The organism is Salinibacterium sp. 10G20-15 (genome assembly GCF_057365065.1).
The window spans coordinates 2,002,842-2,113,056 of record NZ_CP195118.1; the positions used below are offsets into that span (position 1 = coordinate 2,002,842).

At 61.6% G+C, this 110,215-nt stretch carries 118 protein-coding genes, 2 tRNA genes and 1 pseudogene (2 of these 121 only partly in view); 78 read left to right on the forward strand and 43 right to left on the reverse strand.

The genetic code is table 11. From position 1 onward, the window contains the following. Both ACR3YK_RS09665 and ACR3YK_RS09670 read left to right on the forward strand, forming a co-directional pair. On the forward strand, positions 1-68 hold the 3' portion of the coding sequence (locus tag ACR3YK_RS09665; protein WP_486174676.1) for a ribonuclease HII. Its footprint begins 568 nt before the window's first position; only the last 68 of its 636 coding nucleotides appear in the window; the start codon falls outside the window, past its left edge; it ends in the stop codon at positions 66-68. A gap of 22 nt (positions 69-90) precedes the next feature. Continuing rightward, on the forward strand, positions 91-414 hold the full coding sequence (locus tag ACR3YK_RS09670; protein ID WP_009772690.1) for a DUF2469 domain-containing protein: 324 nt from the start codon (positions 91-93) through the stop codon (positions 412-414). Between the two features lie 67 nt (positions 415-481). On the opposite strand, the gene ACR3YK_RS09675 is transcribed toward ACR3YK_RS09670, so the two are convergent. Then, entirely contained in the window at positions 482-3,337 is a 2,856-nt protein-coding gene (locus ACR3YK_RS09675) for an FAD-binding and (Fe-S)-binding domain-containing protein (protein ID WP_486174677.1), read from the reverse strand. Positions 3,338-3,365: 28 nt separating this feature from the next. On the opposite strand from ACR3YK_RS09675, the gene ACR3YK_RS09680 reads away from it, so the two are divergent. From ACR3YK_RS09680 to dprA, 5 genes are all read left to right on the forward strand, one after another. Further along, a complete protein-coding gene (locus ACR3YK_RS09680; protein ID WP_486174678.1) occupies positions 3,366-3,986 on the forward strand; it encodes a LysE/ArgO family amino acid transporter in 621 nt (206 codons plus the stop codon). A gap of 78 nt (positions 3,987-4,064) precedes the next feature. Further along, positions 4,065-4,562: a hypothetical protein gene (locus ACR3YK_RS09685; protein ID WP_486174679.1), complete on the forward strand. Its 498-nt coding sequence runs from the start codon at positions 4,065-4,067 to the stop codon at positions 4,560-4,562. A 95-nt stretch (positions 4,563-4,657) separates the two neighbouring features. Beyond that, positions 4,658-5,014 carry a YraN family protein gene (locus ACR3YK_RS09690; RefSeq protein WP_486174680.1) on the forward strand — a complete coding sequence of 119 codons (357 nt, stop codon included), beginning with the start codon at positions 4,658-4,660 and terminating at the stop codon, positions 5,012-5,014. After that, positions 5,011-6,543: a YifB family Mg chelatase-like AAA ATPase gene (locus tag ACR3YK_RS09695; RefSeq protein ID WP_486174681.1), complete on the forward strand. Its 1,533-nt coding sequence runs from the start codon at positions 5,011-5,013 to the stop codon at positions 6,541-6,543. Before ACR3YK_RS09690 ends, ACR3YK_RS09695 begins: the two co-directional genes overlap by 4 nt. Further along, positions 6,540-7,832, forward strand: coding sequence for a DNA-processing protein DprA (gene dprA / locus ACR3YK_RS09700; RefSeq protein ID WP_486174682.1), 1,293 nt, complete (start codon positions 6,540-6,542; stop codon positions 7,830-7,832). Before ACR3YK_RS09695 ends, dprA begins: the two co-directional genes overlap by 4 nt. Positions 7,833-7,845: 13 nt before the next feature. Here dprA and ACR3YK_RS09705 read toward each other — a convergent pair whose 3' ends face one another. Both ACR3YK_RS09705 and ACR3YK_RS09710 read right to left on the reverse strand, forming a co-directional pair. Then, complete coding sequence (locus ACR3YK_RS09705) at positions 7,846-9,216, reverse strand: MFS transporter (RefSeq protein ID WP_486174683.1); 1,371 nt, start codon at positions 9,214-9,216, stop codon at positions 7,846-7,848. 303 nt (positions 9,217-9,519) lie between these two features. Continuing rightward, entirely contained in the window at positions 9,520-10,077 is a 558-nt protein-coding gene (locus tag ACR3YK_RS09710) for a TetR/AcrR family transcriptional regulator (protein ID WP_100388607.1), read from the reverse strand. 298 nt (positions 10,078-10,375) lie between these two features. On the opposite strand from ACR3YK_RS09710, the gene putP reads away from it, so the two are divergent. The 3 genes from putP (at position 10,376) to ACR3YK_RS09725 (ending at position 14,002) form a co-directional block, all read left to right on the forward strand. After that, a complete protein-coding gene (gene putP, locus ACR3YK_RS09715; protein ID WP_486174684.1) occupies positions 10,376-11,896 on the forward strand; it encodes a sodium/proline symporter PutP in 1,521 nt (506 codons plus the stop codon). 171 nt (positions 11,897-12,067) lie between these two features. Beyond that, positions 12,068-12,997: a phosphodiesterase gene (locus tag ACR3YK_RS09720; protein ID WP_486174685.1), complete on the forward strand. Its 930-nt coding sequence runs from the start codon at positions 12,068-12,070 to the stop codon at positions 12,995-12,997. A 117-nt stretch (positions 12,998-13,114) separates the two neighbouring features. Beyond that, a complete protein-coding gene (locus ACR3YK_RS09725; RefSeq protein ID WP_486174686.1) occupies positions 13,115-14,002 on the forward strand; it encodes an NADPH-dependent oxidoreductase in 888 nt (295 codons plus the stop codon). Here ACR3YK_RS09725 and ACR3YK_RS09730 read toward each other — a convergent pair. Beyond that, positions 13,999-14,808 carry an SDR family NAD(P)-dependent oxidoreductase gene (locus ACR3YK_RS09730; protein WP_486174687.1) on the reverse strand — a complete coding sequence of 270 codons (810 nt, stop codon included), beginning with the start codon at positions 14,806-14,808 and terminating at the stop codon, positions 13,999-14,001. The two genes, ACR3YK_RS09725 and ACR3YK_RS09730, sit on opposite strands and share 4 nt — an antisense overlap. A gap of 38 nt (positions 14,809-14,846) precedes the next feature. Between ACR3YK_RS09730 and ACR3YK_RS09735 the strand changes: the two genes are divergently transcribed. After that, positions 14,847-15,773, forward strand: a complete 927-nt coding sequence (locus ACR3YK_RS09735; protein ID WP_486174688.1) for a tyrosine recombinase XerC — start codon at positions 14,847-14,849, stop codon at positions 15,771-15,773. A 69-nt stretch (positions 15,774-15,842) separates the two neighbouring features. Here the strand turns inward: ACR3YK_RS09735 and ACR3YK_RS09740 are convergent, their stop codons facing one another. Beyond that, positions 15,843-16,421 carry a MarR family winged helix-turn-helix transcriptional regulator gene (locus ACR3YK_RS09740; protein WP_486174689.1) on the reverse strand — a complete coding sequence of 193 codons (579 nt, stop codon included), beginning with the start codon at positions 16,419-16,421 and terminating at the stop codon, positions 15,843-15,845. 77 nt (positions 16,422-16,498) lie between these two features. Here ACR3YK_RS09740 and ACR3YK_RS09745 point away from each other — a divergent pair, with 77 nt between their 5' ends. Continuing rightward, the gene (locus ACR3YK_RS09745; protein ID WP_486174690.1) at positions 16,499-18,667 is read left to right on the forward strand and encodes an MMPL family transporter; all 2,169 of its coding nucleotides are present in this window, start codon (positions 16,499-16,501) and stop codon (positions 18,665-18,667) included. 29 nt (positions 18,668-18,696) lie between these two features. Here the strand turns inward: ACR3YK_RS09745 and ACR3YK_RS09750 are convergent, their stop codons facing one another. Further along, the gene (locus ACR3YK_RS09750) at positions 18,697-19,248 is read right to left on the reverse strand and encodes a M23 family metallopeptidase (protein ID WP_486174691.1); all 552 of its coding nucleotides are present in this window, start codon (positions 19,246-19,248) and stop codon (positions 18,697-18,699) included. 321 nt (positions 19,249-19,569) lie between these two features. On the opposite strand from ACR3YK_RS09750, the gene rpsB reads away from it, so the two are divergent. From rpsB to ACR3YK_RS09795, 9 genes are all read left to right on the forward strand, one after another. Next, positions 19,570-20,493 (forward strand): 30S ribosomal protein S2, encoded by a 924-nt coding sequence (rpsB, locus tag ACR3YK_RS09755; protein WP_486174692.1) that lies wholly within the window; start codon positions 19,570-19,572, stop codon positions 20,491-20,493. An 11-nt stretch (positions 20,494-20,504) separates the two neighbouring features. Next, positions 20,505-21,332 (forward strand): translation elongation factor Ts, encoded by an 828-nt coding sequence (tsf, locus tag ACR3YK_RS09760; RefSeq protein ID WP_486174693.1) that lies wholly within the window; start codon positions 20,505-20,507, stop codon positions 21,330-21,332. Positions 21,333-21,496: 164 nt separating this feature from the next. Beyond that, positions 21,497-22,210, forward strand: a complete 714-nt coding sequence (gene pyrH / locus ACR3YK_RS09765; RefSeq protein ID WP_486174694.1) for a UMP kinase — start codon at positions 21,497-21,499, stop codon at positions 22,208-22,210. 108 nt (positions 22,211-22,318) lie between these two features. After that, positions 22,319-22,870, forward strand: a complete 552-nt coding sequence (frr, locus tag ACR3YK_RS09770; RefSeq protein WP_486174695.1) for a ribosome recycling factor — start codon at positions 22,319-22,321, stop codon at positions 22,868-22,870. After that, positions 22,870-23,748, forward strand: coding sequence for a phosphatidate cytidylyltransferase (locus ACR3YK_RS09775; protein ID WP_486174696.1), 879 nt, complete (start codon positions 22,870-22,872; stop codon positions 23,746-23,748). Before frr ends, ACR3YK_RS09775 begins: the two co-directional genes overlap by 1 nt. A 14-nt stretch (positions 23,749-23,762) precedes the next feature. Next, positions 23,763-24,314, forward strand: a complete 552-nt coding sequence (locus ACR3YK_RS09780) for a DivIVA domain-containing protein (protein WP_486174697.1) — start codon at positions 23,763-23,765, stop codon at positions 24,312-24,314. 44 nt (positions 24,315-24,358) lie between these two features. Next, on the forward strand, positions 24,359-25,006 hold the full coding sequence (locus tag ACR3YK_RS09785) for an aggregation-promoting factor C-terminal-like domain-containing protein (protein ID WP_486174698.1): 648 nt from the start codon (positions 24,359-24,361) through the stop codon (positions 25,004-25,006). 31 nt (positions 25,007-25,037) lie between these two features. Beyond that, positions 25,038-25,337 (forward strand): hypothetical protein, encoded by a 300-nt coding sequence (locus ACR3YK_RS09790; protein ID WP_486174699.1) that lies wholly within the window; start codon positions 25,038-25,040, stop codon positions 25,335-25,337. Positions 25,338-25,347: 10 nt separating this feature from the next. After that, entirely contained in the window at positions 25,348-26,145 is a 798-nt protein-coding gene (locus ACR3YK_RS09795) for an alpha/beta hydrolase (RefSeq protein ID WP_486174700.1), read from the forward strand. On the opposite strand, the gene ACR3YK_RS09800 is transcribed toward ACR3YK_RS09795, so the two are convergent. Together ACR3YK_RS09800 and ACR3YK_RS09805 are read right to left on the reverse strand one after the other, a co-directional pair. Beyond that, complete coding sequence (locus ACR3YK_RS09800) at positions 26,142-27,203, reverse strand: AI-2E family transporter (RefSeq protein ID WP_486174701.1); 1,062 nt, start codon at positions 27,201-27,203, stop codon at positions 26,142-26,144. The genes ACR3YK_RS09795 and ACR3YK_RS09800 overlap by 4 nt on opposite strands. A 71-nt stretch (positions 27,204-27,274) precedes the next feature. Continuing rightward, the gene (locus ACR3YK_RS09805; RefSeq protein WP_486174702.1) at positions 27,275-29,614 is read right to left on the reverse strand and encodes a hypothetical protein; all 2,340 of its coding nucleotides are present in this window, start codon (positions 29,612-29,614) and stop codon (positions 27,275-27,277) included. Positions 29,615-29,895: 281 nt separating this feature from the next. Here ACR3YK_RS09805 and ACR3YK_RS09810 point away from each other — a divergent pair, with 281 nt between their 5' ends. Together ACR3YK_RS09810 and ACR3YK_RS09815 are read left to right on the forward strand one after the other, a co-directional pair. Further along, positions 29,896-31,644 carry a DUF8094 domain-containing protein gene (locus ACR3YK_RS09810; RefSeq protein WP_486174703.1) on the forward strand — a complete coding sequence of 583 codons (1,749 nt, stop codon included), beginning with the start codon at positions 29,896-29,898 and terminating at the stop codon, positions 31,642-31,644. Next, positions 31,641-32,585, forward strand: coding sequence for a tetratricopeptide repeat protein (locus ACR3YK_RS09815; RefSeq protein WP_486174704.1), 945 nt, complete (start codon positions 31,641-31,643; stop codon positions 32,583-32,585). The genes ACR3YK_RS09810 and ACR3YK_RS09815 overlap by 4 nt, the downstream gene beginning before the upstream one ends. On the opposite strand, the gene ybaK is transcribed toward ACR3YK_RS09815, so the two are convergent. Next, positions 32,582-33,058, reverse strand: coding sequence for a Cys-tRNA(Pro) deacylase (ybaK, locus tag ACR3YK_RS09820; protein WP_486174705.1), 477 nt, complete (start codon positions 33,056-33,058; stop codon positions 32,582-32,584). The genes ACR3YK_RS09815 and ybaK overlap by 4 nt on opposite strands. A gap of 131 nt (positions 33,059-33,189) precedes the next feature. Here ybaK and ACR3YK_RS09825 point away from each other — a divergent pair, with 131 nt between their 5' ends. The 7 genes from ACR3YK_RS09825 (at position 33,190) to gatA (ending at position 42,438) form a co-directional block, all read left to right on the forward strand. Continuing rightward, on the forward strand, positions 33,190-34,371 hold the full coding sequence (locus ACR3YK_RS09825; protein ID WP_486174706.1) for a cysteine desulfurase family protein: 1,182 nt from the start codon (positions 33,190-33,192) through the stop codon (positions 34,369-34,371). 95 nt (positions 34,372-34,466) lie between these two features. Beyond that, positions 34,467-35,630: a tRNA 2-thiouridine(34) synthase MnmA gene (gene mnmA / locus ACR3YK_RS09830; protein WP_100388628.1), complete on the forward strand. Its 1,164-nt coding sequence runs from the start codon at positions 34,467-34,469 to the stop codon at positions 35,628-35,630. A 131-nt stretch (positions 35,631-35,761) separates the two neighbouring features. Then, the gene (gene ligA / locus ACR3YK_RS09835) at positions 35,762-38,083 is read left to right on the forward strand and encodes an NAD-dependent DNA ligase LigA (protein WP_486174707.1); all 2,322 of its coding nucleotides are present in this window, start codon (positions 35,762-35,764) and stop codon (positions 38,081-38,083) included. Between the two features lie 128 nt (positions 38,084-38,211). Then, positions 38,212-39,564, forward strand: a complete 1,353-nt coding sequence (locus tag ACR3YK_RS09840) for an alpha/beta hydrolase (protein ID WP_486174708.1) — start codon at positions 38,212-38,214, stop codon at positions 39,562-39,564. After that, positions 39,564-40,559: a serine hydrolase domain-containing protein gene (locus ACR3YK_RS09845; RefSeq protein ID WP_486174709.1), complete on the forward strand. Its 996-nt coding sequence runs from the start codon at positions 39,564-39,566 to the stop codon at positions 40,557-40,559. The genes ACR3YK_RS09840 and ACR3YK_RS09845 overlap by 1 nt, the downstream gene beginning before the upstream one ends. 50 nt (positions 40,560-40,609) lie before the next feature. Continuing rightward, a complete protein-coding gene (gene gatC / locus ACR3YK_RS09850; RefSeq protein WP_100388632.1) occupies positions 40,610-40,924 on the forward strand; it encodes an Asp-tRNA(Asn)/Glu-tRNA(Gln) amidotransferase subunit GatC in 315 nt (104 codons plus the stop codon). After that, positions 40,924-42,438, forward strand: a complete 1,515-nt coding sequence (gene gatA, locus ACR3YK_RS09855) for an Asp-tRNA(Asn)/Glu-tRNA(Gln) amidotransferase subunit GatA (protein ID WP_486174710.1) — start codon at positions 40,924-40,926, stop codon at positions 42,436-42,438. The genes gatC and gatA overlap by 1 nt, the downstream gene beginning before the upstream one ends. Positions 42,439-42,522: 84 nt before the next feature. Here gatA and ACR3YK_RS09860 read toward each other — a convergent pair whose 3' ends face one another. Further along, a complete protein-coding gene (locus ACR3YK_RS09860; RefSeq protein ID WP_486174711.1) occupies positions 42,523-43,059 on the reverse strand; it encodes a CGNR zinc finger domain-containing protein in 537 nt (178 codons plus the stop codon). Between the two features lie 92 nt (positions 43,060-43,151). Here ACR3YK_RS09860 and ACR3YK_RS09865 point away from each other — a divergent pair, with 92 nt between their 5' ends. The 7 genes from ACR3YK_RS09865 (at position 43,152) to ACR3YK_RS09895 (ending at position 49,719) form a co-directional block, all read left to right on the forward strand. Beyond that, positions 43,152-44,195: an EamA family transporter gene (locus ACR3YK_RS09865; protein ID WP_100388634.1), complete on the forward strand. Its 1,044-nt coding sequence runs from the start codon at positions 43,152-43,154 to the stop codon at positions 44,193-44,195. Beyond that, positions 44,188-45,705 (forward strand): Asp-tRNA(Asn)/Glu-tRNA(Gln) amidotransferase subunit GatB, encoded by a 1,518-nt coding sequence (gatB, locus tag ACR3YK_RS09870; protein WP_486174712.1) that lies wholly within the window; start codon positions 44,188-44,190, stop codon positions 45,703-45,705. Before ACR3YK_RS09865 ends, gatB begins: the two co-directional genes overlap by 8 nt. A gap of 65 nt (positions 45,706-45,770) precedes the next feature. After that, positions 45,771-46,103 (forward strand): glutamyl-tRNA amidotransferase, encoded by a 333-nt coding sequence (locus tag ACR3YK_RS09875; protein ID WP_486174713.1) that lies wholly within the window; start codon positions 45,771-45,773, stop codon positions 46,101-46,103. Positions 46,104-46,142: 39 nt separating this feature from the next. Then, on the forward strand, positions 46,143-47,531 hold the full coding sequence (locus ACR3YK_RS09880) for an MFS transporter (protein ID WP_486174714.1): 1,389 nt from the start codon (positions 46,143-46,145) through the stop codon (positions 47,529-47,531). A 157-nt stretch (positions 47,532-47,688) separates the two neighbouring features. Then, positions 47,689-48,240, forward strand: coding sequence for an OsmC family protein (locus ACR3YK_RS09885; protein ID WP_486174715.1), 552 nt, complete (start codon positions 47,689-47,691; stop codon positions 48,238-48,240). A gap of 143 nt (positions 48,241-48,383) precedes the next feature. After that, positions 48,384-49,412 carry an alpha/beta hydrolase gene (locus ACR3YK_RS09890; RefSeq protein ID WP_486174716.1) on the forward strand — a complete coding sequence of 343 codons (1,029 nt, stop codon included), beginning with the start codon at positions 48,384-48,386 and terminating at the stop codon, positions 49,410-49,412. A gap of 10 nt (positions 49,413-49,422) precedes the next feature. Beyond that, the gene (locus ACR3YK_RS09895) at positions 49,423-49,719 is read left to right on the forward strand and encodes a DUF1905 domain-containing protein (protein WP_486174717.1); all 297 of its coding nucleotides are present in this window, start codon (positions 49,423-49,425) and stop codon (positions 49,717-49,719) included. Positions 49,720-49,779: 60 nt separating this feature from the next. Here ACR3YK_RS09895 and ACR3YK_RS09900 read toward each other — a convergent pair whose 3' ends face one another. The 4 genes from ACR3YK_RS09900 to ACR3YK_RS09915 are packed head-to-tail and all read right to left on the reverse strand — an operon-like array spanning position 49,780 to position 52,015. Next, on the reverse strand, positions 49,780-50,199 hold the full coding sequence (locus tag ACR3YK_RS09900) for a DUF1761 domain-containing protein (protein WP_486174718.1): 420 nt from the start codon (positions 50,197-50,199) through the stop codon (positions 49,780-49,782). Between the two features lie 48 nt (positions 50,200-50,247). Continuing rightward, positions 50,248-50,997, reverse strand: coding sequence for a cytochrome c biogenesis CcdA family protein (locus tag ACR3YK_RS09905; RefSeq protein WP_486174719.1), 750 nt, complete (start codon positions 50,995-50,997; stop codon positions 50,248-50,250). Positions 50,998-51,003: 6 nt separating this feature from the next. Continuing rightward, positions 51,004-51,516: a thioredoxin family protein gene (locus ACR3YK_RS09910; protein WP_486174720.1), complete on the reverse strand. Its 513-nt coding sequence runs from the start codon at positions 51,514-51,516 to the stop codon at positions 51,004-51,006. 58 nt (positions 51,517-51,574) lie between these two features. Then, positions 51,575-52,015, reverse strand: a complete 441-nt coding sequence (locus tag ACR3YK_RS09915) for a hypothetical protein (protein WP_486174721.1) — start codon at positions 52,013-52,015, stop codon at positions 51,575-51,577. Positions 52,016-52,161: 146 nt separating this feature from the next. On the opposite strand from ACR3YK_RS09915, the gene ACR3YK_RS09920 reads away from it, so the two are divergent. From ACR3YK_RS09920 to ACR3YK_RS09935, 4 genes are all read left to right on the forward strand, one after another. Then, positions 52,162-52,788 (forward strand): hypothetical protein, encoded by a 627-nt coding sequence (locus ACR3YK_RS09920; protein ID WP_486174722.1) that lies wholly within the window; start codon positions 52,162-52,164, stop codon positions 52,786-52,788. A gap of 52 nt (positions 52,789-52,840) precedes the next feature. Beyond that, positions 52,841-54,205 (forward strand): glucose-6-phosphate dehydrogenase, encoded by a 1,365-nt coding sequence (locus ACR3YK_RS09925; RefSeq protein WP_486174723.1) that lies wholly within the window; start codon positions 52,841-52,843, stop codon positions 54,203-54,205. A gap of 183 nt (positions 54,206-54,388) precedes the next feature. Continuing rightward, positions 54,389-54,832: a VanZ family protein gene (locus ACR3YK_RS09930; RefSeq protein WP_486174724.1), complete on the forward strand. Its 444-nt coding sequence runs from the start codon at positions 54,389-54,391 to the stop codon at positions 54,830-54,832. After that, a complete protein-coding gene (locus ACR3YK_RS09935) occupies positions 54,829-55,680 on the forward strand; it encodes a DUF3097 domain-containing protein (RefSeq protein ID WP_486174725.1) in 852 nt (283 codons plus the stop codon). The genes ACR3YK_RS09930 and ACR3YK_RS09935 overlap by 4 nt, the downstream gene beginning before the upstream one ends. Before the next feature lie 16 nt (positions 55,681-55,696). Here the strand turns inward: ACR3YK_RS09935 and ACR3YK_RS09940 are convergent, their stop codons facing one another. Beyond that, positions 55,697-56,623 (reverse strand): LLM class F420-dependent oxidoreductase, encoded by a 927-nt coding sequence (locus ACR3YK_RS09940; protein ID WP_486174726.1) that lies wholly within the window; start codon positions 56,621-56,623, stop codon positions 55,697-55,699. Between the two features lie 168 nt (positions 56,624-56,791). Here ACR3YK_RS09940 and ACR3YK_RS09945 point away from each other — a divergent pair, with 168 nt between their 5' ends. From ACR3YK_RS09945 to ACR3YK_RS09960, 4 genes are all read left to right on the forward strand, one after another. Beyond that, positions 56,792-57,424 (forward strand): ECF transporter S component, encoded by a 633-nt coding sequence (locus ACR3YK_RS09945; protein WP_486174727.1) that lies wholly within the window; start codon positions 56,792-56,794, stop codon positions 57,422-57,424. A 71-nt stretch (positions 57,425-57,495) separates the two neighbouring features. Next, entirely contained in the window at positions 57,496-58,860 is a 1,365-nt protein-coding gene (locus tag ACR3YK_RS09950; RefSeq protein ID WP_486174728.1) for an ABC transporter ATP-binding protein, read from the forward strand. Further along, positions 58,857-59,612 carry an energy-coupling factor transporter transmembrane component T family protein gene (locus ACR3YK_RS09955; protein ID WP_486174729.1) on the forward strand — a complete coding sequence of 252 codons (756 nt, stop codon included), beginning with the start codon at positions 58,857-58,859 and terminating at the stop codon, positions 59,610-59,612. The genes ACR3YK_RS09950 and ACR3YK_RS09955 overlap by 4 nt, the downstream gene beginning before the upstream one ends. Continuing rightward, a complete protein-coding gene (locus tag ACR3YK_RS09960; protein ID WP_486174730.1) occupies positions 59,602-60,156 on the forward strand; it encodes a nucleoside/nucleotide kinase family protein in 555 nt (184 codons plus the stop codon). The genes ACR3YK_RS09955 and ACR3YK_RS09960 overlap by 11 nt, the downstream gene beginning before the upstream one ends. Positions 60,157-60,182: 26 nt before the next feature. Here ACR3YK_RS09960 and ACR3YK_RS09965 read toward each other — a convergent pair whose 3' ends face one another. The 4 genes from ACR3YK_RS09965 to orn form a co-directional block, all read right to left on the reverse strand. Beyond that, positions 60,183-60,773, reverse strand: a complete 591-nt coding sequence (locus tag ACR3YK_RS09965) for a hypothetical protein (RefSeq protein ID WP_486174731.1) — start codon at positions 60,771-60,773, stop codon at positions 60,183-60,185. A gap of 70 nt (positions 60,774-60,843) precedes the next feature. After that, positions 60,844-61,194, reverse strand: a complete 351-nt coding sequence (locus ACR3YK_RS09970) for a metallopeptidase family protein (protein ID WP_486174732.1) — start codon at positions 61,192-61,194, stop codon at positions 60,844-60,846. A gap of 144 nt (positions 61,195-61,338) precedes the next feature. Beyond that, positions 61,339-61,414 (reverse strand) — tRNA-His (locus ACR3YK_RS09975). Between the two features lie 46 nt (positions 61,415-61,460). After that, positions 61,461-62,081 (reverse strand): oligoribonuclease, encoded by a 621-nt coding sequence (orn, locus tag ACR3YK_RS09980; protein ID WP_486174733.1) that lies wholly within the window; start codon positions 62,079-62,081, stop codon positions 61,461-61,463. Between the two features lie 66 nt (positions 62,082-62,147). Here orn and ACR3YK_RS09985 point away from each other — a divergent pair, with 66 nt between their 5' ends. From ACR3YK_RS09985 to ACR3YK_RS10005, 5 genes are all read left to right on the forward strand, one after another. Next, a complete protein-coding gene (locus ACR3YK_RS09985) occupies positions 62,148-62,426 on the forward strand; it encodes an oligoribonuclease (RefSeq protein WP_486174734.1) in 279 nt (92 codons plus the stop codon). Beyond that, entirely contained in the window at positions 62,404-62,706 is a 303-nt protein-coding gene (locus tag ACR3YK_RS09990; protein ID WP_486174735.1) for a thioredoxin family protein, read from the forward strand. The genes ACR3YK_RS09985 and ACR3YK_RS09990 overlap by 23 nt, the downstream gene beginning before the upstream one ends. Positions 62,707-62,760: 54 nt before the next feature. Continuing rightward, positions 62,761-62,833, forward strand: a tRNA-Arg gene (locus ACR3YK_RS09995). Between the two features lie 24 nt (positions 62,834-62,857). Further along, on the forward strand, positions 62,858-63,298 hold the full coding sequence (locus ACR3YK_RS10000; protein WP_486174736.1) for a DUF1801 domain-containing protein: 441 nt from the start codon (positions 62,858-62,860) through the stop codon (positions 63,296-63,298). A gap of 102 nt (positions 63,299-63,400) precedes the next feature. Beyond that, positions 63,401-63,766: a BP74-related protein gene (locus tag ACR3YK_RS10005; protein ID WP_486174737.1), complete on the forward strand. Its 366-nt coding sequence runs from the start codon at positions 63,401-63,403 to the stop codon at positions 63,764-63,766. Between the two features lie 19 nt (positions 63,767-63,785). Here ACR3YK_RS10005 and ACR3YK_RS10010 read toward each other — a convergent pair whose 3' ends face one another. From ACR3YK_RS10010 to ACR3YK_RS10020, 3 genes are all read right to left on the reverse strand, one after another. Further along, positions 63,786-64,451 carry a hypothetical protein gene (locus ACR3YK_RS10010; protein WP_486174738.1) on the reverse strand — a complete coding sequence of 222 codons (666 nt, stop codon included), beginning with the start codon at positions 64,449-64,451 and terminating at the stop codon, positions 63,786-63,788. 55 nt (positions 64,452-64,506) lie between these two features. Continuing rightward, on the reverse strand, positions 64,507-64,752 hold the full coding sequence (locus ACR3YK_RS10015; protein ID WP_486174739.1) for a hypothetical protein: 246 nt from the start codon (positions 64,750-64,752) through the stop codon (positions 64,507-64,509). 158 nt (positions 64,753-64,910) lie between these two features. Then, positions 64,911-65,918 (reverse strand): aldo/keto reductase, encoded by a 1,008-nt coding sequence (locus tag ACR3YK_RS10020; protein ID WP_486174740.1) that lies wholly within the window; start codon positions 65,916-65,918, stop codon positions 64,911-64,913. A gap of 90 nt (positions 65,919-66,008) precedes the next feature. Here ACR3YK_RS10020 and msrA point away from each other — a divergent pair, with 90 nt between their 5' ends. The 6 genes from msrA (at position 66,009) to ACR3YK_RS10050 (ending at position 70,379) form a co-directional block, all read left to right on the forward strand. Further along, positions 66,009-66,530 (forward strand): peptide-methionine (S)-S-oxide reductase MsrA, encoded by a 522-nt coding sequence (gene msrA / locus ACR3YK_RS10025; RefSeq protein WP_100388663.1) that lies wholly within the window; start codon positions 66,009-66,011, stop codon positions 66,528-66,530. Between the two features lie 123 nt (positions 66,531-66,653). Beyond that, on the forward strand, positions 66,654-66,866 hold the full coding sequence (locus ACR3YK_RS10030) for a methyltransferase (RefSeq protein ID WP_486174741.1): 213 nt from the start codon (positions 66,654-66,656) through the stop codon (positions 66,864-66,866). A 259-nt stretch (positions 66,867-67,125) separates the two neighbouring features. Further along, positions 67,126-67,623: a single-stranded DNA-binding protein gene (locus ACR3YK_RS10035; RefSeq protein WP_486174742.1), complete on the forward strand. Its 498-nt coding sequence runs from the start codon at positions 67,126-67,128 to the stop codon at positions 67,621-67,623. Positions 67,624-67,693: 70 nt separating this feature from the next. Then, a complete protein-coding gene (locus ACR3YK_RS10040) occupies positions 67,694-68,179 on the forward strand; it encodes a DUF6993 domain-containing protein (RefSeq protein ID WP_486174743.1) in 486 nt (161 codons plus the stop codon). Positions 68,180-68,226: 47 nt separating this feature from the next. Continuing rightward, positions 68,227-69,909, forward strand: a complete 1,683-nt coding sequence (gene ettA / locus ACR3YK_RS10045; RefSeq protein ID WP_486174744.1) for an energy-dependent translational throttle protein EttA — start codon at positions 68,227-68,229, stop codon at positions 69,907-69,909. A 2-nt stretch (positions 69,910-69,911) separates the two neighbouring features. After that, entirely contained in the window at positions 69,912-70,379 is a 468-nt protein-coding gene (locus ACR3YK_RS10050) for an acyl-CoA thioesterase (protein ID WP_486174745.1), read from the forward strand. A 3-nt stretch (positions 70,380-70,382) separates the two neighbouring features. Here the strand turns inward: ACR3YK_RS10050 and ACR3YK_RS10055 are convergent, their stop codons facing one another. From ACR3YK_RS10055 to ACR3YK_RS10075, 5 genes are all read right to left on the reverse strand, one after another. Further along, complete coding sequence (locus tag ACR3YK_RS10055) at positions 70,383-71,615, reverse strand: glycerate kinase (RefSeq protein ID WP_486174746.1); 1,233 nt, start codon at positions 71,613-71,615, stop codon at positions 70,383-70,385. A gap of 111 nt (positions 71,616-71,726) precedes the next feature. Beyond that, positions 71,727-72,620, reverse strand: a complete 894-nt coding sequence (locus ACR3YK_RS10060; protein WP_486174747.1) for a glycine betaine ABC transporter substrate-binding protein — start codon at positions 72,618-72,620, stop codon at positions 71,727-71,729. 103 nt (positions 72,621-72,723) lie between these two features. After that, complete coding sequence (locus ACR3YK_RS10065; protein WP_486174748.1) at positions 72,724-73,683, reverse strand: ABC transporter permease; 960 nt, start codon at positions 73,681-73,683, stop codon at positions 72,724-72,726. Continuing rightward, complete coding sequence (locus ACR3YK_RS10070) at positions 73,680-74,978, reverse strand: quaternary amine ABC transporter ATP-binding protein (protein WP_486174749.1); 1,299 nt, start codon at positions 74,976-74,978, stop codon at positions 73,680-73,682. Before ACR3YK_RS10070 ends, ACR3YK_RS10065 begins: the two co-directional genes overlap by 4 nt. 424 nt (positions 74,979-75,402) lie before the next feature. Then, positions 75,403-76,257: an acyl-CoA thioesterase gene (locus ACR3YK_RS10075; RefSeq protein ID WP_486176402.1), complete on the reverse strand. Its 855-nt coding sequence runs from the start codon at positions 76,255-76,257 to the stop codon at positions 75,403-75,405. A gap of 31 nt (positions 76,258-76,288) precedes the next feature. Between ACR3YK_RS10075 and ACR3YK_RS10080 the strand changes: the two genes are divergently transcribed. Beyond that, a complete protein-coding gene (locus ACR3YK_RS10080; protein ID WP_486174750.1) occupies positions 76,289-76,972 on the forward strand; it encodes a DUF8185 domain-containing protein in 684 nt (227 codons plus the stop codon). Here ACR3YK_RS10080 and ACR3YK_RS10085 read toward each other — a convergent pair. After that, positions 76,969-77,709, reverse strand: a complete 741-nt coding sequence (locus ACR3YK_RS10085; protein ID WP_486174751.1) for a hypothetical protein — start codon at positions 77,707-77,709, stop codon at positions 76,969-76,971. The genes ACR3YK_RS10080 and ACR3YK_RS10085 overlap by 4 nt on opposite strands. 262 nt (positions 77,710-77,971) lie before the next feature. On the opposite strand from ACR3YK_RS10085, the gene pdhA reads away from it, so the two are divergent. From pdhA to ACR3YK_RS10110, 5 genes are read left to right on the forward strand one after another with little or no spacing between them, the layout of a single operon-like run. After that, positions 77,972-79,090 (forward strand): pyruvate dehydrogenase (acetyl-transferring) E1 component subunit alpha, encoded by a 1,119-nt coding sequence (gene pdhA, locus ACR3YK_RS10090; protein WP_100388676.1) that lies wholly within the window; start codon positions 77,972-77,974, stop codon positions 79,088-79,090. Continuing rightward, a complete protein-coding gene (locus ACR3YK_RS10095) occupies positions 79,087-80,088 on the forward strand; it encodes an alpha-ketoacid dehydrogenase subunit beta (RefSeq protein ID WP_486174752.1) in 1,002 nt (333 codons plus the stop codon). Before pdhA ends, ACR3YK_RS10095 begins: the two co-directional genes overlap by 4 nt. Beyond that, positions 80,088-81,587, forward strand: coding sequence for a dihydrolipoamide acetyltransferase family protein (locus ACR3YK_RS10100; protein WP_486174753.1), 1,500 nt, complete (start codon positions 80,088-80,090; stop codon positions 81,585-81,587). The genes ACR3YK_RS10095 and ACR3YK_RS10100 overlap by 1 nt, the downstream gene beginning before the upstream one ends. A gap of 35 nt (positions 81,588-81,622) precedes the next feature. Next, entirely contained in the window at positions 81,623-82,210 is a 588-nt protein-coding gene (locus tag ACR3YK_RS10105) for a signal peptidase II (RefSeq protein ID WP_486174754.1), read from the forward strand. Beyond that, positions 82,207-82,980, forward strand: a complete 774-nt coding sequence (locus ACR3YK_RS10110; RefSeq protein ID WP_486174755.1) for a hypothetical protein — start codon at positions 82,207-82,209, stop codon at positions 82,978-82,980. Before ACR3YK_RS10105 ends, ACR3YK_RS10110 begins: the two co-directional genes overlap by 4 nt. 76 nt (positions 82,981-83,056) lie before the next feature. Here ACR3YK_RS10110 and ACR3YK_RS10115 read toward each other — a convergent pair whose 3' ends face one another. Both ACR3YK_RS10115 and ACR3YK_RS10120 read right to left on the reverse strand, forming a co-directional pair. Continuing rightward, positions 83,057-83,635 (reverse strand): hypothetical protein, encoded by a 579-nt coding sequence (locus ACR3YK_RS10115; RefSeq protein ID WP_486174756.1) that lies wholly within the window; start codon positions 83,633-83,635, stop codon positions 83,057-83,059. Positions 83,636-83,845: 210 nt separating this feature from the next. Next, positions 83,846-84,421, reverse strand: coding sequence for a TetR/AcrR family transcriptional regulator (locus tag ACR3YK_RS10120; protein ID WP_486174757.1), 576 nt, complete (start codon positions 84,419-84,421; stop codon positions 83,846-83,848). A gap of 99 nt (positions 84,422-84,520) precedes the next feature. On the opposite strand from ACR3YK_RS10120, the gene ACR3YK_RS10125 reads away from it, so the two are divergent. The 6 genes from ACR3YK_RS10125 (at position 84,521) to ACR3YK_RS10150 (ending at position 91,993) form a co-directional block, all read left to right on the forward strand. Then, the gene (locus ACR3YK_RS10125; RefSeq protein WP_486174758.1) at positions 84,521-86,122 is read left to right on the forward strand and encodes a carboxyl transferase domain-containing protein; all 1,602 of its coding nucleotides are present in this window, start codon (positions 84,521-84,523) and stop codon (positions 86,120-86,122) included. Positions 86,123-86,127: 5 nt separating this feature from the next. After that, positions 86,128-88,161 carry an acetyl/propionyl/methylcrotonyl-CoA carboxylase subunit alpha gene (locus ACR3YK_RS10130; RefSeq protein ID WP_486174759.1) on the forward strand — a complete coding sequence of 678 codons (2,034 nt, stop codon included), beginning with the start codon at positions 86,128-86,130 and terminating at the stop codon, positions 88,159-88,161. After that, entirely contained in the window at positions 88,158-89,345 is a 1,188-nt protein-coding gene (locus ACR3YK_RS10135; RefSeq protein ID WP_486174760.1) for an acyl-CoA dehydrogenase family protein, read from the forward strand. Before ACR3YK_RS10130 ends, ACR3YK_RS10135 begins: the two co-directional genes overlap by 4 nt. Next, positions 89,342-89,821 carry a MaoC family dehydratase gene (locus tag ACR3YK_RS10140; RefSeq protein WP_100388689.1) on the forward strand — a complete coding sequence of 160 codons (480 nt, stop codon included), beginning with the start codon at positions 89,342-89,344 and terminating at the stop codon, positions 89,819-89,821. Before ACR3YK_RS10135 ends, ACR3YK_RS10140 begins: the two co-directional genes overlap by 4 nt. Further along, positions 89,818-90,633 carry an HpcH/HpaI aldolase/citrate lyase family protein gene (locus tag ACR3YK_RS10145; protein ID WP_486174761.1) on the forward strand — a complete coding sequence of 272 codons (816 nt, stop codon included), beginning with the start codon at positions 89,818-89,820 and terminating at the stop codon, positions 90,631-90,633. The genes ACR3YK_RS10140 and ACR3YK_RS10145 overlap by 4 nt, the downstream gene beginning before the upstream one ends. An 811-nt stretch (positions 90,634-91,444) precedes the next feature. Next, entirely contained in the window at positions 91,445-91,993 is a 549-nt protein-coding gene (locus ACR3YK_RS10150) for a GNAT family N-acetyltransferase (protein WP_486174762.1), read from the forward strand. A 41-nt stretch (positions 91,994-92,034) separates the two neighbouring features. On the opposite strand, the gene ACR3YK_RS10155 is transcribed toward ACR3YK_RS10150, so the two are convergent. Beyond that, positions 92,035-92,457 (reverse strand): NAD(P)/FAD-dependent oxidoreductase, encoded by a 423-nt coding sequence (locus ACR3YK_RS10155; protein WP_486174763.1) that lies wholly within the window; start codon positions 92,455-92,457, stop codon positions 92,035-92,037. A 60-nt stretch (positions 92,458-92,517) separates the two neighbouring features. On the opposite strand from ACR3YK_RS10155, the gene ACR3YK_RS10160 reads away from it, so the two are divergent. Next, the gene (locus tag ACR3YK_RS10160; protein ID WP_486174764.1) at positions 92,518-92,670 is read left to right on the forward strand and encodes a hypothetical protein; all 153 of its coding nucleotides are present in this window, start codon (positions 92,518-92,520) and stop codon (positions 92,668-92,670) included. A gap of 81 nt (positions 92,671-92,751) precedes the next feature. On the opposite strand, the gene ACR3YK_RS10165 is transcribed toward ACR3YK_RS10160, so the two are convergent. From ACR3YK_RS10165 to ACR3YK_RS10190, 6 genes and pseudogenes are all read right to left on the reverse strand, one after another. Continuing rightward, positions 92,752-93,327 (reverse strand): hypothetical protein, encoded by a 576-nt coding sequence (locus ACR3YK_RS10165; protein ID WP_486174765.1) that lies wholly within the window; start codon positions 93,325-93,327, stop codon positions 92,752-92,754. 62 nt (positions 93,328-93,389) lie between these two features. Further along, a complete protein-coding gene (locus ACR3YK_RS10170) occupies positions 93,390-94,688 on the reverse strand; it encodes a DUF7224 domain-containing protein (RefSeq protein WP_486174766.1) in 1,299 nt (432 codons plus the stop codon). A gap of 1 nt (position 94,689) precedes the next feature. Further along, the gene (locus tag ACR3YK_RS10175) at positions 94,690-95,385 is read right to left on the reverse strand and encodes an ATP-binding cassette domain-containing protein (RefSeq protein ID WP_486174767.1); all 696 of its coding nucleotides are present in this window, start codon (positions 95,383-95,385) and stop codon (positions 94,690-94,692) included. A 268-nt stretch (positions 95,386-95,653) separates the two neighbouring features. After that, on the reverse strand, positions 95,654-96,070 hold the full coding sequence (locus ACR3YK_RS10180; protein WP_486174768.1) for a hypothetical protein: 417 nt from the start codon (positions 96,068-96,070) through the stop codon (positions 95,654-95,656). A gap of 246 nt (positions 96,071-96,316) precedes the next feature. Then, positions 96,317-96,415: pseudogene (locus ACR3YK_RS10185) on the reverse strand (globin domain-containing protein); the annotation flags it as partial. Positions 96,416-96,838: 423 nt separating this feature from the next. After that, positions 96,839-97,141 carry a thioredoxin family protein gene (locus ACR3YK_RS10190; RefSeq protein ID WP_486174769.1) on the reverse strand — a complete coding sequence of 101 codons (303 nt, stop codon included), beginning with the start codon at positions 97,139-97,141 and terminating at the stop codon, positions 96,839-96,841. 54 nt (positions 97,142-97,195) lie between these two features. On the opposite strand from ACR3YK_RS10190, the gene ACR3YK_RS10195 reads away from it, so the two are divergent. After that, a complete protein-coding gene (locus tag ACR3YK_RS10195) occupies positions 97,196-97,594 on the forward strand; it encodes a heavy metal-responsive transcriptional regulator (protein WP_486174770.1) in 399 nt (132 codons plus the stop codon). Between the two features lie 51 nt (positions 97,595-97,645). On the opposite strand, the gene ACR3YK_RS10200 is transcribed toward ACR3YK_RS10195, so the two are convergent. After that, positions 97,646-98,125: a hypothetical protein gene (locus ACR3YK_RS10200; protein WP_486174771.1), complete on the reverse strand. Its 480-nt coding sequence runs from the start codon at positions 98,123-98,125 to the stop codon at positions 97,646-97,648. 135 nt (positions 98,126-98,260) lie between these two features. On the opposite strand from ACR3YK_RS10200, the gene ACR3YK_RS10205 reads away from it, so the two are divergent. Genes ACR3YK_RS10205 through ACR3YK_RS10215 form a run of 3 tightly spaced genes read left to right on the forward strand, consistent with a single transcriptional unit; the run spans position 98,261 to position 99,994 of the window. After that, the gene (locus ACR3YK_RS10205; protein WP_486174772.1) at positions 98,261-98,431 is read left to right on the forward strand and encodes a hypothetical protein; all 171 of its coding nucleotides are present in this window, start codon (positions 98,261-98,263) and stop codon (positions 98,429-98,431) included. A 42-nt stretch (positions 98,432-98,473) separates the two neighbouring features. Further along, positions 98,474-98,920 (forward strand): hypothetical protein, encoded by a 447-nt coding sequence (locus ACR3YK_RS10210; protein ID WP_486174773.1) that lies wholly within the window; start codon positions 98,474-98,476, stop codon positions 98,918-98,920. Between the two features lie 12 nt (positions 98,921-98,932). Continuing rightward, positions 98,933-99,994: a hypothetical protein gene (locus ACR3YK_RS10215; RefSeq protein ID WP_486174774.1), complete on the forward strand. Its 1,062-nt coding sequence runs from the start codon at positions 98,933-98,935 to the stop codon at positions 99,992-99,994. A 21-nt stretch (positions 99,995-100,015) separates the two neighbouring features. Here the strand turns inward: ACR3YK_RS10215 and ACR3YK_RS10220 are convergent, their stop codons facing one another. The 3 genes from ACR3YK_RS10220 to pepN form a co-directional block, all read right to left on the reverse strand. Then, complete coding sequence (locus ACR3YK_RS10220) at positions 100,016-100,387, reverse strand: globin (protein WP_486176403.1); 372 nt, start codon at positions 100,385-100,387, stop codon at positions 100,016-100,018. 158 nt (positions 100,388-100,545) lie between these two features. Further along, positions 100,546-101,535, reverse strand: coding sequence for a mechanosensitive ion channel family protein (locus ACR3YK_RS10225; RefSeq protein WP_100388700.1), 990 nt, complete (start codon positions 101,533-101,535; stop codon positions 100,546-100,548). Between the two features lie 78 nt (positions 101,536-101,613). After that, positions 101,614-104,154: an aminopeptidase N gene (gene pepN / locus ACR3YK_RS10230; protein ID WP_486174775.1), complete on the reverse strand. Its 2,541-nt coding sequence runs from the start codon at positions 104,152-104,154 to the stop codon at positions 101,614-101,616. Positions 104,155-104,260: 106 nt separating this feature from the next. On the opposite strand from pepN, the gene ACR3YK_RS10235 reads away from it, so the two are divergent. The 3 genes from ACR3YK_RS10235 to ACR3YK_RS10245 all read left to right on the forward strand — a co-directional run bounded on the left by ACR3YK_RS10235 (position 104,261) and on the right by ACR3YK_RS10245 (position 107,294). Further along, positions 104,261-104,749, forward strand: coding sequence for a ribose-5-phosphate isomerase (locus ACR3YK_RS10235; protein WP_486174776.1), 489 nt, complete (start codon positions 104,261-104,263; stop codon positions 104,747-104,749). Beyond that, positions 104,749-105,732, forward strand: a complete 984-nt coding sequence (locus ACR3YK_RS10240; RefSeq protein WP_486174777.1) for an Fpg/Nei family DNA glycosylase — start codon at positions 104,749-104,751, stop codon at positions 105,730-105,732. The genes ACR3YK_RS10235 and ACR3YK_RS10240 overlap by 1 nt, the downstream gene beginning before the upstream one ends. Before the next feature lie 71 nt (positions 105,733-105,803). Then, the gene (locus tag ACR3YK_RS10245) at positions 105,804-107,294 is read left to right on the forward strand and encodes an amidohydrolase (RefSeq protein WP_486174778.1); all 1,491 of its coding nucleotides are present in this window, start codon (positions 105,804-105,806) and stop codon (positions 107,292-107,294) included. 53 nt (positions 107,295-107,347) lie between these two features. On the opposite strand, the gene ACR3YK_RS10250 is transcribed toward ACR3YK_RS10245, so the two are convergent. Further along, entirely contained in the window at positions 107,348-107,836 is a 489-nt protein-coding gene (locus tag ACR3YK_RS10250) for a Dps family protein (protein WP_100388705.1), read from the reverse strand. 263 nt (positions 107,837-108,099) lie between these two features. Between ACR3YK_RS10250 and ACR3YK_RS10255 the strand changes: the two genes are divergently transcribed. Then, the gene (locus tag ACR3YK_RS10255) at positions 108,100-109,470 is read left to right on the forward strand and encodes a sensor histidine kinase (RefSeq protein WP_486174779.1); all 1,371 of its coding nucleotides are present in this window, start codon (positions 108,100-108,102) and stop codon (positions 109,468-109,470) included. 10 nt (positions 109,471-109,480) lie between these two features. Next, complete coding sequence (locus tag ACR3YK_RS10260) at positions 109,481-110,128, forward strand: response regulator transcription factor (RefSeq protein ID WP_100388707.1); 648 nt, start codon at positions 109,481-109,483, stop codon at positions 110,126-110,128. A 15-nt stretch (positions 110,129-110,143) separates the two neighbouring features. Here ACR3YK_RS10260 and ACR3YK_RS10265 read toward each other — a convergent pair whose 3' ends face one another. After that, positions 110,144-110,215 carry the 3' end of an SCO7613 C-terminal domain-containing membrane protein gene (locus tag ACR3YK_RS10265; protein WP_486174780.1) on the reverse strand. It continues 3,840 nt past the right edge of the window, so the window shows 72 of its 3,912 coding nt (coding positions 3,841-3,912); its start codon lies off the right edge, out of view; it ends in the stop codon at positions 110,144-110,146.

Consider the following 110,215-nt stretch of genomic DNA (forward strand, 5'->3'; position numbering starts at 1 on the left):
CCGCCCACTTTGAGGCGGTGCGCAGTCTTGGTGCCACCGAGCTTCATCGGCACACATGGTTGCGCTAGCGCGGCCTACAATAAGGGCAGCATGGATGAAGACGAGTTTGAAGACTACGACCGCGAGGTCGAGCTTGCGCTGTACCGCGAATACCGCGATGTAGTGAGCCAGTTCCGTTTTGTGATCGAGACGGAACGGCGGTTTTACCTCGCCAACGAGGTCGATTTGGTGCGCCGCGATACCGAGCATGACTTCTACTTTGAACTCTCGATGACCGACGTGTGGGTGTGGGATGTTTACCGTTCCGACCGCTTTGTGAAGAGCGTTCGCGTGCTCACGTTCAAGGACGTCAACATCGAAGAGCTCAGTGCCAAGGACCTGGAACTGCCGAAGGAACTCGCGCTCGACGAATAGCGGGTGTCGCTGGTTAGCGTGCTGGCGCGTCGGTCGGGTGACCGGTTGGCTGTAGTTCGCTGAGCCTTTAGCGCTCGGGAAGTGCTGCGGCGAGAACCTCCGCGAGGTGCTTGCCCTCGGTATTCGCGAGTTGTGACGCTTGCGTACGGCACGAGAAGCCGTCGGTCAGCAGCATGCTGTCGGATGTCGCTTCACGCAAAGCAGGCAGAATACCGTTCTCGGCCACCGCGACCGACACGTCGTAGTGCCCCTTCTCCATGCCGAAGTTTCCGGCAAGCCCGCAGCATCCGCTGATCTCGGTGACGGTTGCTCCTGTGGCGGCGAGCAGCGCGCGATCGGCATCGAAGCCCATGACCGCGTGCTGGTGGCAGTGCGGCTGAACGACAAAGGTCTGATCGCTGAGGGCGGGCGGTTGCCAGTTGGCTGGCCCCAGCGGTGCCGGCGCGGTGAGCAGCTCGGAGAGCGTGAAAGTTGACCGGGCGACTGCTGCCGCCGCGGGGTTGTCGGGCAGAAGCTCGGTCAGGTCGGAGCGCAGTACGGCCGTGCACGAGGGCTCGATGCCGACGATCGGGATGCCGCGGTCGGTGTAACGAGACAACTCGCTCACTAGGTCGGTGAGTTTCTGGCGCGCGCCGGCCAACTGCCCGGTCGTGATCCACGTGAGGCCGCAGCACACATCGCGCTCGGGAAGCAGAATCTCGTAGTCGGCGGCATCCAGCACGCGGATCGTGGCGCGGGCAATGTCCGGCGAGAAGTTGTCGGTGAAGGAGTCGGCCCAGAGGAGGACCTGGGGGCGCTCGTCTGATGCTGTGGTTGGTGGCGCAGCGCGCAGGGCGCGAGCCTCGGAGCTCGAACGGAAGGGGTGACGGGCGAAGGCGGGGAAGGTGCGCCGAGCATCCATTCCACCGGCCCAGAGGGCGAGGCGTCGTACGAATGGCACGCGCAGTAGGGCGTTTGCGAGCGGGGCGATCGGCGAGATCAGGCGTGCCCAGCGTGGGAGTTGGCCGAGGAGGTAATGGCTGCGGGGGCGGAGTTTGCCCTCGTAGCGGCGGTGCAGCACTTCGGCTTTGAGTGTGGCCATGTCGACCCCGGCGGGGCAGTCGCTCGCGCAGGCTTTGCAGGAGAGGCAGAGGTCGAGGGCGTCGTGCACTTCGGGCGAGTTCACGCCGCCCGTCAGGAGAGTGCCGTTGGCCATTTCTTGCAACACGCGGGCGCGCCCTCGAGTGGAATCCTTCTCGTCGCCGGTCGCTAAGAACGAGGGGCACATGACGCCGTGGTTTGCCGAGTTGTTGGCCCGACACTTGCCGACGCCAACGCAACGGTGGCTCGCAGTGCTGAGGTCTCCATCGTCGTCGCTAAACGCAAAGCCGTTGATCTTGATGAGGGGTAGCGCGGCTGGGCGACGCAACGCGGCATCGAGCGGAGCGGGGTCGACAACGATGCCCGGGTTCATCAGATTGTTCGGGTCGAAGAGTTGCTTGAACTGCCCGAACAGCTCGATTGCGGCCGGGGAATACATGCGCGGTAGTAGCTCGCTGCGTGCCCGACCGTCGCCGTGTTCGCCCGACAACGAGCCGCCATGGGACGCGACAAGGGTGGCGGCGTCATCCACGAAGGCGCGCAAGACTGCGCCATCTGTCGCGAGGGGAATATCGAGCCGCACATGAACGCAACCATCACCGAAATGGCCGTACGGCATCCCCTCGAGGTTGTAGTCGGCGAGCAGGGCGTCAAAGTCGCGCAGGTAGGCACCGAGGCGCTCCGGAGGTACGGCGGCGTCTTCGAAACCGGGCCACGCTTGCGTTCCGGATGCCGTGCGCCCGGCGAGCCCGGCGCCATCTTCGCGGATGCGCCACAGTTGCTTCGCGGCCACCGCATCGGTGATGACGCGGGACTCGACGGCAGCAGAATCGGCGGCGAGGAGGTTCGCGCGCTGGAGAGTCTCCGCGGGGTCGTCTCCCGTGACCTCGACGAGCAACCAGCCGGCGCCAGCGGGCAGGGCGGCGACGGCGCGGGCTCCGCGGGCGCGGCTCACGGCATCCACTATTCGGGCATCGAGGCCCTCGATGGCGCTCGGGTGGTGGGCGAGCAAGGCGGGCACTGCGTCGGCGGCGGTCGCCATGTCGGGGTAGCCGAGGGCGACGAGCATCGGATGCTGGGGCTGAGCCACCAGATCAACGGTCGCCTCGAGAAGCGTCACGAGGCTGCCTTCGGTGCCCACGAGACTGCGGGCGAGATTGTTGCCGTGCTCGGGCAGCAGGTGTTCGAGGCTGTAGCCCGACACTTGACGGCTAAAGCGCCCCAGCTCGGTGCGGATTGTTGCGAGATTGCCGCTCACGAGGGCGGGGAGGCCGTCAACGACGCTCGGGTCGTTCGCTGCAGTGAATCGTCGGCCGAGACCGTCGACCACATCGAGGCTCTTCACGTTGTCGGCGGTTTTGCCGAACTGCAGGGAATGAGCGCCGCAGGCGTTATTGCCGATCATGCCTCCGACGGTGCAGCGCGACCACGTCGAGGGGTCGGGGCCGAAGCGCAAACCATGAGGCTGCGCGGCGGCTTGGAGAGTGGCCAACACGGTGCCCGGCTGCACGCGGGCGGTTCGGGCATCCGCATCGATCTCAAGAACCTGGTTGAGGTGGCGAGAAAAGTCGACCACGATGCCGGTGCCGATGGAGTTGCCCGCGACTGACGTGCCGCCACCGCGCGAGGTAAGGGGAGTGCCGCTGTCGCGAGAAACCGAGAGCGCCGCCAGTACGTCGTCGGTGTCACGCGGAAACACGACCACGTGCGGCACAACCCGATAGTTCGAGGCATCGCTCGAGTATTCGGCACGGCGGCGCGTAGAGTCATCGACCTTGCCGCGCACCGCAGAACTCAGCGCGTGAACGAGGTCACGGTGCTCCGGCGATGGCGTGGTCGGCATGCACCCATTCTGCCCCTAGAGTCATCTCATGCTTCCGATCTTTGCCGCCGTCGTCGCCGGGCTCGGCTTTGGGCTCTCGCTGATTATTGCGATCGGAGCCCAAAACGCGTTCGTGCTGCGGCAAGGGCTGCGGCGGGAACACGTCACCGCAGTGGTGCTCGTGTGCATGCTCTCCGACATCGTGTTGATCACCGCCGGTGTTGCCGGCCTCGGGGCGCTCATCGAGCAAGCGACGTGGCTGCTCGTGATCGCCCGCGTCGGTGGAGCGATCTTCCTCCTTGTTTATGCGTTCCTGTCGCTTCGCCGGGCGGCCCGACCGCAAGCCCTCACCGCAACAGCATCCGGAACCGGGATGACGCTCGCCGCCGCCCTCTCGACGGCGTTCGCGCTCACCTGGCTCAACCCGCACGTGTACATCGACACCGTGCTGTTGCTCGGCTCCATCGGCGGAACCTACGGCGACGACCGGTGGTGGTTCGCGCTCGGGGCATGTCTCGGCAGTGTGATCTGGTTCACGGCGATTGGTTATGGCAGCCGCTACCTGCGCCCGCTGTTCGCTCAGCCGATGGCGTGGCGGGTGCTCGACATTCTGATCGCGGTCGTCATGGTGGTGCTGGCGGGTAGCTTGATTGCCGGGTTGTTCGGGTAGTTGCTCGCCTCAAAACGGTTTCATGACAATTCGTTAGATTCACTAGGTGGATGCGCGGCTGAGTGTTAGGAATCAACTATGCGTATTTGTGGAGTCGCTCTTGTCGGTATCGCGGTAGTGCTCGGACTTGCCGGGTGCGTCCCGGCTGAGCCCCAAGCATCCGAGTCTTCGGGATCATCGGGGTCTTCCAGCGATGCGGGCGAATCAAGGATGCCGTTCTTGAGCGAGGATCCCGGCATGCAGCGATCAGGTTTTAACGACGCAATTCTCTTTGAGCAGGTGGATGTGGGCGCCCACGAGTATTCGCTCCCGCCGCTAAGCGACTCTGTCGATCAGCTTTTTCTTGCCATCGGCTGCGACCGCTCATCGGAGTTCGAGCTCTTTCTCGTCTCTGATGGAGAGGTTGTGGACGGAGTGCAGGCAAACGACTGTGCGAGCGAGCGCGGGACCGCGGCAATGACGAGCATTACGGAGCCGTTAGACGCTGACCCGTCCACCTTGAAGCTCAGGGTTACCGTCGACGACGGTGTGTGGTTCAGCGTCTCGGTGTTCGAAGGGGGCAGCTCGGCCGAGTAGCCAACTAGTCCTCCCCATCGGGGCGCGTGGGTAAGTCTTCTCCCACATCGTGCCCAGCCTCGGTCGTGGCTGTGCCGAGGCGCGACGCTTGAGCCATGGCAGCAAAAGATGAATTCGGCGCCCGTGGCGAACAGCTTGCGACCGACCACCTGACTAGTGCAGGGCTTGAGATCCTCGACCGCAATTGGCGGTGTTCTCAAGGGGAACTCGACATTGTGGCGCGCGAGCGCGACGAGCTAGTTTTCGTCGAGGTCAAGACTCGCTCGAGTGTGATGTTTGGGCATCCGTTCGAATCGATCACTGCCACCAAACTCGCGCGGCTGCGGCGACTCGCTGCGGCCTGGTGCGATGACCATCCGGGATCCGGTGCTTCCGTGCGCCTTGATGCCATTGCGGTGATCGTGCCCTCTCGTGGCGTCGTGGAGATCGAACAGTTGAAGCGCATCTCGTGATCGGGAGAACGTACGCCGTTTCCCTGCTCGGGCTCGAAGGTGCGATCGTGGAGATCGAAGCAGACCTCTCCAACAACCTTCCCGGGTTCGTCCTTATCGGGTTACCCGACACCGCACTGGGCGAGGCAAAAGATCGCGTGCGGGCCGCAGCAACGAACTCCGGATGCGGGCTGCCGAATCGCAAAATCACCGTCAACCTGTCCCCGGCTGCGCTGCCCAAACACGGCTCCGGCTTCGACCTCGGAATCGCGCTCGCGGCGCTCGCCGCCTCGGGAACAATCTCGGCAGAATCGATCGACCGAGTGCTCCATATCGGAGAACTCGGGCTCGACGGGCGCTTGCGGCCAGTGAACGGTGTCTTGCCCGCGGTGCTTGCCGCGTCGCGAGCAGGATTCACGACCGTCATGGTGCCGAGCGGCAATGCCGATGAGGCATCGCTCGTGCCCGATATGCGCGTGATCGCGGTGCCCTCGCTGCGGGATGCCGCCATCTGGCATGGCGGAGAGTTTGAGCCCGAACCAGTCGAGGTAATCACTCGGCCCGCTCCTGAAGTGGCGGCTGATACCGGCGGCGACCTTGCTGACATGATCGGTGGCAGCGACGCGATCGACGCGATGCTTGTTGCTGCAGCCGGAGGCCATCACGTCTTCCTGCTTGGCCCTCCGGGCGCCGGCAAAACCATGCTCGCCGCGCGACTGCCCGGGCTCTTGCCCGATCTCGACCCGCAGGCGGCCCTCGAAGTCTCCTCCATTCGATCGCTCGCCGGACTCCCGGTCGGCAGCAGCCTCACGACTCGACCACCCCTCGAAGCGCCTCACCACACGGCGACGGCCGCGGCGCTCGTGGGAGGCGGCAGTTCGCAGATACGTCCGGGTGCTGCCGCCCGAGCCTCCGACGGAGTGCTCTTTCTCGACGAAGCACCCGAGTTTGCGCCCGCAGCGCTGGACGCACTTCGGCAACCTCTCGAATCGGGGGTCATCAGCATCCATCGCGCCAACGCGATTGCCCACTTTCCGGGCCGCTTTCAACTCGTAATGGCGGCCAACCCCTGCCCCTGTGGGCAGTGGGGTGCGCGCGACAGCGAGTGCACGTGTCCGCCCAATAGTCGGCGGCGGTATCTCGCCCGTCTTTCGGGGCCGCTGCTTGATCGCATCGACATTCAGTTTCGGGTCGAGCGCATCACGAGCGCTCAACTGCGCTTGGCGGGAGAGCGACCGTCACTCTCGACCGCGGATGCTCGGGCTCAGGTCACCGCTGCTCGCGAGCGTGCCGCGGCTCGCCTCGAAGCTACGCCGTGGCGGCTCAACTCTCATGTGCCGGGTTCGTACTTGCGTGGCCGCGAGTTGCGACTGACACCCAAAGTTACCGCGGGGCTCGACCGCGCACTCGAGCGCGGAGGCATCACGATGCGCGGGTACGACCGAGTACTCCGTGTCGCGTGGTCGCTTGCCGATCTCGCCGACGATTCCCGCCCCGACGACACTCACGTTGGGCAAGCGCTTTACCTTAGAAAGGCCATGTCGCAGTGACCATGTTTGGACTCAAAGAATCAGAAGTAGCCACTCTCGTCAGGGCAGTCAGCGTCGGTGGCGGTGACGATCTCGACCGCGATGCGATCGAAGAACGTTTCGCTCGCGCCACGTGGAGCGGCTTAGCCGAGCCCGGCGACCGCCTGGCCGGTCGCGCCATCCAACAGCTCGGAGCCGTGCGCGCTCTCACGGCCGTTGTCGAGCATTGGGAGCCAGCGCGATTCGCGGCAACGCTCTCGGCTGACGGCGATGCAGTGAGCGACGACGATATGGCCCAAGCAATCGACCGGTGGATGCCGCGGCTCAAGTCGAACACCGCGCTCATCGCTCTGCGTCAGGCCGCACGCTTTGGCGCACGCCTGCTCACGCCCGACGACACGCTGTGGCCGTCGCGGCTCAACGATCTCGACTGGCACGCCCCCTCGGCGCTGTGGGTTCGCGGAACCGATGAAGCTCTTGCCGGAATCGAACGCGGCATCGCCCTCGTCGGAGCCCGCGCTGCCACCGGCTATGGCGAACACATCACGATGGAGGCTTCCGCCGGGCTCGTTGATCGTGGCTACACGATCGTGTCTGGCGCCGCCTACGGAATCGATGGCATGGCTCACCGCGCTGCGCTCGCCAGTCACGGCCTCACCGTCGCTTTTCTCGCCGGGGGAGTAGACCGTTTCTATCCGAGCGGTCACGACGCACTTCTCGGCCGCATTGCCGAGAACGGCGTCGTCATTTCGGAGCTCCCGTGCGGCTCACCACCCACCAAGTGGAGGTTTTTGCAGCGCAACAGATTAATTGCAGCAGCAAGCATGGCCACAGTGGTTCTTGAAGCGGGCTGGCGATCCGGCTCCCTCAATACCGCTGGCCACGCGGCCACCTTGGGTCGACCGCTGGGAGCGGTGCCCGGCCCGGTTACCAGCGCCGCCTCCGCGGGCTGTCATCGTCTCATCCGCGACTACGACGCCGTGTGCGTCACTAACCCCGACCAGATGGCAGAGCTAGCGCCGCTTGAGCGCGCGTTGCTCACTGTCGATGAGGCAGCGGGCGCAGAGCACTCCGCAGCGTCTTCAGGCGCGAGCCCGGATGCCAGCAGCCCGCGTGACACCGACACGGTCCGTCTTCTCGACGCCCTCAGCGCTCGCAGCGCGCGTTCCGCCGACGATGTAGCCGCGCGCAGCGGGCTCGCAATCTCCACCGTTCGCGCCCAGCTCGGCCTGCTCGAACTCGACGGCCGCGTCACCGAGGCCGAGCGCGGTTGGAAGCGTGTGGCATCCGAACGCAGCCGCCGAGCGTGAGCGCAAACTGGTGTCACCGACGGGCGTTTTCGGGCGACTCGAGGCGGATCACTCCTACGATGACCGCCCCCAACATTGCCAACACCCCCGCTCCCAAGAACAACCACGAGAAGCCGCTTGTGAGTGCGACGGGAGTCGAAGCCCCAGTTTCGAGCAGCGCATCCGTCCGCATCGCGGCCAGACTCGCCAACACGGCAAGCCCCAACGCCCCACCGATCTGCTGACTCGTGTTCACCAAACCACCAGCGAGACCGGCCTCGCCGCCATCGACACCAGCGACGGCAAGCTGAGTAGCGGTGACGAAGGCGGCCCCCAAACCCACCCCAATCACGAGAGTCGGGCCGAGCAGATTCGAAGCGAAACCGGCATCCGCAGGAGCGAATGACAACCACAGCAATCCACCGGCCAGTACAGCGAAGGAAACACTGAGTGTGCGTCGCAGTCCCCAGCGGTTCACCGCAACAGGGGCGACCCCTGCAATCACCACCAGCGCACCCGCGAGAGGCAGTTGCGTGAGTCCCGCCGTCAGAGCGTCAAAGCCCAGCACAGCTTGCATGAACACCGACAGCGCAAAGAACAAAGCGACCATCGCCGCTCCCAACAGCAACATCGCCACGTTGCCGACCGCGACACGTCGATTCGTGAATATTGCCAACGGAACCAGCGGTTCGACAGCACGACGCTCCACCACAACAAACACGGCAGTCAGCGCGACCGCCAGCCCGGCAAGCATCAGCGTGACGGGGTGCAGCACGCCAAGCTGTTCCGTCGCACTGAACATGCCCACCGTCGCCACGAGCGCACCCGTCACCGACACCGCACCGGGAAGATCCAAGACACCGGATGCCGTGCGCTCGTCTCGAGAAATGAGAAACGGAATGGTCGCCAACACCAGCACTCCTACCGGCACGTTCACAAAGAACACCCACTGCCAACCCCACGACGACGTGAGAATACCACCGAGTAGAACACCTGCCGCAGACCCGATGCCCGCGACGCCTCCCCACACGCCCAAAGCGCGGGCCCGGTCACCAGGCTTGGGAAACAGGTGGGTCAGCAACGCCAGCGCAGCAGGAGCTAGCAATGCTGCTCCTGCGCCCTGCACTGCACGAGCTGCCAGCAACATTCCGCTGGAAGCTGCAAGGCCTGCGGCTGCAGAAGCGAGCACAAATATGATGACGCCCGCCAAGAACACTCGCCGATGGCCCCACCGATCTGCCAGACGACCGCCCAACAAAAGCAGCCCGCCGAACGCGAGCACGTAAGCAGTGATCACCCACGCAAGAGCGGCCGTCGACATCTGCAACTCGACGCCCACGACCGGTAACGCAATATTCACGATCGATGCATCGAGAACTACCAAGAACTGAGCGAGCGCCAGCACACTAAGCGCCCACCAGCGTCTACCGCTGCGAGGCAATCGAGAGGCGCCATCGCTTGCAGATGCAGCACGGCGCGCAGTCCGAGGAGGGAGAGAAGGAACAGTAGACACGAGAACTCCTTGAGGTTGAGATAACGAACGAACAGACGAACAGACGAACAGAAGAACGGAAGAACAGACGAGCAGATTGATGAGTGATTGATCACTCACTCTTTGTGAAAGCTGGGCGAAGGGCTCCTTAAGGAAAACAAAGAACGGAGGATGAGTGGGAAGAAGGGCGGCGACACGCCCCTCAGCGCGCTGTGCTCAGGGATGCCGGATGCCGTGGGTCAGGATCTCAGCCCAAGGCTGGGTTTCGCCCTCGACGCCTGCTGTCACGATCAGGTGGCAGAGCTGCCCGTAAGCCATGAAGCGCTGCACATCAGCATTGCTGCCGTTCGAGCGTTCCTTTGCAAACGACGTGACGCGAGCCAGGCCTTCCCGCAGCCCGGCCCCGACCTCGGGAATGTGGGTGATCGACTGCGCGTGCACTTGAATGCTCAAGAGTCGACGATCCCCAATGAGTTCGGCGTAGGCGTCGGCCATCGCATCGAGGATGCCGGTAGGGGACTGGTCGGATGCGGCATCCGCCCCGCTGCTGAGCGCGGCGATCACTTCGTCGAAGCAGGCTTCGAGTGCGGCAACGAAGAGCGCCTCTTTGCCGGGGAACAATTTGAAGACGTAGGCGGGGGAGATGCGTGCTTCGCGCGCAACGTCGGCGATCGTGGTGCCGTGGAAGCCGCCGCGGGCGAACTCGCTGAGGGCGGCAGCGGCGACGATAGGGCGGCGAAGCTCGGCTGTAGAGAGAGTGGTCGAAGCAGGCATATGAGTGAATGTACACTCACTCATGGCTGGGTGCAATCTTTGTTGCCTGCACAGGGAAGTGGTCGCCGCAAATCGAACCTCAAAGCACTCTGGCCGCATGCTGTTGAAAGTTGCATGCCACCGTCGACGGGCGCAAAACTCCTGTGTCTACGCCAAAATCTTGCGAAATCGGCGCACTCTGCGCGGTAACCATTAGAAACTCTTACCTTTTATGTGCGCCGATTGAGATTGTTACTAATCCTTATCTCTGCAAAGGTAGACAGCCAAGCCCACCGCCGCGCAGACGAAAGGCAACACTGTGAACGATCTAACCTTCCAAATTATTGCGATGGTCATTTATATGGCCGCAATGCTCGGTATCGGGTGGTGGGCGTACAAGAGGACAACCGACCTCGATGACTACATGCTCGCCGGCCGAAAGCTCAGCCCCGGCGTTGCTGCGCTTAGCGCTGGCGCATCTGACATGTCCGGCTGGCTGCTTCTCGGACTCCCCGGAGCCTTCTACGTAGGAGGCCTCGTCGAGGGTTGGATCGCGATCGGTCTGACCATCGGTGCCTGGCTCAACTGGAAGTTCGTAGCCCCGCGACTGCGGGCCTACACCGAAGTATCGAAGAACTCGATCACGGTACCGAGCTTCTTCGAAAACCGATTGCGCGATAAGACGCACATTCTGCGCATCACCGCCGGCATCATCATCCTCGTCTTCTTCACGTTCTATGTCTCTTCCGGAATGGTTGCCGGCGGAAAATTCTTCGAGAGCGCCTTCAACTCTGAATACCTTGTCGGAATGCTCCTCGTCGGCGGCGTCACCGTTCTCTACACCCTCTTCGGAGGCTTCATCGGTGCGACCTACACGGACGTTGTTCAGGGCATCATGATCTTCCTCGCCCTCATCGCGGTACCGATCATCGGTATCACCCAGGTGGGTGGCGTTGATGGTGCGATCGAATCGATCCGCGCAGTCAGCACCGAAGAAGTCGACATGCTCAACCTCTTCGGCGGGTCCGCGATTGCTGCAATCTCCGCTGCAGCGTGGGGCCTTGGCTACTTCGGTCAGCCGCACATCCTGGTTCGGTTCATGGCGCTGCGTTCACCCGGGGATGCCGTAGCCGGTCGCCGCATCGGCATCAGTTGGATGATTATTTCCGTTCTTGGTGCGCTTGCCTCGGCCCTCATCGGTGTCGCGTACTTTCAACAGAATCCCGAGCTCACGCTGGACGACCCCGAGAAAGTCTTCCTCGAACTTTCGCAGATCTTCTTCCACCCGCTCATCGCCGGTTTCGTTCTCGCTGCAGTGCTCGCCGCTGTGATGAGCACGATTTCCTCGCAGTTGATCGTGTCGTCGTCGGCTCTCGTCGAAGACCTCTTCAAGATCATCGCGAAGAAGGAAGCAACTCCGAAGGCGCAGGTCGTTCTCGGTCGTATCGGTGTTCTCGTCGTCTCGGTTGTCGCGATCATCATCGCGCTTGACCCGCAGGCGTCAGTGCTCGACCTCGTCGGTTACGCCTGGGCTGGTTTCGGTGCCGCCTTCGGACCGATCGTCTTGCTGTCGCTCTTCTGGCGCAAGCTCACCGCGCCCGGCGCTATTGCCGGAATGATCGCCGGTGCGGTCACCGTCGTCATCTGGGGCAACAGCGATGCGCTCTCCGGTGTCATGTACGAAATCGTGCCCGGCTTCATCCTCAACATCGTCGTCGCGATCGTCGTGAGCTTGTTCACCTTCAAGCACAGCGACAACATCGTGACTGAGTTCGACTCCGCCGTTGAAGGTGTTCGCACCGGAACGGTCACGTTGCCGGTCTTCGACAAGAAGGACTAGTTCTGCGCGATCGACTAGCGCCCCACCGGGCGTAGTCAGTACAGGATGCCCGTCGACCACAGCTGTGGCGGCGGGCATCCTGCGTTAACTGGCACGATGTGAGCACGCGGGCATTCGCACCGCCTCGCGAGTGCCCTATTGAATGACACCCGGCAGGCCTAGGCTGGGCTCGTGATTCAACTAGGCCAGTACCCTGCCCCCAGCCACGTCATCGCTCACGTGAGTGACACCCATTTGCTTGCGGGCGGCCGACCGCTCTACGGGGCGGTCAACACGATCGAGCACCTCGAGCAAGCTCTTGCCCAGCTCGAGCGATCGACTGCCAACCCGCAAGCGATCGTCTTCACCGGGGACCTCGCCGATCTGGGGGAGCCCGACGCCTACACACGTCTTCGCGAAATTGTGGAGCCCGCCGCAAAGCGCATGAACGCCGAAATCATCTGGGTCATGGGTAATCACGACGAGCGCGACCAGTACTCCAAGCTCCTTTTCGATGATGAATCGGATGCTCCGCAAGACCGGGTTTATCTGATCGACGGGTTGCGCATCATCTCCTTCGACACCACGGTGCCGGGTTACCACCACGGCGACATTAGCGATGAGCAGTTGGAGTGGCTGCGGGCCGAACTGGCAACCCCCGCACCGCACGGCACGCTGCTCGCTGTGCATCATCCGCCGATCCCCACCCCCATGCTCGAAGCAATGGGCATGCTCGAATTGCAGCGCCAAGAGCGCCTGGCGGAGGTGCTGCAGGGCAGCGACGTACGCGCGATTCTGGCAGGGCATTTGCACTACTCCACCCACTCGACGTTCGCGGGTATTCCCGTCTCGGTCGCTTCGGCGACGTGTTACACGCTTGACTTGAGCGCCGAAGATCGGCTGCTTTCGGGCGTCGACTACGGCCAGGCCGTGAACGTGGTGCACGTGTACGAGAAGCAAACCGTCCATTCGATCATTCCGGTGGGCGACACCGCGGAGATCACGGGTCACTCAGCAGAGGCGTGGGCGCAGATCGAGGCGATGACTCCCGAGCAGCGGCTCGAAACATTCTCGGCCAAGAACTCCACCTTCAATGCTGCTGAGGTCGCTGCCTCCGACTAAAGCGCTGACGCTGACGCCGACGCCGACGCCGACGCCGACGCCGACGCGTGCGCGGTAGCTGTCGTCGTGGGGCACCTCGTGCACTACGTGCCCAGTTGAGCGTGAAATCATTGCGATATGACTTTGGGCTCGACACACACTGCATCGACACACACTGCACCGACCACACGCATCGAACAAGAGCAGCGCGAGATTTCGCCCGAGTTTGTCACCGACACCATTAAGGTGCTCACGAGCCACGAATCGATTCGCAGCTTCGAGGAGACGCCGCTTGCGGCGGAAGTTCTCGAGGCCATTCTGGTCTCGGCTCGCAGCGCCCCGACATCCTCGAACCTCCAAGCCTTCAGCATCATCGTCGTCGAGGATGCTGAGCGTCGTGCCCGCCTGGCCCACCTCGTCGGCGACCAGCGCTACGTCGCCGAGGCGCCCGTCATGCTCATCTTCTGTGCCGACGTATCGCGGTTTCACTACCTGGCGGAGCGTCAGGGGCGCGCTTTCGGGGCAGACAATCTCGAAATGTTCTTGACGGCATCCGTCGATGCCACGCTTGCGCTCCAGAACGCACTCGTCGCCGCCGAATCCTTGGGGCTCGGCACCGTGCCCATCGGATCGGTGCGCAATAGCCCGAGCGCGATCGCCGAAGAGCTGGGGCTGCCGCAGGGCGTCTTCGCCGTGGCGGGGCTCACGATCGGGTATCCGAAAGAGGGCGTTCGGCGGGGCACAAAGCCGCGCCTGTCCAGCGAGGCCGTCGTGCACCGCGAGCAGTACTCCAGTGCGGATGTAGAAAAGCACGTGCGGGAGTACGACGACGTCATGATCGCCAACGGCCTCTATGCGGGGCGTCAGGTTGGCGGCGGTGGCGCTGACATTCCGGATGCCGAATACGGCTGGGCAGAGCACACCGCTCGCCGCACGAGCAAGCCCGATGGGGTGACCGGGCCGTCCGCTGCCCTGCGCGATCACCTCAAGGGTGAGGTTGAGGCGCGCGGCTTTCCGATTCGCTAGCGCCCAGCCTTCGCTGACTCGGCACGGCTAGATCGCGCCACCGCAACAAGAATGAGCGGCTGAGCCACCTTCATGAGCGCCCAAACCAATTTGTAGCGGATGCTCGGAACCGAGAGTCCGCGACCGCGCGCTGCCGCGCGCAGAGCCGAACGCACCACGAAGTCCGCGTTGAGCCACATCCACTTCGGTGCCATGTCGGAGCGTTCGATGCCGAGGCGGGCATGAAATTCGGTGCGCACGAAACCGGGCGCGACTGCACTGAATGTCACACCGCGGTAGCGGTAGTGCGCATTGGCCCAGCGGCTGAAGCTCAGCGGCCACGTCTTAGCGGCTGCATACATTCCGAGCGGCGCCCCTCCCGCGATACTCGCGACCGTCAGGATGGTGCCTGAGCCTCGGGCGAGCATGCCCCCGAGCGCAGCGTGGCTGAGGCGCATGGGCACCGTGGCCAAAATCTCGAGCATCCGCTCTTCGTCATCGACGGAGTTCTTTTCGAACTCCTGCGCAAGGCCGTAGCCCGCGTTATTCACGAGATAGCTCACCGGATGCTCCGTGGAAGCGAGCCGCTCTTCAACCGTTGCCCGCTGCTCCGGGTTAGTGAGGTCGGCGCCGAGCACCTCGACGTCCACGCCGAAAGCCGAGCGCAGCGACTCCGCCACACTCTCGAGGCGAGCGCGGTCGCGCGCCACCAGGATCAGGTTGTGGCCGGCTGAGGCGAGCTGGCGGGCGAACTCTGCGCCCAGTCCCGCGGTTGCGCCCGTCACGAGAGCGGCACCGACGTGCTGTGCTGAAGATGGAGTGGTCATCCCGAAACGCTATCGCGTCGTAGGCGAATGTCTGCAGCATGCCGCACGATAGACACGTGAACCTGCACCGGCTCGTGGATGTGTTTGTCGAGTACCTCTCGGCAGACCGCGGCTTTAGCGTACATACGATCCGTTCGTATCGTTCCGATCTCACCACGCTTGTCGATTTTGCTGCTGAGCGCGCTGCGACGGTACCTGCCGATCTCGATCTCGAGTTGCTGCGCGAGTGGCTCTGGCAGTCGTCGCAAGACGGCCTCGCTAAGGCGACGCTCGCTCGCCGCGCAGCAGCAGCCCGAGCTTTCAGCGCGTGGCTGACTGCTAATCACCACACCGAAGTGGATGCCGCGGCGCGGCTCAAAGCGCCCAAGGCCGAGCGTCATCTGCCCCGGGTTCTCAATCGCGACCAAATGACCGAGATGTTGCAGAGTGTTGAGGCGCGCGCCTCCTCGTTCGACCCGATTGCGCTGCGGGACAGAGCTATCGTCGAGCTCTTGTACGCTTCGGCACTGCGGGTGAGCGAACTCGTGGGTTTAAGCGCCAACGATGTCGACGATTCGCGACTCACCGTGCGAGTGATGGGTAAGGGCTCGAAGGAACGTGTTGTTCCGTTCGGCATCCCGGCCCAACGGGCACTCAGTGACTATCTTGAGCGCGGCCGGGGTCAACTGACGTCGGAAAGCGGGGGAGCAGCTCCGCTATTCGTGGGCGCCCGGGGAAAGCGCGTCAGTGCGCGCACGGTGTACGAAGTGATTGCGCACTTATTGGCCGATGTTCCGGGATCGGGCGGTTCTGGACCGCACACCTTGCGGCACACGGCGGCCACTCATTTGCTCGATGGTGGCGCCGACTTGCGCGCCGTGCAAGAACTTCTCGGGCACGCGAGTTTGGGCACGACTCAGCTGTACACGCACGTTTCCACCGAACGCTTGCGTGAAAGCTACCGAACAGCGCACCCGCGAGCCTGAACGCGCTCGGTAGCGAGACCGCGGGGGCCGAGCCCGCCGACAGTGCCTGAGGTGTGCGGCTAACGCGATCTAGCTGCCGAAAACTGTCGGCCCGACCTGCGTCTCAGGTTTCCACGACGAGCGTCGCGGTCCGGGCGGATCAATCTTGGGCGGGGCCACGGCCGGCTTCGGTGCCGGAATGTCGGCGGGGTCGGGAAGCTGCTCGCGGTAAATCGTGACGACCTGATCGAGATATCGCTCGATGACCTCTTTCTCGGTGTCATCGAAGTTGTCGAGTACTCGGTCGATGCCCATGATCATCGGCATCAAAGTTGCCATCGCGGTCTCAACAGAACGCGGATTAGGGACGACGACGACGCTGCGACGGTCGGTCGGATGCTGCTCACGAGTGACATGACCGACGCCTATCAGGCGGTCAATCGAGGCCGTCACGGCGGGAGTTGAAATATTGAGGCGACGCGAAAGTTCAGTCGGGGGCAGCGGCCCACTCATGATCAGGTGTTCCATCGCTTCGAGGTCAGTGGCGTTGACGGAGAGAGTGCGGCCGACGTGCTCCTCGAACTCTTCACTGATGTCGAGGATGTCCCGCAGCAGTTGGGTGGGGCGGCGTGCTTGGGGGCGCTCCATGGCGGGTTCGGTGTGTTGCATGGTGAACACTTTACCGGTATGTTTCTAACTTGTCTAATATCTAGTCAATCGAAGTACTTTGCTTCAGAAGGAGAGCGATGTCTCGCCTCAGGACGTTCATCACCGCCCGAAAGACTTCGTGGATCGTGTTGGTCGCCGCGTTCCTCGCCGCTGGCGCGATCTTTGCTGCCGGTTCCGGCAATGAAGAGGGCGCACTTCCCGGCGTTGGTCTTCCGGATTCCGCCGAATCCGCCCGGGCCGCTGCTGCCGCAGAAGACCTGCCGGGCGCCGATTCCACAGTCGCGCTGCTCGTGTACACCCGCGAAGGCGGCGATCTCACCGACGACGACATCGCCGCGATCACTGACGCGACGGGTTCGCTGAGCGAATTCTCCGCTGAGGGATTCGTTCCCCCGCCCTCGGTTTCCGACGACGGCACGACAGCCCTCGTCACGGTTCCGCTCGATAAGCTCACTGAAGCGGGCGAACAAGCGGAGCGCGCTGACGAGATTCGCGCCGAAGCCAACGCGGGACTGCCAGACGGACTCTCCGCCCTGTTGAGTGGCCCGGAAGGATTTGCTGTCGACATCGCTGCCGTCTTCGAGGGCGCCGACTTCACTCTTCTCCTCACGACCGTCATCGTGGTCGCCGTGCTGCTGCTCGTCACTTACCGCAGTCCGTGGTTGTGGCTCGTGCCACTCATCGTGGTGGGTACTGCTGACGGTCTCGCGGGCATCGTTGCCGCTCGCGTTGCCACTCTTGCCGGCATCCAGTTGGATGCTTCCGTCACCGGCATTCTCTCCGTACTCGTTTTCGGTGCTGGTACCAACTACGCGCTCCTGTTGATTGCGCGATACCGCGACGAATTGCGCCTGGTCGAGGATCGCCGTGAAGCCATGTCCCGTGCCCTGCGCGGTGCGGGCCCCGCCATCATCGCCAGCGGTAGCACCGTGGTACTCGCCCTCCTGACGCTCGTGTTTGCCGAGCTTCAGGGCAACCGAGCCCTCGGTATCGCCTGTGCCACGGGTGTAGTTATCGCCATGATCTTTGCACTCGTTGTTCTGCCTGCCGCTCTCGTGCTCTTCGGGCGTGGCCTCTTCTGGCCCTACATTCCCAAGTTCGGCACTGAGGGCAGCGCTGAGCGCGGCGTCTGGCACAAGCTCGGTGTTCTCGTTTCCAAGAAGCCTGTCGCCGTCGCCATTCTTGGCGCAATCGTGCTCGGAGCGCTCTCGTTGGGCGTGCCGCAGATCAAGATCGGCCTCTCGCAGACTGAGAGCTTTACGCAGGTTCCCGAAGCAGTGCAGGGCCAAGAGCTCATTGCGGATGCCTTCCCCGCCGGCAGCGGTTCGCCGGCGTCGGTCATCGTGAACTCTGACTACGCCGAAGAAGCAGCCCAGGCTGCCGACGGTGTCGACGGCGTTGATGCGGTTCGCATTGGCGAGAGCACGTCCACGATCACGCAGATCAGTGTGGTGTTGGATGACGCGGCCGAGACGGAAGGGTCGTTCGCCGCTATCGAGGCTCTCCGTGCGGAGCTCTCGACGATCGAGGGCGCTGACGCGCTCGTCGGTGGGCTGGATGCGCAGGCTCTCGACGTTGAGCGCGCTCAGCAGTCCGACCAAGACTTGGTCATCCCGCTCATCCTCGGCCTCGTATTCATCGTCTTGGTGTTGTTGCTCCGTTCGCTGGTGGCTCCAATCCTGCTGCTGCTCACGGTCGTCGCGTCGTTCTTCGCAAGCCTCGGTGCGAGCTGGTTGCTCTTCCAGACGGTGTTCGACTTCCCGGCGATCGATACAAACGTGGTGCTGTTCAGCTTCCTGTTCCTCGTGGCACTGGGTGTCGACTACAACATCTTCTTGGTCACTCGCGCTCGAGAAGAAGCTGTCGAATACGGCACTCGCCAGGGCATGATTCGGGCACTCTCGTCGACCGGTGGCGTGATCACGAGTGCCGGTATTCTGCTCGCCGCGGTCTTCGCGGTGCTCGGAGTGCTGCCGCTCATCACGCTCACACAAATCGGAATCATCGTCTGTATCGGTGTACTGCTCGACACCCTCCTCGTGCGAACCGTGATTGTTCCTTCGCTCGCATTCATGCTGGGAGAGAAGTTCTGGTGGCCGACTCGGGTGATCTCGGTGGGTGCTGAAGTGCGCACTCCGAAGGGATCGGGCGATCACGTTCGTACCCACGCTCCGGCGCACTCGACCGAGCACACTCCGAAGCACGCCGAGGGCGACACTGCTCCCCAGCACACGATCGACCGCTAAGTCTCCGTTCGGATCACGGAAAACTGGCCCTAGTCGGGTTCCTGCGCCTCGCGCTCGAACCCGGCTAGAGGCTTTCTCGTGGGCAAGAGGATCGCGCGCGGAATCGCTCCGAGGTAGTTCAGTGGCGACACGTACTCGCCATCGAGGCGCACGCCAAAATGGAGGCACGAGACGGAGCAGTGCCCTGGCTGCAGTTCGCCCACAATCTCACCCTGCGCCACGGGGTCGCCTCGCGCCAGCGCGCTCGTTACAGGCTCGTAGCTCGTGATGAGTCCACCCGAATGCCGAATCGACAACACCGGGCGATCGACAACGGTGCCGGCGAAGTGCACCACGCCCGCGGCTGGCGACCTCACCTCGGTTGACGTACCGGCGCCGATATCGATCCCGCGATGTCCAGCGGAGTAGGGGGTGTCGGGCGCAATATAAGGCCGGATGATCGGATGCGGTGCTTGCACCGGCCAACTCCACCCGCCCTCGGCGCTCACCGGAGTGCTCACGGGTGCGCTCGCGGGTGCGCTCGCGCCGGTCGCCACGGCGAGGAGAAGGGCAAGAATCATGCACAACGGGGTTCGAATCATGCACCCAGTGTTGAGAATTCACGCGGGACTCGTCGCGAGAAAACCGCTTCCGGGGAAAACGAAAATCGGTGACGTTGTTGTGGGGGAGCGATGGTATGATTTTGGCAGCACCGCGTGTATTCGCGGTGACTACGCGTGCCCCGTTGCAGTACAACTACTGCAACACACGGCCGCTATCTCCACTCAGTCCCCTTTCGTGCAGCACTGCGATCGGGGCGGAGGTATGCCCGGGCACTAGGATTCGCGCCAACCGGTAGCGAGTATTAACTGAGAAGGCCATTGCCGCTGTGCGCGCCAGTGAGCCAGAAAAGGAGAACGGCCATGGCCGTCGTAACCATCCGCGAGCTGCTCGACAGCGGCGTACACTTCGGACACCAGACTCGTCGTTGGAACCCGAAAATGAAGCGCTTCATTCTGACCGAGCGCTCGGGCAGCCACATCATTGACCTTCAGCAGTCGCTGGGTCACATCGACGCAGTTTACGACTACGTCAAGGAAACCGTCGCACACGGCGGAACCATCCTCTTTGTCGGCACCAAGAAGCAGGCGCAGAACACCATTGCAGAACAGGCACTGCGCGTAGGCCAGCCCTACGTCAACCAGCGCTGGCTCGGTGGACTCCTCACCAACTTCCAGACCGTTTCCAAGCGTCTCGCACGCATGAAGGAACTCGAAGAGGTCGACTTCGACGACACCACGCGTGGCTTCACCAAAAAGGAACTTCTCATTCAGAAGCGTGAGCTGACGAAGTTGCAGAAGAGCCTGGGCGGTATCCGCAACCTTACGAAGACTCCTTCGGCCATCTGGATCGTCGACACCAAGAAAGAGCACCTCGCCATTGACGAGGCTCACAAGCTTGGTATCCCTGTTATCGCGATCCTCGACACCAACTGTGACCCCGACGAAGTTGCTTACCCGATCCCAGGTAACGACGACGCCATCCGTTCGGTTGGACTTCTCACTCGCATTGTTGCTGACGCGGCTGCTGAGGGTCTTATCCAGCGCCACCAGAAGCCAGAAGAGGGCAAAGAAGTAGAGCCGATGGCTGCTTGGGAAGCCGAGCTTCTCGGCCAGGCTGATGCAGACGCTGCGGCAGCGAAGACCGAAGAGCCCAAGGCCGACGAAGCCAAGGCTGAAGAGCCCAAGGTTGACAAAGACGACGCAAAGGCAGCTGACGCTGCTGCTAAGCCCGCAGCAAAGAAGACCCCCGCGAAGGCTGCAGACGCAGCCGACGACAAGAAGTAAGGATTCGAACAATGGCCGACTTTAGCCTCGAAGACCTCAAGACCCTGCGCGAGCGCCTCGGCACTGGCATGGTCGAAACCAAGAACGCTCTCGTTGAAGCTGGCGGTGACCTTGATAAGGCAACCGAGCTTCTTCGTCTGCGCGGTGCCAAGAGCAACGCCAAGCGTTCAGACCGTTCCACTAGCGAAGGCCTCATCGCCGCGAGCTCGGCCGGTTCCGCGACAACCATCATCGAACTCGCTTGCGAGACCGACTTTGTAGCTAAGGGTGACAAGTTTGTTGCTCTGGGTGAAGCCGTTGTCGCCGCAGTGTCGGCTGCCGGTGCCTCGACGGTTGACGAGGGGCTTGCGGCAACGGCAGGTTCCGCTACGGTCGCAGACCTGATCAGCGACGAAGCAGCAATCCTCGGTGAGAAGATTGAGCTGCGTCGCCTGGCCAAGATCGAGGGCGATGCTTTCGAGATCTACATGCACCGCACCAACAAGGACCTTCCTCCGCAGGTTGGTGTTGTTGTCGCGTACACGGGTGACGATGCAGAGACCGCTCGCGGAATCGCTCAGCACATTTCGTTTGCAGCTCCCTCCTACCTCTCGCGTGAGGACGTTCCGGCAGAAGACGTCGAGAACGAGCGCCGTATCGTTGAAGAGATCAGCCGCGGAGAGGGCAAGCCAGACGCTGCTCTGCCCAAGATTGTGGAAGGCCGTCTCGGTGCGTTCTTCAAGCAGGTTTCTCTGCTCGATCAGGATTACGCTCGTGACAACAAGCTTTCGATCGCGCAGGTTGCCGACGCCGCGGGCATCACCATCACCGGTTTTGCTCGCTTCAAGGTAGGCGCCTAACACACAGTGTCATAAAGGCCCGGGGCTCTCTTGCCTCGGGCCTTTACTGTGCGCAGAGCAGTCGCAGTGGTTGGGCACCGCTTGCGGCGAATCTGCTGTGCGCCGGTGCCGTGAGCGACGCGACACAATAGCCTGTATACGAACATCAACACGGAAAGAAGACGATGACCACACAACGCAAACGTCGGGTGCTGCTGAAACTATCGGGAGAAGCGTTCGGTGGTGGTCAGCTCGGTGTCAATCCGGATGTTGTCTCGGCGCTTGCCAAAGAAATCGCTGCGGCATCCACTCGGGTAGAAATCGCCATTGTTGTTGGTGGCGGCAACTTCTTTCGCGGAGCCGAACTGAGCCAACGCGGTATGGACCGAGGTCGCGCCGACTATATGGGAATGTTGGGTACTGTCATGAACGCTCTGGCCCTCCAAGACTTCTTGGAGCAGGCCGGCGCTGCGACGCGTGTGCAGTCGGCCATTGCCATGACGCAAGTTGCTGAACCGTACATTCCGCTGCGTGCCGAGCGTCACCTTGAGAAGGGCCGCGTCGTGATTTTCGGTGCGGGCGCTGGCCTGCCTTACTTTTCGACCGACACGGTCGCCGCTCAGCGCGCCCTCGAAATCGGTGCCGAAGAAGTGCTCGTTGCCAAGAACGGTGTGGATGGCGTCTACGATGCTGATCCCCGCAGCAATCCTGACGCGCGCAAGCTCGAGTCAATCAGCTTCCAGGACGCTCTCGTGCAAGGGCTCAAGGTTGTTGACTCGACCGCTTTCAGCCTGTGCATGGATAACTCGATGCCCATGCTCGTGTTCGGTATGGAACCCGCCGGTAACCTCACGCGCGCCATTGTCGGTGAGCAGATTGGCACTCGCGTGCACGGATAGCTCAGCGCTATTCGAAAACCCATCAAAGCTAAACCATTCCCGAGTGCCGCGCCGCCGGTGCAGCAGGCACCGCACGCTAAACTCGAGTGAGACCAAGAGGAGTGCTCCGTGATCAGTGATGTTCTAGCCGAGGCTAGCCAAAAAATGAACAAGGCAGTGGATGCTGCCAAAGAAGACTTCAGCACGGTGCGTACTGGCCGCGCTAACCCCGCGCTATTCCAGAAGGTTCTCGTGGACTACTACGGGACCCCAACTCCGCTGCAGCAGTTAGCCTCTATGGTTAACCAAGAGGCTCGCACTCTCATCATCACCCCGTTCGATAAGTCCGCTCTCAAAGAAATTGAGAAGGCAATCGCTGCTGCGCACCACATTGGTGCCAGCGTTGGCAACGACGGCAGCGTCATCCGCGCCACGCTCCCGGAATTGACTGAGGATCGTCGCAAGGAGTTTGTCAAAGTCGTTCGCGAGAAGGCTGAGCAGGCTCGTGTTTCGCTTCGCAATGTCCGCCGCAAGGCAAAAGACGACCTCGATGCCCTGACCGAGGTTGGCGAAGATGAAGTCGCGCGTGCTGAGAAAGAACTCGAAGCGACAACCAAGGCTCACGTCGACGCGATTGACGATGCTCTCAAACGCAAAGAAGCAGAGTTGCTCGAGGTCTAATGGTCTCTGAATTCGAAGCTCAGGTTCGAGCGACAAACGACAAAATTAACGCCCGCACTGGGCGGCCTTTGGCGATGGCAATCATCGTTGGATTGGCCTTGGGCTTGTCGTTGTTGTTCAGCCTGATCTTTGTCAAAGAGCTATTTATGCTCTTTGCCGGAGTGCTCGTCGCGTTTACCGCGTTCGAATTGGCGAGCGCACTTCGATTCTCGGGGCTCAAAATTCCTCGCGCCGGGGCAATCATTGCTGCCGTTGCGGTGGTGCCGGCGTCTTTTTATTGGCACGCAGAAGGTCAGTGGTACGTCACCCTGGCGGGAGTCGCCTTTGTATGGCTGTGGCGGCTCGTTGAGGTCGTGATCTTGCCGAGCCACCGAGGCTCATTGCGCTCGATCATGCGCGATCTCGGCGCCGGTGTGTTTGTGATGCTCTACGTTGCTTTTCTCGCGAGCTTTACGGTCATTCTTACCTCGGAGGATGGCGGCCAGTGGTGGACCCTTGCCATGCTCATTGTGGTGGTTGTCAGCGATATTGGCGCTTACGCTAGTGGTCTGTCGTTCGGAAAGCACCCCATGGCGCCGTCGATCAGTCCGAACAAGACATGGGAAGGTTTTGCAGGCGCTGCCGCTGCCGCAGTCATCGCTGGCGTGCTCCTGGCCCTGTTCATGATTAACCAACCGTGGTGGGTGGGGCTCATCTTTGGTCTCGTTATCCTTGGAACCGCAACGATGGGGGATCTTGCTGAATCGCTGATCAAGCGAGACCTCGGTATCAAAGACATCAGTACGTGGTTGCCCGGTCACGGCGGTTTCCTTGACCGCGTAGATTCGTCACTTTTGTCGGCTGCTGCAGGTTACGCGCTGTTTCTCATCTTTGCGTAAGGCAGAATAGAACCGTGAGCACCACATTTCCCCGCAGCCGCAAGTCTCAGTTGGGGTACAACGTCGACCAGGTCGAGGATTTCCTCGAAGAAGCACGTCGTGCCTACACTGCCGATCGAGCCGACTCGTCAGTAGTGTCGTCACGCAGCATTCGTAAATTGGCTTTCGCCATGCAAAAAGGTGGCTACTCGACTGTGCATGTCGATTCGGCGTTGGAGCGGTTGGAGGATGCCTTCGCCGCTCGCGAGCGCGATCGCGCGATCGCAGAGCTTGGCGAAACCGCCTGGTACGCCAATGCGCGAGCAGAAGCGCAGGAGATTCTCAATCGCCTTGCACGTCACGAAGGCAAGAAGTTTTCGAAGGTCAACTCCTTCACGATGGGCTATTCCGTCAAAGACGTCGACGCCTTCGCGCAAGAGCTCGCCAACTACTTTCAGCATGGTGCGCCATTGACGATTGAACGCGTTCGGACTGTTGCTTTCCGCAGCACCAAGGGCGGGTACCGCGAGGCTCAGGTTGACTACCTGCTGGATTCCGTGATCGACGTAATGCTGGCCGTTCGCTAGTTCCCTCTGTTTTTTCAGGTCTGTCGACTAATATCGCTCATACTTTGTTTATTAATTCGCGAACGGCAATCATCCGCGCTCAGGCTAAAAGCCAGGGTGCGGATCTTTCTGGACGCCACAAACGTGTGTCGTGGAGCCTTCCGGTTTTCGCTTCAGTTGTCAGCCTCGGCTTTGTTGCCACGCTCATGATGGCCGCTCCCACGCCCGCGAGCGTCGTTTCGGCGGCTCCTGCTCCCGTCAGTTCAATCGAGCGCGCTGAAGTGCAATCACTCACGGTCGCTGAGGGCTTCGAGAACGAAGTGTCGCGCGACAAACTAACCATCAAAGAGATCGTTGTTGAGCCGGTTCTTCCCGCTGCTCCGGTTGCGCCCGCTGCCGGAACTCCTGACCCGGGAACGGCACAGGCGATTGCCCAGTCCATGCTTACTGCTCGTGGCCTCGGCTCGGGCGAATACAGCTGCCTCGTGAGTTTGTGGAATCGCGAATCGGGCTGGAATGTCTATGCACAGAATCCTTCCAGCGGTGCTTACGGTATCCCGCAGGCTCTGCCGGGGAGCAAGATGGCGACGGCTGGTGCTGACTGGGCCACAAACCCTGCGACCCAGATCTCATGGGGCCTCAGCTACATTCAAGGCCGCTACGGCACTCCCTGCGGTGCCTGGGCTCATTCAGAGTCCAACGGCTGGTACTAGACCGCTTCGCGTCAGCGCATAAGCTTGAACTATGCCTCGTTCCAATCGTCCCCGCGGGCGACGTCGCCGCGAAGACGACGAGAGCACTGACCTGAGCCGTGTGCTCGTTGGTTCGCGCCGCACCGAGGTGAAACGAGATGGTGTCTGGAACGTTCAACCCGTTTCTGCAACCAACGCCGTCAAAAACTACACGTGTCCGGGATGCTCGCAAACGATCTCTCAGGGCACCGCCCACACGGTGACGTGGCGGGCTGACGGCATCATGGGCGAAGCGGACGACTTGGCAGCGCGCCGCCATTGGCACCAGCACTGCTGGAAGATCAGATTGTGAGTGACACCCGATGAGCGACATTTTTCCCAATGCCGAGGCAGCTACGCAGCCGGAGGCCGAGCCTATTCGCGGCGCTACAGAGTTGCCCGCGATTCGGGAGAACATCGAACTGCACACGAGTGACGGCCTCACCCTCGTGGGGGAGCTATCGCTTCCCGAATCTGGCCACATTGCTGCGACGCTCGTCACGCTGCACCCGCTGCCGACCGCTGGCGGCTTTATGGATTCGCACATCATTCGCAAGGCTGCAGCGCGACTGCCGACATTAGCGGATGTCGCTGTGCTCCGGTTCAACTTTCGCGGAGTCACGTCACCGCGCGGTACCTCTGAAGGCTCATTTGGCGAAGGCACTCTCGAAGAGTTTGATCTCGCTGCCGCGATGGATTTCGTGCGCGAGCGCGAGTTGCCCAACGTGTGGCTTCTGGGGTGGTCGTTCGGCACGGAGGTCACCCTCAAGTACGGTCTGCAGCATCCGATCACGGGAGCAATTTTGCTGTCTCCGCCGCTTCATCGTGCAACGGCGGCTGAAGTCGCTGCGTGGGCTGGCGATGATCGACGGCTCGTCGCCGTAATCCCCGAACTCGACGACTACTTGCGTCCTGCCGAAGCCGCCGAAAGATTCTCTTCGGTGCCTGAACTGGAGTTCGTGGCTGTTGAGGGCGGAAAACACTTGTGGGTGGGGGAGACCCAAACGTATCGAGTACTCACCGAGATCGTTGCTCGAGTGAATCCTGTCGTCCTACCGTTGCCACGAACGTGGCCGCCGGAGTCGGCTGCGATCAGCTCAAGTGACCCTCTGGCGATCTAGAGGTCTGCCTGGCGCGGAACAATCACTTGCTGCACGACGATCAGAATCGCGGCAGCAACGGGGATGGCGATGAGTGCGCCCAGGATGCCCAATAGCGTTCCTCCGGCGAGGGCCGCAATGACGACGAGAGCACCGGGAATCTTGACGGCTTTGTTCATAATGCGCGGGTTGAGAACGTACGCCTCGATCTGCATGTACACGAGGTAGTAGATACCCACCACGACCACGCTCGGCGAACCGTTGAACAGCAGCACGAGGAGGGTAATCACGATGGATCCGCTGAGTGTTCCCACCAGCGGAATGAGCGATCCCATGAACGCGATGAAGGCCAGCAGTGCCGAGTACCTCACGGGGACGCCGAAGGCGGGAAAGATGAGCGTCAAAACAACGAAGGAAAGCACGCCATTCACAAGCGCGAGGGAACCTTGGCCGATCACGTAGCGCCCCACGGCGGCGCTGACTTGTTCAGAAAGATCGATAAATTTTGCGCGTTTGGTGGCGGGAACCAACTGGTAAATACCGGACTTGATGTTGTTAAGAGAAGACACGAAGTAGATCGTGAGGATCAACACGATTATGGCCCCGGTAATTCCCGTGGCGATCCCGATGCCGACGGCAAACACCCCACCGCCGATGGTGGTGAGATCGAGATTGGCGATCCATTCGTTGAAGCCGTCGAGCAGATCCTGAACTCTGAGCCACGGCAGCGCAGTCTCCACATTTTCTCGCACGGTGCCATCGAAGAACGCAGTGACCAGTCGCGGGGTGGCCTGAATGGCATTACGCACCTGTTCGGCGATCACCGGCACGATTGCGAAAATGAGGCCAGTGAACACTCCAAGCACCCCCACGAGCACCGTGAGGATAGCGGTCCAGCGTGGAAACTTTTTGGTTTCAAGCCAGGTGACGACAGGGTCAAGCCCGAGAGCAAGAAAAAGCGCTGCTCCCACATACGTGAGAATCGTTGCGAGCGAGATGATCGTTTGACCGATTCCGACCGCGACAAGAACCCCCAGGCCGCCGAGCAAACCGAGACGGAACGGGTTGAGGATCTTCATGACGTGGCTCCATTCAGCCTGACGCACGAGTGACAGGCTGAGCGTAATTCTAGGGGCCGGGCAGGCAGTTGCTAGCTAACTTCCTCGGCTTGGTTGAGAACTCCACGAAGGTTTTCAAAGTAGCCCGCAACAGTCTCGCGTTCCGCCTTGATCTTGGCTAGACGCTCTTCAGCGTCGCTCACCAGCTCGCGCGAGCGCTTCTCGGCGTCGTCGACGAGCGATTTCGCTCGTTGCTCCGCGTTGGAGAGTTCTTCCGTCGCACGAGCATTTGCGTCTGCGAGCACCGCTTTTGCTTCAGCCTGCGATGACTTGGTGAGCTCTTCGGCCTCGTGACGCTTCGCGTTGGCTTCACGCACTGCCTCAGCCAGTTGCGCTTGAGCTTCCTCAAGATAATTGTGAGTCTGTGCGGTCGCCTCTTTGTGCTGAGCTAAGAACTCCTTTTCTGCCTCATCGCGGCGCACGGCGAGTTCGTGCTCCAGGGCAGTGCGAGCTTCCTCAGCTTCGCGCTCGATTGTTGTGCGGGTTTCCTCCAATTGGTGCTGAATCGTGGCACGAGTGGACTCGACTTCGTTCGCGAGCTCTGCGCGCTGGCGTGCGATATCGCGCTCAAGGTCCGCCGTCTGCTTTTCGACATCGTGCGCGAGGGCGGCGCGAGTCTCGCTGACGTAGCTCTCAAGCTCGGTGCGCTTGGAGTCTATTTCGGCATCCAATTCGGCGTGGCGTCGAGCCATTTCCTCTTCGAGAGCGGCCGTGGCGGAGTCGATCTCGGCCTCGAGCTCGTTGCGGCGCGTGCTCATTTCTGACTCGAACTCGGTGCGAGCCGTTGAGCTTTCCTGCTCGAACTTCGCGCGAGCGGTGGCGATTTCTTCTTCCAAACCAGCCCGCGTTGTTTCAACGTCGCTCTCCAGTGCTGCGCGCGTGCTGGAGACTTCCTTCGCGAGTGCTTTCTGAGTGGAATTGACCTCGCGGTCGAGGGCCTTCTTTTGGGCAGCGACGTCCGCCGCGAGTTCGCTTCGCGTTGCTTTGACGTGCGCTTCGAGTTCGGCTCGCGTCGTCGTGACCTCGTCATTGAGCGCGGCTTTCGCTGTGGCCACGTCGTTCTCAAGTTCGGCGCGAGTGGTCGTGACCTCCTGCTCGAGCGACGCCTTTGTAACCTTGACCTCTTGTTCGAGCGCAGTCTTGGTTGTTGACACCTCTTGTTCGAGAGCAGCTTGGGTGCTGGTTACCTCGTGCTCAAGAGCAGCCTTGGTGGTGGTGACTTCATCTTCGAGTTCAGCGCGAGTTGTTGTGACATCGTGTTCGAGCGCTTGGCGTGCTTCTCGCTCTTCGGTTTCCCACAGTTCGCGAGCTTCAGAAAGTTCTGCGTCGAGGGCAGCTCGTGTCGTTGTAACGGTTTTCTCGAGTTCCGCCAGAGTCGTGGCGGCTTCGGTGGCGGCGGCGTTGCGAGTGGCTTCAGCCTCCGCTTCCAGAGCTGCATAGCCGGCATCCAACTCCGCTTTGAGCTTCGCTTGAGCAGCTTTGGTCTCATTGGCAAGCTTGGCGTGGCCAGCTTTGGTTTCGTTGGCGAGTTTGGTGTGAGCAGCCTTTGTCTCGTTGGCAAGCTTCTCGCGGGCAGTCGTAGTTTCTGCTTCGAGTTCCGCGCGGGCCGTTTCGATCTCACGAGCGAGGTCGGTGCGGGCTTGCTCGATGTCGCGCTCAAGGTCTTCGCGCTGCTTGGTGTTCTCGGCTTCGAAGGTGGCGCGGCCGAGTTCCGCGTCGCGAGCGAGGGATTCTGCAGCTTCTCGCGCCTCCGCGACTTCGGCTGCAGTACTGGCACGCAGTTCCGCCATGGCGCGTTCAGTTTCGGCACGCAGAGCAGCGGCTTCTCGCTTGGCGGAGGTGCGAGCATCCGCAGCTTCCGTGGCTACAGCGCCACGGATCGTAGCGGCTTCGCGTGAAGCATCAGCGACGAGTTGGGAGGCCTCATCCTTGGCGCGTGCGACGAGGGTGTCTGCTTCGGCGCGGGATGACGCGGCAAGGGCCGATGCCTCGTTCTGAGCCTCTTCTAGGATCCGCTCGGCTTCGCTCGCCGTCTCGTTTCGTAGCGCGGTCGTTTCGGCTTGCACCGCTTTGCGCATCTTCTCTGCGTCGATATCAGCTTGGCTGATGAGTTGCGTAGAGTGCTCTTCGGCGACGCGAAGCATGCTCTCGAGTTTGGAACCGAGGCCGCTATAGGTGGGGCTGCCCGATTCATCGAGCTCAGCCTGAAGATCTTCGTTGACGGCGAGGAGTCGCTTGACTTCTTTAGCGGAAGCCGTGCGATCTGCTTTGGCGGCAACAAGTTCGCGACGAAGCTCGCCGATAAGTTTGTCTACTTCGTCTTTCTTGTAGCCGCGCATCTCTGTGCCGAAATCGGTATCGTTCGCGGCCAAGATTTCTCCTCGATGTCAGCGGAATGAACCCTCTGAGTTTAGTGGGGCAAGGAGGCCTTCTGTCATTCTGATCTCATCCCCCAATATGGGCATTCACCTTTCTTTCAGATAGTTCTCAGAAGAGTAACTAGGTCGGGCTAATGCCATCGGCTATTCTTGAACGTCTTTGTTGTTGCCTACCCGAATGGACGGGGCCCTACCTCCAGACCAGTTGAGGTTCCGCCAGCGTGGCGAGGGTCACCTTTCCGCGAGTCATCGTGGGCAACACGAAAGGAGAGATAGTGAGATTCGTTCTCGCCATAGTCAGTTTTATGCTCGCAGCCGTCATGATCGGTTACGGCATCGCCCAGCAAACCATCCTCGCGACCCCGGATGAAGTCTCCGTCTCCACGGAGACGGAGGGCAGCGCGCCGCTCACCGTGATCAGCGGCGAGGCGTTCAATGCGTACTCGGGCAATCAAACCATTCGCATCGAAGGCCCGCGCCGGATCGTGGCAGCCTATGGTCGCTCCACTGACGTTCTCGCATGGGTGGGCGATGCGAGCTACAACATGGTCACGCTTGACGCTGAGACAGGCGAGCTGGTTTCCGAAACTATCTCTGGTGCAGAGCAAGAGGTTCCCGACCCGTACAACTCCGATCTCTGGCTCGAAAACTACGAGGCCGAAGATGAGCTTGCTCTCACAGTGAAAATTCCCAGTGATGTCTCCTTCATCCTCGCGTCAGATGGTGTCGATCCGGCTCCGAACGCCGTTTCGCTCTCCTGGCCGCTCGACAACAGCACTCCCTGGGCGGGAACCCTCATTCTCGGCGGCGCTGCCGTGCTGCTGATTGGTTTGATTTTCTTGATGTGGGCTGTGCACCACATGCGTCGCGCCGGCGGACCTCGCCGCAAGCCGCAGAAAATGCCCAAGGTGCCCAAGAAGCCTCGGTACAAGCCGTCGAAGCGCGGCGCTAAAACCAACGAGACATCCTCCCTGCGCACGAGTGCTCGTGTGGCGGTGCCGCTCGTGCTGGTCGGCGCCCTCGTCTTGAGCGGCTGCACGAGTTCGACAGCGCCCAACTCCGCTGCCGAACAAAGCGACCCGACCCCAACGCCGACGTCAACATCGGCGCCCACTACCGTTACCGCACCCGCGGTCGCTGTGCGGCAGATCGAAAAGATTGTGGCTCAGATCAGCGCAGTCTCTCAAGAAGCCGACGAAGAGCGCGACGCCGACTTACTCGAGACCCGATTCTCGGATGCCGCGCTGGAGTACCGTCTCGCGAATTACAAAATGCGCAAGGCCGATGATGACATCGCCCTGCCAGTAGCCATTCCGGATGGCCCCGTACAGCTGACACTGCCACAGCAGACGGACACATGGCCGCGCACCGTGTTCACGATCATCCTTGACGAGACTGATTCCACGGTGGCTCCCATCGCCTTGTTCCTTGAACAAGAGTCGCCACGGGAGAACTACAAGGTCAGCTATGCCGTCAACCTGGAACCATCGGTAGTCTTCCCAGATGTGGCTGCCGCGAGCGTAGGAACGTCACGACTGCCTGCGGATAGTGGCCTCTTGCGTTCATCCCCGACCGAGGTCGCTCTTGACTACGCCGAAATTCTCGAACAGGACGTTGATAGCGACTCCTACCTCGATTTCCAGGCCGAAGGCGACAGCTTGCGCGAGAGCGTCGGCCTCGAAGTGAAGAACAAAGAGAAGGCCGCTCTCTCCAGCACCGCCACTCTGACCTACGGTCACGAGTTGGGTTCAGCAGAGCCCATCGCCATGGCCACGATCGACGCCGGCGCCATTGTGGCGGTGCACCTTTACGAAACGAAGGTTGCCGCTCCGAAGGAAGAGGGTTCTGCCGTGACTTTCAGCGGGCAGACTAAGGCGTTGTCGGGAATCTCCATTACCGAAGAGGGCATCAAATCGACCTACGGAGATCAGCTACTCTTTTATGTTCCGGCCGCGGGCAGTGGCGAGAAAATCGTTCTGCTCGGCTACACCCAAGGACTCGTTGCAGCATCGGAGTTGAAATGACAAACGCCCCCCTGAACGCCGCTAGTCTTCGCGGAGCAGTCGACCTCTCATCGCTGGTTCGCCAACACAACACCCCCGCCCCGGCGGCTGGTGCTCCGGGCGAACCCTCTGCAGGCCAATCCTCGGCACCGAGCAGCTTTGCGACGAGCGCCAACGATGCGTCGTTCTCCCAAGTGCTTGAACTCTCCAACACGGTGCCCGTCATCGTGGAGTTTTTTGGCCAGGGAATCGAACCGTCGCTCGAGCCAACGATCGCTCAGTACAAGGGACGCTTCGCTTTAGTCACCGTGGATGCTACGAGCAATCCCCAGCTGGTGCAGGCCTTTCAAGTTCGAGAGGTGCCGACGGTAGCCGCGGTAATCGGGGGGCGCCCCGTTCAGTTGTTCAGTGGCATCATGCCTGAGAACGATCTCAAAGAAGTGCTTGAGCAGGTGTTGCAGCTCGCGGCCGAAAACAAAGTGACGGGCACACTGCCGGCATCCGGCGAGGCGAACGAGGCCGAAGCTGCAGAGCCGGCCGAAGAACCGCTGCCACCTTTGCACCAAGAGGCGTTCGATGCGATTTCCGCTGGTGACTATGCGAAAGCAATCGACGCCTACACAAGCGCAATCGCTCAGAATCCGCGTGACCAGCAAGCGATCGCTGGACGTGCCCAAGTTTCTTTGTTGGCACGACTTGAGGGTCGCACCGCTGACGAGGTGCGCAGCGCCGCCGCCGAGGCTCCAGCCGACGTTGAGGCGCAGCTCGCGGTGGCAGACCTCGATGTCTCCGGGGGTCACCTCGGGGACGCGTTCGATCGACTGCTCGAGCTGTTTCCGTCGGCCGACGCTGACGGCAAGGGCGCCATCCGCACTCGCATGCTCGATTTCTTCGAGATTGCCGGAGCCGACGACCCACGGGTGGCGGATGCTCGTCGCCGGCTGACCCTGCTGCTGTACTAATCGCGAGCGATTGCGCCAAGCTGAGCCCGAGTTGCACGCAACAGGTCAACGGGTGAAAGCTCGATATCGAATCCGCGTTTACCGCCGCTGACGAAGACAGTGTCGAAGAGCTCGACCGTCTCGTCGACCACTGTTCGATGGAGTTGTTTCTGCCCGATCGGGCTAATGCCGCCCAGTACGTATCCCGTTCGACGCTGAGCGACGGCAGGATCGGCCATCGCCGCCTTTTTGCCGTCGAGAGCAGAGGCGAGTGCTTTGAGGTCGAGCTTTCCTGAAACGGGGACGATAGCGACGACGAGGTCGCCATCTACCGTCGTCATGAGGGTTTTGAAAACCTGTTCGGGGGCAATCCCGAGTGCGGTGGCGGCCTCGATGCCGTACCCCTGATTGCCGACATCGTGCTCGTAGGGGTGCAGGCGATACGAAATACCCAGAGCATCGAGAGCCAGGGTTGCTGGGGTTCCGAGCGCCATCAGTCGGCTCCCTCTCGTGCGCGAGTTTCTCGTGAGGGAGCGGGAGCTGGGTCGAAGCAGCAGTGCATGCGATCTAGAGTAATGACACACAGTCATCCATGCGGATGTAGTGGGGGAGTAGCTGAGTTACGGTGACCATTTATCTCGATCATGCGGCAACAACGCCGATGCGCCCTGCTGTTGTGGAGGCCTTCGCGGCGGCGCTGCCGGTTGTTGGTAACCCCTCGTCGATTCACTCTCAAGGCCAAGCGGCCAAGCGAATGCTCGAGGAAGCCCGCGAGGTTGTTGCTGCCAGCGTGGGGGCAGATTCCGTCGAGGTCACTTTTACCTCGGGTGGCACCGAGGCCATCAACCTTGCGCTTAAGGGACTGTACTGGGCGCGAAACTCCGGCCCGGTCGAACGCCGACGTGTGCTCGTCGCGCAGGCGGAACACCACGCCACGATTGACGCGGTCGAATGGATGCAGTCCCACGAGGGCGCCGAACTCGACTGGATTCCTGTCGATGCCTTCGGCCGCATTGATGTCGACTATGTGCGCACTGCGCTCGCCGACGATGTTGCGCTGGTCTCGATGCTGTGGGCCAATAACGAAGTCGGCACCCTGCAGCCGGTGACCGAAATTGCTGCCCTCGCGGCCGCTCACGGAGTACCGGTTCATGTGGATGCCGTGTCTGCCCTCGGCTACGTTCCCATTGATTTTCATGCGGCCGGCGTCGCGGCGCTCAGCGTTTCGGCACACAAGATCGGCGGGCCTGTCGGCGTTGGCGCTCTCGTGATCGCGCGTTCCGCATCCGTCACTCCGCTGATTCACGGCGGTAGCCAGCAGCGTGCCCGCTCGGGAACCATGGATGCGCCCGGCGCGGTTGCCTTCGCGGCGGCCGCTCGCGAAGCCACGGCCGACTTGGCTGAGCAAGCGGCACGACTCACTGCCTTGCGCGATTCGCTCATTGCGGGGGTGCAGACTGCCGTTCCCGAAGCTGTCTTGCGCGGCGACCCGAGTGATCGCTTGCCGGGTAATGTCCACTTCACGTTCCCCGGTTGTGAAGGTGACTCGCTGCTCTTCTTATTGGATGTTGCGGGCTTCAGCGTTTCGACCGGCTCGGCTTGCCAGGCGGGCGTGCCCGAAGCGAGCCACGTTTTGCTGGCGATGGGTCTTGACGAACCTACGGCGCGCGGAGCGCTTCGCATTTCGCTGGGGGAGTCCACCACCACCGACGAGGTGGAGCAGTTCGTTGCGGCGCTTCCCCGCGCTGTCGAACAGGCGCGCAGCGCTGGCTACTCCGACCGGATGACGGTGCTGGGGCGCGGCTAAGCCGCAGCCGCTTCGGAGTTGCCGTGGACGGGTGGTCCGCCACGGCCGCTGCCCACCCGGAACTTGCCCAGCATCGTGTCTCGTACACTGGTCTGATGAAGGTTTTAGCGGCAATGAGTGGCGGAGTGGACTCCGCCGTAGCTGCCGCGCGCGCCGTAGAGGCTGGGCACGAGGTTGTTGGGGTGCATTTGGCGCTGAGCCGGCAACCCGGAACCCTGCGCACGGGCGCTCGCGGTTGCTGCACGATTGAAGATTCGATGGATGCCCAGCGGGCCGCCAACATCATTGGAATCCCGTATTACGTGTGGGACTTTTCCGAGCGTTTCAAGCTCGATGTCGTCGATGATTTCATCGCGGAGTATTCCGCCGGCCGCACCCCGAACCCCTGCATGCGCTGCAACGAGCGCATCAAGTTCGCTGCCCTTCTCGAGAAGGCCGTGGCGCTCGGATTCGATGCCGTGGCAACCGGTCACTACGCCAACATCATCGAAGATGAGAATGGCAACCGCGAGCTGCACCGCGCTGCGGCCTGGGCCAAGGACCAGTCCTACGTTCTCGGTGTACTCACGACCGAACAGCTGGCGCACAGTATGTTCCCGCTCGGCGCTACCCCGTCCAAGGCAGAGATTCGCGCGGAAGCGGCTGAGCGCGGCTTCTCGGTAGCGAACAAGCCTGACTCCCACGACATTTGCTTCATCCCCGACGGCAACACCCGTGGCTGGCTCGCCGACAAGGTCGGCGCGGAGCAGGGCGAAATCCTCGACCGCAACGGCGACGTTCTCGGTAAGCACGAGGGCGCTTTGGCCTTCACGATTGGCCAGCGCAAGGGCCTCAACGTCGGCTACCCCACGGATGACGGCAAGCCCCGTTTCGTACTCGAGATCCGTCCCAAGACCAATCAGGTTGTAGTCGGACCGCGCGAAGCTCTCGCGCTCTCGCAGGTCGCTGGCACTAAGTTCTCCTGGGCGGGGCTCGACCCGCAAGCATCCGGTCTCATCTCCGAACCGGGGGAGAGCTTCGAATGCCACGTGCAGGTGCGCGCTCACTCAGACCCGATGCCTGCGGTTGCGCGCATTGCCCCGTCGACCGAGGGCACTGACAACGTCGGCGACGCCACCGGGCCTGAACTGATCATCACACCCCACGAACCGCTCAATGGGGTCTCACCCGGCCAGACCGCCGTGGTTTACGTCGGAACGCGCGTTTTGGGGCAGTGCACAATCGCGCGCACCGTCTCTGCGGTTCCTGCTGGCGTCTAGCCCGTCGCGGGCACGAACGTACGAACGCACGAATCCATGAGCGCACGTACACTCTCTCGCTAGCGTGAGCCCCGCGCGACGGCGCTGTCGTTTCACACGGAGAAGTCAGTGCCGCTGTTTACACTGGTGCTGTGGCCAATAGCACTGTGAATTCGGGTTCTTCTCACTCCTCAGACGAGCACGTTCCCGAGACTGTCGATCCTGAACTCGCTGAAGCACGGGATGAGGCGCAAGCGCTCACGACGCGCATTCTTGAACTCCGCGATGCTTATTACGTTCGCGACGAAACGCTCGTCGACGATGCCGAGTACGACGGCCTGATCCGCAGGCTTGAAGAGCTGGAGAAAGCGCATCCCGAACTCCAAGGTCAAGACAGCCCTACCTTGAGCGTCGGTGGCCGCGTAGCGACTCTGTTCGATCCTGTCCAACATGCCGAACGCATGTTGAGCCTCGACAACGTGTTCTCGCTCGAAGAGTTCGGCGAATGGGCCGCCAAGGTTCAGCGCGACTCCGCTCGCCACATCGATTTCCTGTGTGAGCTCAAGATTGATGGGCTTGCTATCAACCTGCGCTACATCGACGGCGTTCTCGTCAGTGCTGCAACGCGGGGCGACGGTCGCGTCGGCGAAGACGTGACCGAGAACATTCTTCGGGTCGAAGGCATCCCTCAGCGCTTGGCTGGCTCGGGGCATCCCCCCATCGTTGAAGTGCGCGGGGAAGTCTTTATCCCGTTGGAACTCTTCCGCGAGCTCAACGCAGAACAGGCACGTATCGGCGAGAAGGTCTTTGCCAACCCACGCAATGCTGCAGCCGGTTCGTTGCGCCAAAAATCTGAGGGTAAGAACGACGAAAAGTTGGCGGCCATGCGTCGTCGATTGTCGTCGTTGCGGATGCTCGTGCACGGCATCGGCGCGTGGAACGGTGAGCGCGAAGGTAGCGAACCGATCCGCACCCAGAGTGAGGTGTACGGCGTTCTGGCGGAGTGGGGTTTGCCGACGAGTAGCTATTACAAGGTTGTGCCCACAGCGACCGAGGTTGACGACTTCATCCGGTACTACGGTGAGCACCGCGACAGTGTCGTGCACGAGATTGACGGCATCGTCATCAAGGTCGATGAGCTCGCGCTGCACGAAGAACTCGGCGCAACGTCTCGTGCTCCGCGCTGGGCAATCGCGTACAAGTACCCTCCCGAGCAAGTGAATACGAAGCTGCTCGACATCGTGGTGGGGGTCGGGCGCACAGGTCGCGCAACCCCGTATGCCGTCATGGAGCCAGCGCTGGTTGCTGGTTCGGTTGTGCGCCAGGCCACGCTTCACAATCAGGATGTCGTCAAACGCAAGGGTGTGCTGATTGGCGACACCGTTGTGCTGCGCAAAGCGGGAGACGTTATTCCCGAGATCCTTGGCCCGGTTGAAGAACTGCGTGATGGCACGGAGTACGCCTTCGTCATGCCCACGAACTGCCCGGAATGTGGCACGCCCTTGCGCGCAATGAAGGAGGGCGACATCGATTTGCGGTGCCCGAACGCTCGCAGTTGCCCGGCGCAGGTTCGAGGCCGCATCGAGCACACCGGCAGCCGGGGTGGCCTCGATATCGAGGTGCTCGGTGAGGTTATTGCGCGGGCGCTTGCTCAACCGCGAGAGCCCAAAGTGCCCCCGCTCATCAACGAAGCGGGACTCTTCGACCTCACAATCGAGGATATTTTCCCGATTGTGGTCGCGGTACGGGATTCCGAGACCGGCGAAGTGCTCACCAACGACGACGGCACCGAACGGCTCGTCACTCCGTTCCGGCGCGCGCGCAAATCAACGGGCAAGGATGCCGACCCCGAGTTCGACGCCGACGCTGAAGAGTTTGCGGGCACTCCCGACCGGGTTCCCTCAAGTAATGCGATCAAGCTCATCGCCAACCTGCAGGAAGCCAAAACGAAGCCGCTCTGGCGACTGCTCGTGAGCTTGAGCATCCGCCACGTTGGACCTGTCGCGGCTCGTGCGCTGGCTGACTACTTCGGCTCGCTCAGCGCCATCCGTGAGGCAACGCGTGAAGAGTTGGCTGCGGTCGATGGTGTCGGCCAGATCATCGCTGACTCGGTCGCCGATTGGTTTGAGGTCGACTGGCATCAAGAGATTGTTCAACGCTGGACGGCTGCGGGAGTGCAATGGTCCACTCCCGGCCATCCGGGTCCCGGCGCAGCGCAGTCCAATGAAGGCCCTCTCGCTGGTCTCACGATCGTCGCAACCGGCAGTCTGGAGGGGTTTACGCGCGAAGGTGCCCAAGAAGCGATCATTGCCGCAGGAGCAAAAGCGGCGTCAAGCGTGAGTAAAAAAACCGATTTTGTGGCCGCCGGGCCGGGCGCGGGGTCAAAGTTGACCAAAGCGGAACAACTGGGAATTCCCGTGATTGACGCTGCACAATTCGCTCGACTGCTCAAAGAGGGGCCTGACTCCCTCTAAAACCTAGTAAAACAGCGGTAATGCCTTCGGTTTACCCCCGAATGGGGCTGTTTCCCCTTAGGATTGGCTACACGTGATTGTGCGCGGGGATGGCGCACAGCTCACGGTCCTGAGGGGATTACCCGACGTTGCTGATAGAAATTGCACTCGCTTTGGCTACCTCGGTTACAGGCTTACCCGCCGCCGAGGCCTCCAGCGCGCCCACAATCGAGTTTCACTCCATCGTCACGAGTGGCGCACCCGCACCCTTTGTTGGCCCTGTCGTTGACACCACCGGCTCGCTCGGCACCGCAACGTTCAGTGCGCGTACTCTCACTTCCCTCGCAAGTATCCCCGCCGATACCATCCCCGAGTTCTTCGCAGCACGGCCGGGGGCGATCGAACAAATTCTTGCCTCACAACCTCCTGCCCAAGAAGTTGCGCTCTGGTGGGGTGACTTGGCCAGTGACAGCCAGGCAGCTCTCGAAATCGCTAGCCCACAGTTGCTGGGAAACCTCGAAGGCGTGCCCTACACGATTCGCGACGTCAGTAATCGCACTGTTCTCGAGGAAACCATCGTTGAACTCACCGCGGTCGTCAATTCGGATGCGGGGCGCGCAGTGCAGCAGAGCGCCCGCCAGCAACTCAACATGCTTTCGTCGATCTCGGAGTCTCTCGCGTTCGATCAGGCGGCTCCCGAACGAACCCTCATTACCCTCGACGTCACAGGTCAAGGCAAGGCCGCTATTGTGCTCGGCGACTTGAGCGAAGCCGACTACGTCAGCTTCTTGGTGCCGGGCATGTTCTTCACCATCGAAGGTCAAATGTCGTACTGGGCAGAGGCCGCCTACACGCTGTACTGCGAGCAGCAGCAGTGGCTGGACCATTTCGAATCCCAATCGGTGTTCACGCGCAACGAGACTGTCGCGACGGTTGCGTGGATCGGCTACGACACCCCCAACCTCACCAACGTGGGCGCAATCGATAACGCGAACCAGGGACGTGACACTCTCGCTGACGCGATCCTCGGCTTGCAGGCTCTGCGTGGTGCCGACCAGCCCTACATCTCAGTCGTTGCCCACTCCTATGGAACGACGGCGGCGATGATGGCGCTATCGGAATACGACTTCGAGATTGACGCGCTTGCCATGGTCGGCTCGCCCGGCAGCCCCGCGCGATCCGTGGACGACCTCCACGTTCGTGGCGGCAACGTTTTCGTGGGAGAAGCAGCGTGGGATCCCATTCCCAACAGCTCGTATTTCGGCGCTGATCCCGGTTCCAAAGCTTTCGGTGCCCAGTCGCTGGGCGTGAGTGGTGCCTTCGATGTCGTCATGAAACAACCACTCGAGGCTTCAGTAGGGCACAACGGATACTTCACGCCCGGTACCGAATCCATGCGCAACTTCGCGTTGCTGTGCATTGGCCGCGGTGACCTCGTTATTCCTGAGGGCGCTCCTGCCGTTCAACGCGCGATCGCCGCCGTGAAAAACGCGCAAAGCTGATGGCTTTTCGCCCTAAACGACGACTGCATCTGGCTGATCCCTCGACCGGCGATGAATCCCTAATTGCCCAGATACAGAATGCGGTGCGGGCGCGTCGTCACGACCGATTGAGCGTTGCGAGCTTTGCTGAGGGCCAGTGGCAGACCGCGCACTTCGGGGCATCGGATGCTCTGGACTACGAAATAGGCTCGGTCACGAAAACCTTCACCGCATCCCTACTGGCGCTCGCGATCGAGCGCGGCGAGGTTGCTGCCCAGACACCAGTGGGGGAGTTGCTAGAGCTCGGATCAAGCCCTGCCGCGGCACTCGCGCTCGGCGACATCGCCACTCAGACCAGTGGACTGCCGCGGCTTCCCGTGAGCTTTGCTGAGTTCCGACGCGGTACCTGGGCCGTGCGCGCGGGGCTAGACCCCTACGTAGCGTCAGTGTCCGAACTCGTAGCGCAGACTGCCGCCACTCCGCTCGGGCGTGCCGGTACGTTCAACTACTCCAATCTGGGTTTCGCAGTGCTCGGGCAAGCACTCGCTGCCGACGCTGGCACCAGCTACTCCGCACTTGTCGAGGAACGGATTGCGGTGCCACTCGGGCTGAGCGCTACCCGTTCCACCGCGACCGTGGCCGAACTGCCCGCCGACGCCGCCACAGGCTTCGACGCGCGGGGCCGAGCCGTCGCGCCGTGGACTATGAACGCTTATGGGCCGGCGGGCAACATCCGTTCCACCCTGCCGGACATGATGCGCTACACGCAGGCTCAGCTCGACGGCAGTGCGCCAGGACAGGATGCCACCATGCCGCGAGTGAACATTTCGCGACAGGGGATGATCGGCTATGCCTGGCTCACGAACCCCGAGGGCGTGACGTGGCACAACGGAATGACGGGCGGCTTCGCAAGTTTCGTGGGTTTCGACCGACAGCGATCTCGAGCCGTCGTCGTGCTCAGCAATACAGCCGTGAGTGTTGACGCTCTCGCCCTGTCGCTCATCGCCGACCGCTAAGCCGAATACACTGGAGGGGTTCCCTGTCTGTTTCCCATCTTCGGAGCTCCATGACTGACACCAATCCGGGTGCGATCACTACTGAGGTCGTTACGCACCTCGCATCGCTTGCCCGCATCGCCCTGACCCACGACGAAATCGAGAAGCTCACTGGTGAGCTTGGTGCGATTGTTGATTCTGTGGCCAAGGTCAGCGAGGTCGCAACCGATGAGGTTCCGGCAACGAGCCACCCGATTCCTCTGAGCAACGTTTTCCGTGCGGATGTTCCCGGCGTCACCCTCACCACCGAACAGGCGCTCGCCGGCGCCCCTGAGCACGACGGTTCACGCTTTGCCGTGAGCGCGATTCTGGGAGAAGAACAGTAATGGCAGCTGTGAACGACCTCACCACGATGTCGGCAGCAGATTTGGCCGGCAAGCTGAGCTCGGGCGAAGTCTCGTCTGTCGAAGCAACCCAGGCACACCTCGACCGCATCGCTGCCGTCGACGACCGGGTTCATGCGTTCTTGCACGTGTCGGCGGATGCTCTCGCCAACGCCAAGCGCATCGATGAGCGTCGCGCGGCAGGGGAGTCGCTCGGCGAGCTCGCCGGTGTGCCCGTCGCCGTCAAAGACGTGCTCTGCACGATCGACATGCCCACTACGGCGGGCTCCAAGATTCTCGAAGGCTGGGTTCCGCCCTACGACGCAACGCCCGTGGCGAAGTTGCGTGCCGCTGGCCTGATCCCGCTCGGTAAGACCAACATGGACGAATTCGCCATGGGGTCGTCAACCGAGCACTCGGCGTACGGCCCGACGCGTAACCCGTGGGATCTCGATCGCATCCCCGGTGGTTCTGGTGGTGGCTCTGCTGCGGCCGTCTCCGCGTTTGAAGCTCCGCTCGCTCTCGGTTCTGACACCGGCGGATCGATCCGCCAGCCGGCATCCGTCACGGGTTCCGTTGGCGTCAAGCCCACTTATGGCGGCGTCTCGCGCTACGGCGCGATCGCTCTTGCGTCGTCGCTCGACCAGGTTGGCCCCGTCTCGCGTACCGTTCTCGACTCCGCATTGCTGCACGATGTGATCGGCGGGCACGACCCGCGCGACTCCACTTCGCTCAACGAGCAGTGGCCGTCGTTTGCTGCCGCAGCTCGTGCCGGTGCCGCCGCCGAAAGCCTCAAGGGCCTTCGCGTGGGTGTCATCAAGCAGCTCGACAGCCCCGGCTTCCAGGCCGGTGTCTCGCAGCGTTTCCACGAAGCTCTGCAGTTGCTCACCGACTTCGGTGCCGAAATTGTTGAAGTGGATGCTCCGCACTTCGAGTACGCGGTTGAGGCGTACTACCTCATCCTCCCCGCCGAGGCATCCAGCAACCTCGCGAAATTCGATTCGGTGCGCTTCGGGCTCCGCGTCACGCCTCAGGGCGGCGGTACCGTTGAAGACGTGATGGCCGCGACCCGTGAGGCTGGTTTCGGTGACGAGGTCAAGCGCCGCATCATCCTCGGTACCTACGCCTTGAGCGCCGGCTATTACGACGCGTACTACGGCAGCGCGCAGAAGGTGCGCACGCTCATTCAGCGCGACTTCGCTGCAGCGTTTGAGAAGGCTGACGTTCTCGTCTCGCCCTCGGCGCCCACCACCGCGTTCAAGCTCGGCGAGAAGCTCGAAGATCCGATGGCGATGTACCTCAACGACGTCACCACGATTCCGGCCAACCTTGCGGGCATCCCCGGCATGGGTCTTCCGATGGGGCTCGCTCCTGAAGATGGACTGCCGACTGGTTTCCAGATTATGGCTCCGGCTCGCGGCGACGCTCGCCTGTACGAGGTCGGCGCCACGCTCGAGCGTTTGCTCGAAGCTCAGTGGGGTCACACCCTGCCGAGCCAGATTCCGGCCCTCGGCTAGCTAGTTCCGTTTCTGTCAGTCGACCCGTGTTCATCATGAGCGCGGGTCGACTGCGTTAACGCGATCGTGGTGGCGGAGGGCAGGCTACGCGTTGTCACTCGTTTGCCGTTCGCGGTAGGCGATTTGGTTCATCCGGTTTCCACAGCGGATGCTGCAAAACCGGCGTGAGCCGTTGCGCGAGAGGTCGGCCATGAGCCCTTCGCAGTCGGGAGCTTCGCAGCGCCGCAACCGCCACATCGCGTCGGACCGTACGACGTCGACGAGTGCCAACCCCACTTCGGCTTGAATGCGTTCGGCGAGCGGTGCTTCGGGGTCGTTGGCGTGCAGGTGCCAGTCGAAGTCGCCGTGGCGCGCCAAGAATGGCAAGGCTTTCGCTTCAGCGAGCATCGCGTTGATCTCGATCGCGGCGTCATCGCGTGTGAGCTTCCAGACGCCGCGGATGCGGTCTCGCACGGCCCGCACTTCGGCCACTTCAGCGTCGTTGCGGTCGATGCGGCCGCTGAATCGAAACTGCATGACGAGCTCGTGCACTTGCGCGACCGTCATGAGTTCGTCGACGCCTGATCTGCTTGCGAGTTCATGCGTGTTTCCGAGTAAAACGGCGAACTCGAGACTCTCCACTGTGTCAGGGGCAAATTGCAATTTGACTCCTTATTTGTTTCGAGACTAGCGTCAGCAGAAATACTCGTCAATCTCGTTCAAAGTAGTTGCCCATGAATCGCTCGTCCACCACCCTCGGCCTGCTCATTGCTGTGATCGCTGCGGCCAGCTTCGGGTTATCGGGCGCGCTGATCAAACCGGTACTGGAAGCCGGATGGAGCCCGGCGGCGGCGGTGACCGTTCGCGTTCTCATCGGTGGCACTGTGCTCGCGCCGTTCGCGATTCTGGCTCTCAAGGGCCGCTGGATCGCGCTCTGGTACGCCCGCAGCCGCATCCTGCTCATGGCCATCATTGGCGTCGCCGGTACACAACTTGTCTACTTCGCGGCCGTAGAACGCATCCCCGTGGGCATCGCCATTCTGCTCGAGTACATGGCGCCACTTCTTCTCGTCGGCTTCGCCTGGGCAACGACGCGTCGCATGCCCAAAGCGGTTGTGTTGATCGGCTCGGTGGTGGCGCTCGGCGGCCTTATCCTCGTCGTCTCTCCTGAAGGTTCAGGCGCCCTTGACCCCATCGGCATCATCTTCGGCGCCTGCGCGGCAGTCGGGGCGGCGGTTTACTACGTGGTTGCTGCGCGCTCGAGCGAGGGCTTGCCGGCCGTCGCCCTAGCCGCAGCAGGTCTGCTGATCGGTGGCATCATCCTGGGGCTTATCGGTCTCGTGGGTATTGTGCCGTTCGATATGCCTATGGTGGATGTCTCGGTGCTGGGTTTTGTGGCGCCGTGGTGGGTTCCGCTGCTCATCGTGGGTATCGTCGCGACCGGTATCGCGTACTCCACGAGCATCATGGCGAGCGAAATGCTCGGTTCCCGACTCGCGTCGTTCGTCGGATTGCTCGAGGTTGTCACGGCAGCGATTTACGCCTGGCTCTTGATCGGCGAAAACTTGTCGATCACGCAGTTCATCGGGGGAGCGCTGATTCTGGCGGGGATCGCCTTCGTTCGTTCCGAGAAGTCGGAGCATATTGGTGACTTCACGATCGAGGCCGAGGCCTTCCCGAGCGATGAAGATGAGCCAATTTTGGCCCCGGCATCCGCGCCGCTCGAACCGGGTACCGATACGGTGCCTCTGCGCCACGTACAATCGTCTGGTGGCTAAAGCTGAATTGATGGACTACGACAAAGCACTCGAACTATTTGAGCCGACGCTCGGTTTCGAGGTGCACGTCGAGTTGAATACCCAGACCAAGATGTTCTCGGATGCTCCGAACCCTGCCGCGGCGGGTGCTGAGCATGGCGAACCGAACACCATGATCACTCCGGTTGATCTCGGTTTGCCCGGCAGCTTGCCTGTCGTCAACGAAGAGGCGGTCAAGTATTCGATCTCTTTGGGGCTCGCGCTCGGGTGCGAGATTGCGCCGAGCTCTCGCTTCGCCCGCAAGAACTACTTCTACCCCGACCTCGCGAAGAACTACCAGATCAGCCAGTTCGATGAGCCGATCGCGTTTGATGGTTCCGTGGAGATTGAGTTAGAGAGCGGCCGTAAGCTGACCGTTCCGATCGAGCGCGCCCACATGGAGGAAGACGCCGGCAAGCTCACCCACGTGGGTGGCTCGACCGGTCGCATCCAGGGTGCTGAGTATTCGTTGGTTGATTACAACCGCGCCGGCGTTCCGCTCGTGGAGATCGTCACGCACATGATCACGGGTGCTGAAGCGGATGCTCCGGAAGTTGGTAAGGCGTATGTCTCGGCGATTCGCGACATCGTTCGCTCGTTGGGTATCTCTGAAGCACGCATGGAGCGCGGCAATCTGCGCTGCGACGCAAACATCTCGCTGAGCCCGCGCGGTTCGGGCACGTTGGGTACGCGCACCGAGACGAAGAACGTCAACTCGATGCGTAGCGTTGAGCGTGCGGTTCGTTACGAGATTCAGCGCCAGGCGGCCATTCTCCACAAGGGTGGCACAATCACTCAGGAGACCCGTCACTGGCACGAAGACACCGGTGTCACGAGCGCTGGTCGTCCCAAGAGCGACGCCGATGACTACCGCTACTTCCCCGAGCCCGATCTGCTTCCTGTCGAACCTTCGGCTGAACTGATTGCCGAACTGCGTGCGGCTCTTCCTGAACCTCCCGCGCAGCGTCGTAAGCGCCTGCAGGCGGCATGGGGCTTCACTGACCTTGAGTTCCGTGATGTCAACAACGCCGGCCTCTTCAGCGAGATCGAAGCGACCGTTGAGGCTGGCGCGACTGCAGCTCAAGCACGCAAGTGGTGGACGGGCGAAATTGCTCGACTCGCGAATATTCAGGGTGCTGACGCCGGCTCGCTGATTACCCCAGCGGATGTTGCTGCTCTCGTCGCGCTTGTCGACGACGGAGTCCTTAACGACAGCTTGGCCAGACAGGTTCTCGAGGGCGTTATCGCCGGCGAGGGAACTCCCGCTGAGGTCGTAGACAGCCGTGGGCTCAAGCTCGTCTCTGACGACGGCCCGCTGATTGCTGCTATCGATGAGGCCCTCGCTGCCCAGCCCGATGTTCTGGCGAAAATTCGTGACGGCAAGGTGCAGGCGGCCGGCGCTGTTATTGGCGCGGTCATGAAGGCAATGAAGGGTCAGGCCGACGCTGCACGCGTTCGCGAATTAGTGTTGGAGCGCGCCGCCGCCGAGTAGGGCGCCCGACGCACTGTGGCTTCCGTGGAGCGGCGACGTCGGCTGTAGGCAGTACCGTTGAGGTCATGTCTGAAACTGCCGATCTTGTTGTCGAAATCCACGTTCCCCTCACTCCCGACACCGAGGTGGCTGAGGGCGAGAGTCGCTTCCCGTGGATTGAGTCGCTTGTAGAGTTCACAACTGAGCTCGATGAGGGTGGCGAGATCTTTGTTGTCGAAGAGGGCGACGTCTTCAACGAGGCCTACGTGATTGTGATCACGGGCGCTGATGAGTCGACGCTCATGGGTGTCGCCAACCGCGTAGCGAACCTGCCGGGCATTCCGACGGGCGTGTTCGCTGTGCACACGGATGCCGATGCTGACGAACTTGGTCGGGGCATCGTCGTCGAAATCTCCTAGCGAGAAACGCGGTCAAACGTAGTCAAAGAGCACAACACCATGACAAGTAACAGCCCGATGGGTACGCCTACGAGCCCCATCCCGATTCCTGCCACGATCTTTTCGCCGCAGGTGATGTGGACCACGATCGGCGCGTTCTCGCTGATCTTTTTGGGAGCATTCGAGACCCTCGCGGTCACGACGATTATGCCCACGATTAGTCGCGACCTTGATGGTGAATCGCTGTACTCTGTAGCCTTCTCGAGCACTCTGGCTGCGAGCGTGATCGGTATGGTCCTAGCCGGGCAGTGGTCCGACCGCACGGGGCCAGCCAAGCCCCTGATCGCCGCCATGGCGGTCTTCACCGTCGGTCTGCTTGTGGCGGGGTTTGCGGGCACGATGGGTGTCTTCATCATCGGGCGTTTCCTGCAGGGGCTTGGTTCTGGCGCCCTTATCGTGGCGCTCTACGTGGTCGTGGCCCGGCTGTACCCGGCGGTGCTGCATCCCAAGATCTTTGGATTGTTCGCGTCGGCCTGGGTGTTGCCCTCACTGATTGGCCCGCCGCTTGCCGGTGTCGTGGCCGAGCAGATTAGTTGGCACTGGGTCTTTTTCGGTGTGGTCGTTCTCGTGATCGCGGCCGGTGCTGCGATCTTGCCCGCGGTGCGCGTGTTGCTCGACCAGCCGGTCACCGTGGGGGAGAAGTCGTCCGGGAAGCGAGCCGTCGTGTGGGCAGTCTTGGCTGCCGTGGCGATCGTCGCGATCAGCCTCGGCGGTGAGAGCGAGGGAGCCTTCGCGTGGCCGCTCGCGACTGCAGCCCTCGTGATTGCCATCATCGCTCTGCGCCCGTTGCTGCCAGCGGGCTCGCTCACTCTGCGTCGTGGTTTGCCCAGCACGATCGTGTTGCGTGGTGTCTTCGCCGCAGCGTTCTTCTCGACCGAGGTGTATCTGCCGTATCTTCTGAACGAGCGCTACGGCTTGCCCGCCTGGGCCGCGGGGCTGATCCTCACCGTCGGTGCGGTGTCGTGGGCCACCGGTTCTGCGCTGCAAGGGCGACTGCCGGAGTCAGTCTCGCACAGCCGCGTCGTGGTCGTCGGATCCGTGCTGCTGAGCGTGGGTATCGCGACCCAGTTCGTGACGGCCTACTTCATGCTCTCGCTGTGGATCGCTGCGGCGGGTTGGCTTATCGCTGGCGCGGGCATGGGAATCACCTTCCCTCGACTTTCGACTCTCGTGCTCAGCCATTCGAGCTCGCGCGACCAGGGCTTCAACAGCGCTGCGCTTTCCATCTCAGATGCCGCGGGCGGCGCCGTCGCGATCGCTTTCGGCGGTCTTGTCTTCGCTGCCGTCGGCGGGCTCGTGAACGGTGCGGGATTCGTGGCGGCTCTTGGCCTTGCGGCGGTGTTGGCTGTGGCATCCATTCCTGTGGCCCTGCGCGTGCGCACGCGCTAACCCAGCGGGGCACAGTCGGGCTGTCGTGGCTCGTAGCGCTCCCACCACCGCCGAGAAAGCGGCAACGAAGCGGCCAGCGTTGCACTGTGTTAAGCAGTGTTTCGGGGTGTTACGACTCTGCCGCGCGATGGCGGGCAATTGCGATTACCGTCGCCGCATGACACTTCTCACTAACGAACCAACGTCCACCGATCTCGCCGCCGACCGCGCCGCACGCCTCACCGCTGCGGGTGCTGCGTGGAACTCACGAATCGCTGCGAAACCTGCCGCTGCCGAACTCACCTACTCCGTTACGGGTAAGGGCGAAGGGTCCGTCGGCACGGTGCTCAAGGCCGGAAAGCACGTGTTCCGCATCGATGAGCCTGAGGGGCTCGCCGGGGACGACCTCGCAGCGAGCCCGGTGGAAATTGCGCTCGGCGCGCTTATCGCGTGCCAGGTTGTGGTGTTCCGTCTATATGCTCAGGTGCTCAACATCCCGTTCGATGACATCTCGGTCAAAGCAGAGGGAGACCTCGATGTGCGCGGTCTCTTCGGGATCGACGAGACCGTGCGTAACGGTTTCGGAGCAATTCGCCTCAACATCACCATCACGGGTCCGGAGTCGCAAGAGCGCTATGAGGAGCTTCGCGAAGCCGTCGACGCCCACTGCCCCGTTCTCGACCTCTTCGCGAACCCCACACCCATCACGACTCATCTCGTCTCGGCTTAACTCCCGCACATTCCCCCTCGAAGTGTTAGGGGTGCCGTTGCTGCCGGTCACGAGACCGGCAACAACGGCACCCGAACACTTCAGCCCCCAACGGGGGTAGCTCAAGCGTTCAGCGCGACCCGCGCCGTCGTTAGGCTGGAGACATGAGCCGTACTGCTGAACGTCGACCATGGATCCGCCGACGTTCGAGCACGATCGGCCTCAGCGCTCTCGCGCTCGGCCTCATCGCCGCTCTCGTGTGGACGCTCAGTCCGTGGCCAGCCACGCTTCTTATTCGCGCACTCTTCGATAAAGACGCCGTCTCGACGGTGGAGGAGATGGAGCGGTACGCCACTGAGGTACCACTGACCGAATCGCTCGACGAGCAGTACGGCGACTCTGCAAGCGCCAACTCGCTCGACGTGTACTCTCCTGCGGGGTCAGCCGGCCCGCTCACTACCGTCGTGTGGACGCACGGGGGAGCATGGATCTCCGGCGACAAATCGAACGTGACGCCCTACGCGCGCAACCTTGCTGCCGAGGGCTTCACCGTCGTCGCTCTCAACTACACCGTTTCGCCGGAAGCCAGCTATCCGACGGCGCTCAACGAAATCAATGATGCGCTGGCCTATCTCATCGAGAACGCCGACCGTTTGCGCATCGATCCTGACACCATTGTGCTCGCGGGCGACTCCGCCGGCGCTCAACTCAGTGCTCAACTGGCCGCGGTCGTCACCAACCCCGAGTACGCCGCAATTGTCGGCATCACGCCCGCACTCTCGACCGATCAACTCAAGGGCGTCATCCTCAACTGCGGAATCTACGATGTGAGCGGCATACCCAACGCTCCGGGCCTCGGCGGCTGGGGCTTCCGTGTGGCGCTCTGGAGTTACATCGGAGTTAAGGACTGGTCGAACACTCCCGGCGGCGAGCAGATGTCGGTGTTCGACGACGTGACAGCAGACTTCCCGCGTACGTGGATTTCAGGCGGTAACGCTGACCCGCTCACGGCATCCCAATCGGAGCCCTTCGCTGCGAAGCTCGCTGAGCTCGGCGTTGACACGACACCGGTGTTCTATCCCCAAGATCACACGGAGCAGCTCCCACACGAGTACCAGTTCCACCTCGACTTCGAGGATGCTCGAGCGGCCTTCGACTCAACCGTGACGTTCCTGAACAGCATTGACGAGTAGCCTCGAGGCTATGAAGCCCACCTTCGAATTCACGTCAGAGCTCACGCCGTGGGCATCGAAGCCGAGTGTGCACTTTCTTCAGGTGCCGCCGGATGTCGGGGTCGATATCAAGGAGATTCCGTCGCCGCCGCGGGGCTTCGGTGCCATCGCGGTCGAAGTCACGATCGGTGCTACCACATGGACGACGTCGATCTTTCCTGACAGCAGTGTTGAAGATAGCTACTTCTTGCCCGTCAAGATGGCTGTGCGGCGCGCTGAAGGTTTAGAAGCCGGCGACACGGCCGAGGTTACGATTCAGCTGATCTGAGGCTCCGCGTGGGCCGCTGGGGCGTCAACGCGCAGCGACGACGGCCGGGCCTCCCGGTGTTTAGGCGGGCCAGACTCCGATGATCAGCGCCATCACGACGATCGTGACGAACTCATGGCTCACGTTGAGCACCGTGAGGCCGTTGGGGCGCCCATCAAACTGATCATGGGTGATGAAACGAGCAGCCGTGAATCCGCCCCACAGCACGATGCTCGTCAGCAGAGTATTCACAAAGAAACTGCCGCCGTAGAAGTCGAAGGCGATGAACGCTGCACCCGCGAGTACCCAGGCCGTGATGAAGCTCACGATCACAGTGACAACGATCGGCCGAACGGCATCCCCAGCATTTCCGCTGGGCGTGACGTTTGCGGCCTTCATCCAGTAGTTGCCGAACACGCGAGGGGAGTACCAGATCGTGCCCACGATCATGCTGGAGAGAGTCGCGAGTAGTACGGCGATGTAGTTAATTTCGGGAACCATGACAACCTCCGGTTGATATTCGGTGCCCGAATCCTACTCTCGTCGCCGTTAGCCGGTGATGCTTTCTTCGAAGCGCTGGATGGGGTCGTACCAGCCCTGTTCCAGAACGTAGCTCTGGAATTGCTTGTCAAGTCCCAGGATCACGGCGAGACCGACGATCAACAGGATGATGCCGACCACGCGCTTGAACACCCCGTTGGGGTTGGCAAGCCAGCCCAGTTTGCGAGCGAATGCTTGCCCTAGGAATGCGATCATCAAGAGCGCAATGGCGAGGCCGAGGGCGTAGACAACGATGTAGAGCAGACCTTCGCCGAACGACACGGGAAGCACCGTCGCCAAAATCAGGGCGTAGGTGGGGGAGCAGCTGCTGAACGTGGGGCCGAGGGCCGCGCCCAGCATGACATCGCCGCCGAGACCCCCGCGCGAATACGAACGGTTCATCACGGCGTTAGTGCGGTTCTGGATGCCCGTCGCCATCATGAAGCGTTCCCAGAGCGCGGGGAACACGAGGGTGAGTCCGAAGATGATGAGGATGCCGCCGGCGATGACTTGCCAGACGAGCTGCGGGATACCCAGCAGCGCTGTCGTCGCCTTGAGCAGCAGCGTGAACACAATGACCGAACCGGCGAGGCTGAGCGCGATTACGACGGGACGGAACCATTGACGTTCTGCGACTTTCTCGTCGCTGCTCGTGCGCACGATGGAGCCGCCCACGATCACGGGCAGCAACGGCAAAACGCACGGTGCTGCGACCGTGAGGATGCCCGCGACAAAGGAGAGCAGAATGAGGCTGAGCATTGCGGCCTAGTTGAGTGCGGTGAGCACAGCATCCAGCGTGGGGTCGGCGTAGGCGACGAAGTTGTCTTGAACCTTTGTGCCACTGGAATCGACCTCTACGAACGTTGTTTGCTGGGTGACCCCATACTCGGCCCGAAGATCTTGATTGGAGTCGTAGTCAACCTTCACAATGGTGATTCCCGACGGCACACCCGACGCCTTGATATCGGTATCGGCAGAAACGCACTGGGGGCACCACGTGGCATGGAAGAACAGGATGACGCGGCCGTCGGCATCTGCAATGGCGCTCGGGCTGTAGTCCACATAGTCGCCGCCGCCATCATTGGCGACCTCTACACTCTCGTCGGTGTTGGGCTCGGCGTTCGAATCGGGCTCGCTCGAGTTCTCAGAAACCGCGGAGTCGTTTGTAGACGCTGAGGGTTCGACAGGATCGTTCGAGTTTTGGACAGCTACGACAGAAACTGCCGCGATGACAACGACGGCGAGAGCAACAATGACCGCAAGGATTCGCTTGTTCATGCTATCTAGTAACGCACGCGGCCGAAGAAAACTTCCGCCTCGCGCGAAATTTCTGCGACTATACCCAGACTTCAGCCGTGTGTGAATACAGCTTGAGGTCGCCGAATGTGAGTGCACCTGTGAATCTGGCTCGCGTGTAGGGGAGCAAAACCATCAGTGCGGCACCCGCCTTGTGCTCGATACGAACTTCAATTGCGTCTGACTTCAACGACGCGATTCGAGTGTTCGACACGATGGCACTGCACCGCGAGATTGCCGCCATTTGACGCAACTGGGTCACGGTTTGGGCGATCAACGCTTGGGAGTCCAAGTGTTTCTTCTTGAGTGCTTCGTCAGCGGAGAGCTCAAGCACGCGACCTGTGGCATCGGTCATCAGTGCGAATGTCATGAACTCACTGGCATGGCTCAAATGATTGCGTGCGACATTCAGCGACGAGTCGAGAATTCGATCAACGTCAGCTTGCTGCTCGGCGTTGAGCGCGTCCCTCCACGATTTCATATCCAAACCGTAGCGACTCAACAGGCCGCTTGTCCTGCGAAGCGCCCAAATCACCCGCGTTTTGGTGTCAAGACTGTTTCTCACCTTGTGATGGCGAGTGGGCGGATTTTCCTCCAGCCTGTGTCGTGCTGCGCTAACGTCGAAGCATGCAAAAAGCGCAGCTCACCAGTGCCCAACGCGGTCATGCCCTCGTAGCTGGAGCAGTGGCGCACGCCCTGTTCTCGGTCGGTTGGCTCATGCTCGGATTTGTTGCCCTCGGCGGAGGAATCACGTTGCTCCTTGGCGGTACCGCTAACGGCGTCAGCGGACTCTTCGGAGATGTTCCTGTCGTCGCAGAGTTCATCGCTAGCGCTGGCAGCGTCATCAGCACTGTCGTCATTGTGGTTGCCGTGGTGGCTCTGTTGCTTGTCGCGCTTGCCGCCTTCGCGAGTGTATTCCTTCTCAAACGGGGTGCCGTCCGCAAGCCCTGGCAGGTAACTTTTCAATCGCTCGGTATCGTCGCTGTGCTCGATATTCCGCTCTTTGCGGCCTACCTGACGATCGCCGTGAACGCCACTGATTCCGCCGTCGGGGGCACCGTGCTGCTCGGGCCTGTGGTGGGCATTATTGGGTCCGCGGTCGTGGGAGCACTTGTGTGGTGGTGGATGGCATGGTCGCGCCGCGGCTCTGCCTCTAAGTTCGCCGGCGTCACCGCCACGGCCTCCGCAACTGCCGTCGCTGCTCAGCAACCATCGAGCAGCGCCGGAGATACTGGCAACACCACGTCACGCTAAAGCGCCGGCAGACCAGTCCCGGCAGTGGGCGATATCGACCGGAGGGCGCACAATGACGGCACGCATAGACACCCTGATCATCTTGGGAGCGGGCGGCGACCTCACGTCGCGACTTCTGCTGCCCGGCTTGGCATCGTTCTTGGGCAGCGACCAGAGCCAGCCGCTGACGCTCATCGGGGCAGACCGCGAAGAAATGGATGACGCAGCCTGGCGCAACCGAGTGACGCAGTCATTCGACGCCATCGCTTCGCCCGCAGCCACTGCCGTGGCCAACGCAGCGCACTACGTTCAGGCCGACGTTACCGATGCCGAGCAACTGCGTGAGTTGATCGCGGCGGGCTCCGGCCGGGTGGCACTGTATTTCGCTTTGCCTCCCGCGATTGCCCAGAAAGTTGTGGCGGTACTGGCGACGCTCGAGCTTCCCGAGGGCATTGTGCTCGCGCTCGAGAAGCCATTCGGCACTGACGAAGCGAGCGCTCGCGACCTCAACCGCCTGCTGCAGACGATCGTGCCTGAAGAACAAGTTTTTCGAGTCGATCATTTTCTCGGCAAGTCGACGGTGCTGAACCTGTTGGGGTTGCGCTTCGCCAACCGAATCTTCGAGCCGCTGCTGGCGGCCCCTAACGTGGCAAAGGTTGAGTTGATCTTCGATGAGGCGCTCGCTCTTGAAGGGCGTGCGGGGTACTACGACCGTGCTGGCGCGGTCGTTGACATGATTCAGAGCCACTTGTTGCTCGTGATGGCGCTGACGGCGATGGAGCCGCCGGCGAGTGTGAGTTCCGAGGATCTCCGTGGCTCGATGGCCCAAGTGTTACGCGCCACTCGTGTGCAAATGGTGGATGGCACGTGCGCTCGCCGCGCCCGCTATACAGCGGGCACAATTGGCGATCGCAGCCTTCCGGCTTACGTGGATGAAGACGGCGTCGATTCCGAGCGCGGTACCGAAACTCTGGCCGAAGTCACGTTCGAGATCGACAACTGGCGGTGGGCTGGAGTTCCCTTCGTGTTGAGATCGGGCAAGGCCCTGGGCGATTCGCGGCAAGACATCGTGATCACTTTTGCGCCCGTGCCTCACCTGCCCCGTGGGTTAGCGGGCAGCGCTGACCCCGCTCAACTCACGATTTCGATCAAACCGGCGACGCTCTCCCTCGACCTCATCGTCAACGGTGAGGGAGATCCCTTCACTCTCGATCGCACCCGGTTGAACACCACCCTCGGCGACGCCGCGATGAGCGCTTACGGCGAGGTGATCGCATCGCTGATCGATGGCGATCCAGTGCTGTCGGTTCGGGGCGACGTTGCCGAACAGTGCTGGCGCATCGTGGCTCCCGTTCTTGAGGCTTTTCGCGCCGATCGGGTTCCCTTGGAAGAGTACCCGGCAGGCTCCACTGGCCCAGCGAGCTGGGGCTCCGTGTGAGTGCCGCTGTTCGGGGCGCCGCACGCTGGCGCGGCGGTAGCTGATCGAATCAGAACGGCGGACGAGGTTGGGCAGCACAGTAGTGACGCCAGTTATCGAATCGTTGCGGTAAAACGAGCCGTTCACACTCCGCACGCACCATTCTCACAACTTGCACGAAGATGCGCTTGTGACAATATTTCTATGATCCGATCGAGATTCGCAGTGGCTGCCGCAGCAGCGCTGTATTTCGCTGCGCTGGCGAGTCTCGCATTCGTCACTGCTCCGGGTAGTAACGGTCGTTTCTGGTTCTGGACTACGGTGGCATTCATCCCGGTCGGAATTTTTCTTGTCGGCATGTTCGGCCGCCGTCGGTGGTGGGCCGCTCTCGCTTTCAGCATCGTTGCCGCAGCGTGGCTCGAAGCAGCACAGACGGTGTGGATGCCCGCCGGGTACGCAGCCGTCGTCGACATCCTTTTGGCCAGCATTGGCGCGGGCATCGGGGTAGCCGTTGCTGTCGTCGTCGCTGTCTGGCGGGAGCATGCGCACAGCCCGGGCGGACGGAGAGCCCGTGCTGCCACCAACCTCGCGACCTCTCGTCGCGCCTCCGCCAGCAACTCGGCGGCACCCCTTAACCTCGATCGGTGACTGACGACCGCTATTCCCACGATGTTCTCGCTGACTTCAGCGTTCAACGCGGCCCGAAGGTTCTGCCGAAGGTGCCGATCGAACGCGACATGGTTGTTGAAGTTATTGCCGACGGCTACGTCGGAGCGCTCGTTCGATTCACCGATGGCCTACTGGAGCTTGAAGACCGCAGCGGCCGTTCCCGCGCCTTTCCGCTGGGGAGCGGCTATCTGATCGATGGCGTACCTGTCGAGCTGGTGAAGCCCCTCCCGAAGGCCGGTGCCACGGCCACTCGCAAGACCGCGTCGGGCTCCTTTGCGGCGCCAGAGCAACGCGCTCGCACCGCGCTCGCGAGCCGCATCTACGTGGAAGGTCGCCACGACGCCGAACTCGTCGAGAAAGTATGGGGCGATGACCTGCGCGCCGAGGGCGTTGTCGTCGAGTTCCTCGGTGGCATCGATGACCTCGAGAAGATCGTCGCAGACTTCGCACCCACCTCCGAACGCAAGCTGGGGATCTTGGTCGATCACCTTGTTCCTGGGTCGAAGGAGAGCCGCATTGCGGAGGCGGTGGGGCGCGGCAAGTACGGCAAGTACGCGCTTGTGGTCGGGCATCCATTCGTGGATGTCTGGCAAGCGGTCAAACCGCACAGCCTCGGTATCGCCGCGTGGCCCACCGTGCCCCGCACAATCGAGTGGAAGCACGGCATTTGTGAAGCCTTCGGCTGGCCGCACGAGGACCAAGCAGATATTGCGCGCGCGTGGCAGTTCATCCTCTCGAAAGTGAAGAACTTCGGCGACCTTGAACCGGAGCTGCTGGGCAGGGTCGAGCACTTGATCGACTTCGTGACGGTCGACCACGAGGCTTAGCTAGCGCGCGGCGGCTCTAGTCGAGCTGCGGAATCACTTCGCGCGCGAGGAAGTCGAGCTGGTCGACGTCGTGGAAGTCCATTACTTGGAAGTAGACGCGGGTAAAGCCGAGGGCTTTCAGCTCGGAGATCTTGTCGACGACTTCGCTTGCGGTTCCGGCAAAGCCACCGTGGCGTAACGCATCGGGCGTGCTGTTGGCGGCGGTAGCGCGAGTGCCGATCTGAGCTTCGGTAGCGCCGACGGCTGTCGTTCCGGCGATCGAGAGCACCAGAGTCGCGGGGTCGCGGTCGAAGTGTTCGCACGCGGCGTGAACGCGGTCGATGCGTTCTTTGAGCGGTGCGATGGTGGCGAAGCCAGCGTTGTACTCGGCCGCGAACGTGGCGGTGAGCGCCGGCGTGCGGCTCGGTCCACTGCCGCCGATGATGATCGGCAGCGGATTTTGCACCGGCTTCGGCAGCGCGGGGGACTGGCTCAGCTGGTAGTGCTTGCCTTCGTACGAGAAGGTTTTTCCGGGGTCGGTGCCCCAGATGCCCGTGATTACGTCGAGCTGTTCTTCGAGCATCCCGAACCGCTTTGCCGGAAACGGGATGCCGTAGGCGGTGTGCTCTTTTTCGAACCACCCGGTGCCGAGACCGAGTTCGATGCGCCCGCCCGACATGTCGTCGACCTGAGCCACCTGAATGGCCAGAATGCCCGGATGCCGGAAGGTCGCCGACGACACGAGGGTGCCGAGGCGAATGGTCGAGGTCTCACGCGCGAGACCAGCGAGCGTGGTCCACGAGTCGGTCGGACCGGGCAGTCCACCGTTGCGATCATCCATCGTCAGGTAGTGGTCAGAACGGAAATAGCCGTTGAAGCCAAGCTTCTCTGCTGCTTGTGCCAACGCAAGCTGATCGCTGTAGCTGGCGCCATTCTGAGGTTCGGTGAAGATGCGAAAGTCCATACCCTGAGCCTATTGATGATTAGACTGGGTGGCGAACACGGGAGTCCGGTGAGCCGGGCTGAGAGGGAGCTTCTCCAAGCTTCGACCGTCGAACCTGATCTGGATCATGCCAGCGCAGGGAGCAGACACTCTTGAAACCCGTGCCATTCCCTAGTGAAAGGCACGAAAGTGACCACAACAGCATCATCTTCATCCACGCCGACTACATCCACCCCCGGGTCGCGCTTTCAGTGGCGCGTCATCGATATCGTTGTGGCCAGTGTCATCGGCGTAGCGAGCGGACTGATCTTCGTCGTCTGGAACGTCGCATCGACTCCAGCCCTCGCTCCGTTCTCTGCGCTGCTGCCGGGACTGCAGGCGATCGGCGGCGGCTTCTGGCTTTTTGCAGGCGTTCTCACCGCCCTCGTAATCCGTAAACCAGGTGCTGCACTCTATGGCGAAATGGTTGCTGCTTCAGTCTCGGCTCTGATCGGTAACCAGTGGGGCCCCCTCACTCTCGTGAGTGGCTTCACTCAGGGGCTTGGCGCGGAGATCATCTTCGCAGCGTTCCTCTACGCCAACTGGCGCGTTAGCGGTGCGATTCTTGCCGGCGCCGGCGCAGGCCTCGCGATGGCGATCACTGACCTGTTGCTCTGGTACCCCGGATCAGCCTTGCCGTTCATCATCATCTACACCGTCGCTGCGGTCATTGGCGGCATGATCATCGCCGGGCTGCTCTCGTGGCTCGCCACTCGCGGTCTTGCTGCTACCGGAGCGCTCAACCGCTTCGGTGCCGGTCGCGAGATTGCGAAGCGGGTCTGAGCCCCACTACGCCTGTTGGCGTCACCGTCGAAGGATGGGGGTGGCGCCACTCCAGCAGGCTCGCGTGGGCGGTGCGTGGGCTCGACCTGCGCATTGAACCGGGCGAACGCGTATTACTGCTCGGCGAATCCGGTGCCGGCAAATCAACCTTCCTGCACGCCCTCGCCGGAGTTGTTGGCGACGATGAAGGGGAATCCGAAGGCTCACTGCTGGTGGATGGTCAGCATCCGGCAGCCATCCGCGGCCGTACCGGTCTCGTCATTCAAGACCCCGATAGCCAAGTAATTTTGGAGCGCGTCGGAGACGACGTCGCGTTCGGGTGCGAGAACCTTGGCGTGCCGCGCGACGAGATCTGGCAGCGGGTGCGCCTCAGTCTCGAACAGGTTGGGCTCGACGTCGCCCTTGATCGCTCGACGAATGCGCTCTCGGGCGGGCAAAAGCAGCGACTGGCACTCGCCGGTGTGCTCGCGATGCAACCGGGCTTGGTCGTGCTCGACGAGCCCACCGCTAACCTCGACCCCGCTGGTGTTACCGAGGTTCGGGATGCTGTGATCCGGGTTGCTGAAGCGACCGGTGCCACGATTGTGGTCGTCGAGCATCGTGTGTCGGTGTGGAGCGATGTCGTCGACCGCGTCGTTGTACTCGCGGCGGGCGGGGGAGTCATCGCCGATGGAGCACCCGTCGAGGTCCTGTCGCGCCAGGGCAAAGAACTGGCAGCTCGCGGAGTGTGGATCCCGGAGTTTCCGCCGCCGCGCCCCGCACGGCGTACTCGCGGCGAGCAGCACACCGTGCTGACTGCAGAACGTCTCGCCTTCGGGCGGGCGAAGAAAGCGCTCGGAGCGCCGTTTGATCGCGAAATTCTGAGCAGTCAGGCGCTCGCAATCACCGGGCCCAACGGGGCAGGCAAGTCCACGCTCGCACAGACACTCGGCGGGTTGCTCGCGCCGGTGGGCGGCGCAGTGGTGGCGAGCCCTGCACTCGCGACCGGCGCAGGCGAGCATCCGATTCGCTGGAAATCCCGGGAACTACTCACCCGCATCGGCACCGTGTTTCAAGACCCCGAACATCAATTCTTGACGAGCACGGTGCGCGCAGAGCTCGAAGTTGGCCCGCGGGCGCTCAAGCTTTCGGTCGCCGAGATGAGCGACCGAGTGGATGAACTGCTCACGCGATTGCGCCTTGACAAGCTTGCCCAAGCCAACCCCTTCACACTCTCGGGCGGTGAGAAACGCCGCCTCAGCGTCGCCACAGCGCTCGCGACGCGCCCCCAAGTGCTCGTGCTCGACGAACCCACGTTTGGCCAAGACTCGCGCACGTGGAGCGAACTGCTGGCGCTGCTGGCCCGCCTTGTGGATGACGGCAGCAGCGTCATCGCGGTCAGTCACGACCTTGAGTTCGTCGAGGCGCTCGCAGACTCTACGGTGGTACTCGAATGATCCCCATCGCGGCGGTGAATCCGGTGGCCAAGCTCGGAGCGGGGCTCATCGTAAGCCTCTTCCTGCTCGTGACTATTGACTGGGTTTCGGCGACGACGGCTCTCGTGCTCGAGCTCATGATTATCGCCTTCATGGGCATCGAACCGAAGCGATTTTGGCTGCGAACGCTGCCGGTCTGGATCGCGGCGCCCCTGACGGCGCTCACGATCCTGCTCTACGGGCGCTACGACGGTGCGGTGTACTTCGAGTTTCTGCTCGTTCGCATAAGCGACGGCTCGATCGAACTCGCACTTGCAACCTTTCTGCGAGTTCTCGCGATCGGGTTGCCGGCGGTAGTGCTTTTTCTTTCCATCGACCCGACTGACTTCGCCGATGGCCTTGCTCAGCGTCTGAAACTTCCCGATCGTTTCGTTCTCGGCGCCCTTGCAGCCGTGCGGATGGTCAGCCTTTTCCTTGAGGACTGGCGCTCTTTGGAACTCGCTCGGCGCGCTCGCGGCGTCGCCGATCGCGGAAGGCTCCGCCGGCTCGCGGGGCAAGCCTTCGCCCTGCTCGTGCTGTCAATCCGGCGCGGCAGTAAGCTCTCGATAGCAATGGAAGCTCGTGGTTTCGGCGGCTCTCAGCCGCGCACGTGGGCTCGCGAGTCGCCGTGGGGGGCAGCAGAGTGGCTTACGCTGCTCGTCGGCCTTCTCGTGGGCATTGCCGCTACCGTGGTTGCTGTGCTCACGGGAAGTTGGAACCTCATTGTCGGCTAACTCCGTACCGCTCAAGCCTTCGGCGTCGCTGCCCTTGCTGCCACTGCCATCGCCGCGGTGGCGCTGTCTCATCGACGGTCGCTCCGGCTCGGGCAAGACCGAGTTGGGCCGAGCAATGGCGGCTGTGTGGCCAGAGATTCAGCTCATCAAGCTCGACGACTTTTACCCCGGCTGGGATGGTCTGGATGCCGCTAGCGCCCTTGTTCCCCGCATCCTCACCCAATTGCGGTGGCAAGAATGGAATTGGGCTACCAGTTCACCGGGAGGCTGGCACGAGCTCGATGGCAGTCGCCCCATCGTGATCGAAGGAATCGGATCGCTCAGCCGTGCCTCGCAGCCGATGGTCGATCACAGCATCTGGGTTGATCTCGATGACGCCTCCCGCAAGAAACGCGCCCTCGATCGCGACGGTGACAGCTACGCTCCACACTGGGAGCGGTGGGCTCGCCAAGAAGAGCGCTTCATGGCGCGCGAGAACCCGCGAGAGTTAGCCACCGAGATCATCGATGGGACCGACATCTCGCGCTGGTTCGAGCTGAGCTAGTTCACATTGCGCTAGCGCGAACTGCGTTAGTTGGACTTTGCCCAGACTTGCACGAGGTCGGTTCCGCGCGGGTTTACTGTCATCACATCAGCTTCACACGTGAGGATGAGACCAACGACGTCATCGAAGTCGCTGCGCGGGATGGTGTATGCGAGCTCTTCAACGGGCTCGTCAGCGATCGTGGCTGACGTTTCAACGGTGTAGTCCGATACGTCCCAATCGCGGGGGATCGCGACATCCACATTGATCAAAGCCTTGCCCTTGACGGTTCCGGTGTAGGACTGCGTGATCGTCATGACCTGGTCCTTTTTGGGCTCTGCGGTGATCGTGAGCACGAGGTCGGAGTCAATCGTGACGGCGCCTTCGCTGCTCCATGTCAGGGTCTGGCCTCCGCTTGGTTCGACGGCTTTGGCCGGAACGTCTTCGGAGGGCAGCCGTTCGAGCAGTTTCTCTGAGAGATCGGCAGTGTCGAGCGACCACGTGTGACCCATCGCGCACAACTCCATAGCAGTCGGCGGCTCACTGGTATCGGCGGGTTCGATCAGTGCGCAACCAGACAGCACCAGCAGTGCGGCCGGGGCCATCAACAACGCACTCGCGCGCTTGCTCGAAATCATCAATCCTCCTGAGGTTCGTGACACTCACGAAATCCTACGCGGTTGCGGCCGCAAGACCGCTCAACAACAGCTAGGCCCAGCCGAGTTCGTGCAGTTGCTCGTCATCGATCCCGTAGTAATGGGCGATTTCGTGCACGAGAGTGATGTGAATCTGTTCTTTCAGTTCGTCGAGAGATTCGCTCACGGCAAGAAGCGGTTCACGAAAAAGGATGATGCGGTCGGGCAATTCGCCGAAACCGTACTGGCCGCGCTCGGTGAGAGCAACACCATCGTAAAGTCCAAGCACCGAGAGGGAACCGTCCTCAGGGCGGTTCTCGGTCACAAACACCACGTTGTCGAGTCCGTCAACGATCTCGTCAGAAAGCGCATCCAAACCTTCAACCACGAGCGCTTCGAACTGTTGCTCGTCGAGATTCTCCATGAGTACAGCTTGCCAGCCACCTCCTGACCAGAGGCCCAAAAGCTGGAGAACTGATGACGTGAGCCCCCCCCCATCGACGTGAGGCTTAAATAAAACAGTGGTTTGGCTGTGCGTGGGATCACGCGTGCCAAACCACTGTTTTCTTGGGGTGAACGACGGGGCTCGAACCCGCGACATCCGGCTCCACAAGCCAGCGCTCTACCAACTGAGCTACGCCCACCAAGGTTGTTTTTCGCCTTGCGGCGATAAGCAACTGTATAAGTGTATTACAGTCGCGAGGCGAATCCGTCCACTACGTCCGCAGAAATTGCTTGAACCTGCTCTGTAGTGGGTCCTGGCTCCCCGACAAACACAGCTTTTCGGTAGTAATCAAGCTCGCGGATCGATTCCAAAATATCTGCCAAGGCGCGGTGACCACCGTTTTTTCCGGGGGCATTGAAGTACACGCGGGGGAACCAGCGCTTAGAAAGTTCTTTGATCGACGAGACGTCGACGCTGCGGTAGTGCAAGTGGGTGTCAACGCTTGGCATGTACTTCGCCAAGAACGTGCGGTCGGTGCCGATAGTGTTGCCGGCCATCGGAGCGGTGCGTGCGTTCGGTACGTACTGCAGGATGTAGTCGCTCACGGCGGTCTCTGCCTCAGCGAGCGAGACACCATGGGGCATCTCTTCGATGAGGCCACTAGAGGTGTGCATCGCGGTAACGAACTCACCCATATTGGCGAGCGCTGCGTCGCTGGGCTTGATGACGATCGTCATGCCTTCGTCAACGGGAGTGAGGTCGTAGTCAGTGATCACCACCGCAACTTCGACGAGTTCGTCAATTTCGACATCCAACCCCGTCATCTCGCAGTCGATCCAAACCAGATAATCAGCGTGTGATGCCATGAGTCGATTCTACCGCCGAACAAACGTAGCCAGCGTTTGCTCACCCTGGTCTGCTAAACCTGAGGGATGAGCGAAACAACTCCCACACTCGCGCACGGCGACGAGTACATCGTGTTTTTTGTCGGAGGACCGTACAACGGCCGTAACGATACGCGCATTGCAACCGAAGCAGGATGGGATGATTATGTGACCCTGATCGCTGCAGATGCTGTCGGTTCCGAGACGCAATTGCGTTACGAATCTCCAGTAGCCAAGCAGGTCGGTGACAAAGTCCACGTGACGTACACGTGGGATCAGGCCGACAGCGAACCTCTGGAAGACCTTGACGAACGAAACGACCTCTAACAGCACTCCTGCCGAACAGCCCACTGTGCTGTTCTTTTCTTCAGCGTTCTGTGATCCGTGTGCCGCGGCGCGCCGCACTCTCGATGAGGTGGCGCGCCTTGTGCCCGCGGTGACGTATGCCGAGTTGGATGTCGCGCGCGAGTCGGATCGAGCCGAACAGGCTGGAATTACGTCTACGCCCACAATCGTGATTGTGTCTGCGGCGGGGGAGGAAGTTTTTCGTGCCCAAGGCGCCCCCACAACCAACCAGATGCTCGTGGCGCTCGCGAAAGCCGTTTAGGGGGCTGAGACATGTCAGCGCGGCTGACACGCTATCGTTTAAGCCGTATACCCCGCCCTCGTAGCTCAGGGGATAGAGCAGGAGCCTTCTAATCTCTTGGTCGCAGGTTCGAATCCTGCCGAGGGCACCCGCACTGAAGAGGGAGAGACTGGTGGCTCACGAACCCAACAAGACTGTGGCAAACGCGGCAAGTGTGGAGGAGTTCATCTCTGAGGTTCCTACTGACCGTCGCCGTGCTGAGGCGGAGACTCTTCTCGAGATCTTTTCTCGCGCATCCGGCCAACAGGCCACGATGTGGGGCACCTCGATCATTGGCTTCGGGTCTACTCACTATCGCTATGCGACCGGTCGCGAGGGCGACACCGCCACGATCGGGTTTTCGCCTCGCAAAGCCAAAATCTCGCTGTACACCGCACGTAATTTTCGCGAGTTTCCCGAACTCTTGGAGCGCCTAGGCAAGCACGAGCTTGCGGTGGGGTGTCTTTACATTAAGAAGCTCGAGGATGTCGATCTTGCTGTTCTCGAAGAACTGCTGACGCGCAGTTACGACGTGGCTCGTTTCGACTACGACGCGCGAGCAGAGGGTAACTAGCCTGTGGCAGTGGCTCCGCGGTCGGGGCGAACTCTGCCAATATCCCTAACTCTGCCAACATCTCGATCTCTGCCAACATCCCGATCGCTGGCAATTCTCGCGGTGACGGCGCTCACGCTGACTGTGGCGGGGTGTATCGGCCCGAAGCCGACGGTCGCGGTCTTCGAAGTGTCGGGTGGCGAGCAATTCACGATCGAGCTTGCCACGCCGGAGCTAGTGGAACACGCTCAGGGTTTGTTGGCAGGCGAGAACCTCGCAACGGTACCCAGCGGTGACGTTGTCCCCGGAAACTCCAGCGTCAATGCGCCCTGGTCGTGGCACGTCGATCCAGCAACGCTCGAGTTCACCAATGTGTCGGTCGCATCGTGTGACGGCAGCCCGCAACATGTCGAAGACAATATCTCCGCGTTCGAACGTTTTTGCCCGTGGTCAGCTCAGGTGGTTGCAGTCGAAGGCCCTGACGCCTAAACGGAGAGCCTTCCGTCCGCTAGTTGCGGTCGGGAGTGACGACGACCGTCGGGGTGGCTTCTGAAGTGGAGCTCGACGTCGTCGACGTTCCCGCGGTGGTGGACGGTGTCGTCGTCGAACCGTCAGCGGCCTGACGTGAAGCCCACTCTTGCTGCTTCACGACAAGTTCGTCTTCAGCTTCGCCCGTTTCGTACTTCCAGCTCGCGAGGTCTTGCGCGAAAAGCTTCTTGGCGCGGCCGGGACGGGCCTGCCAGTCAATGAGGCCATCCTGCAGCTCAGCCAGATCTTGCTCGGCTTGGAAACTGTAGTTGACCGAGTTCTTCTTCATAGCGGCCAGCTTGTGGGCTGCCCAATCGGCGGCGATGTTCGCACCCTTGAGGGGGAGCAGGCGTACGCGCACTTCGGCCTCGCTGGCCTGGTGGTCGACGTGTTCCTTTTCGCCGGCCGAGAGCGTGCTCCACACGGCAGCGCGACGCCCGGAAGCGATGAGCGCTGCAACGGCAGCTGCCTTGGCCTGGCGGTCTTGTTGCGCAATGAGGCGACGCAGCGACGAGCGCGCGATCATGCCCACGATGATTCCTCCGACAACAATCGCGAGGAAGGGCACGAGAGCGCTCGTAATGAACGTCCACCCCTGATCGGAGTTGAACCAGTCGACGAGATCGTTCCACCACTCAAGAATCATGTTGGCACTGTAACCCTGCTAACGGCCGCTAACGCAGAGCGACAGGCGCGTCACATCAAAACCGGAAGATATCCAAAGCATCGTCGATCGTCCAAAAATCTCCCAACGGCAAAAAGCGACGCTGACGCTGCAGCATTCGTTTCGCTTGGTAGCGCGTTCCGGCCGCTGATATCCAGCGGTGAACATAGCCCAGCACTTCGCCGTCAGGGCGAGTGATGCGCCAAAGATCGTCGTTGAGCTGCACCGTCACGATGCCCGCGCGGATCGATTGCGCGGGGCCGGCGAAGTCGAGAGTGGTCATGGAAAGCTCCTTCAGCTGCTGGGCACGAGTATCGAATAATTCGAATATATGTTCGAACACTGACATTCGGCTGCGGCGGCGCGGAATCAGCAGGCATGACAAAGGCCGGATTCCGCGCGTGTGTGCGAAATCCGGCCTCTGTTGAGGTGCGGGAGTGGCTAGCGAAGAGCTGTGCCGTCGACCGCAAGGGGTTCGATCGCGGCGAGTTCATCATCCGTCAGCGGTGCTCCTTCGAGGGCCGCGAAGTTGTTCTCTAATTGGGCGACGCTGCTCGCGCCGACAAGAGCAGATGTGACCTGCGGATGACGCAGCACCCAGGTGAGGGCGAGCTGCGCCAAGCTCTGGCCGCGGTTCTGCGCAATCTCGTTGAGGGCGCGAACGCGCTGCAAATACGTGTCGCTGAGCGGACCCGGCTGAAGCCAGCGGCCCTCAGAAGCACGCGAACCCTCGGGGATTGTGCCATCCATGTAGCGATCAGTCAGCAGCCCCTGCGCCAGCGGCGAGAAGACGATGCTGCCGGCGCCGATCTGATCGAGAACGGGGAAGAGCCCGTCTTCAATGTGGCGATCGAACATGTTGTAACGGGGCTGATGAATCGTGAGCGGGATGCCGTATTCGGCAAGCGCCTCTTGGGCGGCGAGCGTCTGCTCGGGGTTGTAGTTGGAGACACCGACGTAGAGTGCCTTGCCTGAGTTCACCGCCGTCGCGAGCGCGCCCATGGTCTCCTCAATGGGAGTCTCAGGATCGGGGCGGTGGTGGTAGTAGATGTCGACGTAGTCGAGACCCATCCGGTCGAGGCTCGCGTCGAGGGAGGAGATTAGGTACTTGCGCGAACCGAAGTCTTGGTATGGGCCCTCACCCATGGTGTAGCCGGCCTTGGTCGAGACGATCATTTCGTCGCGGTACGGCACAAAATCGTCGGCGAAGATCTCACCGAAGTTACGTTCGGCGGCGCCGATTTCGGGGCCGTAGTTGTTGGCGAGGTCGAAGTGGGTGATTCCGAGATCGAAAGCACGGCGCAGAATCGCGCGCTGGGTGGCGCGCGGGCGATCATCGCCAAAGTTATTCCACAATCCCAGCGAGATCGCGGGAAGTTTGAGGCCGCTATGGCCTACGCGGTGGTACTCGGCGGAGTCATAACGGAGGGGAGAAGCGTCATAAGGCATTCGCTCAGCATATGCCCAGCGACTGAGGGAACACAGCGTGCGAGGTGTGCGTTGTATGAGACATCCAGCCCAAGAAAGTAGGCTCAACTTATGCACACATTTCATCTCGCAGGCGGCTGTTTCTGGTGCCTCGATGCGGTCTACCGCACCCTCAATGGCGTTACTGACGTGGTTTCCGGCTACACCGGCGGAACCGTGCCCAACCCCAGCTACGAACTGGTGTGCACGGAGACTACGGGTCACGCTGAAGCGGTTGCGGTCACGTTCGACCCCGAGGTAATCCCCGACGAGGTCATCCTCGACGTCTACTTCACGCTGCACGACCCGCGCCAGCTCAACCGACAGGGAAACGACATCGGTTCGTCGTACCGTTCGGCCATGTTCTATGTCGGGGACGAGCAGAAGGCGCTGTTCGAAGCAGCCCGTGATCGCGCATCCGAATATTGGGATGGTGGCATTGTGACCACGATCGAGCCACTCGACACCTACTACAACGCCGAGGAATACCACCAAGACTTCTTCGCTAAAAACCCCGGTCAGGGCTACTGCATGGCGGTGGCATTGCCGAAGGTCAACAAAATCCGTTCGTCGTTCTCGAGCTACATCAAGTAGCTCCCGCAGCGACACGCACTGTGCGCCGTCTAGCGCGAAGGTCTTTATCTTCGTCGCGAGGCGGCGTACGGTCGTTAACAAGCGACACTGGCGTCGTCTCACTAATTCGAAGGAGGTTCGGAAATGACAAACCACACTCTGACCGGACAGACCTGGGTGGCATTCACTCAGGCAGGAGCAGTCGGCTCGGTTCACCGGGTAATCGACGGGTTCACCTTCAAGTTATTGAAAGACGGAGACTATCGAGGGGTGTATCCCACACTGGATGCCGCGAAGTCTGCCCTGCACGCAAGCCTGTTGCCCGGCACGGCGTGGCCTGAGTTCCGCGAGCACTAGGTCGCGCGTGGGCCTCGCCCAAACTGACTACTCCTGCGCTGCTCAGCCTGCGCGGGCGAACATGCGCTGACTACTCCTGCGCTGAGTGTTGAAAGCCGGTGCCGTCCACAGAACCCGGCATCGGACGCTCTGGCTTGCGCGCTCAAAGAACACTGGTGTCAGACGGATGCCGGGTCGGCTTCCCGGCACGAGTGTCGACCCGCATCTGTCTCCCATTCGGTCGCACTATTCGTTGTGCGGCCCAAAACTAGGAGTAGCTATGTCAGACACCATTACCGTTTCCGGGCTCGTCGCTACCGCACCGCGTCACATCGTGACAGGGGAAGGCTTGCCCATCACGTCATTCCGGCTTGCGTCAACGCAGCGACGTTTCGATCGCAGCAACCAGCGCTGGATCGACGGCGAGACCAATTGGTACACGATCACTTCGTTCCGTCAGCTCGCGATCAACAGCGCGACATCGATCGGTAAAGGCGATCGAGTTGTGCTTACGGGCCGACTAAAGATTCGTGAATGGGAGAACGCCGATCGCAGCGGAATCAACATCGAGATTGAGGCTGACTCTCTTGGCCACGACCTGATGTGGGGAACGGCCCAGTTCTCGCGCACTATTTCGAGCGGGAACCAGTCGAACAGCCGCAGCGACGACGATGACAAGTTCCCTGCTGCGGACGATGCGGATGCCGCAGACGCCGGAGACAACGCAGAAGAAGGCGAACTCGTTGGCGTCGCAAGCGGAGAGGCTAAACCCTTCTGAGTGGATCGTGCGCGTAAGCAATCTAGAATTGACGCGGCCCGGAAGAATCGTGGCCGACGAAGGGAATGCAATGCGCGTACGACCTACCGGCCGACTCGGTGCTGCTCTCGCCCTCACCATCGCGGCAGTCATTGCCCTCAGCGGTTGTGTTGCGCAAGAGCCCGAACCGACCGCAACGCCGACCGCAGAAGCCAGCAACACACCCGAACCAGGTGCCACGCCCACAGGCCCGATTCTTCGCCCGGGGGAAGCTGCCGCGGGTAACCGCCAGTTCTTCGACATGCTCAACAACGAGTCTTTCGACGCGAATGGACGCGGAGACGGCCGCAGCATCATCGACAAGCTCGTAGAAAACGGCTTCGAGAAACAAGACATGGAAGTCACCCCCGACGCGACCGCCATTGGCCTTGCAGCAGACTCGATCGTCGTTTCAGTGCGCATCAAGGGAGAGTGCCTTATCGGGCAGTTCACTGCCGACAACTACTCGTCATCCATCGAGCCTTTGCTCGGAACGGGAAGCTGTCTCGTGGGAAAGACTCGACCGATCGACTGGTAACTCTTCAACGGGTTCGACTGAGCCCGAACGCTCCGTAGAATGGTCACATGGCCGAATTCATTTATTCCATGGTGCGCGCGCGAAAAGCGGTCGGCGACAAGCTCATTCTTGACGACGTCACAATGTCGTTCTACCCCGGCGCGAAGATCGGTGTGGTTGGCCCCAACGGTGCCGGTAAGTCCACGATCCTCAAGATCATGGCCGGTCTCGACACCCCCAGCAACGGTGAAGCTCGACTGAGCCCCGGCTACAGCGTGGGCATCCTCATGCAGGAGCCCGAGCTCGATGAGACGAAGACCGTTCTCGAAAACGTTCAAGAAGGTGTTGGCGAGATCAAAGCAAAGGTTGACCGTCACGCTGCTATTGGCCTTGAAATGGCTGAGCCCGACGCGGACTTCGACGCCCTCATGGTCGAAATGGGCTCGCTCCAAGAAGACATCGACGCCGCCGACGCGTGGGACCTCGACTCCCAGCTCGAACAGGCAATGGATGCTCTGCGTACCCCTCCCGGAGACTGGCCCGTCAACAAACTCTCCGGTGGAGAAAAGCGCCGCGTAGCGCTCACTAAACTGCTCCTCCAGAAGCCCGACCTGCTGCTTCTCGATGAGCCCACTAACCACCTCGACGCCGAGAGTGTTCTCTGGCTCGAGCAGCACCTCTCCAAGTACCCGGGCGCCGTACTGGCCGTCACTCACGATAGGTACTTCCTCGACCACGTCGCCGAATGGATTGCCGAAGTCGACCGCGGTCACCTTTACCCCTACGAGGGCAACTACTCGACCTACCTCGAGAAGAAGCAAGAGCGACTTCAGGTGCAGGGCAAGAAAGATGCCAAGCTCGCGAAGCGTCTCTCGAGCGAACTCGAATGGGTGCGCTCAAACTCCAAGGGTCGCCAGACCAAGTCGAAGGCTCGACTCGCGCGTTACGAAGAAATGGCGAACGAGGCAGAGAAGACCAGAAAATTGGACTTCGAAGAGATCGTGATCCCCATGGGGCCGCGACTCGGGTCGCAAGTAATCGAAGCCAAAAACCTCAAGAAAAGCTTCGGCGACCGAGTGCTGATCGATGGATTGAGCTTCACCCTTCCGCGAAACGGAATCGTTGGCGTCATCGGCCCCAACGGTGTCGGAAAGACTACCCTCTTCAAGACCATCGTTGGTCTTGAACCCCTCGACGAGGGAACGCTCAAAGTCGGTGAAACCGTCGACATCTCGTACGTTGACCAGAGCCGCGGCGGAATCGATCCCAACAAGACGCTGTGGGAAGTCGTTTCTGACGGCCAAGACTTCATCCAAGTCGGCAAGACTGAGATTCCGTCTCGTGGCTACGTCTCCCAGTTCGGCTTCAAAGGGCCAGACCAGCAAAAGAAAGCTGGTGTGCTTTCCGGTGGTGAGCGCAACCGTTTGAACTTGGCGCTCACGCTCAAGCAGGGCGGAAACCTCTTGCTGCTCGACGAACCGACAAACGACCTCGATGTAGAAACGCTCGGAAGCCTTGAGAACGCACTGCTCGAATTCCCCGGTTGTGCTGTGGTCATCACTCACGACAGGTGGTTCCTCGACCGCATCGCGACTCACATCCTTGCCTACGAAGGCAGCGAAGAGACGCCCGGCTACTGGCACTGGTTCGAGGGAAACTTCGAAGCTTACGAAGAGAACAAGATCGAGCGACTCGGTCCCGATGCCGCCAAGCCGCACCGCAGTGCCTACCGCAAGCTGACCCGCGACTAGCAATGAGGCTTCACGTACCTCTCCCGCTGCGCTGGTCAGACGTTGACGCGTACCAACACGTCAACAACGCCGAAGTGTTTCGCCTCCTCGAAGAGGCACGCATTCACGCGTTTTGGCCAGCAGCGGGAGAGGATGCGCCCCTCACCGCAGTACTCGACGGTCGCCCGGGCGGCCCCACGATGACGCTCATCGCGCGTCAGGAAATCGAGTATCTGCTGCCGATCCCATACCTGCGCGAACCCGTGGACATCGAGATGTGGATCGGTCGAATCGGGGGAGCGAGCTTAGAGGTTTGCTACGAGATCTATACCCCGGTGAACGTTGCACCGCGGGAGTTGTATGTGCGGGCATCCACAACTTTGGTTCTCGTCGACGCTGCCAGCTCACGCCCACTGCGGATTAGTGCTGAGCAACGCGAGGCCTTCGCGCATTATGCCGAAGAGCCTCTGCAATTCGGCAAACGGCGCTAACGCCTAGTCGTCAAGAACTCCGAGGCCATCGCCCTCGTCGTCGCGAAACTCTTCGTCGAGATCGGTCGGATCAAGCCACTCGGCAATGGCGTGAGCCCCGCGGGCTTCGAGCAGAGGAGCCGCAAACTGAAATAGTTCCTTGCGGTTTTCAACGCCCGATCCCAATGGCAAGGCGGCATCGATCCCGGCGGCCGACCATTGATCGGCGGTGAGGTCGACAATCGCCGCGACCACTACCAAGAACCCCGTGGGCGACTTCGACCCACGAAGGTAGTCCACAACCTTACCGTCGAGCGACTGAGCATCCAATCGTCCTTCACCGCTGATGATCACGTCGGCCGTGCCGATAACGTCGCTGAGGCCGATGGTGTCGGCGACGAGTTGAGCACCGCGTTCCAGTTCCGCGCCAAAGAGCGCAACGAGGGGCGCCGCAGTGCCACCGGCGGCACCGATTCCAGGCAGGGCGGCGATTCCCGCAGCCGAGAACCCGCGTTGGGCGGCGAGCGGCGTCTCGGCGAGCACTCTCGCCAAGCGGGCGAGCCCCGCATCCAATACGGCAACATCGGATGCCGTTGCTCCTTTTTGAGGGGCGAAGACGTGGGCCGCTCCCCGGCTCCCCGTCAGTGGATTGGTCACATCGACGGCGATACGCCACGTCGTCTCCAGGGCGCCGGGCATCAGCCCACTGAGGTCAATCGTTTCGAGGGAGTCTAGCGCGCCACCTCCGGGTGCCAACTCGGTGCCGTTGGCGTCGAGCATTCGTGCACCGAGGGCGCGCAACAGGCCAGTGCCGCCGTCGGTGCTGGCGGAGCCTCCGAGAAAGAGGGTGATATCGCGGGCGCCGCGTTCGATGACGCTCGCGGCGATGACCCCAACGCCATAGCTGTCGGCGCGCAGCGGTTCTGCGGTGACATCGAGAACGTGGGGGAGCCCGTTAGCCTGCGCGGCTTCGATGACAGCGCGGCGGCCGTCATGGTCGAGGCCATAACGCGCGTCGCGGCCACGTCCGAGAGCGTCGACGGTAGACATCGTGAGCGCGGGCTGAAGCCAGGCAGCGAGAACGGCATCGAGCGAGCCTTCTCCGCCGTCCGCCATGGGAAACGTCAGCACGGTTGCGGTGCCGGGAAGCATCTCGCGTGCGCCGCGCTCGAGGGCACCTGCGGCATCCGCAGCGCTCAAACTTCCTTTGAACGAGTCGGGGGCAATAATGACGATGGGGTTCTCGGTAGCTGGCACCCTTCGACCCTAGCGCGGCCGCGCGCACATCTGTCGCGCGCAAAAAGGGGCCGCCCCAAGGCGACCCCTTTCGTGAGTTACAGCACTGAAGTGCTGAAAACTACAGCAGTATTAGCTGGTGAGGCCGTCTACGTAGTCCTGGTTCGCTGCGATCCAGTCTGCAACGATGGGCTCGTAGTCGGTACCTTCGTACTCGTTGTACATGACGTTCTCGAGCGAGTAGAGCAGCTCGGAGTCCATCTTGAAGTTCGAGATCCACTCGGTGACCTCGGGCATGTCGTCGCTCAGACCTTCACGGGCAAACGAGTGAATTTCTTCAATGTCGCCCAGAGTTCCCTCAGGGTCAGCGAGGTCCTTGATGTCGAATGCATCGTAGGCCCAGTGCGGACGCCAGAGAGTAACGGCAATGTTCTCGCCGTTGTCGAGAGCGGCCTGCAGCTCAGCGAGCATGGCGGGAGTCGACGAGGTCAACAGTTCCATGTCTTCGAGGCCGTAGGTCGGCATGGTGTTGTTCATTACTGCCTCGGTGAGACCTGCACCAGGCTCGATTCCAACGATGCGGTCGCCGAATGCGTCAGCGTTTGCTGCGAGCTCTTCGAGCGAATCGATCGGGGCGTCTGCGTTTACAGCAACGGTGAGTCCCGCTTCGCTGTTCCACGCGCCGAGGTCGTCGATCGTGTCGCCGTATTCTTCCATCAGGCTCGCGTGAGTGATGGGGAGCCATCCGTCAAGCGCGACGTCGTAGTCTCCGGTGCTGAGGCCCGAGAAGATCGGGGTTACGTCAGCATATTCGAGCTCGACGTTGTAGCCCTTTTCTTCAAGGATTGCCTTCCAGAGGTACGAAACTGCTTCGCCCTCGGGCCATCCGTTGAATACGGCAATGCTGAGATCCTTGTTCTCAGCAGCGTCTCCGCCAGCCGTGTCGTCTCCGCCTGCAGCGCAAGCTGAGAGACCGAGGAGCGCAGCGGCTCCGATTGCAATTGCAGCGCGTGTCTGCTTCTTCATGGTGTCGTCCTTTTCTGTCAACGCTAAAGCGCGACGATGTTGACGTCGATGCACACAGGGTTCTCTGCATGCGGGGAAACGAGCGCGGGTGGGCGCCCGAAAATTAGCGAACGGGAGGAGTAAGTTCCGCAGGTTCGGTTGTTGCGGCGTCGCTGTGTGCAGCAGCATCCACTGCAGCAGATTCTGCGCGACGACCGCGAACGTTGAATGACTCGATGATGAATCGGAAGAAACCCTTGCCCGAACCGAAGGATGCGGTGAGACGGTCAAGGAAGATGGCCAAGATCACTACCGAAAGGCCAGCTTCGAAGCCGAGTGCGACATCCGCACGGCTCAGACTCTGGATAACAGGTTGACCGAGACCGCCAGCGCCAACCATGGACGCGATAACGACCATAGAGAGCGAGAGCATGATCACCTGGTTGATGCCGGCCATGATGGACGGCAGCGCCAGGGGAAGCTGAATTTGACGCAGGATGCGGCCCGGCGATGAACCGAAAGCCTGACCTGCCTCAACAACTTCGCGGTCTACACCGCGGATCCCCAGTTCGGTAAGGCGAACGCCCGGTGCGAGCGCGAACAGCACGGTCGCCACGATTCCGGGAACATCACCGATGCGGAACAGAATGAGGGCAGGAATGAGGTAAACGAAGGCCGGCATGGTCTGCAGGAAGTCCAGAATCGGCTTCACGATTGTCGACACGGAGCGGTACTTTGCGGCGAGGACTCCGAGCGGAACGCTGATGAGCACAGCGATCGCCGCGGCGACGAGTACGAGCGCCAAGGTATCCATCGCATTCTCCCACTGATCCAGACTGAGGATGAGAAGGAAGCCAAGTGTGGTGCCGAGGGAGAACAGCCAACCGCGAGCGACGAACGCCAGCACCGCGAAAATGATGAGCATGACCCAGAACGGAGGCGAGGTGAACACGAAGTTCATTCCGTCGGCGACCGAGGAAATGATCAGTTTGATGAAATCAAACAGGAAGCCAAAAGTGGCAGTGATGAAATCAATGGCGTTTTCAACCCACTGACCGAGGGGGAGTCTGAAAAAGTCGTTCATCGTGCGTCCTCCTTCGTGTCGGAGCTCGTATCGCTAGCATCCAAAGCATCGGTGATGACCTCTGTGGAGACGGTTAGCGGTGGTTCCATGACTTGCAACTCACCAGTGTCGGTTGACACGTTTCCGAGCGCCGCTAGGAGGGTGACTCGTGGCACCACACCTCTGAGCCTGCCGCGTTCGTCAGTGACGGCAAGCGGCAAAGGGCTCTCAACTGAGGGAACGAAGAGTTCCGCAAGAGCCGTATTTTCATCGACGGCGTTGTATTCGTCGCTCAAGACAGAGGTGAGGTCGCTGTTGCCTTTGCGAACCAGCTTCATGACATCTGCGTCTCGAACCACTCCTTGAAGGGTGCGGTCGCGGGTGATCACGAAAGCGGTCGAGGTTTGAAGGTCACGCATGGTCTTCAAAGCAGCACGCGGTCCACCAGCGGCAAAGACGGTGGCGCGGGCAGGCTCCATAACGCTTGCGGCGGTAAGAACGCGCGAACGGTCGACATCCTGAACGAACTGGGCAACGTAGTCGTTGGCTGGATCGGTAAGGATGTCTTCTGGTGTGCCAATTTGAACGATGCGGCCGTCACGCATAACGGCGATTCGGTCGCCCAAGAACATGGCTTCGTTGAGGTCGTGAGTAATGAAGATGATGGTCTTGCCGAGCTCGTGCTGGAGTTCAAGCAACTGCTCTTGCATTTCGCGACGGATGAGCGGGTCGAGGGCGCTAAAAGCCTCGTCCATCAGCAGAACGTCAGTGTCGGCGGCGAGAGCGCGGGCAAGGCCGACGCGCTGCTGCATTCCGCCCGAAAGTTCTGAGGGCATCTTGTGGCCCCAGCCCTTGAGACCAACAAGATCGATAGTTTTTTGTGCACGAGCGAGACGTTCGTCGCGGGGAACGCCCTGAACTTCAAGCGCGTAGGCGGCATTCTCAAGGACACTGCGGTGAGGGAAGAGCGCAAAGTGCTGAAACACCATCGAGATGCGGCGACGACGAACGTCGCGCAGCTTGGGAGCGGAGATTCCGGTGATGAGGTCGCCACCGACGGTGACGGTTCCGGAGGTCGTGTCCCAGAGGCCGTTTAGCATGCGAATGAGGGTGGATTTTCCTGAACCGGAAAGACCCATGACGACGAAGATTTCGCCGGGCAGAACATCAAAGCTCGCATCGATTACGGCTGCTGTTCCCAACTCGGTGATCTCATCACGGGAGGCGCCGTGCTGGAGCCTCTCTACTGCTTCATTGGGGCGACGCCCAAAAACCTTGTAGATGTTTTTGGCGCTGACAGCAAATTTCTCGGTCACGTTCTCCTGATTACTCGGCACCTTGAGGGCTTCGCTTCTCTCGATTACGGTCCGGGTTGCACGCAGGGCTCTGTCGATTCCTTGAGTTAGTTCTCGTGGGAATCGATAGGGGAGCGCTTTCGGAGCAACTCCACTGCGAAACAACCGTACGAACGACATCCCATTGCTGGGGTGGCGCGCGCGGCCTGATTCGTAGCACCTTGCCGACAGGACCCAAAAACGGGCACACCGGGGGCAAGGCCGATATCAACGGTAACGTTTTTTGAGGGTTCTTGCAGGGTGGAGTCCACCAAATTGGGGACATTTCGCGGGGATTGCCGGTGCCGATCCGCGGCACAGTACGGATCGAGCGGTGTCGCGTTCGTTACTGTTTTGTTACCACGAAGCACCGAGTTGACCGTCCAATTTGACGAAATGACGGGTGTTAGCGCGGTGGGCGAACCATTCCCTCCTGCGCGACACTCGCAATAAGCCGTCCGGCTCGGTCGTAGATGCGGCCCTGCGACAGTCCACGGCCCCCGATCGCATTCGGCGATTCCTGCACGTAGAGAAGCCACTCATCGACTCGCGCCTCCCGGTGCCACCACATAGCGTGATCGAGGCTGGCCACTTTGATGCCGGGGGTCACCCAAGCCAAACCGTGACGGCGCATGATCGATTCGAGGATCGAGTAGTCGCTGGCGTAGGCAAGCGCCGCGCGGTGAACATTCATATCGTCGGGCATCGGGCCGACCGATTTGAGCCAGACCGCCTGATGGGCGACTTTGCTCCCATCAACCCCCAGGAAGATTGGTGACGTGACGTAGCGCATGTCGAAAGGGCGCTCCGAAGCCCAATAGCGCGCAACAGGATGGTCAACCGCCGCAAGAATTTCCGCCGTCGTCGGCAAGGTCTCGGGATCGGGCAGATCGGTAGGCATATCTATCTGGTGGTCGAGCCCCTCATCCGCATCCTGAAATGACGCGATCGCCGAGAGAATCGGCACACCACTTTGATACGCCTGCGTGCGGCGAGTCGAGAACGAACGACCGTCGTGAATGCGGTCAACCGAGAAGGTGATCGGAAGGTTCACATCACCGGGGCGGAGGAAGTAGCCGTGCATCGAGTGCACTGAGCGATCTTCGGCGATGGTGCGCTGCGCGGCCACAAGAGCCTGGGCTAACACCTGACCTCCGAAGACCCGGCCCTGAGGCATCCACTGGCTGGGACCAGTGAAAATGTCTTCGCTTGTTCGTGCGCCGGTGTCGGTCAGATCGAGGGCAGTCAGAAGCCCAGACATAGGGTCGCTCATGCCTGTAGTTTAGAGGCCTATGACTGCAACGTTTACTTTGGTCGATTCCCTTGCGCTGGGCGACCTGCAGGTTTTCTTGGGCCGAGCTGCCCGAGTGGATGAGGGCTCCGTTCGTCTCATCGGTGGCGCCGGCGTTCTCGCCGTCTATGTCTCTGTGCTGCACCCCGCCGGACTGCTCGATCAGAGCCCGACAGTGCTGGGTTTACGCACCTTTGCTCTCGCCTCGAAAGACGAGTTCGATGCAGTAGTTCCCGTTCGTTCTCTGCTGGCGCGCATAGAGAGCGCTGCCGAGGAATCAGCGGATACCGTGGGCGAGCCAGTCGCGGTCCGTTTGCCGATGAGCGTCAACACCGTCACGTGGGCGGCCATCACTCCGCCACGCGGGGGATGGGTCGCGATCGATTCTGTGCCGAGCGCTGTGCTCGAAGAAGCCGCCCGTGCTGGAATCGACGAAGTTGCCGAAGCGATCCCCACCGGCACCGGCGAAGCGCTCGTGCACAAGGTGCGTACTGAAGTTTGGGGGCGCCCGCTCGACGAACCTGACTACGTTCCTGCGGGTGCGGGCTTCGCCGCCGTAAGCCTCGGGTTCATCGGCGACGACGACGAAGCAGCATCCATCTACGAATCAGGAGCCTGGACGCGGCTGACGACCAAGCGCGGTCACGTTCTCGTGAAGCGCCGGGCGTGGTCGGTAGCTCGTTAGAACGACTCTGAGATTTGGGCGACGAGCGACACGAAGAAGACTATGTTTGCGATGAAGCCCAAGAGCACAACGCCAACTGAACCCCACAACGGAGCGAGTCCCTGACCGGTTCGGCGGCGCACCACCACTGAACGTCCGATGGCGTAGACGAACCAACCAATGAAAACGAACGCCCAGTGGAAGGGACGGTCGACGCCGCGGCGGTCAAGAGCGCGGCGGTCAAAGATCGCGAGCGGGATCGCAGCAAGGAAGACTAGCCAGCCGGAGAGCGACACCCACAGGTAGCCCGGGTCGAGCATGAGTCGAAGCTGCGCGTCGGCCGGCCCATCGGTCAGGCGGGGAACGAAGGCGCTCGTATCGATCGCCAGAATGCCGGGAATCTGCAGCAGCGGCAAGAGCACCAGCAGCCAAATCTGCCACGTGTTGGTGCCGGTATCACTGAGATCGCTCGGTGCTGCGTAGCTATAGCTGGGGGCTGATCCCGCACCCAGAGTTGTCGCGGCGGGTGCTACCGATGCTGCTGGTGCAACCGGTGAAATGGGAGCGATCGGCGGCACCGGGTTCGTGGATGCCGCAGGCGTGACGGGCGTCGGCGCCGGGGTAGGCAACGGCGTCGCATCCGCGGGAACCGTGTTGGCGGCAGCCCACGCTGTTCCGTTCCACCAGCGAGGAGCAGCTCCTCCGGCGGGGTCGCGGTACCAGCCAGCAGCGGGGAGGGGGTTTGATGCGTCAGTCACCCTGCGATTCTAACCGTCTGGGCGGGCGAAGCTGACACTTGCTCGCGGGCGACGCCCGTGTTTTCGGGACTGAACGTGAGCTGGGCATCCTCTCAATCTGGAGCCACTTTCGTGCGGCATCTTGTGAACCGCCGACTGTGTAGGTACCGTCAGATTAACTCCGAGCGACGAGGCTCGGGTCAACCTGCGATTTACCAATCGCGGTTGTGAGGATCGCTAGAGCGCGGCTTACCTGCAGGCGCAAAGGCGGATCGGAGAAACGATGAGTACCACCGTGCCCGTGAAAGCCCAGATGTCTGGGGCGAAGAAGCAAACTCCTGAGTTTGTACAACTTCTCGACCCTGATGGAAAACGGCTGAGCGACGAACTCTACGACCCCTGGGTCTCTGACGTCACCGGTGATCAGCTCGCGAGCCTCTACGAAGACCTCATCATCGTGCGCCGTATCGATACGGAAGCAACCGCCCTGCAACGTCAAGGCGAACTCGGCCTCTGGCCACCACTTTTCGGGCAAGAAGCTGCGCAGGTCGGCTCTGCCCGCACGCTGCGCCCCGACGACTTCGTCTTCTCCAGCTACCGTGAGAACGCTGTCGCCTACTGTCGCGGTGTAAAGCTGCCCGACCTTCTGCGCGTGTGGCGCGGCACGGCATCCTCCGGCTGGGATCCCTTCGAGGTCGGCATGGCAACGCCCGCGGTCATCATTGGCGCTCAGACGCTGCACGCCACCGGCTATGCGGTCGGGTGCACATTCGACGGCGTCGACAGCGTCTCGGTCGCCTACTTTGGCGACGGCGCCACGAGCGAGGGGGATGTCAACGAAGCGATGGTCTTCGCCGCCTCCTTCAACGCTCCCGTGATTTTCTTCTGCCAAAACAACCAGTGGGCTATTTCTGAGCCCGTGGGGCTTCAGGCTCAGCGGCCGATTGCCGATCGGGCTCCAGGATTCGGGATTCCGAGCATCCGAGTCGATGGCAACGACGTGCTGGCTGTTATGGCGGCGACGCGCAGTGCTCTCGACCGCGCCCGCACCGGTGGCGGCCCGACCTTCATCGAAGCGGTGACCTACCGCCGAGGACCGCACACGACCTCTGACGATCCGAGCCGCTACGTCGACCCGCTTGTCGCGAAGGAGTGGGAAGCACGCGACCCGATCGCGCGCGTGGAAGCGTTTTTGCGCAGCGAAGGGGTGCTGACCGACGAACTGGCGGCATCCATTCAGGCTCGAGCAGACGAGGTGGCGGCAGAATTCCGCGCCGGATGCTTGGCGCTCGAGAACCCCGAACCGCTCAGTGTGTTCGACAACGTTTATGCGACCGAGCACTCGGGGCTCGCGCGTCAAAAGAGCCAGTACAAGGCCTACCTCGAGGGATTCGACAAATGACAGAACTCACTCTCGCGAAAGCTCTCGGCTCTGGACTGCGTCGCGCTCTCAGCGACGACGACAAGGTTGTCTTGCTCGGTGAAGACATCGGAACCCTCGGTGGCGTTTTCCGCGTCACCGACGGGCTGCAGCGTGACTTTGGCAAAGACCGCGTGATCGACACCCCGCTCGCGGAAGCCGGCATCATCGGTATGGCCGTTGGCCTCGCATTCCGGGGCTACCGCCCGGTCTGCGAGATCCAGTTCGATGGCTTTATCTACCCGGGCTTCGACCAGATCGTCGCCCAGGTCGCCAAGCTGCACTACCGGACTGCCGGAAAGGTGCGGATGCCGCTGACAATTCGTGTGCCCTATGGCGGAGGTATCGGCGCTGTCGAGCACCACTCCGAGTCACCGGAGGCATACTTCGCTCACACCGCGGGACTGCGCGTTGTTACGTGCTCGACGCCGCAGGATGCCCACAGCATGCTGCGCGAAGCGATTGCCAGCGACGACCCGGTGCTGTTCTTCGAGCCCAAGCGCCGCTACTGGACCAAGGGTGAGGTCGACGAAGATGCCACCGCTCTGCCCATGGGCAAAGCGCGCGTCGTGACCGAAGGAACCGACGTCACGCTCGTGACCTATGGCCCCCTCGTCGCAACGGCTCTGGATGCCGTAGTCGCCGCCGCCGATGATGGAATTTCTATTGAAGTGGTTGATCTTCGCTCGCTCTCCCCGGTCGACTTCGACACTGTTTCGGCGAGCGTGCGCAAGACGGGGCGGCTCGTGATTACCCACGAAGCCTCGGAGTCTGGCGGCCTCGGCGCCGAGATCGCCGCGACGCTCACCGATCGTTGCTTCTACTTCTTGGAGGCAGCGCCCGTGCGCATTACGGGCTTCGATGTGCCGTACCCGGCCGCGAAGTTGGAGGACCATTTCTTGCCCGACCTCGACCGCATCCTCGACGGTGTTGACCGTGCGCTGGGTCGCGTGAATTCACTCACCGGTTGGAGCGCATAGTGGCTGTCAAAGAGTTTGCGCTGCCCGATTTGGGCGAGGGTTTGACCGAGTCTGAGCTCGTGGAGTGGCATGTTGCTGTTGGCGACCTCGTGACGCTCAATCAGCCCATTGCTGAGGTGGAGACCGCCAAGGCGATCGTCTCCCTGCCTTCGCCCGTTGCCGGCAAGATCTCGGCACTGCACGCTGAGCCAGGTTCGACCGTGCAGGTCGGCACGCGCATTGTGACGTTTGAGCTTGAGGGTGGTGGGCCCGCGGGCGACAGCGGTTCGAGTAGTGCCACTGATTCAAGCGGTGCCACCGATTCACGCGGTGCTGCGGATGATGCGACACAGGCGAACGGCGAAGACACCGCGGCTGCGGCAAAGTCCGCCCCCGAACGAAACTCGGTGCTCGTCGGCTACGGCCCCGCCGTGGAGAGCGGTAAACGCCCCACGCGCAAACCGCGCAAGGGCGGAGGCGCACCAGCGGCAGCAGAGTCAGCGGCAGTGTCATCGCCAGCCGTGGATGCCGCATCCGGCACCGTGGCAGAGCCAGCGACATCCACGTCCGACGCGTCTACGGCCGCAGCCTCAGAGCCCGCAGTCTCGCAGGCAGACGCCCGCACCAAGACAACGCCACCCGTGCGCAAGCTCGCCGCCGACCGTGGCGTTGACCTCACGCAGGTGACCGGAACCGGGCCCGAGGGCATCATCACTCGGGATGACGTGCTGAGCGCGGCGGAAACCTCCGGCACCGGAGCGCTGGCTGACGATGCCACGGGAGCGGGAGCATCCGCCCCGACTCGCACAGGAGTGCTCGCGGGCTCGCGACCGCGCGAAACCCGCACGCCGATCAAGTCGGTGCGCAAGGCAACCGCGGCGGCGATGGTCGCGAGCGCGTTCACGGCACCGCACGTTACCGAGTTCTTGACGATCGATGTCACGCGCACGGTAGAACTGGTCGCCAAGCTCAAGGCCAAGGGCACAGCAGCGTCGGTGCTCGCTGTGGTGGCGAAGGCGCTGTGCATTGGAGTGGCGCGTAATCCCTCGCTCAACTCGCGGTGGGATGCTGACGCCAACGAAATCGTGGAGTTCGGTTACATCAACCTCGGGATCGCCGTCGCGACGCCGCGAGGGCTGATGGTGCCGAACCTCAAGGATGCTGATGCCATGAACCTGGCCGAACTCACTGAGGCAATCGGTGACGTGGCTCGCAATGCGCGAGCGAGCAAGGCAACTCCGGCATCGCTCAATGGTGGAACCATTTCGATCACCAACGTGGGCGTCTTCGGCATCGACGCGGGCACTCCCATCCTGAATCCGGGGGAAGCCGCGATTCTGGCGATGGGTGCCGTACGCAGGATGCCGTGGGAACACCACGGAGAAGTCGCGCTGCGCGACGTGATGACCCTGAGCCTGTCGTTCGATCACCGACTCGTCGACGGCGAGCAGGGCGCCCGATTCTTGACCGATGTTGGCTCGATTCTGAACGACCCCGGCACCGTTCTGACAATGGTGTGACAGCGGTAGTGGCCGCAACAGGTAAGAATGGTCTTATGACCGAGAATCTCGACCCTGCTGCGGCCACCCCTGCTCCGGCTCCTACTGCCACGCGTGCACCGCGCCGTTTGCTCGTGGGCCTCTTTGCGCTCGCCGCATTCGTGATCGCTGCTGACCAGCTCAGCAAGTGGTGGGCTGAAGCCAACCTCAGCGGTGGCGAGAACATCCCGATCATCGGTGATCTGTTGTCGTTCCAACTCGTCTACAACCCCGGCGCTGCCTTCTCGCTTGCCGAGGAATTCACCTGGGTGCTCACGATCATCGCGGCGATCGCCGTCGTCGCCATCACGTGGTACGCGTGGACCGTTCAGTCGCGGGCGTGGGCCGTCGCCCTCGGCATGCTTCTCGGTGGAGCCATCACTCACCTCGGTGACCGCCTGTTCCGTGACCCCGGGTTTGCCCGAGGCCACGTTGTCGACTTCATCAACTACAACGGCTACTTCATCGGCAACATCGCCGACATTGCTCTCGTTGGCGGCGCCATCATGATCGTCATCATTTCGATCATGGGCATTGCCGCCAAGCCTGAACCTGCAACGACCAGTGACGCGGATGCCGCGACCACTCCCACCACAACGGGATGACCGACCTCAGCCTCCGCATGCCCAACACGCGGCTGCGGGCAGTACTCAACTTGGGCACGCGGCGCACTCCGCCGATCGATCTGCCGCCGACGCTTGCGGCGCCGGAACTCTTTGCTGGCTGGGATGACGAAGCCCAGTTAAGTGATCTGCACGTTGAGTATCCGGATGGGCAACTGCACTGCGAAACCACGGCAGAGGGCGTCAGCCACCACTTTCATACTCCGCAGGGCGAACCTCGCGAGTCGAGCCCATGGTCGGCAAACGACACACGCATCCTCGTGCTGTGGGCAACGCGACTAGCCAGCGACTTTCATGCGCTGCTGCCGACTCTGCTCGACGACATCACGCAGGCTGCGGCCTGGCACGATGCCGGTTTCGATCTCTACATCTGCGAAGTGGCAGAACCTGTGCAACTCGACCTGCTGGAGGTTGAGGTGGAGGGCGAGCTGCTCACGCTGCCCTGGCTCGGTGCGGGCACCGTGAGCCATGACCACATCGAGGGCGAGAATCATCCGATCGCCCTGCTGTGGGGTGCGGGGGAGTCAGAACCTGACCAGCCCATCGCTGAAGCCTGGACTGACCCGCGCACGGGAGAACCGCGCTCGAAAGCGGTACCCGGCGTCGACTGGAACACCATCGGTCTTGCGGCCGAAGAAGTGCTGCCGTGGCTCGAGGGCATCTACCTCAACCACCACGTGATCCCGGATGCCGAGGGCACCTTGCTCAACGCCGTGCTGCGTCGACTCGGCAGCCTCGACGGCGGCGCGTAGCCACTCACACGAAAGGGCCTGCGACCGATCAGTCGCAGGCCCTTCGTCCTGGGGGGGGAGGTGTGCGGGGTGAGGCTTACTCCTCGGTGTCGCTTTCGGTGTCGGTGCTGTCGTCAGCGGAGCCGCTGCGGTCACCCATCTGGCCGCGCTCTCCGCGCTCACCACGATCGGCGCGGTCGCCACGGTCTCCGCGCTCGCCGTTGCCGGCGTCGGGGTTGGCTTCGCGCTCGGCTTCATGCTCGGCGCGAAGTTCGGTAAGGGCAGCGGTGAGGGTGTCTTCGTCCAGGTTGAGTTCGGCGGCGAGAGCGGTCACGAGGGCTGCTCGGCGCTCATCTTTCGCTGCCGTTCGTTCTTCCTCGGTGGCGTCGGAATCGAGTCGCTCGGGGCGCTCAGAGCTGTCGCGCAACGCTGCAAAAGCATCCGATACTTCGGTCTCCGTGAGGTCGAGCTTGGTCGCGAGGCCGGCCGCGTCGAGGCCGCGAGCGTGACCGCGCCCGGCGTGCTCGCCACTGGTCGTATTGTCGGTGGTGGTGTCGGAGGCAACTGCCGTACTGGCAGTCTCGATGGTGTCAGCCTGGGCGGGCAAAGCAATGCCCAGTCCGACACAGGAGGCCACAACTACGCCGGCTGCTCCTGTGATCAGTTTCTTGTTCATGGTTGATCCTTTTCGTCCTATCCGGAATCTCCGGTGTACGAAATCAACAGTGCGCGCCGGTTCTATCAAGACGCTGTGGTGAGCCTGCGCAGGTCATGGGCAAGTTCTGTCGTAACGCAATGAGGCTTCTATGGGCTTGCCTAGCGACGCCACAGCGCGCGGCTACACGGGACCACATCGAGCGGCGGCGCGGGGCCTGCGGTCGTGGCGCTAGGCGTCGAGGGCGGCCAACGCCATCCGCTCGAGCACGGCACTGGTGGCGCCGTCGCGCCCGCTGTGGGGAGTGGAGTTGATGAGCCCGAAGGTGGCGTGGGCGCGGGTGCGAAGCTCGGTGGTCGCGGCATCCGGATGCAACTGAGAGAGCACGCCGACCCACAGTTCAACGTAGCTTCGCTGCAGGGCGCGAACGTCGTGTTGGTCGCTGGCGGTGAGACTGTCGAGGTCGCGATCTTGAACCCGGATGACGTCGGCATTGCCGAGCGCAAACTCCACATGAAATTGAACGAGGCTTTCGAGCGCGGCTCGCGGTGTGGCGGCGTGCTCGATCACGGTCTGGGCTCCGCGGCACAGGTTGGAGCTGGCGTCGACCAGTATCGCGGCGAGCACGTCTTGTTTGCCGTCGAAGTGGCGGTACACGGCGGGGCCGCTCACGCCGGCGGCGGAGCCGAGTTCTTCGAGCGAGACGCGCGTGAAGCCGCGCTCGGCGAAGAGGCTGGCGGCGGCGTCGAGGAGGGCCTCGCGTCGGTCGGCCTTCGCTTGGCTGCGCGGAGTTGGCGTCTCGTTCATGTTCTGAGTCTAGACAGTTCGGTTAATGCTCGCTAACCTAAATTCAGTTAGTAATGACTAACCCAAGTGGCCACAAGCTACGCAGAACGAAGGTGTTCGATGGAGAAGATTTCTACTGCCGCCAGGCCGTCTCACCCGACGTTTGCGGCTAACGAAGAGTCAATGCGCGGCCTTGTCGAGCAATTGCGCGAACGACTCGCGACGACGGCTCTTGGTGGCTCGGAGAAGTCTCGCGAACGCCATGTCTCCCGCGGCAAGCTGCTGCCTCGCGACCGCGTCGATGAACTGCTCGATGAGGGCAGCCCGTTCATCGAGATTGCCCCGCTCGCCGCGAATGGAATCTACGACGACCAGGCTCCCGGCGCTGGCGTGATTGCCGGTATCGGCCTCATCCACTCCCGCCCCGTGCTCGTGATCTCCAACGACGCGACGGTCAAGGGCGGCACCTACTTTCCGCTCACGGTGAAGAAGCATTTGCGGGCTCAAGAGATTGCGCTCGAGAACAAGCTGCCGTGCGTGTACCTCGTTGACTCGGGCGGCGCGTTCCTGCCGATGCAAGACGAGGTCTTTCCCGACCGCGATCACTTCGGTCGCATCTTCTACAACCAGGCTCGGCTCTCGGCGGCCGGCATCCCCCAGATTGCTTCGGTTATGGGCTCCTGCACCGCCGGTGGTGCTTACGTGCCGGCGATGAGCGACGAGACGATCATCGTGCGCAATCAGGGCACGATCTTCTTGGGCGGCCCGCCGCTCGTGAAGGCCGCCATTGGCGAGATCGTCACGGCCGAAGAACTCGGCGGGGGAGACGTGCACGCGCGCACCTCCGGCGTCACCGACCACCTGGCCGACGACGACCGGCACGCGCTCGAAATTGTGCGGGACATCATCAAGACGATCCCGAAGCCTGCTGCTCCCGCGTGGGATGTTGTTGCCTCGCGGCCTCCCGCTGTGAACCCTGACGAGCTCTACGGCGTTGTGCCGACCGACGTGCAAAGCCCCTACGAAGTGCGCGAAGTGATCGCGCGGCTCGTCGACGGCAGCGAGTTCCACGAGTTCAAGAAGGAGTACGGCACGACGCTCATCACCGGGTTCGCGACGTTGCACGGGCATCCGATCGGCATCGTTGCAAACGCCGGGGTGCTGTTCAGCGAATCGGCGCTCAAGGGCGCTCACTTTATTGAACTGTGTGATCAGCGCGGCATCCCGCTGCTGTTCCTGCAGAACATTTCGGGCTTCATGGTCGGCAAGGAATATGAAGCCGGCGGCATCGCCAAGAACGGAGCCAAGATGGTGACCGCGGTCGCTACGACGCGCGTTCCCAAGTTCACGGTCGTGATCGGCGGCTCGTTCGGTGCCGGTAACTACTCGATGTGCGGTCGCTCGTATTCACCGCGCTTCTTGTGGATGTGGCCCAACGCCCGCATTTCGGTCATGGGCGGTCCGCAGGCTGCTGCCGTGCTCTCCACGGTGCGCCGCGATCAGCTCGGCGAAGACGCCTTCACCGACGACGACAAGGTCGAGTTCGAGAAGCCCATCCGTGAACAGTACGAACGCCAGGGCAGCCCCTACTATTCGACAGCCCGCCTCTGGGATGACGGAATCATTGACCCCAAAGACACCAGAGACGTGCTCGGCATGGCCCTCGATATCGCCGCGGCCACCCCGCTGCCTGAACCGGGCTTCGGCCTCTTCCGGATGTGATTGCCATGTTCTCTGCTGTTCTGGTCGCCAATCGTGGCGAAATTTCCTGTCGCATCACGCGCACCCTGCGCTCGATGGGCATCCGTTCGATCGCGGTCTACACCGAGCACGATCGTGACGCGAAGCACGTTCAAGTGGCGGATGCCGCGGTGCTGATCGACAGCTACCTCTCGGTCGAATCGATCGTTGCTGCCGCCCATGCCGTCGACGGCTTGCATGCTGATGCGGTTCACCCGGGCTATGGCTTCCTCTCGGAAATTGCGCAACTGGCCGAGGCCTGTGTCGCTGCCGGAATCACGTTTATCGGCCCGGGCGTCGAAGCGCTCGAGATTATGGGCGACAAGATCGCCTCGAAGAAGCACGTGACCGAGCGCGGCGTTGCCGTGATCCCGGGCATCGCCGAGCCCGGCATGACCAATGACGATCTCGTGGCTGCTGCTGCCGAGGTCGGGTTCCCGCTGCTGATCAAGCCATCGGCTGGCGGTGGTGGCAAGGGCATGACGATCGTGCGCGAGGCCGATGCGGTTGCTGGCGCCCTCGACTCTGCTCGTCGCGTGGCCAGTGCCGCGTTCGGCGATGACACGCTCTTCTTGGAGCGCTTGGTCGAGAAGCCCCGCCACATCGAGGTACAGGTGCTGGCCGATAGCCACGGCACGATCATCCACTTGGGCGAACGCGAATGTTCGCTGCAGCGTCGCCACCAGAAGATCATCGAAGAAGCGCCATCGCCGCTGCTCGATGAGGCAACCCGTCAGCGCATCGGTGAAGCAGCCTGCGAGGTCGCGCGCAGCGTGAGCTACGTCGGTGCCGGAACCGTCGAGTTCCTTGTCTCCGACAATGCGCCCGACGAGTTCTTCTTCATGGAGATGAACACGCGACTGCAAGTGGAACATCCGGTCACCGAAATGGTCACGGGCATCGACCTCGTGGAGTGGCAAGTGCGAATCGCTGCAGGCGAGAAGCTCACGGTGGAGACACCGACGCTCACCGGTCACTCGGTCGAGGCGCGCATCTACTCCGAAGATCCCGCCAACGATTTCCTGCCCTCCGCCGGTCAGATCGTGCACCTGCACGAGGCTGGCGACGGCAGTGCGGCCAGCGCCGGCACAAGCAGCCCAGCCACAGCCAGCACCGCCGCGACCAGCGTCCGCGTCGACAGCTCGCTCATCCAGGGCGGCACCGTTTCGGCCAACTACGACCCGATGCTCGCCAAAGTCATCGCTCACGGCGCCACGCGTGCCGAAGCACTCCGCGCCCTCGACAGTGCCCTCGCCGACACCGTCATCCTGGGCGTCACCACCAACATCGAATTCCTCCGAGCCCTCCTCAACCGCGACGACGTACAAGCCGGCGATCTCGACACCGGCCTCATCGAGCGCGCTCTTGCCGAGATCGAGTTCGCCGCTCCCACCCCAGCGGTGCTCGCAGCGGCGGCTCTGAGCATCCATTCCGAACGCTGGATGCCGGGCTCACCCTGGCGGCAGCCCAGCGGTTGGCGTGTGGGAACCCATCGCCCGGCCCGCTACCGTCTCGCGTGTGCCGGGCAGGTGCACGAGGTTCTGGTTGCCGGTGCGCCAAGCGCAGCGGAGGTCACGATCGACGGCACCACTACTCCGGCGCGCTTGACGAGCACCGGTATCGAGTGGGGTGCCCAGAGCATCCGTCTCGCTATTGAAACGGTCGACGCCACGGTGTGGATTGGGCAGGAGGGCACTTCCTGGGCTCTCACTGCGCAGTCTCGCGCCGAGTCACTGGCCGATCACCGTGCGACACTCGCGAGAGTCGCTGGCGTGGTCGATCCCGAGTTGCGTTCGCCCATGCCCGGCACGGTTGTCGCCGTCGCGGTGGCGAACGGAGACTCTGTGACTGCCGGTCAGACGGTGCTCACGATTGAAGCCATGAAGATGGAACACCCCGTTGTCGCAACCCTCGATGGGGTTGTCGACATCAGTTTGAAGCCTGGCGATTTGGTCACACGCGATCAGATCGTTGCCCGAATCGAATCGCCACAAGCGAGCACTGAAGGAGAAACCTCATGAGTCACGACGCTACCCGCGGCGAAATCACCCACCTCGGCCTCACCGATGAGCAGTTGAAGTTGAGCGCTGATGTGCGCGACTTTGCTGACAAGGTTGTTGCTCCGGCAGCGTATGAGTACGACACGAAGCGTGAACTGCCCTACGGCATCATCGCTCAAATGGGTGAGATGGGTCTCTTCGGTTTGCCGTTCCCCAAGGAATATGGCGGGCAGGGCAAAGACTACGTTTCGCTGTGTCTCGCGATTGAGCAGCTTGCTCGCGTTGACCAGTCGATCGCGGTGACGCTCGAGGCCGGCATCGGTCTGGGTGCGATGCCGATCTTCAAGCACGGTAGCGAAGAGCAGAAGCAGCAGTGGGTTCCGATGCTTGCCCGCGGTGAAGCTCTCGCTGGTTTCGGGCTGACCGAAGCGGATGCCGGCTCCGATGCTGCGGGAACCAAGACCACCGCCGAGCTCATCGATGGCGAATGGGTCATCAACGGTACGAAGCAGTTCATCACGAACTCGGGCAGCGAGATCACGAAGGTGGTGACGGTCACGGCGGTCACGGGGCGTCGTGAGAATGGCAAGCCTGAGTTGAGCGCCATCCTCGTTCCGAACGGTACGCCGGGCTTCACAGTGCACCCGCCCTACGACAAGGTCGGCTGGCACACTTCGGACACGCACCCGCTGTCGTTCGACAACGTGCGGGTTCCCGAAGAGAACCTGATGGGGGAGCGCGGCCGTGGCTTCGCGAACTTCATTGAGGCTCTGGATGAGGGTCGCGTTGCGTTCTCGGCGCTCTGCACGGGTGCGGCTCAGGGCTGCCTGGAGGAGTCGATCCGGTACGCCAACGAGCGTCACGTCTTCGGCCGTTCGATTGGCTCGAACCAGCACATTGCGTTCAAGATTGCGCGGATGCAGGCCCGAGTTCACTCGGCACGCTTGGCAACCTACGATGCAGCCCGCAAACTGGTTGCCGGGGTTCCTTTCAAGATGGAGGCGAGCTTGGCGAAAATGATCAGCAGCGAGGCGGCCATGGATAACGCTCGGGATGCCACCCAAATCTTTGGTGGCTATGGCTTCATGAACGAGAACCCTGTCGCTCGCCACTACCGTGACTCGAAGGTGCTGGAGCTCGGTGAGGGCACCACTGAGGTTCAGATGATGGTCATTGCTCGTGAGTTGGGGTTCGCGACCCTATGACCGGTAAACGTATTCAGCAGCGCGGTCTCTGGTTCGACGAGTTCGAGGAGGGCGCGGTCTATTTGCACGCGCCCGGCCGCACAGTCACCGAGGCTGACAATGTTCTCTTCACGACGATGACGATGAACACGCAGTCGCTGCACTTGGATGCCGCGTGGTCAGAGCAGCAGCCGTTCGGGCAGCGATTGGTGAACTCGATGTTCACGCTCTCGACGATGGTGGGGGCATCCGTAGCTCAACTGACGCAGGGCACGATTGTGGCCAACTTGGGCTTCACGGAGGTCAACTTTCCGCATCCGCTGTATCACGGCGACACGATGTATTCCGAGAGTGAGGTGCTGGAGAAGCGGCTTTCGAAGTCGCGCCCCGGCCAGGGAATCATTTCGTTGCGTCACACGGCCAAGAACCAGGATGGTGTTGTGGTGGCTGTGGCGACCCGTTCGGTGATGGTCTGGACTGAGGAGGGCGCACCGTGAGCTTCACTTTAGGGCCGTCGATTCTGTTTGTTCCGGGCGATCGCCCCGACCGTTATGCCAAGGCGCTTGAGCGCGCGGATGCCATCATCATTGACCTTGAGGATGCCGTAGCAAGTGTCGATAAGGCTGCGGCCCGCGCTGCGCTGATCGCTAACCCGATGGATCCGGCCCGCACGATCGTGCGACTGAATCCGGCGGGAACCGAGGATCACGACAGTGACCTGGAGGCGTTGGAGCAGACGGAGTACCGCACGGTGATGCTCTCGAAGTCGGAGTCGGTTGCTGACTTCGATGCGCTCACTGACCTCGACGTGATCGCCCTGTGCGAGACGGCGCGGGGTGTGCTGGCGGCCACAAGTTTGGCGGCGCTGGACTGCGTGGTTGCCCTCATGTGGGGTGCCGAAGATCTGGTGGCGTCGCTCGGTGGTTCGTCGTCGCGCGAAGATTCCGGCCCGTACCGTGGTGTCGCGTTGCATGCGCGGTCGTCGGTGTTGTTGGCGGCTGGTGCCTATTCGAAGGCTGTGATTGATGCGGTGCATCTCGATATCGCAGACCTGGACGGTCTCGGTGCTGAGGCTCGGGATGCCGCGGCTCTCGGGTTCACGGCAACGGCCTGCATTCATCCCTCTCAAGTGGCCATTGTGCGCGAAAGTTATGCGCCCACGGTCGAGCAAATCGCGTCAGCACGAGCACTTCTCGCCGCAGCGGAATCGCAGCCCGGCGTCTTCAGCTTCGAGGGCCGCATGGTCGACGGCCCCATCCTGCGGCATGCGGAGTGCGTGGTGGCGCGGGCGGGGTTGCGCGAGGGCTAGCAGTTCATCGCGCTTATAGGTTTCTTAGAGCAGCTAGCGTCCCGCTTCGAACTGCCTCCACTGCAGATTGAATCTCCCGTAGGCCTACTTCGTCTTCTAGTACAGACACTGTCAACCGGTCGGTATCAATGAAGCGAAGGTGAGGCGGGCGTTTGCCGTCGACGATAACCATATTTGCTGGTCCGATATTGCGGTCAATTATGTTGGTGTTACCTCTTACGAAGTAAGAGTCGAGCCGTTCGTCGAAGTGCTCGAATCCGTTCCGAACCTTTCGACTCGCTAAAACTGAGTCGTTATTGACTTTGATTGCCTGGCGTAATCGCTTCCCTCGCGAAAGTGTGAACTTTCTGAGCGCATTTTGATCGTCGCTGAGCGGTGATTTATTGAGGCCTGAAATTGGAGGGTTAGGCCACAGGAGTTTTGAGATCAGCGCAGCGGCGCTTAGTACCGATTGCGTCGCAGCGTATGCACGAGGAAGTGAAGGTTTTTCCAATGCCATAGCGGAGTCGAAGTCGCTGAATGCGATCTCAGCGGCCTCGCATTGGGACCGCAGTTCCGAGAGATATGTCCTGAGCATGAATTCCGAGATTTGAGTCATGCGAACATCATCCCGCGGGAGACACGCTTCCTTCCCTCTAAGCGCTCGGCTATTTGTCTAAAGCTCCTCCACTCGCGGAATCAAGGATCCGAGCCAGTGCAACTCAAGTCTTCATGACATCGTTGCTCTTGAGCACGCGCATGCACTTCGCGAATGTCGCGCAGCCTCCGGTGGGGCCTACATTGACAATGGCAGGCGTGATCTAATCGCTCTATGACAGGAAGCCCGCTCGAACTCCCCACGCTGCAGGGGGAGCGGTTGGTGCTGCGCGATTGGCGCGACTCCGATGTAGCAACGGTTCAAGAAGCATCCGGTGATCCTCAGATTCCGCTCATCACGACTGTCCCGGCAACCGACGATGAAGCCGAGTCATTGGCATTCATCGCCCGGCAACATGATCGTCTGAGAACCGGTGCCGGGTATGTGTTCGCGATAGCCGATGGCGCCGACCGTGCCGTTGGTCACATCGGGATGTTCTTCGTGGCGGGAGCGGGTTCGCGCGCCAGCATCGGGTACTGGGTCGTGCCCTCCGAGCGACGCAAAGGCTACGCCGCCGAGGCACTGCGGGTGCTCACAGCGTGGGCGGTGAACCACGCTGATCTCGACCGGCTCGAACTGTACGTCGAGCCGTGGAACGAAGGGTCATGGCGAGCAGCAGAAAGCGCCGGCTATGAGCGTGAAGGTCTACTTCGTGCTTGGGAGCGGGTAGACGGAAAGCCGCGCGACATGTTCATTTACGCGCAGCTGACGACTCGGGCGTAAAACCAGTCGCGATTCAGCACCGCTCCGGCCGCCTCGCCACCTCAGACCATCGACCCCAGATCCGACCCGGTCGACGGGTACGCGGCGGTTGTCGCTTTGATTTGGCGGGTGGTGAGGCCGTTCTTCATGGCGAGAGCGATCGTGTTAGCGAGTTCGGCGTAGTCGTGGCCGAGGAGGTGGGCGCCGATGATGCGGTCGGTGCTCTTGTCGACCGGAATCTTTGTCGCACCGGTCGTTTCACCGATGCGGTAGTTGGAGAACCATCCGCTCGTGTCCGTGAATCGCACGTCAACGTCGAGTCCGCTTTCCTTGGCCTCGTGCTCGAGCATGCCGACTCTGACGAGCTCCGGAATGGTGAACACCGCAGTGGGTATGGCGCTGTAATCCGGTGTCGCCGAATTCGGCTTCAACATGTTGGATGCCGCGATCTTCGCCTCGAACACCGCCACCGGTGTCAGCGGCATCCCTGGGGTGTCTGCAGCATCGCCAGCCGCATAAACATTCGGGCTCGTGGTGCTCTGAAGGTGCTCCGAAACTTGGATGCCGCGAGGGCCGAACGCGACATTGGCCGCTTCGAGATTCAGACGACTGAGGTCTGCGGTGCGCCCCGCATTGTGTACGACGAGGTTGGGGTCACAGCCCTTCAGTCGGGCGCAGCACGGTCGAGCTACGCCTAGATTTCGACGTCGTAGAGCGGCGGTAGTTCGACAGTTTCGAGAGCTGCCCGCATGTGGTGCAACCGACGGTGAGTATCCCGACTACTCGCGTCGAGCATCCATCGCCTGCTGGATCATTACTCGCGGGTAGTGGCAGCGAGAGCGTGAAAGCCAGATCGCTCCGCCGAGGACAAACAAAACGATCGCCGGAATCCAGAAGTCAACGTCGGAGGATTCTGATATTGGCCAGGCCCATAGGGCTGCGTCGCCACCACTCGACCTGCCAAAGATTGCTGAGACGAACACGTACACCGTTGAAACAATTCCAGCGAAACGGTAGCCGGTGAGCGGAACCAGCACCATCCCCAACCCGAAGAGCCCGAGAACATCCCGAAGCATTAACACGGCCGGGGTGGATGCGGCACCCGTGAACATCGCCCACCCGAAGACCACGACAACGCACAACCCCAAGATCGCGCACAAGGACGCGAGACCGTAAAGCCGCATCGCTCGCGTCGCCGCAAGGACCGCAGACTTGTGCCCGGCCGACACGCTTGCCCACGCGCCCACCGTGATGAGTACCGCGACGAGGGCGTACGACCGGATCGACGCGAACGCGGTAGGCCCAGCCAACGACGGGATCGGGAGCCCGAATGAATCAGGTGCGGCTATGACCACGACTGTGCCCACGAAGGCGATACCTATCGCCCATTTCGGGTGTTGGCTCCGGATCCACCACCTCATCGCGACGGAATCTCAATCGGTTTCGAGGAGCAATTTGTGAGGGTAGGGGAAGCGGCAAAGTACCAGTCACGCTGTTGCTGAGCGCTCAGATGGCTGAATTCTTCGATGAGGCGCCCCGAGTCCGGAGTGAGATCGGGCTGCGGGAGGGCGGACACATTGACCAACCTCTTCGCGGCAATGGTCTGAAGCCACCACGTTGTGACCGCAGCGACATCCAGACGCTTCAGGTAGTCCGAACCATCTCCGCAATATGGAGCCACATCATCGGGGGTCATGGCAGCGGCTGTTGTGTACACGAGTTGGGCCGTTGTCGGTCTTGAGCTGATGACGACGCGTAGTGATAAGCGGTCGGCCCTGGTGTTCGACGTGGTGACCACTGCAGGCATCCGGATGCCCTCGTCTCGAAGGTTCTCGTAAGCCGCAGCGAGGGTCGCACGCGGGTCTTCGCGTTGCAGCTGCTCCGGATACACGCAGATAGTAGGGGCCGTGCCGGTGCAGACCAAATCACCCCTGCTCCGCGGAACAACCGGTTGCGCTCCGAGGCCCTGCGCAACATTCAGACCCACCGTGATCGCGATCACCACGAATGCGACGGCCGCTACGCCAGTGAGCGGGGCAAGGCTCCTATGTGTTCCCCTGGGCGGCACCGTCGCGGAGATGAGAAACGCAGCGGACATCAGCAAGCTGAACACGATGACGGCGATGACAGCCCGCTCATCCAAAGTCGTTTCGACGCTGCAGCATGCCGTGATTATCAACCCGGCGAGGTATCGGACCGGAAAGTAGCTCACAGCCCAGGTGAATCCCAACCAGCAATACGACACAAAGACGGACAGAGGGATGCTGGCGGCGACCGGCAGATAACGCCCCAACAGATAGCCAACGGAGATGTGGAAAATCAAGATTGCCGCCCAGGCGAGCACAATCTCGAAAGGAATACGCCCGGGCGCTCCCCACGATGTCGACATTAGTAGAAGCAGCCCGAATAGCTGCGACACGAACGCGCCCACGATCGGCGGCAAAAGAAGGCTGTGGGTGATTCGCGCACGACTTCGTGCCAAAGGAAGAGCCCAGATTCCCGATCGTCGGGCACGAGCGGCGACTATCGCCGCAGACGCCGAACCGACCGGAGCAGAGAAGATCAGAAATATCGACGCATTCGAGAAAGTCGAAACCCAGTAGCCCTCGAAGTTTTGAGGATCAACGAAAGCGGCGTTGTACAACACGATGGCGATCATCGCCACAGCACTGAGAACGTAGGCGGGCTCGCGCCAGAAGGTTCGAATCGAGCGCATATCAGTCCTCGGGCTTCACTATCTGCGCATACGCAACCAGACTGCGCCGGTGCGGTTCCACCCCGCTGGGGGCAGTGGAAGTGAAGTTGCTGACCGTGCCCTTAAACCGAAGGGTTCCGTCGTCGATAACGATCACCCTGTCGAACGAGTCACTCAAGTCATTGACGTCGTGAGTAGCCACGATCGTGACGATGTGCTCAGGTAGTGACTTGATGAGTTCCCCGAATCGCGCTTGCTGCAGCGGGTCCAGCCCAGCGGTCGGCTCATCGAGGAGCACCACTCGAGCCTCGTGAACGAGCGCTCCTGCCAACTGCATTCGCCGAGCTTGCCCCCCGGACAATTTCGTCGCAGACCGTGACTCGAAATCCTGCAGATCCATTGCCTCAAGGGCAGCGGCCGCTCGGGACCAGGCGTCGCGTCGGTTCATGCCCTTCAACCAGCCCGCGTAGGCCACGTGTTCTCGCACGGTAAGCCCAGCAAAGATCCCAGCATGTTGGGGGAGCCATGCGACGGCCTGCCGATACTGGCGAATCGTTCGGCGATCGGATGAACGTCCTATGCCCACAAGGTCAACCGAGCCGTGCTCGGGGCGGTAGATGCTGGCCAGAAGTCCCAAAAGTGTTGATTTGCCCGCACCGTTGGGGCCGAGGAGAACTGTCGCTCCGGCAGTGAAACCCACCGAAAAGTTCTCGAGCACAGGAGCCCTCGAATATCCGAACGTACAGTCAGAAACGACCAGCTCGTCTGCCAACGCTTCCCCTAGCTTTCGTGTGTTGCTGATTCGCTCGCTAGCGATCAGGCCATTAAGTGAAATTTCCTATCATCACCGACCTCAGCGTTGGCATGTGCGATCGTGCTGACCACACATGCCAACGCTGAAGCTCAGGGAAGCGAGGCTTATTCAAGCACGTCGCCGAGGCGAAAGAGGCTAGCTCCGCCCAAACTCTCAGGCGTGCGCAACGACCCTAAAAGGCCGCTGCAGCGTGGGCGCTCAGCTGATGAATGTTGCTGGTGCTGCCATCGAGGCCCAAAATATTCCAGTGATATGCATCCGACCGGGTCTGTTCGCCCCAGTTCATTGAGCCGCATGTCGTACTCCTGGTGCCGACGGACTGGTCGGGTAATAGGCCAAACTCGTCGTAGAGCGTGATGTCGGCCGACTTCACCAGTCCGGCCGCGTTGTAGTAGGTGCACGAGCTGAACGTTACGGTCGTGCTGTGGTGGTCGAGATGAGAGTCCTGCCAAGAGGTCGAGTTGAATCCCGGTGCCTTTTTCGAGAACGTCTGGCCTAGCGTTCCTTCTGCCATCGCTGGAGTCGCGAACAGCAGCGTCACCGCGACCGCTGCAACACTCGCGAGAGCGAGGACCTTCTTTTTCATCATTGGGTGCTCCTTTGTCAATTACTCATCTCGATCGCCGACGTCCGACGACCGTCCCAGCACGCCCCCAATCGCTCTGTCCAGTCCTGGAGCTCTTAGGGGCAGCGAGTCAAGTCAGCTGGAGGCTTTCCGCGACCGAGCCAGATCGTCAAACGATCTGTCTGCCCTCGCCAACATGAGAAAGACTAATCTTCAACAGGGTTTGGCGCAATAGGGAACTTCACGCGGCGTCGAAGAGCCGCGGGGTTAGAGGGTGTCGAGAGCTGCCCGCATGTAATGCAACCAGCGGTCACGAACATCCGGACTCACCTTGAAGGGCATGTGGCGCATGCGCAGGCGGGCGGCTCCAGGTGAATCGGCAGCAGCACCTCATTCGTAGCCGCGCGCCCATAGAACTCGCGCACCATCTTCTCGAACTTGGCGCGGGCGAGCCTAAACGAGGCATACTCGCCGATGGCGAACCCAGCTAGTCGGTGGTCTAATTGTTGGCCAGCCCGTGTCTGTTGGGCAGCATCCTCTAGGGTGCTGGCTTGACCTCCCGAATGATCCGAACCAGAGTTATTGTCACTAAGAATAATCGCGGCAAATGGCGAGTATGGCGCACTCATGAGCGAACCCACTGACACGAGCACCACTCGCAGCGATCACCGCACCGATTGTTCTAATTTCGAACCGAAACTAGGCTCGCCTGCATCGACCTGCATCGACTGGTAGCGACCAGAACAGTTTTCGAGGCAGCAGGCCTCGACATCCGCTCTGGCTACCTACGATCTATCGAATGCTGTTCAACTTCTCTCGCAGCTGGTCAACGGTGGGAGCGCCGGCAAAGCCATCCGGAGTGATGTAGCGGCGGCAGGCAAGCCCGACCGGGGCATCCGGCTGGGCAAAAGGGTCCACACCATCGAAGAGGATGCTCGGCGACCCGCGGAACCCCGCACGCTCAGCTTCCTCGACCGTGTCGACCAGGTGCCGCGACACCGTGAGGCCCGGGAACTCTTGGACTAGTTCGGTGATGTGCTGATCGGCAACCTTCCAGTTGGGGCAGCCCTCGAAGTATTGCAGCGTGATTTCCATACCTTCACCGTAAACCTTGAAGTGCACTTGAAGGTCAAGCGTTAGTCTTGGCCCATGCTTATTGGAGAAGTCGCCGATCGCCTGGATGTTCCGCGCCACACGATCCGTTTTTACGAAAAGCAAGGCCTTCTGCCCGAGCCTCAGCGGCAAGGCAACGGGTATCGCGACTACGATCCCGTCGTTGTCGACCGCGTCACGTTCATCCGCAACAGCCAAGCCGCGGGGCTCACGCTGTCGGAAATTATGAGCATCCTGTCGCTGCGGGATGCCGGCGAAGCGCCCTGCACCCACGTCTCGAGCTTGCTCGAACACAAACTAGAAGGCGTGCAGGAGCGACTGAAAGACCTGGCGGCGCTCGAAGCGGAGCTGAAGCAACTCATCCACGAGGCTAAGGCTATCGACCCGGCCAACTGCACCGAGGCTGAGATCTGCACGATCATCCCGCGCTCCTGAAGAGCGGAGTCGCACCTGCTTCTTCCGTGGAGTGGGCAAAAGATCCGCCGATCAGAACTCGTAGATCTCGGTGAGCTCATCCGACAGCAGCACCGTGTGCGGAAGATCGCGCAGAGCGTCGGCGTCAACCGAGATGCCTCTCAACCGAGCCGACTCTGCATACGCTTCCCATGGAAAAGTGTCGGGATTCTCGTCGTCATCGTTGCGCACCAGATCGAGAACCTCGGAGATCACATCGGCGGCGGGCTGTTTCCACGAGACGACGTCGCCACCCCCGTGTCGGGAGGTGACCACGCCGCGATCCATATCGAGACGAATCATAGAATCGTCCGAAAGCCGCAGATACTGCGTCATCTTCATGTTCATGTGCGGCCGCGTATTTTCTGGAACCGGATCACCGAGTTCGCACATGATGACGAGACCGGTCACCGACAATGCTGAGAGGTCGAAGGGGAGGCGCTGCGCCTGTTCATCAAGCGACGCGCCCTCATTGATTGGCGCATAGCTGCCCTGCTCATCGCTGACTGTCATGGGGAGCAGTTTAGATCCTCCCTGTTGCGGGCAGGAGCTGTTGGCTCACGCGACTCCCGCTAGTCCCAGAACGAGTCGACAACGGCCGCCCGAGATTAGTGGAGTTTCTCTTACTTTTTTCGTAGGGTTGAGCACATGATGAGTTCAATCGGCGCGTTCGCAATGCTTCTCAATTTGCTGTTCGCCGCCGCGGTGATTGTCCTCTTTGTCTTGGTTGTCTGGGCTCTGATCCTGTCGATCAAAGCGCTGCGGAAATACCTCGGGCAATCGGGGCCTTCCAGTACCAATATGCACGGAAACGAGTGAGCGCTATAGGTTTGCGCGGACACTCGGAGACTCGACGAGCACATGAGTTCTCCCGCTAAGAACACCGCTGGGGTCGGCATCGTCAAACCCAGCGCGCTCGCACCCAGCGGTCGCTGGCGCTCAGGCGCCGGGCAATTGGCGTTCTGGCTTATCGCCACTGTCGGAACGATCGTGCTCTGTGTCGCGTGGTTCTGGTACGGGTTGTCGTTCTCCGAAGAGATGACCGAGCAGTGCAAGTCGGTTGCCGCGAACTCATCCATGGCCGGGTTCGGACTAGCCTTCGGCGCAGTCCCGCTCGTCATCATCCATGTGCTGATGCTGGTGCCCATGCTGGTGATCGGCGCGATGTACTACTCGAAACGAACTAGCGGTGTCGCGCTCGCCGTGTTTGTTGTAGCGGCCGGGAGTGGGTTTGGGATCATCGTGAACGAACTTCTCTGGGAAGGGCAACTCTTCACCATGTCTGCGGCGAGTTCCGGATGCTTGTAAGAGGGAGTGAAAGTGGAGTTCAGTGATTTGAGTGCCGCCGATGCGGAGCTGTATCGGGCGGTAATTGAAGAGGACGGCCCGATTCGGCTGGCCGAACTCGCGCAGTTGCTCTGCGCAGATGGTCACGACCTCGGCCAGTTCGATGGCTCAATCGAAAGCCTTGTGCCGCTGTGGACTTGGTTTATTGACTTCGCGGCAGCAGATTTCCCGGGCATCCCCGACGACGCTCGGTCGCGGCTGCAAGCGATCGAGGAGAAGGCTCCCAGCACCTCAAGGGCGCGGTACGCCTCGGAGCTTCTCATGCACTATCTGTTCGAGGTGGCTCGGGCCCACCTCGTCCATGCACGTTGGGCGGTAGAGACGCGGAAAAACTTGATGAGCACCCACGAGACGCGCGCGCAATTCGTAATCGGCAAAGGCAGCCAAGTCATGCCGAAGCTCGATAAGTGGTGCGAAGCGGTAGCTCTCGCACTCGTCGGCGGCAACCCGGCAGTCGCAGTCCCCGACTTCCTCATGACTGAGGCCCTTTCATCGGTATTGAACTTCGGTTGGATTACGAATGAGCGCATCCGTGCTGCTCCGCGCTCAGGAGTCTCGATTCTCGAAGGTTTGGGCGAGCCCGGGCCGCGTCGACCACCGCTGACGTTCGTGCCCGCTGCCGCACACTCGGCGTCGGACACTGCTGAACCCGAGGACGACGAGCTAGTCGGTGATGAGCTTATTCTGGCGGCGCCAGATGCCGATGTAGAGAACTTGGAGAACGCTCGTGCGCTGGATGCTGAGCCAGTCGCCGAGACGTTGGCGCGTTTGGGATTCGTCACTAGCGAAGGAGAACCGATCACGGCGGCGGTCATCCTCGCTGAGGAGATGGCTGAGTTCATGCGCTCGGATCATGACGTTGCCGTGTTCGCTACCGCTGCGTACGGCGGCAAACTGCGGGCCGTTCACGTCGACTCGATCAACCCGACAAAGGCTCAGTGGCAAGAGGTCATGGCCGCGCTGCAAACGCTCGCATCATCGCTCGACGCGAAGCTTGCGCGCGAAGACGAATTCGATTTCTTCGAAGACGAGTAAACCGGGCGGGTAGCCGCGCGCTTACTCTTCAAACGTGTTGACCATGGCGTGCGCGGCACGGTCGAGATACGCCCAGATTTCGGCATCGTAGAGCGGCGGCAATTCGAGGGTGTCGAGGGCGTTGCGCATGTGGTGTAGCCAGCGGTCACGGGCATCCGGGTTCACCTTGAAAGGCATGTGGCGCATGCGCAGGCGGGGGTGTCCGCGTTCCTGGCTGTACGTGTTTGGGCCGCCCCAATACTGTTCCAAGAAACCGGTGAGGCGCTGGATCGCGCCTTCGAGCTCGGGCTGCTCTGGGTACATCGGCAGCAACACTTCATCGGTGGCTACGCCTACATAGAATTCGCGCACGAGCTTCTCGAACGTGTCGCGACCGCCGATGAGTTCCCACATCGAATCGGCCGGAGCATCCGGAGTCACCGCCGGCTTCGCAATGATGCGAATCTTCGGGCGCTTCACGGGGTCAGCCGCGTTGCCAGGTTCAGCCGCAGTCTCGGCCACGTTCGCGGGCTCAGCCACGCCCGCAGTCTCAGCCACGTTCTCAGGGTCGGTCATTTCTTGGGCTTCTCCTCGCCAAAGTTCACGGGCACTGGGCGCGTGCGGGGCGGTCGTGCACCGCGCACACTCGCAGCACCCTCAAAGCCACTCAACACGATCGAGTTCAAAGCGGGAAGTTTGACACCCGCCTCATCCAAATCCTTCTTCAAACGGGCCCGAAGCTCGCGAGCAACATCATCCTTAGTCGCGGATGCCGTCTTCACGACGAGACGAACGACCACGGCTTCATCCGAAATAGATTCAATGCCCCAAATCTCAGGCACCTCCAAGATGCGAGTTGTCCACTTGGGGGTCTTATAGAGATCAACGGCGGTCTTCAGGATGCGCTCCTGCACGGCATCCACATCGGAGTCATACGGCACAGCAAGATCGATGATCACGCGCGCCCACCCTTGTGACATGTTGCCCACCCGGGTGATCTCGCCATTGCGCACAAACCACAGGGTTCCGTTCACGTCGCGAACCTGGGTGGTGCGGATGTCGACAGACTCCACAACACCCACCGCCGGCCCGAGGTCAACAATATCGCCAACGCCCAACTGATCCTCGGCGACCATAAAGAGACCGTTCAGCACATCCTTGACCACGTTTTGGGCACCGAAACCGAGACCAGCACCGGTCGCCGCCGTGATGAGGGCAAAGGCGCCCGTGGCGTTGGGGGCGAAGAGATCGAAGAGCAACAGCAGCACCACGATCACGATCGCCACGGTGACCAGACTGGAGAGAACGCCGCCGAGAGTGCGCGTGCGTTGAACAACGCGCACAGCGGCGAGCGGGGAAGTCAGCAGAACTTGAGTGTCGTGAATGTTCTCTTTGTGCTTCACGCCGTTCACCACGCGGTCGACGACGCGCTTGATAACGAACAGCAGAATGAAGCGAAGAACCCAGGCTCCGGCAATGATCACGGCACCTTGAAGAAGCGTCGAGCTCTCGTAAAACGCTCGCACCGCGGCCCACAGGCCACCTATCGTGAAATCTTCCATGCTTGGGAGCCTAGCGAGCGACTGCTGAATAGTCGCCGCTAGGCTCCCGCACGACCACCCGAAGGCGGCGGAAAGGGGTTAGGAGTTGTCGCGAGCCTGAACTGCCAGCGCACGCTCAACACCCGCAAGGTTCTCCACGATGATGCGGCGCAGGGCCGGAACATCGGGGTTTGCCTCGAGCCAGGCGTTCGTGGCATCCACGAGTCCCTGGTTTGCCAGCGGTGCCGGGTAGAGGCCACGAAGAACCGTCTCGGCAATCGCGTAGCTGCGGTTGTTCCACACATCGTTGATCGCCTCAAAGTACGGAGCCACAAAAGCTTCCAGCACGGCGGGGTCGTTCACGTGGGTGTAGCCCATGGTCACGTTGCGCACGATCGCGTTCGGCGCCTTGTCACTCTTTACGAGCGAGTCGAATGCGGCCTGCTTGCCCGCCTCCGTGGTGATCGTGGCGCGAGCGCGGGCCGCAGCCTGCTGGCCGTTTGCCGTCTTGTCCTTGGCGAGAGCCTCATCCACGTCAGCATCACCGGCAGCACCGTTGAGCACGAGGCCCTCCAGAAGCTCCCAGCTCAGGTCAGTGTCAATTTCGAGACCCTCCAGCGTGGTGGAACCGCTGAGCAGAGCGCGAAGCACCGTGACGTGCTGTTCGGTGGATGCCACATTCGCGAAGTACTTCACGAACTGGAACTGAGCATCCGATCCAGCCTCAGCACTCTGGGCGAGACCCCAGAGTGTGTCGCCGATTTTCTCGATCGTGGCGGCACGACGCTCAGGAGCAACGTACTGCTTAGCAACCAGAACTAGCTGCGCGAGCGTGGTGCGGATGGTGGTCGACTCGGTCTCCGAGGCAATGTTGCCGAGAACCAGGGCAACATAATCGCTGGCCGGAGTCTCAGCATCGCGAGCAGCATCCCACGCGGCGCCCCACACGATGGCGCGAGCCAGCGGGTCAGTGATGTCAGAGAGGTGCTTCATCGCCACAGCAAGCGAGGAGTCGTCGAGACGAATCTTCGCGTAGGCGAGGTCGTCATCGTTGATCAGGATGAGGTCGGGGCGCGTGGTGCCCACAAGCTCGGGAACCTCAGTGCGCTCGCCTTCAACATCGATCTCGACGCGGTGGTGACGAACAAGCTTGCCGTCCTGCAGCGAGTAGTAACCGATAGCCAGACGGTGCGGGCGAATCGTGGGGTAGTCCTCGGCGGCGGTCTGAACGATCGCGAAGCTTTCGACGGTTCCGTCTTCAGCGGTCACAACATCCGGACGCAGGGTGTTCACCCCAGCGGTCTCAAGCCAGAGCTTGCTCCACTCCATGAGCTCGCGGCCACTGGTCTTCTCCAGCTCAACCAGCAGGTCCTTGAGCTCGGTGTTGCCGAAGGCGTGCTTCTTGAAGTACGCGGCAACGCCGGCCATGAACGCTTCGAGACCAACCCAGGCCACGAGCTGCTTGAGAATCGAGCCACCCTTGGCATAGGTGATGCCGTCGAAGTTGACGAGAACGTCATCGAGGTCATTGATCGAGGCGTAGACGGGGTGAGTAGAAGGAAGCTGATCCTGCTTGTAAGCCCAGCTCTTCTCCATCGCCTGGAACGTGGTCCACGCTTCGGTCCACTCGGTGGCTTCAGCGGTCGCGATGGTCGATGCCCACTCAGCGAACGACTCGTTCAGCCAGAGGTCGTTCCACCACTTCATGGTGACGAGGTCGCCGAACCACATGTGAGCCAGCTCGTGCAGAATCGTGACAACGCGACGTTCCTTGATGGCGTCGGTCACCTTCGAACGGAACACGTAGGTCTCGGTGAACGTGACAGCGCCGGCGTTCTCCATGGCACCAGCGTTGAACTCGGGCACGAACATCTGGTCGTACTTCTCGAAGGGGTACGGGTACTGGAAGTGCTTCTCGAAGAACTCGAAACCCTGCTTGGTCTTCTCGAAAATGTAGTCAGCATCAAGGTGCTCGCTCAGCGACGCACGCGTGAAGATGCCGAGCGGGATGACGCGGCCGTCGCTCGAGGTGAGCTCGTCGCGAACCTCGGCATACGGGCCAGCCACGATCGCGGTGATGTAGCTCGACATGATCTGAGTGGGCGGGAACTCCCACGTGGCGTTCTCGCCATCCACCACAGGCTCAGGAGTGGGGGAGTTGCTGATAACAGCCCAGCGTGCCGGTGCGGTCACGGTGAACTGGAACGTGGCCTTGAGGTCAGGCTGCTCGAACACAGCGAACACGCGACGCGAATCGGGCACCTCGAACTGCGAGTAGAGGTACACCTCGTCATCAACCGGGTCAACGAAGCGGTGCAGGCCCTCCCCGGTGTTGGTGTATTCGGCATCCGCCACAACCTCAAGAACGTTGTTCTCAGCAAGATTGTCGAGCTGGATGCGCACACCATCGTTCACGGCCGCAACATCAAGAGCGGTGCCGTTGAGCGTGACCGAGTGCACCGTGCGGGTGATCGAATCAATGAAAGTGGATGCGCCAGCAGTGGCAGTAAAGCGAACAGTCGTGCTGCTCTTAAACGTCTCAGGACCCGTAGTGAGGTCAAGCGCAATCTCATAGCTGTCAACGTTGACAATCGCTTTGCGTTCTTGCGCTTCAACTCGGGTGAGGTTCTCTCCGGGCACGTACAACTCCTTCGTGTTGGGGCGGTTTGTGGCCGCACCTATCTACCTTATGCCGCACCTCCTCAATGTCAGCACTACCGCTCGGATGCGACCGTAGACTGGACGAATGCGCATCCATATCGCCACCGATCACGCCGGCCTCGAGTTCAGTGCCACCCTGCAGCAGCACCTCACCGATGCAGGCCACGAAGTGATCGATCACGGACCTGTTCAGTACAACGCTCTCGACGATTACCCCGGGTTCTGCATCGCCGCAGCCCGTGGTGTTGCCGCCGACCAGGCTGCCGGTGTTGACGCCCTCGGTGTCGTCTTCGGTGGTTCGGGTAACGGTGAGCAGATCGCCGCCAACAAGGTCGTGGGCATCCGCGCCGCTCTCGTGTGGAACGACTCGACCGCCGCCCTGGCACGCCAGCACAACGACGCCAACGTCATCTCTATTGGCGCCCGTCAGCACACCGTCGACGAAGCCACCCGCTTCATCGACCTCTTCATCGCCGAGCCCTTCTCGGGCGACGAGCGTCACGCCCGCCGCATCGCTCAGCTTGCCGAGTACGAAACGACAGGCGCCATCGCCGCGCACCCCTTCGACAACTAATGCCTGAGGGGCATTCCGTACATCGCATCGCGCGCCAGTTCGCGCTGCACTTCGTCGGCAAAACCGTCGCAGTGTCGTCTCCTCAAGGCCGCTTTGCTGCGGGAGCCGAACGCATCGATGGACTTCGGATGCTCACCGCCAAAGCCGTGGGCAAGCAGATGTTTCTCGAGTTCGAACACGACCGCTGGCTGCGCGTGCACCTCGGGCTCTACGGGGCGTGGGATTTCGCGGGCAACTTCACCGCCGACGCGACCACGGCATCCGCCGCCGGTCGCATGGGGCAGACCAACCAGCACGGCACGGTCGTGGGGGAGCACGAAGACTCGCTGGCGAGCATTGGTGCCCCGCGACGCACGCGTTTGCGGATGTCGGAGCAAGAGAAAGCCACGGACACGGTCTCAGAGTTCCCGCCCGAGCCCATCGGCGCCGTGCGGGTTCGTCTCCTCACCGACACCACGTGTGCCGACCTGCGCGGGCCCACCGCGTGCGAAGTGCTCACTCCCGATGAGGTGCAGGTCGCGCTCAACAAGCTCGGGCCCGACCCGCTCGTCGACGACAACGGTGAGGCTGAAGAGCGCTTCGTTGCTACCGTTCGCAAGAAGCAGACCGCTATCGGCATCCTGCTCATGGATCAGTCGGTCGTCAGCGGCATCGGCAACGTATACCGCGCCGAGATTTTGTTTCGCGCTCGCCTCGACCCGCACATTCCGGGCAAGCTCATCCCCGAAGAGTTGCTGCGCGAACTCTGGCGTGACTGGGCACACCTGCTTGAAATCGGTGTGCGTACCGGCCAAATGATGACAATGGATGGACTCACCGGCGACGACTACACGGCCGCGCTCGCGAGCAGGGATGACCGTCACTGGGTCTATCACCGCGAAGGGCTGCCGTGCCGCGTCTGTGGCACGAACATCGCAATGGAACTCGCTTCGGCCCGCAAGCTGTACTGGTGCCCGAGCTGCCAAGCACCACTGGGCAGCTAACGTGCGTCACCGCGCTAACGGCGCGTACAGTAGCCCAGAACTAGCCGCAGAAATGACAAGGGCATTACCGAGTGAAACTGACTAACGCGCGCATCGTCGGCGACGATGCCTCCGCCCTGGTCGATGTCACCCTCACCGAGGGCCGCATCTCCGCTATCGAGCCCCACCGGCATGCTGCGGATGCCGCGGGCGACACTGCTGCTGAGCGCGACTTTGCCGACCACGACTCTGTCGACCACGAGGCTGTCGATCTCGACGGCCGCTGGATCATGCCCGGCCTCTGGGATCAGCACGTGCACTCGAGCATGTGGGCGCAGCAATCGCAGCGCATCGACCTCAGTCACACGACCTCGGCAACCGAAGTCGCCGTCACTCTCGCTACTTCGGTGTTGCCGCAGTCCGAGGGCATCATTGTCGGCCAGGGTTTCCGCGATGCCCTGTGGCCCGACCAGCCCACCCGCGCCCTGCTCGACTCGGCCGTCTCTGACATTGCCGTCGTTCTTGTCAGCGGCGACCTGCACTCTTGCTGGCTCAATAGCCTCGCCCTCGAACGCTTCGGCTTCTACGATCACCCCACCGGCTTCCTGCGTGAAGAGGAAGCCTTCGCGGTCGGAAGTGCGCTCAGCCGGGTGGAACCCGAGGTTCTCGACGAGTGGATCCACAACGGCGCCCGCGAAGCGGCATCCCGCGGTGTGGTCGGCATCGTCGACCTCGAGATGACGTGGGAGTTTGAGAACTGGCAGCGCCGCATGCTGCACGGCTTCGACCTGTTCCGCGTGCGCGTTGGCGTGTACCCGCGCTTCCTGGAGCGCGCCATTTCCGAAGGTCTCGCCACCGGGCAACGCCTCGCGCCGCTGCTCGAAGTCGGTCCGTTCAAGATCATCACCGACGGTTCGCTCAACACCCGCACGGCGTACTGCGTCGAGTCGTACCCGGGCGAAGCCGAGAACAGGGGAGTGCTCAACATCCCCACCGACGAACTGGTCGAATGGATTCGCACCGCCAGCGACGCCGGCCTTTCGCCTGCCGTTCACGCCATCGGTGACGACGCCAACACCCTTGCCCTCGACGCTTTCGAAGCTGTCGGATGCCGTGGCCGCATCGAGCACGCCCAGTTGCTTTCCGCAACGGACCTGCCTCGCTTCGCGGCTCTCGGTATTGCCGCGAGCGTGCAGCCCGAACACGCCATGGATGACCGTGACGTAGCGGACGCACTGTGGCCCGGGCGCAACGACCGCACCATCGCCCTGCGGGCTCTGCTCGACGCGGGTGCTGAGTTGCTGATGGGCTCGGATGCTCCGGTGGCACCGCTTGACCCGTGGGCAGCGATCGCGTCGGCCGTGAGTCGTAGCCGCGATGGGCGCGAGCCGTGGCATCCAGAACAGTGCATCACGGTTGCCGAAGCGCTGCAGGCCTCAGTGCAATCGAGCATCGCTGTCGGCGAAGTTGCTGACATTGTCGTGACACGCAAAAACCCGCTCGACTGCAGCGGTGATGAGCTGCGATCGATGCGGGTTGACGCGACGATTCTGGATGGCCGCTTCACTCACAACGAGCTGTAGCTGCGACGAGTCGCAGACACAGCCAGTCGCCAGCGAAGCGACCGCCCGAAAAGTTACTTCGTGGCGAGGTGAGCGAAGAGGAACCAGCGGTCCTTCTCCAGCCCACGAGCGATCTCAATCGCAACGTCTTCGCTGACCTTGTCGAGCTCACCGAGCTCGTCAACGGCGGTGCGAACGGTCACGAGCGTGGCGTCGATCGCGGCGATAACCTGCGCGATGACCTCGTCGGACTGCTGGAAGCCAGCGGTCATGCTGGGGGTCGTTGCCTTAGCGCCAACGGTCTGCGTGCGAGCGTCAATCGGGAGTCCGAGAGCAACAACGCGCTCTGCGGCCGTGTCAGCCCATTCGCGGGCGTGGTCGACGATGACGTCGAGAAGTTCGTGTACTGCCTGGAAGTTGACACCGCGAACGTGCCAGTGAGCCTGCTTGCCGTCGATCGACAGCGCCGTGAGGTCGGTGACGACCGGGCCGAGGAACTGGGCAACACCCGAGGTGACATCAGGGTCTGCTGAGGTCTGCGGAACTGCTTGAATTTCGGTCATTGTGTGCTCCTTCATTGTTCTTCAGATACAACGCTACGCAGCCACAAAAATTTCACAAGCAAGCTGAGGCAACGCTAACCCGCCCGTACGCGCTCCGATCAGTGCTCCGGAGATGTGCGCCCTTGTCGCCCGGACCACGAGCACGGGGGATATCCCCACTGACAGTTGGTGTGCATCCACGCTGGGGCGCGGTCGCCGCTTTCGAGAATCTGTATTCAACGAACATCCGGCCCGCTAATGCGCGAGACTGAAGCGAGAGAACAATGACTACAGACACTGTGACGAAACCCCGAAACCCGTATTGGCAGCTCTGGCGAACCACGCCAAAAGAAGTGCTCTATCTGATGTTGAGCTTCCCGCTCGCGATGACCGGATTTGGCGTGGCCATCTCCCTCGTCGCCAGCGGTGTCGGCACGCTCGCGGTATTTTTGATCGGGTTCTTCGTCATGATCCTGGCTTTGTACGTTGGCCGTGGTTTCGGGCTCGCGGAGATCAATCTCTTGGAGTGGGCCGGTCGCGAAAAGATTGCGCGCCCGGATTGGCAAGACGATCGAGCCGCTACCGGATTCGGCGGTTGGCTAGCAGCAACTCTGGGAAACGCCCACTACTGGCTGTACCTCCTCCACACGGTCATCTTGAACTTCGTTCTCACCCTCGTGACCTGGATAATCTCGGTGGTCTGGCTCAGTGTCGGTCTCACCGGAATCTTCGCGTGGTTGCTCGACGGCGAAGTGCAGACGGGCGACCCCGACTGGTCTCTCGGTGAGTGGTTCTTTGGCCTGTTTGGGGTCAACACAGCAAGCTGGAATTTAGAAGTTGCCGACAACATCGTTGTCTTCGTCGTGGGCCTCATCTTCATCGCAACACTTCCCTTCGTCACTCGCGGTCTCGTTCTGACCCACTGGTGGCTGGCCCGCGCTCTGCTCTCCGCGTTCAAGTCGGATGGGCTGCGTCGCGAGGTGCAGTCCCTCGAAGAGTCACGCGGTGCCGCTCTCTCGGCAGAAGGCCACTCGCTTCGTCGCCTTGAGCGCGACATCCATGATGGACCGCAGCAGCGTCTCGTTCGCCTGCAGATGGATCTCGCGGCAGCGGAACGTCAGCTCGACGCCAACCCCGAGCAGGCGCGCCAGTTGCTCTCCGAAGCGCGAGCGCAATCAGCCGAAGCCTTAGAAGAATTGCGTGCGCTCTCTCGTGGCTTCGCGCCGCCGCTCTTGCTCGATCGCGGCCTTGTCGCAGCCCTCGAGTCCGTAGTGACGCGTGCTGCTGTGCCGACCACCCTCACCGCTGAGCTGCCCACGCCGTTGGCGCTGCCCGGTGAAGTTGAACGGGCGTCGTACTTCGTCGTTGCCGAACTGCTCACGAATGTTGCGAAGCATTCGAAGGCCAGTCACGCCGGAGTGCACCTCGGCACAGAACTCAGCGACGATCGCCCGTGGCTGCTGGTGCAGGTGACGGATGACGGCCAAGGTGGTGCGGCGGTGCTCTCCGACCACGGTCTTGCCGGCATCGAAGAGCGTGTGCGCGGTGTAGGTGGGCGCCTTGAGATCACGAGCCCTGAGGGTGGGCCGACTTCGGTCACGGCGCGACTGCCGCTGCCCAAGTCGAGTGCAGATCGGGCGCCCGTTGACCTCTAGTCTTAAGCGCATGAGCCCTTTGCGAGTTGCTGTTGCTGATGATTCGGTACTGCTGCGCGAAGGGCTCGTGCGTGTGCTCATCGAAGCGGGTTTCGATGTTGTCGGCTCGTTCGGTGATGCGGATGAACTGCTCGCGAACCTCGATGACTGCGCGCCTGAGCTAGTCGTTCTCGATGTGCGCATGCCACCGACGTTTCGCGACGAGGGAGTGCGGGCCGCAATTCGCTTGCGCGAACTCCGCCCACAGATTGGCATCCTCTTGCTCTCGCAGTATGTCGAGGTTGTCTATGCGCAAGAGCTCTTGTCATCGGGTCGTGGTGGCGTCGGCTATTTGCTGAAAGATCGCGTGGCATCGCTTTCTGAACTGCAGGATGCCGTGGAGCGAATCTCGGCGGGCAGCACGGTGCTAGACCCCGAGGTTGTCGCGCAGCTTGTCGGGCGCCGTCAAGATCCACTCATGTCGCTCACGCCGCGCGAGCACGAGGTCATGACGCTCGTCGCCGAGGGCCGCACCAATGCCGCTATCGCCAAGCAACTCGTGATCGGAATCGGCGCGGTCGAGAAGAACGTGACCTCAATCTTTCAAAAACTGAATCTCGAAGATTCGGGGAGCGACCACCGCCGGGTGCTCGCGGTGCTCACCTGGTTGCAGCGCTAGCGTCGCTTTTTCTCGCTAGCGAAGGGCACTGAACTTCGTGTTGAGAGTCTTCAGATCCCGGATGCGCCGCTCGAGCGTGATGCCGAG

What these genes read in the sequence shown, in the direction of transcription:
- ACR3YK_RS09800 (WP_486174701.1), bottom strand. Translation starts at nt 27,203, where the DNA reads ATGAAGATCCTCAACCCGTTCCGTCTCGGTTTGCTCGGCGGCCTGGGG.
- ACR3YK_RS10110 (WP_486174755.1), top strand. Translation starts at nt 82,207, where the DNA reads ATGACCGACCTCAGCCTCCGCATGCCCAACACGCGGCTGCGGGCAGTA.
- ACR3YK_RS09865 (WP_100388634.1), top strand. Translation starts at nt 43,152, where the DNA reads ATGAATCGCTCGTCCACCACCCTCGGCCTGCTCATTGCTGTGATCGCT.
- ACR3YK_RS09875 (WP_486174713.1), top strand. Translation starts at nt 45,771, where the DNA reads ATGTCTGAAACTGCCGATCTTGTTGTCGAAATCCACGTTCCCCTCACT.
- tsf (WP_486174693.1), top strand. Translation starts at nt 20,505, where the DNA reads ATGGCCGACTTTAGCCTCGAAGACCTCAAGACCCTGCGCGAGCGCCTC.
- ACR3YK_RS10040 (WP_486174743.1), top strand. Translation starts at nt 67,694, where the DNA reads ATGCGCGTACGACCTACCGGCCGACTCGGTGCTGCTCTCGCCCTCACC.
- ACR3YK_RS10190 (WP_486174769.1), bottom strand. Translation starts at nt 97,141, where the DNA reads ATGGAAATCACGCTGCAATACTTCGAGGGCTGCCCCAACTGGAAGGTT.
- ACR3YK_RS10115 (WP_486174756.1), bottom strand. Translation starts at nt 83,635, where the DNA reads ATGAACAAGAAACTGATCACAGGAGCAGCCGGCGTAGTTGTGGCCTCC.
- ACR3YK_RS09940 (WP_486174726.1), bottom strand. Translation starts at nt 56,623, where the DNA reads ATGGACTTTCGCATCTTCACCGAACCTCAGAATGGCGCCAGCTACAGC.
- mnmA (WP_100388628.1), top strand. Translation starts at nt 34,467, where the DNA reads ATGAAGGTTTTAGCGGCAATGAGTGGCGGAGTGGACTCCGCCGTAGCT.
- ACR3YK_RS09745 (WP_486174690.1), top strand. Translation starts at nt 16,499, where the DNA reads ATGTCTCGCCTCAGGACGTTCATCACCGCCCGAAAGACTTCGTGGATC.
- ACR3YK_RS10220 (WP_486176403.1), bottom strand. Translation starts at nt 100,387, where the DNA reads ATGTGGGAACTCATCGGCGGTCGCGACACGTTCGAGAAGCTCGTGCGC.
- ACR3YK_RS10240 (WP_486174777.1), top strand. Translation starts at nt 104,749, where the DNA reads ATGCCTGAGGGGCATTCCGTACATCGCATCGCGCGCCAGTTCGCGCTG.
- ACR3YK_RS10150 (WP_486174762.1), top strand. Translation starts at nt 91,445, where the DNA reads ATGACAGGAAGCCCGCTCGAACTCCCCACGCTGCAGGGGGAGCGGTTG.
- ACR3YK_RS10120 (WP_486174757.1), bottom strand. Translation starts at nt 84,421, where the DNA reads ATGAACGAGACGCCAACTCCGCGCAGCCAAGCGAAGGCCGACCGACGC.
- ACR3YK_RS09710 (WP_100388607.1), bottom strand. Translation starts at nt 10,077, where the DNA reads ATGCCTGCTTCGACCACTCTCTCTACAGCCGAGCTTCGCCGCCCTATC.
- ACR3YK_RS10210 (WP_486174773.1), top strand. Translation starts at nt 98,474, where the DNA reads ATGAGTTCTCCCGCTAAGAACACCGCTGGGGTCGGCATCGTCAAACCC.
- ACR3YK_RS10015 (WP_486174739.1), bottom strand. Translation starts at nt 64,752, where the DNA reads ATGACCACTCTCGACTTCGCCGGCCCCGCGCAATCGATCCGCGCGGGC.
- ACR3YK_RS10030 (WP_486174741.1), top strand. Translation starts at nt 66,654, where the DNA reads ATGACAAACCACACTCTGACCGGACAGACCTGGGTGGCATTCACTCAG.
- ACR3YK_RS09750 (WP_486174691.1), bottom strand. Translation starts at nt 19,248, where the DNA reads ATGATTCGAACCCCGTTGTGCATGATTCTTGCCCTTCTCCTCGCCGTG.
- orn (WP_486174733.1), bottom strand. Translation starts at nt 62,081, where the DNA reads ATGGCATCACACGCTGATTATCTGGTTTGGATCGACTGCGAGATGACG.
- ACR3YK_RS10020 (WP_486174740.1), bottom strand. Translation starts at nt 65,918, where the DNA reads ATGCCTTATGACGCTTCTCCCCTCCGTTATGACTCCGCCGAGTACCAC.
- ACR3YK_RS09985 (WP_486174734.1), top strand. Translation starts at nt 62,148, where the DNA reads ATGAGCGAAACAACTCCCACACTCGCGCACGGCGACGAGTACATCGTG.
- ACR3YK_RS09680 (WP_486174678.1), top strand. Translation starts at nt 3,366, where the DNA reads ATGCTTCCGATCTTTGCCGCCGTCGTCGCCGGGCTCGGCTTTGGGCTC.
- ACR3YK_RS10105 (WP_486174754.1), top strand. Translation starts at nt 81,623, where the DNA reads ATGACCGAGAATCTCGACCCTGCTGCGGCCACCCCTGCTCCGGCTCCT.
- ACR3YK_RS09955 (WP_486174729.1), top strand. Translation starts at nt 58,857, where the DNA reads ATGATCCCCATCGCGGCGGTGAATCCGGTGGCCAAGCTCGGAGCGGGG.
- ACR3YK_RS10195 (WP_486174770.1), top strand. Translation starts at nt 97,196, where the DNA reads ATGCTTATTGGAGAAGTCGCCGATCGCCTGGATGTTCCGCGCCACACG.
- msrA (WP_100388663.1), top strand. Translation starts at nt 66,009, where the DNA reads ATGCACACATTTCATCTCGCAGGCGGCTGTTTCTGGTGCCTCGATGCG.
- ACR3YK_RS10080 (WP_486174750.1), top strand. Translation starts at nt 76,289, where the DNA reads ATGACTGCAACGTTTACTTTGGTCGATTCCCTTGCGCTGGGCGACCTG.
- ACR3YK_RS10235 (WP_486174776.1), top strand. Translation starts at nt 104,261, where the DNA reads ATGCGCATCCATATCGCCACCGATCACGCCGGCCTCGAGTTCAGTGCC.
- ACR3YK_RS10180 (WP_486174768.1), bottom strand. Translation starts at nt 96,070, where the DNA reads ATGATGAAAAAGAAGGTCCTCGCTCTCGCGAGTGTTGCAGCGGTCGCG.
- ACR3YK_RS10130 (WP_486174759.1), top strand. Translation starts at nt 86,128, where the DNA reads ATGTTCTCTGCTGTTCTGGTCGCCAATCGTGGCGAAATTTCCTGTCGC.
- ACR3YK_RS09725 (WP_486174686.1), top strand. Translation starts at nt 13,115, where the DNA reads ATGACTTTGGGCTCGACACACACTGCATCGACACACACTGCACCGACC.
- ACR3YK_RS09675 (WP_486174677.1), bottom strand. Translation starts at nt 3,337, where the DNA reads ATGCCGACCACGCCATCGCCGGAGCACCGTGACCTCGTTCACGCGCTG.
- ACR3YK_RS10155 (WP_486174763.1), bottom strand. Translation starts at nt 92,457, where the DNA reads ATGCCGCTGACACCGGTGGCGGTGTTCGAGGCGAAGATCGCGGCATCC.
- ACR3YK_RS09970 (WP_486174732.1), bottom strand. Translation starts at nt 61,194, where the DNA reads ATGGAGAATCTCGACGAGCAACAGTTCGAAGCGCTCGTGGTTGAAGGT.
- ACR3YK_RS09965 (WP_486174731.1), bottom strand. Translation starts at nt 60,773, where the DNA reads ATGATTTCGAGCAAGCGCGCGAGTGCGTTGTTGATGGCCCCGGCCGCA.
- pyrH (WP_486174694.1), top strand. Translation starts at nt 21,497, where the DNA reads ATGACCACACAACGCAAACGTCGGGTGCTGCTGAAACTATCGGGAGAA.
- ACR3YK_RS09815 (WP_486174704.1), top strand. Translation starts at nt 31,641, where the DNA reads ATGACAAACGCCCCCCTGAACGCCGCTAGTCTTCGCGGAGCAGTCGAC.
- pdhA (WP_100388676.1), top strand. Translation starts at nt 77,972, where the DNA reads ATGAGTACCACCGTGCCCGTGAAAGCCCAGATGTCTGGGGCGAAGAAG.
- ACR3YK_RS10205 (WP_486174772.1), top strand. Translation starts at nt 98,261, where the DNA reads ATGATGAGTTCAATCGGCGCGTTCGCAATGCTTCTCAATTTGCTGTTC.
- ACR3YK_RS10010 (WP_486174738.1), bottom strand. Translation starts at nt 64,451, where the DNA reads ATGATTCTTGAGTGGTGGAACGATCTCGTCGACTGGTTCAACTCCGAT.
- ACR3YK_RS09685 (WP_486174679.1), top strand. Translation starts at nt 4,065, where the DNA reads ATGCGTATTTGTGGAGTCGCTCTTGTCGGTATCGCGGTAGTGCTCGGA.
- ACR3YK_RS09920 (WP_486174722.1), top strand. Translation starts at nt 52,162, where the DNA reads ATGCAAAAAGCGCAGCTCACCAGTGCCCAACGCGGTCATGCCCTCGTA.
- ACR3YK_RS09790 (WP_486174699.1), top strand. Translation starts at nt 25,038, where the DNA reads ATGCCTCGTTCCAATCGTCCCCGCGGGCGACGTCGCCGCGAAGACGAC.
- rpsB (WP_486174692.1), top strand. Translation starts at nt 19,570, where the DNA reads ATGGCCGTCGTAACCATCCGCGAGCTGCTCGACAGCGGCGTACACTTC.
- ACR3YK_RS10225 (WP_100388700.1), bottom strand. Translation starts at nt 101,535, where the DNA reads ATGGAAGATTTCACGATAGGTGGCCTGTGGGCCGCGGTGCGAGCGTTT.
- ACR3YK_RS10140 (WP_100388689.1), top strand. Translation starts at nt 89,342, where the DNA reads ATGACCGGTAAACGTATTCAGCAGCGCGGTCTCTGGTTCGACGAGTTC.
- ACR3YK_RS09690 (WP_486174680.1), top strand. Translation starts at nt 4,658, where the DNA reads ATGGCAGCAAAAGATGAATTCGGCGCCCGTGGCGAACAGCTTGCGACC.
- gatC (WP_100388632.1), top strand. Translation starts at nt 40,610, where the DNA reads ATGACTGACACCAATCCGGGTGCGATCACTACTGAGGTCGTTACGCAC.
- ACR3YK_RS10170 (WP_486174766.1), bottom strand. Translation starts at nt 94,688, where the DNA reads ATGCGCTCGATTCGAACCTTCTGGCGCGAGCCCGCCTACGTTCTCAGT.
- ACR3YK_RS09930 (WP_486174724.1), top strand. Translation starts at nt 54,389, where the DNA reads ATGATCCGATCGAGATTCGCAGTGGCTGCCGCAGCAGCGCTGTATTTC.
- ACR3YK_RS09845 (WP_486174709.1), top strand. Translation starts at nt 39,564, where the DNA reads ATGGCTTTTCGCCCTAAACGACGACTGCATCTGGCTGATCCCTCGACC.
- ACR3YK_RS09925 (WP_486174723.1), top strand. Translation starts at nt 52,841, where the DNA reads ATGACGGCACGCATAGACACCCTGATCATCTTGGGAGCGGGCGGCGAC.
- ACR3YK_RS09670 (WP_009772690.1), top strand. Translation starts at nt 91, where the DNA reads ATGGATGAAGACGAGTTTGAAGACTACGACCGCGAGGTCGAGCTTGCG.
- ACR3YK_RS10250 (WP_100388705.1), bottom strand. Translation starts at nt 107,836, where the DNA reads ATGACCGAAATTCAAGCAGTTCCGCAGACCTCAGCAGACCCTGATGTC.
- ACR3YK_RS09880 (WP_486174714.1), top strand. Translation starts at nt 46,143, where the DNA reads ATGACAAGTAACAGCCCGATGGGTACGCCTACGAGCCCCATCCCGATT.
- ACR3YK_RS10035 (WP_486174742.1), top strand. Translation starts at nt 67,126, where the DNA reads ATGTCAGACACCATTACCGTTTCCGGGCTCGTCGCTACCGCACCGCGT.
- ACR3YK_RS09740 (WP_486174689.1), bottom strand. Translation starts at nt 16,421, where the DNA reads ATGCAACACACCGAACCCGCCATGGAGCGCCCCCAAGCACGCCGCCCC.
- ACR3YK_RS09730 (WP_486174687.1), bottom strand. Translation starts at nt 14,808, where the DNA reads ATGACCACTCCATCTTCAGCACAGCACGTCGGTGCCGCTCTCGTGACG.
- ACR3YK_RS09915 (WP_486174721.1), bottom strand. Translation starts at nt 52,015, where the DNA reads ATGAAATCGTGGAGGGACGCGCTCAACGCCGAGCAGCAAGCTGACGTT.
- ACR3YK_RS10075 (WP_486176402.1), bottom strand. Translation starts at nt 76,257, where the DNA reads ATGTCTGGGCTTCTGACTGCCCTCGATCTGACCGACACCGGCGCACGA.
- ACR3YK_RS09775 (WP_486174696.1), top strand. Translation starts at nt 22,870, where the DNA reads ATGGTCTCTGAATTCGAAGCTCAGGTTCGAGCGACAAACGACAAAATT.
- ACR3YK_RS09795 (WP_486174700.1), top strand. Translation starts at nt 25,348, where the DNA reads ATGAGCGACATTTTTCCCAATGCCGAGGCAGCTACGCAGCCGGAGGCC.
- ACR3YK_RS10095 (WP_486174752.1), top strand. Translation starts at nt 79,087, where the DNA reads ATGACAGAACTCACTCTCGCGAAAGCTCTCGGCTCTGGACTGCGTCGC.
- ybaK (WP_486174705.1), bottom strand. Translation starts at nt 33,058, where the DNA reads ATGGCGCTCGGAACCCCAGCAACCCTGGCTCTCGATGCTCTGGGTATT.
- ACR3YK_RS09895 (WP_486174717.1), top strand. Translation starts at nt 49,423, where the DNA reads ATGAAGCCCACCTTCGAATTCACGTCAGAGCTCACGCCGTGGGCATCG.
- ACR3YK_RS10050 (WP_486174745.1), top strand. Translation starts at nt 69,912, where the DNA reads ATGAGGCTTCACGTACCTCTCCCGCTGCGCTGGTCAGACGTTGACGCG.
- ACR3YK_RS09885 (WP_486174715.1), top strand. Translation starts at nt 47,689, where the DNA reads ATGACACTTCTCACTAACGAACCAACGTCCACCGATCTCGCCGCCGAC.
- ACR3YK_RS10060 (WP_486174747.1), bottom strand. Translation starts at nt 72,620, where the DNA reads ATGAAGAAGCAGACACGCGCTGCAATTGCAATCGGAGCCGCTGCGCTC.
- ACR3YK_RS10135 (WP_486174760.1), top strand. Translation starts at nt 88,158, where the DNA reads ATGAGTCACGACGCTACCCGCGGCGAAATCACCCACCTCGGCCTCACC.
- ACR3YK_RS10065 (WP_486174748.1), bottom strand. Translation starts at nt 73,683, where the DNA reads ATGAACGACTTTTTCAGACTCCCCCTCGGTCAGTGGGTTGAAAACGCC.
- ACR3YK_RS10200 (WP_486174771.1), bottom strand. Translation starts at nt 98,125, where the DNA reads ATGACAGTCAGCGATGAGCAGGGCAGCTATGCGCCAATCAATGAGGGC.
- ACR3YK_RS10125 (WP_486174758.1), top strand. Translation starts at nt 84,521, where the DNA reads ATGGAGAAGATTTCTACTGCCGCCAGGCCGTCTCACCCGACGTTTGCG.
- ACR3YK_RS09890 (WP_486174716.1), top strand. Translation starts at nt 48,384, where the DNA reads ATGAGCCGTACTGCTGAACGTCGACCATGGATCCGCCGACGTTCGAGC.
- ACR3YK_RS09735 (WP_486174688.1), top strand. Translation starts at nt 14,847, where the DNA reads ATGCCGCACGATAGACACGTGAACCTGCACCGGCTCGTGGATGTGTTT.
- ACR3YK_RS10255 (WP_486174779.1), top strand. Translation starts at nt 108,100, where the DNA reads ATGACTACAGACACTGTGACGAAACCCCGAAACCCGTATTGGCAGCTC.
- ACR3YK_RS10260 (WP_100388707.1), top strand. Translation starts at nt 109,481, where the DNA reads ATGAGCCCTTTGCGAGTTGCTGTTGCTGATGATTCGGTACTGCTGCGC.
- ACR3YK_RS09910 (WP_486174720.1), bottom strand. Translation starts at nt 51,516, where the DNA reads ATGAACAAGCGAATCCTTGCGGTCATTGTTGCTCTCGCCGTCGTTGTC.
- ettA (WP_486174744.1), top strand. Translation starts at nt 68,227, where the DNA reads ATGGCCGAATTCATTTATTCCATGGTGCGCGCGCGAAAAGCGGTCGGC.
- gatA (WP_486174710.1), top strand. Translation starts at nt 40,924, where the DNA reads ATGGCAGCTGTGAACGACCTCACCACGATGTCGGCAGCAGATTTGGCC.
- ACR3YK_RS09905 (WP_486174719.1), bottom strand. Translation starts at nt 50,997, where the DNA reads ATGCTCAGCCTCATTCTGCTCTCCTTTGTCGCGGGCATCCTCACGGTC.
- ACR3YK_RS09900 (WP_486174718.1), bottom strand. Translation starts at nt 50,199, where the DNA reads ATGGTTCCCGAAATTAACTACATCGCCGTACTACTCGCGACTCTCTCC.